The 114,492-nt window shown below is 58.5% G+C and carries 101 protein-coding genes, 1 tRNA gene, 1 rRNA gene and 4 pseudogenes (1 of these 107 running past the window's edge); 62 read left to right on the top strand and 45 right to left on the bottom strand.

Annotated features, from left to right (window positions below; genetic code table 11):
• Positions 1-243: 243 nt before the first annotated feature.
• From rrf to LZK81_RS19540, 4 genes are all read left to right on the top strand, one after another.
• Positions 244-358 (top strand): 5S ribosomal RNA (rrf, locus tag LZK81_RS19555).
• 255 nt (positions 359-613) lie between these two features.
• Positions 614-690, top strand: a tRNA-Met gene (locus LZK81_RS19550).
• Positions 691-855: 165 nt separating this feature from the next.
• Positions 856-1,680 carry a hypothetical protein gene (locus tag LZK81_RS19545; RefSeq protein ID WP_233954348.1) on the top strand — a complete coding sequence of 275 codons (825 nt, stop codon included), beginning with the start codon at positions 856-858 and terminating at the stop codon, positions 1,678-1,680.
• Positions 1,665-2,087, top strand: coding sequence for a hypothetical protein (locus LZK81_RS19540; protein ID WP_233954347.1), 423 nt, complete (start codon positions 1,665-1,667; stop codon positions 2,085-2,087). The genes LZK81_RS19545 and LZK81_RS19540 overlap by 16 nt, the downstream gene beginning before the upstream one ends.
• A 127-nt stretch (positions 2,088-2,214) precedes the next feature.
• On the opposite strand, the gene LZK81_RS19535 is transcribed toward LZK81_RS19540, so the two are convergent.
• Positions 2,215-2,478, bottom strand: coding sequence for a hypothetical protein (locus tag LZK81_RS19535; RefSeq protein ID WP_233954346.1), 264 nt, complete (start codon positions 2,476-2,478; stop codon positions 2,215-2,217).
• Positions 2,479-2,662: 184 nt separating this feature from the next.
• Between LZK81_RS19535 and LZK81_RS19530 the strand changes: the two genes are divergently transcribed.
• On the top strand, positions 2,663-2,953 hold the full coding sequence (locus LZK81_RS19530; RefSeq protein ID WP_233956627.1) for a ribbon-helix-helix domain-containing protein: 291 nt from the start codon (positions 2,663-2,665) through the stop codon (positions 2,951-2,953).
• Entirely contained in the window at positions 2,940-3,272 is a 333-nt protein-coding gene (locus LZK81_RS19525) for a type II toxin-antitoxin system RelE/ParE family toxin (RefSeq protein ID WP_233954345.1), read from the top strand. The genes LZK81_RS19530 and LZK81_RS19525 overlap by 14 nt, the downstream gene beginning before the upstream one ends.
• 17 nt (positions 3,273-3,289) lie before the next feature.
• Here the strand turns inward: LZK81_RS19525 and LZK81_RS19520 are convergent, their stop codons facing one another.
• Together LZK81_RS19520 and LZK81_RS19515 are read right to left on the bottom strand one after the other, a co-directional pair.
• Complete coding sequence (locus tag LZK81_RS19520; RefSeq protein WP_233954344.1) at positions 3,290-4,003, bottom strand: DUF4145 domain-containing protein; 714 nt, start codon at positions 4,001-4,003, stop codon at positions 3,290-3,292.
• A 24-nt stretch (positions 4,004-4,027) separates the two neighbouring features.
• Positions 4,028-4,369, bottom strand: coding sequence for a hypothetical protein (locus LZK81_RS19515; RefSeq protein WP_233954343.1), 342 nt, complete (start codon positions 4,367-4,369; stop codon positions 4,028-4,030).
• A 234-nt stretch (positions 4,370-4,603) separates the two neighbouring features.
• On the opposite strand from LZK81_RS19515, the gene mobQ reads away from it, so the two are divergent.
• Entirely contained in the window at positions 4,604-5,845 is a 1,242-nt protein-coding gene (gene mobQ / locus LZK81_RS19510) for a MobQ family relaxase (RefSeq protein ID WP_233954342.1), read from the top strand.
• A gap of 140 nt (positions 5,846-5,985) precedes the next feature.
• Here mobQ and LZK81_RS19505 read toward each other — a convergent pair whose 3' ends face one another.
• Both LZK81_RS19505 and LZK81_RS19500 read right to left on the bottom strand, forming a co-directional pair.
• Positions 5,986-7,566 (bottom strand): type IV secretory system conjugative DNA transfer family protein, encoded by a 1,581-nt coding sequence (locus LZK81_RS19505; protein WP_233954341.1) that lies wholly within the window; start codon positions 7,564-7,566, stop codon positions 5,986-5,988.
• Positions 7,567-8,452: 886 nt separating this feature from the next.
• Positions 8,453-8,677 carry a hypothetical protein gene (locus LZK81_RS19500; RefSeq protein ID WP_233954340.1) on the bottom strand — a complete coding sequence of 75 codons (225 nt, stop codon included), beginning with the start codon at positions 8,675-8,677 and terminating at the stop codon, positions 8,453-8,455.
• Between the two features lie 576 nt (positions 8,678-9,253).
• Here LZK81_RS19500 and LZK81_RS19495 point away from each other — a divergent pair.
• A complete protein-coding gene (locus tag LZK81_RS19495) occupies positions 9,254-9,883 on the top strand; it encodes a hypothetical protein (protein WP_233954339.1) in 630 nt (209 codons plus the stop codon).
• A gap of 88 nt (positions 9,884-9,971) precedes the next feature.
• Here the strand turns inward: LZK81_RS19495 and LZK81_RS19490 are convergent, their stop codons facing one another.
• Together LZK81_RS19490 and LZK81_RS19485 are read right to left on the bottom strand one after the other, a co-directional pair.
• Positions 9,972-10,826, bottom strand: a complete 855-nt coding sequence (locus LZK81_RS19490; RefSeq protein WP_233954338.1) for a hypothetical protein — start codon at positions 10,824-10,826, stop codon at positions 9,972-9,974.
• Between the two features lie 37 nt (positions 10,827-10,863).
• The gene (locus LZK81_RS19485) at positions 10,864-11,181 is read right to left on the bottom strand and encodes a hypothetical protein (protein WP_233954337.1); all 318 of its coding nucleotides are present in this window, start codon (positions 11,179-11,181) and stop codon (positions 10,864-10,866) included.
• A 282-nt stretch (positions 11,182-11,463) separates the two neighbouring features.
• Between LZK81_RS19485 and LZK81_RS19480 the strand changes: the two genes are divergently transcribed.
• Positions 11,464-12,078: a recombinase family protein gene (locus LZK81_RS19480; protein WP_233954336.1), complete on the top strand. Its 615-nt coding sequence runs from the start codon at positions 11,464-11,466 to the stop codon at positions 12,076-12,078.
• 84 nt (positions 12,079-12,162) lie between these two features.
• Complete coding sequence (locus LZK81_RS19475) at positions 12,163-13,611, top strand: SEFIR domain-containing protein (RefSeq protein WP_233954335.1); 1,449 nt, start codon at positions 12,163-12,165, stop codon at positions 13,609-13,611.
• A gap of 109 nt (positions 13,612-13,720) precedes the next feature.
• On the opposite strand, the gene LZK81_RS19470 is transcribed toward LZK81_RS19475, so the two are convergent.
• Positions 13,721-14,140, bottom strand: coding sequence for a hypothetical protein (locus LZK81_RS19470; protein WP_233954334.1), 420 nt, complete (start codon positions 14,138-14,140; stop codon positions 13,721-13,723).
• A gap of 692 nt (positions 14,141-14,832) precedes the next feature.
• On the opposite strand from LZK81_RS19470, the gene LZK81_RS19465 reads away from it, so the two are divergent.
• On the top strand, positions 14,833-17,157 hold the full coding sequence (locus LZK81_RS19465; protein WP_233954333.1) for an AAA family ATPase: 2,325 nt from the start codon (positions 14,833-14,835) through the stop codon (positions 17,155-17,157).
• Complete coding sequence (locus LZK81_RS19460) at positions 17,154-19,019, top strand: UvrD-helicase domain-containing protein (RefSeq protein WP_233954332.1); 1,866 nt, start codon at positions 17,154-17,156, stop codon at positions 19,017-19,019. Before LZK81_RS19465 ends, LZK81_RS19460 begins: the two co-directional genes overlap by 4 nt.
• Before the next feature lie 158 nt (positions 19,020-19,177).
• On the opposite strand, the gene LZK81_RS19455 is transcribed toward LZK81_RS19460, so the two are convergent.
• From LZK81_RS19455 to LZK81_RS19445, 3 genes are all read right to left on the bottom strand, one after another.
• The gene (locus LZK81_RS19455; RefSeq protein WP_233954331.1) at positions 19,178-21,025 is read right to left on the bottom strand and encodes a recombinase family protein; all 1,848 of its coding nucleotides are present in this window, start codon (positions 21,023-21,025) and stop codon (positions 19,178-19,180) included.
• Between the two features lie 89 nt (positions 21,026-21,114).
• Complete coding sequence (locus LZK81_RS19450; RefSeq protein WP_233954330.1) at positions 21,115-21,933, bottom strand: recombinase family protein; 819 nt, start codon at positions 21,931-21,933, stop codon at positions 21,115-21,117.
• Between the two features lie 135 nt (positions 21,934-22,068).
• Positions 22,069-22,563 (bottom strand): hypothetical protein, encoded by a 495-nt coding sequence (locus tag LZK81_RS19445; protein ID WP_233954329.1) that lies wholly within the window; start codon positions 22,561-22,563, stop codon positions 22,069-22,071.
• Between the two features lie 62 nt (positions 22,564-22,625).
• Between LZK81_RS19445 and LZK81_RS29270 the strand changes: the two genes are divergently transcribed.
• The 4 genes from LZK81_RS29270 to LZK81_RS19430 all read left to right on the top strand — a co-directional run bounded on the left by LZK81_RS29270 (position 22,626) and on the right by LZK81_RS19430 (position 26,014).
• Positions 22,626-22,760, top strand: coding sequence for a hypothetical protein (locus LZK81_RS29270; RefSeq protein WP_267967538.1), 135 nt, complete (start codon positions 22,626-22,628; stop codon positions 22,758-22,760).
• 324 nt (positions 22,761-23,084) lie between these two features.
• A complete protein-coding gene (locus tag LZK81_RS19440; protein WP_233954328.1) occupies positions 23,085-23,285 on the top strand; it encodes a hypothetical protein in 201 nt (66 codons plus the stop codon).
• Between the two features lie 26 nt (positions 23,286-23,311).
• A complete protein-coding gene (locus LZK81_RS19435) occupies positions 23,312-24,451 on the top strand; it encodes a hypothetical protein (protein ID WP_233954327.1) in 1,140 nt (379 codons plus the stop codon).
• Positions 24,452-24,982: 531 nt separating this feature from the next.
• A complete protein-coding gene (locus LZK81_RS19430; RefSeq protein ID WP_418936508.1) occupies positions 24,983-26,014 on the top strand; it encodes a hypothetical protein in 1,032 nt (343 codons plus the stop codon).
• 153 nt (positions 26,015-26,167) lie between these two features.
• On the opposite strand, the gene LZK81_RS19425 is transcribed toward LZK81_RS19430, so the two are convergent.
• Positions 26,168-26,533, bottom strand: coding sequence for a hypothetical protein (locus LZK81_RS19425; RefSeq protein ID WP_233954325.1), 366 nt, complete (start codon positions 26,531-26,533; stop codon positions 26,168-26,170).
• Between LZK81_RS19425 and LZK81_RS19420 the strand changes: the two genes are divergently transcribed.
• The 4 genes from LZK81_RS19420 (at position 26,515) to LZK81_RS19405 (ending at position 30,855) form a co-directional block, all read left to right on the top strand.
• Positions 26,515-28,365: an AAA family ATPase gene (locus LZK81_RS19420; protein WP_233954324.1), complete on the top strand. Its 1,851-nt coding sequence runs from the start codon at positions 26,515-26,517 to the stop codon at positions 28,363-28,365. The genes LZK81_RS19425 and LZK81_RS19420 overlap by 19 nt on opposite strands.
• The gene (locus LZK81_RS19415; RefSeq protein ID WP_233954323.1) at positions 28,362-29,177 is read left to right on the top strand and encodes an ATP-dependent Zn protease; all 816 of its coding nucleotides are present in this window, start codon (positions 28,362-28,364) and stop codon (positions 29,175-29,177) included. Before LZK81_RS19420 ends, LZK81_RS19415 begins: the two co-directional genes overlap by 4 nt.
• 26 nt (positions 29,178-29,203) lie before the next feature.
• Positions 29,204-30,133 carry a DUF429 domain-containing protein gene (locus tag LZK81_RS19410; protein WP_233954322.1) on the top strand — a complete coding sequence of 310 codons (930 nt, stop codon included), beginning with the start codon at positions 29,204-29,206 and terminating at the stop codon, positions 30,131-30,133.
• Positions 30,134-30,543: 410 nt separating this feature from the next.
• A complete protein-coding gene (locus LZK81_RS19405; protein ID WP_131614699.1) occupies positions 30,544-30,855 on the top strand; it encodes a hypothetical protein in 312 nt (103 codons plus the stop codon).
• 357 nt (positions 30,856-31,212) lie between these two features.
• Here the strand turns inward: LZK81_RS19405 and LZK81_RS19400 are convergent.
• Positions 31,213-31,410, bottom strand: a pseudogene (locus LZK81_RS19400) (transposase); the annotation flags it as partial.
• Positions 31,411-31,719: 309 nt separating this feature from the next.
• Here LZK81_RS19400 and LZK81_RS19395 point away from each other — a divergent pair.
• From LZK81_RS19395 to LZK81_RS19380, 4 genes and pseudogenes are all read left to right on the top strand, one after another.
• A pseudogene (locus LZK81_RS19395) lies at positions 31,720-32,607 on the top strand (GMC family oxidoreductase); the annotation flags it as partial.
• A gap of 134 nt (positions 32,608-32,741) precedes the next feature.
• A complete protein-coding gene (locus LZK81_RS19390) occupies positions 32,742-33,311 on the top strand; it encodes a GMC oxidoreductase (RefSeq protein ID WP_233956625.1) in 570 nt (189 codons plus the stop codon).
• Positions 33,312-33,363: 52 nt separating this feature from the next.
• A complete protein-coding gene (locus LZK81_RS19385) occupies positions 33,364-36,225 on the top strand; it encodes an ATP-binding protein (RefSeq protein ID WP_233954321.1) in 2,862 nt (953 codons plus the stop codon).
• A gap of 162 nt (positions 36,226-36,387) precedes the next feature.
• On the top strand, positions 36,388-36,648 hold the full coding sequence (locus LZK81_RS19380) for a hypothetical protein (RefSeq protein WP_233954320.1): 261 nt from the start codon (positions 36,388-36,390) through the stop codon (positions 36,646-36,648).
• A gap of 209 nt (positions 36,649-36,857) precedes the next feature.
• On the opposite strand, the gene LZK81_RS19375 is transcribed toward LZK81_RS19380, so the two are convergent.
• The 7 genes from LZK81_RS19375 to LZK81_RS19345 all read right to left on the bottom strand — a co-directional run bounded on the left by LZK81_RS19375 (position 36,858) and on the right by LZK81_RS19345 (position 42,765).
• The gene (locus LZK81_RS19375; protein WP_233954319.1) at positions 36,858-37,136 is read right to left on the bottom strand and encodes a hypothetical protein; all 279 of its coding nucleotides are present in this window, start codon (positions 37,134-37,136) and stop codon (positions 36,858-36,860) included.
• A 72-nt stretch (positions 37,137-37,208) separates the two neighbouring features.
• Positions 37,209-37,778: a redoxin domain-containing protein gene (locus tag LZK81_RS19370; RefSeq protein WP_326491495.1), complete on the bottom strand. Its 570-nt coding sequence runs from the start codon at positions 37,776-37,778 to the stop codon at positions 37,209-37,211.
• Between the two features lie 259 nt (positions 37,779-38,037).
• Positions 38,038-38,754 carry a hypothetical protein gene (locus tag LZK81_RS19365; protein WP_233954318.1) on the bottom strand — a complete coding sequence of 239 codons (717 nt, stop codon included), beginning with the start codon at positions 38,752-38,754 and terminating at the stop codon, positions 38,038-38,040.
• Between the two features lie 42 nt (positions 38,755-38,796).
• Entirely contained in the window at positions 38,797-39,441 is a 645-nt protein-coding gene (locus tag LZK81_RS19360; RefSeq protein WP_233954317.1) for a MarR family winged helix-turn-helix transcriptional regulator, read from the bottom strand.
• Between the two features lie 70 nt (positions 39,442-39,511).
• On the bottom strand, positions 39,512-40,660 hold the full coding sequence (locus tag LZK81_RS19355) for a MauE/DoxX family redox-associated membrane protein (RefSeq protein WP_233954316.1): 1,149 nt from the start codon (positions 40,658-40,660) through the stop codon (positions 39,512-39,514).
• Positions 40,661-40,674: 14 nt separating this feature from the next.
• Positions 40,675-42,129 (bottom strand): catalase, encoded by a 1,455-nt coding sequence (locus LZK81_RS19350; protein WP_233954315.1) that lies wholly within the window; start codon positions 42,127-42,129, stop codon positions 40,675-40,677.
• A gap of 72 nt (positions 42,130-42,201) precedes the next feature.
• Positions 42,202-42,765: a cysteine hydrolase family protein gene (locus tag LZK81_RS19345; RefSeq protein ID WP_233954314.1), complete on the bottom strand. Its 564-nt coding sequence runs from the start codon at positions 42,763-42,765 to the stop codon at positions 42,202-42,204.
• Positions 42,766-43,541: 776 nt separating this feature from the next.
• On the opposite strand from LZK81_RS19345, the gene LZK81_RS19340 reads away from it, so the two are divergent.
• From LZK81_RS19340 to LZK81_RS19310, 7 genes are all read left to right on the top strand, one after another.
• Entirely contained in the window at positions 43,542-43,802 is a 261-nt protein-coding gene (locus tag LZK81_RS19340) for a hypothetical protein (protein WP_233954313.1), read from the top strand.
• Positions 43,803-44,135: 333 nt separating this feature from the next.
• Positions 44,136-44,765: a helix-turn-helix domain-containing protein gene (locus LZK81_RS19335; RefSeq protein ID WP_233954312.1), complete on the top strand. Its 630-nt coding sequence runs from the start codon at positions 44,136-44,138 to the stop codon at positions 44,763-44,765.
• Positions 44,766-44,818: 53 nt separating this feature from the next.
• A complete protein-coding gene (locus LZK81_RS19330; RefSeq protein WP_233954311.1) occupies positions 44,819-45,442 on the top strand; it encodes a cysteine hydrolase family protein in 624 nt (207 codons plus the stop codon).
• On the top strand, positions 45,435-45,986 hold the full coding sequence (locus LZK81_RS19325; RefSeq protein WP_233954310.1) for a hypothetical protein: 552 nt from the start codon (positions 45,435-45,437) through the stop codon (positions 45,984-45,986). Before LZK81_RS19330 ends, LZK81_RS19325 begins: the two co-directional genes overlap by 8 nt.
• Complete coding sequence (locus tag LZK81_RS19320) at positions 45,983-46,798, top strand: enoyl-CoA hydratase/isomerase family protein (RefSeq protein WP_233954309.1); 816 nt, start codon at positions 45,983-45,985, stop codon at positions 46,796-46,798. Before LZK81_RS19325 ends, LZK81_RS19320 begins: the two co-directional genes overlap by 4 nt.
• Positions 46,799-47,025: 227 nt before the next feature.
• Positions 47,026-47,520 (top strand): helix-turn-helix domain-containing protein, encoded by a 495-nt coding sequence (locus tag LZK81_RS19315; protein ID WP_233954308.1) that lies wholly within the window; start codon positions 47,026-47,028, stop codon positions 47,518-47,520.
• A gap of 102 nt (positions 47,521-47,622) precedes the next feature.
• Entirely contained in the window at positions 47,623-50,418 is a 2,796-nt protein-coding gene (locus LZK81_RS19310; RefSeq protein ID WP_233954307.1) for an ATP-binding protein, read from the top strand.
• 5 nt (positions 50,419-50,423) lie between these two features.
• Here LZK81_RS19310 and LZK81_RS19305 read toward each other — a convergent pair whose 3' ends face one another.
• A complete protein-coding gene (locus tag LZK81_RS19305; RefSeq protein WP_233954306.1) occupies positions 50,424-50,708 on the bottom strand; it encodes a hypothetical protein in 285 nt (94 codons plus the stop codon).
• 127 nt (positions 50,709-50,835) lie between these two features.
• Here LZK81_RS19305 and LZK81_RS19300 point away from each other — a divergent pair, with 127 nt between their 5' ends.
• Both LZK81_RS19300 and LZK81_RS19295 read left to right on the top strand, forming a co-directional pair.
• On the top strand, positions 50,836-53,628 hold the full coding sequence (locus tag LZK81_RS19300; protein ID WP_233954305.1) for an ATP-binding protein: 2,793 nt from the start codon (positions 50,836-50,838) through the stop codon (positions 53,626-53,628).
• Between the two features lie 184 nt (positions 53,629-53,812).
• Positions 53,813-54,583 carry a hypothetical protein gene (locus tag LZK81_RS19295; RefSeq protein ID WP_233954304.1) on the top strand — a complete coding sequence of 257 codons (771 nt, stop codon included), beginning with the start codon at positions 53,813-53,815 and terminating at the stop codon, positions 54,581-54,583.
• A 52-nt stretch (positions 54,584-54,635) separates the two neighbouring features.
• Here LZK81_RS19295 and LZK81_RS19290 read toward each other — a convergent pair whose 3' ends face one another.
• The 3 genes from LZK81_RS19290 to LZK81_RS19280 all read right to left on the bottom strand — a co-directional run bounded on the left by LZK81_RS19290 (position 54,636) and on the right by LZK81_RS19280 (position 58,415).
• On the bottom strand, positions 54,636-54,926 hold the full coding sequence (locus LZK81_RS19290; protein ID WP_233954303.1) for a hypothetical protein: 291 nt from the start codon (positions 54,924-54,926) through the stop codon (positions 54,636-54,638).
• Positions 54,927-55,159: 233 nt separating this feature from the next.
• Complete coding sequence (locus tag LZK81_RS19285; protein WP_233954302.1) at positions 55,160-57,784, bottom strand: ATP-binding protein; 2,625 nt, start codon at positions 57,782-57,784, stop codon at positions 55,160-55,162.
• Positions 57,777-58,415, bottom strand: a complete 639-nt coding sequence (locus tag LZK81_RS19280) for a helix-turn-helix transcriptional regulator (protein WP_233954301.1) — start codon at positions 58,413-58,415, stop codon at positions 57,777-57,779. The genes LZK81_RS19285 and LZK81_RS19280 overlap by 8 nt, the downstream gene beginning before the upstream one ends.
• Positions 58,416-58,556: 141 nt before the next feature.
• Here LZK81_RS19280 and LZK81_RS19275 point away from each other — a divergent pair, with 141 nt between their 5' ends.
• Both LZK81_RS19275 and LZK81_RS19270 read left to right on the top strand, forming a co-directional pair.
• Positions 58,557-59,450: a helix-turn-helix transcriptional regulator gene (locus tag LZK81_RS19275; RefSeq protein WP_233954300.1), complete on the top strand. Its 894-nt coding sequence runs from the start codon at positions 58,557-58,559 to the stop codon at positions 59,448-59,450.
• 39 nt (positions 59,451-59,489) lie between these two features.
• Positions 59,490-62,297, top strand: coding sequence for a winged helix-turn-helix domain-containing protein (locus tag LZK81_RS19270; protein ID WP_233954299.1), 2,808 nt, complete (start codon positions 59,490-59,492; stop codon positions 62,295-62,297).
• Here LZK81_RS19270 and LZK81_RS19265 read toward each other — a convergent pair.
• Positions 62,292-62,795, bottom strand: coding sequence for a helix-turn-helix transcriptional regulator (locus LZK81_RS19265; RefSeq protein WP_233954298.1), 504 nt, complete (start codon positions 62,793-62,795; stop codon positions 62,292-62,294). The genes LZK81_RS19270 and LZK81_RS19265 overlap by 6 nt on opposite strands.
• A gap of 322 nt (positions 62,796-63,117) precedes the next feature.
• A complete protein-coding gene (locus LZK81_RS19260; protein ID WP_233956623.1) occupies positions 63,118-63,954 on the bottom strand; it encodes an alpha/beta fold hydrolase in 837 nt (278 codons plus the stop codon).
• Between the two features lie 549 nt (positions 63,955-64,503).
• Here LZK81_RS19260 and LZK81_RS19255 point away from each other — a divergent pair.
• Complete coding sequence (locus LZK81_RS19255; RefSeq protein WP_233954297.1) at positions 64,504-65,538, top strand: aldo/keto reductase; 1,035 nt, start codon at positions 64,504-64,506, stop codon at positions 65,536-65,538.
• Between the two features lie 425 nt (positions 65,539-65,963).
• On the opposite strand, the gene LZK81_RS19250 is transcribed toward LZK81_RS19255, so the two are convergent.
• Positions 65,964-66,884: a DUF4238 domain-containing protein gene (locus tag LZK81_RS19250; protein WP_233954296.1), complete on the bottom strand. Its 921-nt coding sequence runs from the start codon at positions 66,882-66,884 to the stop codon at positions 65,964-65,966.
• Between the two features lie 513 nt (positions 66,885-67,397).
• Between LZK81_RS19250 and LZK81_RS19245 the strand changes: the two genes are divergently transcribed.
• Complete coding sequence (locus LZK81_RS19245; RefSeq protein ID WP_233954295.1) at positions 67,398-68,138, top strand: hypothetical protein; 741 nt, start codon at positions 67,398-67,400, stop codon at positions 68,136-68,138.
• A 158-nt stretch (positions 68,139-68,296) separates the two neighbouring features.
• Here LZK81_RS19245 and LZK81_RS19240 read toward each other — a convergent pair whose 3' ends face one another.
• Both LZK81_RS19240 and LZK81_RS19235 read right to left on the bottom strand, forming a co-directional pair.
• Positions 68,297-68,866 carry an ImmA/IrrE family metallo-endopeptidase gene (locus LZK81_RS19240; RefSeq protein WP_233954294.1) on the bottom strand — a complete coding sequence of 190 codons (570 nt, stop codon included), beginning with the start codon at positions 68,864-68,866 and terminating at the stop codon, positions 68,297-68,299.
• Between the two features lies 1 nt (position 68,867).
• On the bottom strand, positions 68,868-69,212 hold the full coding sequence (locus LZK81_RS19235) for a hypothetical protein (protein WP_233954293.1): 345 nt from the start codon (positions 69,210-69,212) through the stop codon (positions 68,868-68,870).
• Positions 69,213-69,338: 126 nt separating this feature from the next.
• Between LZK81_RS19235 and LZK81_RS19230 the strand changes: the two genes are divergently transcribed.
• The 4 genes from LZK81_RS19230 to LZK81_RS19215 are packed head-to-tail and all read left to right on the top strand — an operon-like array spanning position 69,339 to position 71,885.
• Positions 69,339-69,614, top strand: a complete 276-nt coding sequence (locus LZK81_RS19230) for a multiubiquitin domain-containing protein (protein ID WP_233954292.1) — start codon at positions 69,339-69,341, stop codon at positions 69,612-69,614.
• Positions 69,589-70,764, top strand: coding sequence for a ThiF family adenylyltransferase (locus LZK81_RS19225; RefSeq protein WP_233954291.1), 1,176 nt, complete (start codon positions 69,589-69,591; stop codon positions 70,762-70,764). Before LZK81_RS19230 ends, LZK81_RS19225 begins: the two co-directional genes overlap by 26 nt.
• Positions 70,761-71,174, top strand: coding sequence for a DUF6527 family protein (locus LZK81_RS19220; protein WP_233954290.1), 414 nt, complete (start codon positions 70,761-70,763; stop codon positions 71,172-71,174). Before LZK81_RS19225 ends, LZK81_RS19220 begins: the two co-directional genes overlap by 4 nt.
• 48 nt (positions 71,175-71,222) lie before the next feature.
• Positions 71,223-71,885, top strand: coding sequence for a hypothetical protein (locus LZK81_RS19215; RefSeq protein ID WP_233954289.1), 663 nt, complete (start codon positions 71,223-71,225; stop codon positions 71,883-71,885).
• A 912-nt stretch (positions 71,886-72,797) separates the two neighbouring features.
• On the opposite strand, the gene LZK81_RS19210 is transcribed toward LZK81_RS19215, so the two are convergent.
• The 7 genes from LZK81_RS19210 to LZK81_RS19180 all read right to left on the bottom strand — a co-directional run bounded on the left by LZK81_RS19210 (position 72,798) and on the right by LZK81_RS19180 (position 81,342).
• A complete protein-coding gene (locus LZK81_RS19210; RefSeq protein WP_233954288.1) occupies positions 72,798-73,487 on the bottom strand; it encodes a hypothetical protein in 690 nt (229 codons plus the stop codon).
• A gap of 4 nt (positions 73,488-73,491) precedes the next feature.
• Positions 73,492-74,268 carry a HEPN domain-containing protein gene (locus LZK81_RS19205; protein WP_233954287.1) on the bottom strand — a complete coding sequence of 259 codons (777 nt, stop codon included), beginning with the start codon at positions 74,266-74,268 and terminating at the stop codon, positions 73,492-73,494.
• Complete coding sequence (locus LZK81_RS19200; protein WP_233954286.1) at positions 74,252-75,475, bottom strand: DUF262 domain-containing protein; 1,224 nt, start codon at positions 75,473-75,475, stop codon at positions 74,252-74,254. The genes LZK81_RS19205 and LZK81_RS19200 overlap by 17 nt, the downstream gene beginning before the upstream one ends.
• A gap of 719 nt (positions 75,476-76,194) precedes the next feature.
• A complete protein-coding gene (locus tag LZK81_RS19195) occupies positions 76,195-76,581 on the bottom strand; it encodes a hypothetical protein (protein ID WP_233954285.1) in 387 nt (128 codons plus the stop codon).
• Positions 76,582-76,761: 180 nt separating this feature from the next.
• Positions 76,762-77,889, bottom strand: a complete 1,128-nt coding sequence (locus LZK81_RS19190; RefSeq protein ID WP_233954284.1) for a patatin-like phospholipase family protein — start codon at positions 77,887-77,889, stop codon at positions 76,762-76,764.
• Between the two features lie 49 nt (positions 77,890-77,938).
• Positions 77,939-80,182, bottom strand: coding sequence for a ThiF family adenylyltransferase (locus LZK81_RS19185; protein ID WP_233954283.1), 2,244 nt, complete (start codon positions 80,180-80,182; stop codon positions 77,939-77,941).
• On the bottom strand, positions 80,179-81,342 hold the full coding sequence (locus LZK81_RS19180) for a hypothetical protein (protein WP_233954282.1): 1,164 nt from the start codon (positions 81,340-81,342) through the stop codon (positions 80,179-80,181). Before LZK81_RS19180 ends, LZK81_RS19185 begins: the two co-directional genes overlap by 4 nt.
• 289 nt (positions 81,343-81,631) lie before the next feature.
• Here LZK81_RS19180 and LZK81_RS19175 point away from each other — a divergent pair, with 289 nt between their 5' ends.
• The 5 genes from LZK81_RS19175 (at position 81,632) to LZK81_RS19155 (ending at position 86,267) form a co-directional block, all read left to right on the top strand.
• Positions 81,632-82,264 carry a tyrosine-type recombinase/integrase gene (locus LZK81_RS19175; protein ID WP_233954281.1) on the top strand — a complete coding sequence of 211 codons (633 nt, stop codon included), beginning with the start codon at positions 81,632-81,634 and terminating at the stop codon, positions 82,262-82,264.
• Between the two features lie 325 nt (positions 82,265-82,589).
• Complete coding sequence (locus LZK81_RS19170; protein WP_233954280.1) at positions 82,590-83,234, top strand: hypothetical protein; 645 nt, start codon at positions 82,590-82,592, stop codon at positions 83,232-83,234.
• 195 nt (positions 83,235-83,429) lie between these two features.
• Positions 83,430-84,290, top strand: coding sequence for a hypothetical protein (locus tag LZK81_RS19165; RefSeq protein WP_233954279.1), 861 nt, complete (start codon positions 83,430-83,432; stop codon positions 84,288-84,290).
• Positions 84,291-85,029: 739 nt separating this feature from the next.
• The gene (locus LZK81_RS19160) at positions 85,030-85,389 is read left to right on the top strand and encodes a hypothetical protein (protein WP_233954278.1); all 360 of its coding nucleotides are present in this window, start codon (positions 85,030-85,032) and stop codon (positions 85,387-85,389) included.
• Positions 85,386-86,267 carry a T6SS phospholipase effector Tle1-like catalytic domain-containing protein gene (locus tag LZK81_RS19155; protein ID WP_233954277.1) on the top strand — a complete coding sequence of 294 codons (882 nt, stop codon included), beginning with the start codon at positions 85,386-85,388 and terminating at the stop codon, positions 86,265-86,267. The genes LZK81_RS19160 and LZK81_RS19155 overlap by 4 nt, the downstream gene beginning before the upstream one ends.
• Positions 86,268-86,759: 492 nt before the next feature.
• Here LZK81_RS19155 and LZK81_RS19150 read toward each other — a convergent pair.
• A protein-coding gene (locus LZK81_RS19150) for an IS630 family transposase (protein WP_233954196.1) occupies positions 86,760-87,711 on the bottom strand; the annotation gives its coding sequence in 2 pieces (ribosomal slippage) (positions 86,760-87,374 and positions 87,376-87,711; 951 coding nt in all).
• A gap of 374 nt (positions 87,712-88,085) precedes the next feature.
• On the opposite strand from LZK81_RS19150, the gene LZK81_RS19145 reads away from it, so the two are divergent.
• The 7 genes from LZK81_RS19145 to LZK81_RS19115 all read left to right on the top strand — a co-directional run bounded on the left by LZK81_RS19145 (position 88,086) and on the right by LZK81_RS19115 (position 96,974).
• Positions 88,086-88,445: a hypothetical protein gene (locus tag LZK81_RS19145; RefSeq protein ID WP_233954276.1), complete on the top strand. Its 360-nt coding sequence runs from the start codon at positions 88,086-88,088 to the stop codon at positions 88,443-88,445.
• 11 nt (positions 88,446-88,456) lie between these two features.
• Positions 88,457-89,269 (top strand): IS5 family transposase, encoded by an 813-nt coding sequence (locus LZK81_RS19140; RefSeq protein WP_046612902.1) that lies wholly within the window; start codon positions 88,457-88,459, stop codon positions 89,267-89,269.
• Between the two features lie 48 nt (positions 89,270-89,317).
• Positions 89,318-90,517: a Wadjet anti-phage system protein JetA family protein gene (locus tag LZK81_RS19135; RefSeq protein WP_233954275.1), complete on the top strand. Its 1,200-nt coding sequence runs from the start codon at positions 89,318-89,320 to the stop codon at positions 90,515-90,517.
• Position 90,518: 1 nt separating this feature from the next.
• Positions 90,519-91,199 (top strand): DUF4194 domain-containing protein, encoded by a 681-nt coding sequence (locus tag LZK81_RS19130; RefSeq protein WP_046611179.1) that lies wholly within the window; start codon positions 90,519-90,521, stop codon positions 91,197-91,199.
• Entirely contained in the window at positions 91,196-94,648 is a 3,453-nt protein-coding gene (locus tag LZK81_RS19125; protein ID WP_233954274.1) for an SbcC/MukB-like Walker B domain-containing protein, read from the top strand. The genes LZK81_RS19130 and LZK81_RS19125 overlap by 4 nt, the downstream gene beginning before the upstream one ends.
• A gap of 4 nt (positions 94,649-94,652) precedes the next feature.
• A complete protein-coding gene (locus LZK81_RS19120) occupies positions 94,653-95,831 on the top strand; it encodes a Wadjet anti-phage system protein JetD domain-containing protein (protein ID WP_233954273.1) in 1,179 nt (392 codons plus the stop codon).
• Between the two features lie 225 nt (positions 95,832-96,056).
• Complete coding sequence (locus tag LZK81_RS19115) at positions 96,057-96,974, top strand: DUF6929 family protein (RefSeq protein ID WP_233954272.1); 918 nt, start codon at positions 96,057-96,059, stop codon at positions 96,972-96,974.
• Positions 96,975-97,102: 128 nt separating this feature from the next.
• On the opposite strand, the gene LZK81_RS19110 is transcribed toward LZK81_RS19115, so the two are convergent.
• Positions 97,103-97,510 (bottom strand): hypothetical protein, encoded by a 408-nt coding sequence (locus tag LZK81_RS19110; protein ID WP_233954271.1) that lies wholly within the window; start codon positions 97,508-97,510, stop codon positions 97,103-97,105.
• A gap of 833 nt (positions 97,511-98,343) precedes the next feature.
• Here LZK81_RS19110 and LZK81_RS19105 point away from each other — a divergent pair.
• The 5 genes and pseudogenes from LZK81_RS19105 (at position 98,344) to LZK81_RS19085 (ending at position 104,364) form a co-directional block, all read left to right on the top strand.
• Positions 98,344-99,500, top strand: a pseudogene (locus LZK81_RS19105) (iron-containing alcohol dehydrogenase).
• A 487-nt stretch (positions 99,501-99,987) separates the two neighbouring features.
• Complete coding sequence (paoA, locus tag LZK81_RS19100) at positions 99,988-100,626, top strand: aldehyde dehydrogenase iron-sulfur subunit PaoA (RefSeq protein WP_418936455.1); 639 nt, start codon at positions 99,988-99,990, stop codon at positions 100,624-100,626.
• Positions 100,623-101,573 carry an FAD binding domain-containing protein gene (locus LZK81_RS19095; RefSeq protein WP_233954270.1) on the top strand — a complete coding sequence of 317 codons (951 nt, stop codon included), beginning with the start codon at positions 100,623-100,625 and terminating at the stop codon, positions 101,571-101,573. The genes paoA and LZK81_RS19095 overlap by 4 nt, the downstream gene beginning before the upstream one ends.
• A gap of 3 nt (positions 101,574-101,576) precedes the next feature.
• Positions 101,577-103,775: an aldehyde oxidoreductase molybdenum-binding subunit PaoC gene (gene paoC, locus LZK81_RS19090; RefSeq protein WP_233954269.1), complete on the top strand. Its 2,199-nt coding sequence runs from the start codon at positions 101,577-101,579 to the stop codon at positions 103,773-103,775.
• A 181-nt stretch (positions 103,776-103,956) separates the two neighbouring features.
• Positions 103,957-104,364, top strand: coding sequence for a cupin domain-containing protein (locus LZK81_RS19085; RefSeq protein ID WP_046607737.1), 408 nt, complete (start codon positions 103,957-103,959; stop codon positions 104,362-104,364).
• Between the two features lie 207 nt (positions 104,365-104,571).
• Here the strand turns inward: LZK81_RS19085 and LZK81_RS19080 are convergent, their stop codons facing one another.
• The 5 genes from LZK81_RS19080 to LZK81_RS19060 all read right to left on the bottom strand — a co-directional run bounded on the left by LZK81_RS19080 (position 104,572) and on the right by LZK81_RS19060 (position 108,684).
• Positions 104,572-104,991 (bottom strand): cyclophilin-like fold protein, encoded by a 420-nt coding sequence (locus LZK81_RS19080; RefSeq protein WP_233954268.1) that lies wholly within the window; start codon positions 104,989-104,991, stop codon positions 104,572-104,574.
• The gene (locus tag LZK81_RS19075) at positions 104,988-105,686 is read right to left on the bottom strand and encodes a hypothetical protein (protein ID WP_233954267.1); all 699 of its coding nucleotides are present in this window, start codon (positions 105,684-105,686) and stop codon (positions 104,988-104,990) included. The genes LZK81_RS19080 and LZK81_RS19075 overlap by 4 nt, the downstream gene beginning before the upstream one ends.
• 18 nt (positions 105,687-105,704) lie before the next feature.
• Positions 105,705-106,178, bottom strand: a complete 474-nt coding sequence (locus LZK81_RS19070) for a cytochrome P460 family protein (protein ID WP_041366011.1) — start codon at positions 106,176-106,178, stop codon at positions 105,705-105,707.
• Between the two features lie 216 nt (positions 106,179-106,394).
• Entirely contained in the window at positions 106,395-107,504 is a 1,110-nt protein-coding gene (locus LZK81_RS19065; protein ID WP_233954266.1) for an alpha/beta hydrolase, read from the bottom strand.
• Between the two features lie 61 nt (positions 107,505-107,565).
• On the bottom strand, positions 107,566-108,684 hold the full coding sequence (locus LZK81_RS19060; RefSeq protein ID WP_233954265.1) for an MFS transporter: 1,119 nt from the start codon (positions 108,682-108,684) through the stop codon (positions 107,566-107,568).
• Positions 108,685-108,895: 211 nt separating this feature from the next.
• Between LZK81_RS19060 and LZK81_RS19055 the strand changes: the two genes are divergently transcribed.
• From LZK81_RS19055 to LZK81_RS19040, 4 genes are all read left to right on the top strand, one after another.
• The gene (locus LZK81_RS19055; RefSeq protein ID WP_046607741.1) at positions 108,896-109,783 is read left to right on the top strand and encodes a LysR family transcriptional regulator; all 888 of its coding nucleotides are present in this window, start codon (positions 108,896-108,898) and stop codon (positions 109,781-109,783) included.
• A gap of 196 nt (positions 109,784-109,979) precedes the next feature.
• Positions 109,980-110,867 carry an AraC family transcriptional regulator gene (locus tag LZK81_RS19050; RefSeq protein WP_233954264.1) on the top strand — a complete coding sequence of 296 codons (888 nt, stop codon included), beginning with the start codon at positions 109,980-109,982 and terminating at the stop codon, positions 110,865-110,867.
• A gap of 137 nt (positions 110,868-111,004) precedes the next feature.
• Complete coding sequence (locus LZK81_RS19045; protein WP_233954263.1) at positions 111,005-111,634, top strand: hypothetical protein; 630 nt, start codon at positions 111,005-111,007, stop codon at positions 111,632-111,634.
• A gap of 38 nt (positions 111,635-111,672) precedes the next feature.
• On the top strand, positions 111,673-112,449 hold the full coding sequence (locus LZK81_RS19040) for an L-iditol 2-dehydrogenase (RefSeq protein ID WP_046607744.1): 777 nt from the start codon (positions 111,673-111,675) through the stop codon (positions 112,447-112,449).
• Between the two features lie 312 nt (positions 112,450-112,761).
• On the opposite strand, the gene istB is transcribed toward LZK81_RS19040, so the two are convergent.
• Together istB and istA are read right to left on the bottom strand one after the other, a co-directional pair.
• A complete protein-coding gene (istB, locus tag LZK81_RS19035) occupies positions 112,762-113,496 on the bottom strand; it encodes an IS21-like element helper ATPase IstB (RefSeq protein ID WP_046611191.1) in 735 nt (244 codons plus the stop codon).
• 5 nt (positions 113,497-113,501) lie between these two features.
• Positions 113,502-114,492, bottom strand: a pseudogene (istA, locus tag LZK81_RS19030) (IS21 family transposase); its annotated part runs 503 nt beyond the window's last position; the annotation flags it as partial.

Raw genomic sequence — 114,492 nt, 5'->3', positions numbered from 1 at the left:
ATCGAACGAAGTTCGATGTGCCTGAGACCTTTGTCCTGACGCTGACGCGACCCAATGGGTCGCTACGCTGCGGACGGCCCGCCAAACGGTATTTTGCCTGAAGGCAAAAACCGAAAGGCGACGGCCGCTGGCCTGTATGGGTGCCAAAAGCACTCGTCAGATCTGGAAAGGTTCAAAGACGTGTTCAAAGACTAAAAAATGAGGTTCGCCTCAACCAGCTTCTCAAATGTTGCGCTTCGCTGACCTGGTGGTCATTGCGGGGCGGCCGCACCCGTTCCCATTCCGAACACGGCCGTGAAACGCCCCTGCGCCAATGGTACTCCGTCTCAAGACGCGGGAGAGTAGGTCGCTGCCAGGTCTGCCAAACGCAACATATCTTCTCATCACGAAATCTGCGGCCCCTGGCCGACCCAAGGGCCGCCCACAAAGCGGCCCTTTTGCTGTGCAGAATATGAAAACTTCGGGGTGCAATCGTTCTGCGTCCCTTACAGGAGTAAATCGCCTTCGGCAATTTGCTCCTGCAGAAGGCATAACCGCCCAAGCGGTTACGCCAACGCGACAAAACCAAAACGGTTTTGCGCACGGTCTTTTGCCGTAGGCAAAAACCTTATTACGCGGGGTGGAGCAGCCCGGTAGCTCGTCAGGCTCATAACCTGAAGGCCGCAGGTTCAAATCCTGCCCCCGCAACCAGATCTTACAAGACTATCAAGACTTTATCGGCCTCCTTCGGGAGGCCGAAGTCGTTTTTAGACCTAGCACGCGGCTAACACAAACAGGCCTCCCCGATTTGACGGGCGCTTGATGTCGTGATTCCCTGTTCCCATATCGAAAATGGAAAATGAACAGGGGGCGGTTATGGCGAGCCATGAAATCCTCGGAGGACTGGTGCAGGTTTACCGGCGCGGGGGAAAGGCGTGGCATTGTTCCACCTCCCTCAAAGGCCGCCAGTATCGCTCCAGCACCAAAGAAACAGGACTTGAGCAGGCCAAGGCCTTTGCCGAGGATTGGTATCTCGGCTTGCGCGGCAAGCTGGCGGCGGGCGTCCTGAAAACCGAGACGACGTTTGCTGAGGCTGCCAAGAAGTTCGAGGCCGAATACGGGGTGATTACGGAAGGCCAGCGCAGCCCCAAATGGGTGGAGGGGCATAGCATCCGTCTCAGGCTTCACCTCGTTCCCTTCTTTGGGAAAATGGGTCTGTCGGAAATCTCGGCTGGAACGGTTCAGGATTACCGGGTCCACCGGATATCGACCACGACCACCGGTCGGATGCCCGCGCGCAGCACGCTTCACGATGAAGTCGGAACGTTGCGCCAAGTGCTTAAAACCGCCATCCGGCACAAGTGGCTGCAACATCTTCCTGACTTATCGCCGCCCTACAAGACGCAAGGCAAGATCAGTCACCGGCCGTGGTTCAGCCCGGCGGAATACAAGCAGCTCTATGAAGCGACGCGGGAGAACGCCAAGGAGCCGCAGAATTCCCATTTCCGATGGGAGGCCGAGCAGTTGCACGACTTCATCCTCTTCATGGGGAATACCGGCCTTCGGCCAGATGAAGCCAAGCAGCTCCAGCATCGAGACGTCACCATCGTGGAAGACCCGGAAAGCCGCCAGCGCATTCTAGAAATCGAGGTGCGCGGCAAGCGGGGGTGGGCTGGTGCAAATCCATGCCCGGTGCGGTGAAACCCTATGAACGGCTCCGCGATCGGTTGAAACCCCCGCGAAAGGTCAAAAGCGCCGGGGATAAAGATCAGATCATCGTGCACAAACCCAAGCCGACCGATCCGGTGTTTCCCGGCAGCTATCTTAAGATGTTCAACAACCTGCTGGATCGGCAGAACCTCAAGCTGGACCGTGACGGCAAGCCGCGCACGGCTTACAGCTTGCGGCACACCTACATCTGCCTGCGGTTGATGGAGGGGGCGGATGTCTACGCCATCGCCAAGAACTGCCGGACCAGCGTCGAGATGATCGAGAAGTTCTATGCGGCGCACATCAAGAACACACTGGATGCCTCGATTATCAATGTGCGGAAGCCCAAGCGCTCCTTTGAGAAACCCAAGGCCCAGAAGGCGGCGCCCGAGGCCTAGATGACACCCGAAGGGGTGTCCCGGCGAACCGCTTGCCGGTTCGCAAGCGCCCGCTTGGCGGGGCGCTCTTGGAGAGTTTACCTCTTTTGATGTTTGAAACGTTCGGACGTTTTGAGGCGCCTATTTATCAGCGACCAGCCTTCCGCCAGCCTGCGGCTCGCGCATCGACCTCGGAGCAAAACCAGCGCTCGCCATAATCGCGCCTGATGTTCGTCGATGCGTAATCATATTGCCCCGGCACATGGTAAATCCGTTCGCCGGAGCCAATCGAGATATTACCCTTGATGTTGCAGCTCGGATCGAAAAGCTCTCGCGGGACGACTGTATAGCCGCCTGCGGCAACGAAGGCCAATGCGGAGACACTGATCACCAGAAGGGTAAAGTTGCTCATGCATCACCTGTAAAGGACAGGATTTTAGATCCGGTTGCTTCGATCGTTAAAGTTGTACCTCCAGCTCATAGCCCTAACCGGCTGGCCGCCGGTATGTGGCATGCCGCTCGTGACGAGCGAAATTTTTCTGGTGTCAGGTATGATTTTATCATACTTTATAAGCAACCAAGGAAAGTGCACGACAATGCGAAATGCGGAAAAGGTAACCATCACGCTCACGGCCGATATGTTGCAGAGCGTGCGCGACACGGTCGAGGCCGGTGAATTCGCGACGACCAGCGAGGCCCTGCGGGACGCGGTGCGCGTCTGGCAGCGCCAGCGCCTTGAAGACGCCGAGCGCCTCAATGCCATGCGTGCACGCATCCGCCGCTCCCTTGACGACCCGCGTCCCAGTTTGACGGCGGAAGAGGCAGAAGCGGAAATGAGCCGTTTCATGAAGGGGCAGGAAAAAGCGTCCCGCAATGCGGCACGTTAAGGTCACTTACCGGCCCGAAGCCATTGCCGACCTTCGCCAGATCTATATCGACATTGCCGATATCAGCCAGAGCCATGTGACCGCAAACCGGTTTGTGAGCCGCATTATGGCGAGGTGCCGCAAGATCGGAAATGTCCCGAATGGCGGGCGACCCCGTGATGATCTGGAGCCCGGCCTGCGAACCGTGCCGTTCGAACATTCCGCCGTGATTGCCTATCACGTCACGGACGTGGTTGAGATCGTCAACGTGTTTTACGGCGGCAGGGATTATGAGGCCCTCTTTCGCGCCGGTGAGGATGAAGCGGAGTTTGGTGAATAACTGCCAAGGGCAGACGGTCAGTATTTTCCTTTTGCTGCGACCAGTTTCTCGGCCAATTCCTTAATATGCTCGCGGTACTTTCCATAGTATTCCCGTAGCCATTCCTGATATACCTCAAACGCGTCGAGAAGTTCCTCACGGCCAGCATCTCCCTCATGGCTACCGACATTTCCAACATGTCGCAGTGCGTGGAGTGACCTTTCCATGTCGGGATGTTTCTTTCCGAACTCGGCGATGCGGTCGTTGAGTGTACCTTTTGGGGGAATTGCCTCGGCGTCCAAAATGCGTTCGACGCTGATTCTCAGCCGGTTAGCTGCTCCGCCTCTGTCGCCCCAGAACGCCGTGAAAGACTCCCGCATGGCCTCTGCGGCGTCTTTGGGAATACTAGGTGGGAGTGCCATTAACGGCGAGCCGGGTATCATTGAGAGCGGCTTTAGCGTGCGCCGTTCTGTGATGCCGTCGCGCGTGCTGTGTTCATGCGATTGGTAATTACCGACCATTGCTACTGGCGTATCACAACGCTCGCAAACCAGCATGCAGGAGAATCGACCGAAGCTGTAGTCTGGATGAAAACCGTCTTCTTTGATCATTGCCGAGGATGAGGCGTCGCGTTGAAGGAAAAGTGACTCCTGGATAATTCGAAGATTGCCGCGTTCACAGTTGGGACACGGCCAAGGCGGAAGCTCATCTTCCCAAAATTCGGGTTCCCAGAGTGGGCGATAGGAAGCCATGTTAGAATTTGCCTCTCATTTTGGTTAATTTGACGCGATTGAGTTCATCGGCAGGACACATTCGGCTCCCAGATAATGCGGCAGTACAAGTGGCATGACAAATAACAACATACCACCTAACGCCACGGCGATTCCTGCCTCGCTTTTGCCCATCGATACCGCCCACATGATGACACCGACCGACGTGAGCAAGACGCCGACAGCGTAGGCGGCGGCCACGATCGGTCGCAGCAAAAAGCAAAGTATCAGTGGGCGATAGCCCAACCACTCCGCCCCGAGGTCGAAGAGGAATGCACCAACGAGCGCGGTGCCAACGACTGCGGCAAGGTTGCCGATGAGTCGGACTGTGGGAGAAGTCGAAGCCATAGATTCACCGGCGGCGGGCAGGATTCAGGGTGAGGATATCAGGTAACAGGGGCGTGTATAGGATGGGAGTTGAAAGGCTAATTGCGCACTTATACATTGCTAGCGCAACATAGGTGCCCGGCAGACACAAGGATGTGTCAATCCGCCGGGAAGGAGGCCCTTGCGGGCCGAGTTTTGAATGGTGGCAGGGATGCCACCGGCGGCTACGCCGCACTCCCAGAAAAGGAGCGGTCAATGGCGATCTACCATTTCTCCGGTCAGATACTGGGCCGCCAACCAAAACGCAACCCGGACGGCACTTGGCGTCCTGGCTCGAAGGTTGTTGCGGCAGCGGCGTACCGTTCCGGGCAGCGTTTGACCGACCGGGATACTGGCGAGGTGCATGACTACAGCCATAGGGGAGGGGTGGTGCATGAGGAGATCATGACCCCTCCCGGCAGCGCCTTGTGGCTAGAGGATCGGGAGCTGTTGTGGTCGAATGTCGAGGCGCTGGAAATTCGTAAAGATGCCCAGCTCGCCCGCGAGTTCAACATGGCGCTGCCCTGTGAACTGGATCATGCGCAACGTCTGGAACTGGTGCGGGATTTTGTGGCGGTGCATTTCGTCAGACGGGGCATGGTGGCCGATCTCGCCTTGCATGACCCCATGCCGGACCACGGCCAATCAACGCGGAATTTTCACGCGCACGTCATGTTGACGTTGCGACGTGCGACCCCGGATGGACTAGACCCGGTCAAAACCCGTGAATGGAACAGCCGTCAGCTTTTGGGGGTCTGGCGGGCAGAATGGGCCGTGGCGTGCAATGCTGCCTTGGAACGGGCGGGCAAGCAGGTGCGGGTTGATCACCGCACGCTGGTCGCTCAGCGTGACGAAGCGTTGAAGCAGCGCGACATGGCAAAAGCAGCAGCGTTGGACCGTCAACCGGAAATCCACGTTGGACCCAAAGCCCGACAAGTGGTGCGGCGCGGGCGCGTGCCGGTCAGTCAGGTGCGGGAGGTCAACGCCTACCGCAAATCTCCCGGCGAGGAACCAGCGGCGCGGCGTCAGCGGGTCTACACCGCGCATGATCGTGGGAGCCGTCAGAGCTGGCTGGAAACGATCCTGATCGGCAACAATGAGCGGCTACGCCATGACCTCAAAGCCATTGATCGGCGCTTTGACCGGATCAGCCGGAAGCTGGACTACTGGGAACGGCGAGCGTCATTTTACAGCGAGGGGACCATTAAAGGACGCGAGTTCCGGTTCAATCGCTGGAAAGCCGCTGAGGAATCGAAACAGCAGAAGGCGGAGGCGGAGCGGAGGGCCGCCCACGCCCGCAAACGGATCGAGCAAGTCCGGTTTCTCTTGAAGGAGCTTGAACGCTTTGCCGGTGGCAAGAGGCGAGGGCGGGAAAGTGGGTTGGTGAGGACGCGCGAGGTTGAAGGGTGGGTGCGGGCTGCCTTGGCCAGAGATCGTGGTCAAGGCAGGGAACGGTAGGGCCACCGCCACCTCCATGCCTCAAGGCACGCTGCGCTCTTCGACCTTGACCCATGGAGGCGGCGGTGACAGGGGCTTGGGAACAGAAAGCCCAGGTGTGGGCTTTTTGCCCCTTTTACTAGAGGGATTTCTTGGCGGCCTTACTGCAATATTTGGGAGGAAGGTGGCGGCGGCAATGTCCTGCTTCCCGGCTCAACTGGCATAACGGGTTCGTTGTTGAAGCCTGTTGGCCTTGAGCCGTCCCAACGATCCCAAAGACCGCGCCACCGGCGTATCTTGCGGTAGTCGATACGGCATCCAAGGATCGAAGAGGACACATCGCGCAATTTAATGATGGTGCGGGTGAGGGGAAGCCTCTGGACTTCGGCCGGGTCAACCAACCAGTATCCGCTTTCGGACTTGCCTTGTTGGCGGTTTTCCTGCGACCAAGCGTTCCCGGAGTGGCTCGTCCCGGTCGAACTGGAAAGGGTCGTGGTGTGCCCCACCATCACCGAGACATATTGCGCGGTGTCGTTGTCGGTAGTCCCGAAGAACACGCGGGCCGAGGCGTTGGCGAGGAATGCCTTGGCCTCTTCGCCGTAAACTTTCCGCATCTGCGGCATGTTTTGCCAAATCAAGACCGGTGTGCAGTAAGCGCGGAGCAGGCCGGATTGAGATTCCAGCGTTTCGAGGCGTCCGAGGACGGCGACTTCATCCAGCAGCATAACGACCTTCCGTTTGGGGCGGTTGGCCTTGGCCCGTGTGAAGGTTTTGAGGATACACCCGACCATAACCCGCAGCCACGGTCCGTAGACTTCCAGCACGTCTTCTTCCACACAGAGATAAAGGGTCTTGACGCTGGTGGTGAGATTGTTGAGGTCGAAAGTCGACGTTTGCGAAAGTTGCCCCGCAGGGGCTCCGGCTGACCATGGCTCGGTGGCCTTTTGAGCGTTGGACAGAATTGACGAGAATTCCGGCGAAAACCCGCCATCCTTTCCCATCGCCGTGGTGAGGAATCCGGCGGCGATTTCTCGGGCGGCAAGAGAGGGGGATTCATTGGCGATTTCGCCGAGTGTGGCAATGAATACCTCTGGCGTGCCGACCGACAGGCGGCGCACTGTGGCAAGGTTCCGGCTGGCTGTTGGCTCATGCAGAACGTGCAGCAGCAGGGCTTTCAGGAGCGATGCCGCCTTATCGTCCCAGTGGCTCTCGCGAGCATCGGACTTGACCATCAATGCCGCGAGGGCCGCCGCATCGTCGGATTCGCTGGGCGTATCCTTGCGAATGATGTCCATTGGATTGTAGCGGTCGGAGCGGGCGAGATCGGACGGATTGAGCATCCGTATTGTGCCGAGCTTTGACCGGTGGCGCCGGGTTATCGCGTAGTTTTCGCCTTTAGGATCGGTCACGACCATCGACCCGCGATAAGTCAGCAGAGACGGGATCACGATACCCAGCCCTTTCCCGGCGCCGGTTGCAGCGAAGACCATCACCAGTCCGTCCGTCGAGAAGCGGAGCAGGCGGCCGAATGCGCCCCGGCCGAGAATGACACCTTCGCCGGATATCGCACCTTTGCGCCATTGCTCCCACCGTGTCGCCCAGCGGGCCGAACCGTGAGGGTTGCCCTGGCGGCGCTGCTTGCGATGGAATTTGAAAGGTAGACGGGCAAGCCACCAAGTGAACTTGAACAGCCGAACTGTAAGCCAGGTCAGCAGCTTGAGAAGAGCTATAAGAACATCCATGAAGCCATGCTCCCATGTGAAAAATGGCGCGGCAACGCCATACCTGCCGATGCGTCAAAGGCTCCGCAGGTATGGCTATGATGAAGGGTTGTTATCAAACGCGTCGAGGCCGTGAGACGGTTCTATGCCTTGGACGTTTCGCCCGGTTCCGCTTCGGTTTCAGCTTGCGGAAGATTGTCGTGCTCGTCCGCCCAACTTGAAAGTCTGGAGGGCGGAGAGTCCGGTGCGGCTTCAGTGGATATCTCGTCCTGACAGACGTCGGATATCGAACCGACCGGGTTGTCCAATAAGCAAAGAGGCACATGACGGCATGTCCCAGAGCCTTTAGAATTACGATTATCACCTTGATATAAAGGAGAATGATCCGTTCCGTGATTTTGAAGATCAGGCCCAAAAACTTGCCCATGATCGTCAATCATCCAGCGGGCCGAGGTTCTTCGGTTCGAAAGTGGCCGGAGAAACAGTCCATTGATACCGGACGGCTGTTATGCCGTCTTCGATAATCCCGATGTTTGTCCCGTCGGCCAGTGTCACCCATCTTACAAGTTTTGGGGACCCCATACCTTTGAGAGCGAACCTACCGATCGCTGTCACCAAGATGCGCTCAACGGTCTTGGATGAAAGCGGCGTGGTGGGTTTTATTGGGGCTTTGGGGGTAGGCGGGAGGCTTTGCGCCTCCACCGTAACAGGCATAGCCGTCGCTGGCTTGATGACTTCAAGTCCCCTCCCGGATTGCACTACCGTCGTCGGCGTGGTTCCAGAACTTAAACTGCGTATTCCCATGTCGGAATCTCCTGAGTCTGAAAGGATGTTGGCTCCGCCGTACACCGGTTAGCTTCTGCCAACCGGTAACGAAGGGGAGGGGGGTGTCCCCCTCCCCAGCTGCCTAGTGGAGCGTCTGTTCAAACAGGAGCTGGAACCAATTCGCCGGATTAACGAAATACAGGTGCTTTCCCGGCTTGTCGGAGTTTGGGAATACAATGATCGCGCCCAATGAGCCGTTACGAGTGCGCTTCCAGCCGATTACGCGGCCCTTCACCACTTGTCCGAAACGGGTCTCATGGGCTGGAACGATGCTATTAAAAATGTGATTTACCTGATCGTCTGTCATTGCTGTTTTCCTTTTGGGTTCGAGGATGTCCGTCGAGGTGCATCTCAGCGGAACATTTCAATGAAAACAGCAGCTTGTACTTTTGGCATTTTTATTAATTTTGCTTCTCAATCTTATTAAGATTGACACGCTCGCCAACAACAAACCCTCCCATGCACGGGAGGGTTTGCCGGAGATCACCGCACACTATTGCAAATGATCTCTTGCGCGGCTGGACAGACGAGAACAGCCGCGCAATCGGGAAAACGATGTGATGGGATGGTTCGAGTATGGGACGACGGTTGTAGTCCGCAAGTCCCCTAGGTAGAATTTTTTGGTGATACACGTTCGAACAACAAACCCTCCCTAGCCGGGGAGGTTTGCCGGAGATCACCGCATACCACTGCAAATGATTTCTTGCGTGGCCGGACAGACGAGAACAGCCGAGAACAGCCGTGCAATCGGGAAAACGACGTGATGGGATGGTTCGAGTATGGGACGATCATTTGACGCCGCAAGTCCGTCGCGTAACTTTTTCGACAGACTCAATAGATGATTCGAAGTTGAAACCTATCCGACTGAAAAGGTGAAGATTTGATGGCGGGCAACGGAACAAGGCGAAAGGGCGGGAAGCCCAAAGGAATCCCCAAATTACGGCAGAGCCTTAACATAGATAAAGAGTTGCTTGAGGAGGTGCGGAACGAAGCAAAAAGAGACGGAATGACGTTTTCAGACTATTTCACCAGTGCCATTGAGCTCAAAAAAAGGGGGCCAATAACGTTCGATACCCCTTTCATAGGAAGTAGGTTCAAAGAAGACGAGCTAACTATTGGCGAATTTGTGACCAAGTTAAATAATAACGATCTCACAATAGTTGATAGAAAGCAGGTCGAGTACATGCATAAACTCATCAAATTCTCGTACCTTTATCTGTATTGGATACAAGCCTTCAAACGGACAACGCCCGTTATTATGGCAGACGGTGTTCAGGAAATTTATGATCAGGAGCGGCTGGAGGTCATCGAGGCCGTAGCAATCGTGTTCAAGACGCCTGAACAAGACATAGCGGATGAGGTCGATCAGCGAATAGGTACGCGGCTTAGAGAGGATGCTGCAAGCATGGCCGAAGCGAAGTCCAAATATGCTTCTGAGCAAGGCAACAAAACGTCCGATGAGCCATCGGGAGGGCTATTGAATGGTTGGCTGCGTCATCTTTTTAGACGCTAAGTGGCGGAGGCCCGATTGAAATTGCATTGTAATGTTGGCTTGAAACCGGGCGCTAGAGAGTTCAGAAGCCCCCTCACTCACCCGTGCATCAGCGCCTAGTAGGGTCAATCTCTCCGAACTTCTCCCTATAAGCTTTGACCATAGCGGTTCTCAGATCGTCTTCAAACTGGTTGAGGCCGTGGTCGCGGTAACGCAGATCCAGCTTACAGACTCCCTGCCAGCAGATCTCATTCCGGTTGTCTTGCAGCTCGTAGGCGGCGGTATAGGAAATCCCGATGCCGGTCGCGCACTGGATGTCGATGGGCGCACCGGCCGGGCTGAAGCAGGCTTGTCCGGTATCTTCCTTGCGGAATGCGCGGGTCATGGTGCCCAAGCCGCCTTGCGCCTTTTCGCCTTTCACGGGCGGGAAATTGTACTTGTTGAGGATGCCGTTCACCCACTGCGGGCTTATTTCCATTTTGGGGCTAAAGCCCGACGGGACAGGAGAGGGCGGGGGCGGATTGAACCACGTCCTTACCGTCCACGTGCCCTCTTTCAGGAACCCGTTGACATATCGCGCGGTGATCGTCCCGGTGATGCCGGTGTCGCGGCCATATTGATCTCTCTTGGCGGTCAGCTCCACGGTTTCGTAATCGGGGACGACAACCTTGTTGATCTTGTTGCCGGTGATGGCCTCGAACTCTCTGCCGCGCGTGGGTTTGAGGGTCACGGTAAACTGGTCGGCTTTCAGGTAGTCCGCCAGCTTCTGGGGGCTATCGGCGGGGCCGCTCCCGAGTTGGCCGTTGATGATGTAGAGCGGCACCTGCCGCTTTTCCGGCGCGGGGACGGAAAGGGCCGCGAAGGGAACCGTGATGGTTTCGCCTGGTGTGGGTGGGCCGTCGCCGCAGGAGGCAAGCACGGCCAGCGAGACGCCCCAGGCAGGAGCAAGGTATCGTTTTCTCATGGGGTCCCCATCAACTTTGCGCAGAAACCAAGGCGCATCACGGCATACGCGCGAGCTTCATGGCCCACTCGCAGCCGGTAATAAGAAGGGTTGCGGTGCTAACGTCGTAATTGCAGATGGCACCCCTGACGCCCTCGACGCCCGCGCCGGGTTCAAGCTTCAGGCGTCCGCCGCCGTAGTCCGTCCACTTCCAAAGGGCCTGCACTCCGCCGATCACGATAATGAGGGTGCCGTCTTTCAGGAACTCGGCTGTCGATCCGTCCTTTACGCTGTAGCGACCTTCAATGCCGCCTTGGGCGAATCCGTTGAGTGTGGAAGACGATAAAAGGAGGCAGGCCATAAGGATGCGCTTCATCGTTCGGGGTCCTTTGAACCGACGGGGAATTGGTCAAAGAAGCCCTATCAAAACTCACGAATTTTGACGGACATCCCAACGGGCATGCCGTTGGTTTTTCCGAAACGGAAATATGAATAGATCCGGTAATTCTAAAATATAAATCGGATAATAAATGTGAATCTCGCCCACTTGCAAAAATCGTGACTTTTGACCACATGTAAATAGGTGAAATTGTCCTCGTATATAATTAACAATATTTAAGGAGTTCAAGGCTTTCCGCCATTTATGGAGGTTTTGAACATGACTACACTCGTCTCAGGCCGCGTTGTCGGCTATGCCCGCGTCAGCACCAGGGGGCAGGATTTGGGCTATCAGCTTGATAAGCTGAATGCGGCCGGGTGCGCGAAAGTCTTCCATGAGAAGCGCAGCGGCAAGAACCGAGACGACCGCCCCGAACTCGCGGCGCTGCTGCAATCCCTCCACTCCGGCGATCTGGTGCTTGCCACCGTCACCGACCGCCTCGCCCGTGACCCGCTCGACATGTTGAACATTGTCGCCGCCGTGCAGAAGGCAGGCGCGGGCCTCCGCCTGCTTGATGAACCGTTCATCGACACGACCTCGGAGTTTTCCGACCTCATCCTGTTCATCATAGGTTGGGCTGCCCGCTGGCAGCGGTTGCGGATTTTGGAAAACACGGCGCACGGCCGGGAGCTGGCGCGGCAGAGGGGAGTGAAGTTTGGGCGGAAGCCGAAGCTTGGGCCAATTCAGCAGGCAAAGGCCGCGGAACGGCGAGCAAACGGTGAGCCTTGTGCGCTGATTGCACGAGCGTTCGGGGTAAGTGAAAGCACCATAAATCGCATTAAGCCGACATCGCAGGGATCCACAGGGGATATCGTGGGAAACATGCCCGAATAAGTGTGGATCGGGTTGTATCGTATTGACTTTGCACCAGCGCCTATCAAAGATGCGCTTTAGAACAAAACGGAAACCGAGGTGGAAATGGCCGAGACGAGCGCAATCGAACCGAAGCTTTTTATCTCATACAGTTGGACGACGCCCGAGCATGAGGCGTGGGTTCTCCAGCTTGCCGAAGAGCTAACCAGCCAAGGGATAGACGTGCTGCTCGACAAGTGGGATTTGCAACCAGGGCACGACGCGAATGCCTTCATGGAAAAGATGGTTGCCGATCCGACTGTTACCAAGGTGCTGCTGATCTGCGATGAAATGTATGCCAGGAAGTCCGATGGGCGTAAAGGCGGGGCAGGGACCGAAGCCCAGATCATTACCCCGGAAATCTATAACCATACGGCGCAGGACAAATTTGCGGCGGTGGTGCGGGAGCGGGACGGCGAGGGCAAGGCCTTCCTGCCGGTATACTACAAGGGCCGAATCTATTTCGATCTCACCGACCCCTCCACGTACGCGACGGAATTCGACAAGATCGTGCGCTGGGCATGTGGACAGCAGGTGTACGTGCGCCCGCCTAAGGGAAAGCGTCCTACGTTCCTTGAGGGGAAGACGGCTTCTGGGAAAATCGTGTCTTCAGCCGCCCATCGGCGGGCTATGGAAGCGGTGCGCTCAGGGGCTGCAAATGCTGGTCCAGCCGTGCGGGAATACCTCGATATCATTGCTGGGGGCCTTGAGCTATTTCGGGTGAAGACAGAACATGCCACGAGGGAGACATTTGATGAGCTGGTTGTCGCCAGCATCGAAGAGTTTACGCCTTATCGAAACGAGATGATCGAGCTCTTTTCGTTAATAGCGCAGTATTCTCCTACACCGGAGAAGCTAGAGCCCCTGCGCCGCTTTTTCGAAAGATGCATCCCATATTTCAACGTCCCGGAAGGGACCGGCAGTTATGTGGAATGGGATTTCGACAACTATAGATTCATCGTCCACGAGTTGTTCCTGTATTGCCTAGCTGTGTTCATTAAATATGAGCATTTCTCCGCTGCTCAGGAGTTTATCGATACCGAGTATTACTGGGATGATCGCCGAGAGCGCGATAACAAGATGCACACCTTTGCTGTGTTCCGCGAACCGATGAGATCGCTGCAACATCGAAACGATCGTCTAGGGTTACGTCGGACATCCGTGCGGGCCGATATGCTCAAGGACCGGAATACGGCTACCGGTGTGGATTTCAAATATGTAATGACTGCCGACTTCCTATTGTACTTGCGTGGTGAAAACCTCGGTTGGCAAGGATGGTGGCCTGAAACCCTCCTCTATGCAGATCGGTTTTCCGGTCCATTTGAGATTTTCGCGCGTGCAAAATCGCGCCGGTACTTTGAGAAGATTAGCGGTTTGCTAGGCGTGACAAGCAAGGAGAATCTAGAAGCACAAATACAGGCGATTATTCAAAAGAACCAACTGCCCCGCTGGCAGTTCGAAACCCTGAATCTATCCCGCCTTACCGGTTTGGCAAATATTGGGGTCACCCCCTGATATTCGGGGAGGTTTGTCTAGCCTTCATTGGAAGGGGGCTCTGAAGTTCCATTGAGAGTTATAGGCCCTGGACATGGGAGATTGATCGGCCGAGGCAATAATTCACCAACTAGCCCGCCATCGCTTGCGTCGCGCCGCCAATCAGACCGCCAACGAATGAACCGATTTTGGTATAGACCGAGGCCTCCAGTTCGCCCTTCTCGCTTACCTTTTTCTCGATGCTTTCACCAAGATCCGGATCGCCGGGCTTGGCCTGTACGATCGATACGCCCTTGGACGTAAGTTGGACCCCATTGAAAGCATAACCGCCATCGAATTCCTGAATGCTTCGAACGCGTATTAGTCCTTCATCGTTCATCCAGTGCAGGACATCAGCGAAGGTCTTCAGCACCTCCTCCTCGTCGCCGATACGATGAGTCATGATATCCATGGCGTCGGAATTGGCGAAATCGACACGTGAAAGGCCAGCATTGACCAAATGAGACAAAATGCGCCCCATCGTCTGATAGTGGTATTCCATTGTTGACATGAAATCAGCCGTTCTTGTTGATTCTGGCGGTATACGTCTGAGGGTGGTTACATGTAAGCTGGGCAGTATCTCCCAAGGATGCCGTTATCGACCACGAAAGAAGTTTTCGGGCCAAAGGAATTTCGGAAGATTGCGTCTGACAATATCAGCCGCTTGTTGGAATCCCCTTGTTTCGAGTTCCCTCAGAAACACGGGCCAAGGGGGGATGTTACTCTCATATATCTCTGAGGAGAGAGTGGACATGCCTCCGCCTGATGTCGAAGATAGCCCTCCATATTGAGAAGTCGAAAGCCCTCCGTATTGGGACGTGGATAACCCGCCATATTGTGAGGTGGAGAGGCCGCCGTATTGAGACGTCGACAGCCCGCCATATTGCGAGGTCGACATGCCTCCGTATTGTGACGTCGACATCCCCCCGTATTGAGAAGTTGACATTCCGCCGTATTGGGACGTGGACAGTCCGCCATACTGCGCCGTGGATAAGCCGCCGCCCTGTGCCGTACTCAAATTCCGAGGCCAGGTTCTTCGATTGGGAATATTCGGTCGGCTCATTCGTCACTCCAGATTGCTGTCAAACGTCATCGTAACCTAACGTTGTGATAGGGGACAACAGGGTTTTTGTCGATGTAGTCACTCTATATAGTTGCATCGGAAGGGCGAAAAATCTAACCTGCGGTAGGCGAGGGTAAGAAATGCGCATTGAACACATTGAGATCGGTAATTTTCGCAAACTCCAAGCCGTTAGGGTCGATTTTGCAGAAGAAAAGACGATTTTTGTAGGGGCCAATAATAGCGGAAAAACCTCCGCAATGGTGGCTCTCCGCTATTTTCTCGTCGATTCTACGAGGTTTTCAATCAATGATTTTACTCTTTCCCATTGGAGGAAGCTGAATGAGTCCGCCGCCATTTGGGAGGCGGCAGCGATAAAAGACGAGCCGATTCCCAAGTTGAACTGGGAGGCCGAGCTGCCTTTTCTCGACGTTTGGATACAAGTTGAAGAGCCCGAATTTCACCACGTTCAAAAGTTGCTTCCAACTCTGGACTGGAAAGGGGGTAAGCTTGGCGTACGGCTGAGGTTCGAGCCCAAGGAGCCCGAGTTGCTCCAAGGAGAGTTTCTCAAGGCCAGATTGGAAATTCTGAAATTGCTGAAGGGCCATGCTGGCGAAGCCGTGGCTGAGATGATCGTTGGCGATGAGGCGACGGCGTTGTCGGAGACGATAGAGGTTTCCTTGTGGCCGCAGACGATGATGCAATTTCTTGAGAGACGGTTGCGGTCATTCTTTGAGTGTAAGGCCTACCTCCTTGATCCGGAAAAGCTCGTTGAACCAATACACGGAATAGCCCGGCCGCAGACCTTAACTGCTGCGAACGAGGCACTGGATGGTGACCCGTTCAAGGACCTTATCTGTGTTGATGAAATCAACGCGCAGCGTGGATTCGGCCATCCGAGTGAGAAGCGTTCCAGTCGGGAAAATGGCGAGGAAGAGACCGTCGCCCGTAGCAGCAGAAAGCTTTCTGCTCAGCTCAAAAATTATTACGCCAATCACCTCGACCCCTCGCGCGCGCCTGGCTTACAAGATCTGAAGGCTCTTCAGGCAATAGAAAAAGCGCAGGAGACATTTGACGAACGCCTGCGACACGGTTTTTCCGCAGCGTTGAAGGAGTTGGAGGAGCTCAACTATCCTGGGATAACAGACCCAAAGTTGACGATCACGACTCGCATAAAGCCGACGGATGGTCTGAATCATGACTCGGCAGTCCAATATGAGGTGGGCGCTTCAGGAAACGGATCAGCGATCATGCTGCGGCTTCCCGAGGACTCGAATGGTCTTGGTTATCAGAACCTTGTCTCAATGGTTTTTGGACTTATGAGCTTCAGGGATGCCTGGATGAAGGTTGGCAAGGCTATGCCTGCCAAAGAGGGGGCTAAATTTCCACCTCCGCTGCATTTGGTCTTGGTTGAGGAGCCAGAAGCTCATTTACATGCGCAGGTTCAGCAAGTTTTCATCAAGCAGGCCTACGCAATTCTCCGGAAGAACGAAAAGCTCGGAACCAATAAACAATTCTCAACCCAGTTGGTCGTCAGTACCCATTCGAGCCATGTCGCACATGAATGCGAGTTTTCGTCACTGCGTTACTTTCGAAGACTACCCGCGAGCGCAATTGACGGGGCTGTGCCCACGTCCGCTGTGATAAACCTGTCCGAGATTTTTGGAGCGACCGCACAAACTGATCGGTTTGTGACGCGGTATTTAAAAGCTACCCACTGTGACCTTTTTTTCGCAGACGCTGCGATCTTCATCGAAGGCCCTGCAGAGCGTATTCTCGTGCCGTACTTGGTTCACTCCCGTCCGGAATACGAGTTTCTGCGTAAATGCTATATTTCGTGGCTAGAGATTGGTGGAAGCCATGCCCACAAACTCAAACCTCTAATTGAGCGGCTAGGCCTGACGACGCTCATCGTTACAGATCTGGATGCAAAAGAAGCTCTGAGTGACGCCAAAGCCATTCCACAGAGAAATCAGGGGCAGCGAGCCCGTAATGATACACTGAAGACTTGGCACCCGGTCGAAGAGTCGCTTGATGTGCTTCTTGACAAGACGCCGGTCGATCTTATCAAAACGTACCCCAATCAATTTTCGATACGTGTTGCCTATCAACAGCCCAGCAAAATTGCATGGCCGGTCGAAGAGGCAGAAGTCATATCGAACACGTTCGAAGATGCACTCGTTTATGACAATGTGGCTTTCTTCAAGTCTTTGTCGGGGCCGGGACTGATCGCGAAATTCAGAACGGCCCTTTGCGATAGTACAACGATTGCGCAGCTCCAAGAGGCGATGGCAAGTGCACTCGAAAAAGGGGACAAAGCAGCTTTCGCTCTCAATGTACTTGATGCGCCTGACATCAATGGCCTCAAACCGCCCGACTATATCCACAATGGACTTGACTGGCTGCGGAAGCAATTGGTGAGAGTGCAAACTGAACTCGTCAAAACCGCTGTGAGTATAGAGGCATGACAGCCGCGTCCGTGAGCCTTGGTGACAACAGCTTGGATGACCACGTCGACGTCGAGATTGCCTCATATGTCGACCCATCTAATCCAAAGAGCTTCTTTCTTTTTGCTGGGGCCGGATCAGGAAAGACACGGTCGCTGATCTCAGCACTCGCCTACATCAGCGATGTCCACGGCGAAAAGATGATGCAGCGTGGACAAAGGGTTGGGGTCATCACCTATACCAACGCCGCCTGCGACGAAATCAAATCTCGTCGCCAATTCGATCCGCTCATCCATGTCGTAACGGTTCATAGTTTCGCCTGGTCTCTAATTGGTGGTTTCAATCGGGACATCCGCGAATGGCTTCGCACAAATTTGGCGTACGATATTTCGGAACTACAAGCAGCCGAAGCCAAAGGCCGTAAGAACACAAAAGCTTCAGATAAACGCTTGGTCGACATCGCATCTAAGACCAAGCGTCTCACCCGACTTGATGATATCAAGAAATTTACTTATAGCCCGACAGGGGATAACCGGAGTCGAGACGCGTTAAATCATGCTGAAGTTATCAAGATAACAGCTGATTTTCTCACGAATAAACCAACGTTGCAGAAAATACTCGTAAACGCTTTCCCGATCCTTTTGATCGACGAGAGCCAAGACACGAATAAGCACTTGGTGGACGCCTTATTTGCTGTTCAGGCATCCTTCCGCCAATCGTTTTGCTTAGGCCTTCTCGGCGATATGATGCAGCGCATTTATAACGACGGAAAAGAGAAGCTCGGCGAGGATCTCCCAATTGGCTGGATGACCCCCACGAAACAAATGAATCACCGGTGCCCTAAACGCGTCGTTGAGCTCATAAATAAGATCAGAATCAATGTCGACAAACAGGTACAGCGACCTCGTTCAGACAGCGTCGAAGGTATTGTCCGATTTTACATTTTTCCGAGCGACACCGCTAACAAAAATGCGGTTGAACAAGCGGTGGCAATAAAAATGGCTGATATCAGCGGCGACAAGCTGTGGGAAAACGCTAACAATATTAAATGCCTGACCCTTGAGCACCGAATGGCAGCCCGTAGAATGGGCTTCTCAGACCTCTTTGTACCTCTGCATGGAATTGAGTCCTACAGAACCGGTCTCCTTGACGGTAGCCTTCCGATTATTGCTTTTTATTCTTCGAATGTGCTCCCCCTTGTGCAGGCTTTTGCCAACAAGGATAAATTCCTGATTGCACGTATCGTCCGTGAAAAATCTCCCTTGTTGACCAGCTTGAAGCTAGAGCAGTCGACATCGCCGTCAGGTCTTTTGAAACAGGCCCAATCGGCTGTTGAATCGTTGATGGCGTTATGGGAAGGGGGCGCTCTTCCGACCTTCAAAGCAATTTTGGATAACATAAGCCAGTCCGGCTTATTTGCTATTCCCGACAGCCTCTTGTCGAGCTTGCAACCGCTTCAAGACGCCCCGCCCGCAAATGCGGAAGATGAAGATGCCGATCCTCAAAGTGAAGTGGCGATTGCCATTAGCGAATTTCTTGCTGGGTCATTCTCCCAGCTTGAACGTTATGTTGAGTACGTCTCGGGCGCGGCGAGATTTGATACGCACCAGGGTATCAAAGGCAGAGAATTTCCTCGGGTTATGGTCATCATGGACGATTCCGAGGCGAGAGGGTTTCTCTTCAACTTTGATAAGCTGTTCGGTGACGTACATGCTGATGACAAAACGGCACAGGCAACGAAGCGCCTTCTTTACGTGACGTGCAGCCGAGCCGAAGAAAGCCTCGTTTTGGTCGGCTACTCCGGTAATCCTGAAATGGTCAAGGCTAACGTAGTTAGAGAAGGCTGGTTTAGGCCCGAGGAAGTGCAACTCGAAATAAGCTAAGAATGACCAGCGTGGTGAAGTTCGGCAGGGTGTCGTTCACTTTGAGCGAGCCACATTGGCGGTCAAAATCCGTTATTTTAGCACGATTTCTAGCACAAAAATTTATCAATTCTAATTTAGATATTAATTTCAAATGGATACAAGTGTACTACTCAGGCTCATAACCTGAAGGCCGCAGGTTCAAATCCTGCCCCCGCAACCACCGACACTTGTAAATTCTCCCACTCGGGGAATTTCCTCAAAAGCTCCTCGGCATAAGCCTCGATGAGCTTTTCTTTTTTGTGCTCCGTGTCGATCTCGCCGGATGCAATGCGGGTCATCAGATCGTTCTGGGCCGCAGCTACAAACTGCTGCTGCATGATGTCGATCACATCCATCGACGCCATGATGTTGGCGATGTCGCCATGGACCTCAAGGGATGCCGGCTGATGGCCCGGTGTCTTGCCGATCACCACCGTCTGGATCAGATCACGCACGATCGGCATCAAGCGGCGCTTGGCCTGCTCGTCGGCATTGTTGCGGGCGAGGAAGAGAAGCCTGCGGATGGCGATCTCGGTATTGGCCGGATTGAACTGCGCCTTCAACCTCGCAATCTTCTCTTGAAAATCGTCCGCCGGCTCTTCGGTAGCGGCGAGTTCCATGACCAGCTTCTCACGCGTGACTTCCAGTTCATCGAGCTGGTCGTCCAGGATGGCCAAGCGCGGGCGGCCTTCGGCATGCCGGTCCTGGATCTGCTGCATCAGGCTCGCCTGCTTCGACTTGACGGTCGCAAGCTCGGTGATCAACTGGTCCTTGCGAGAAGGGGCGTTCTTCAGCTTGCTCACCTCATGCGCGACCATCTTCTCAGAAATCCGGTCGAAAATGTCGAGTGAGTAGAACGCGGCCGGGATGCAGTTGAGGACGCGTTCTTCGAGTTCGTGGCGGGTGATCGTCTTGCTGTTTCCGCAGCAGGCGCCGTCGAGTTCGTCGATCGGTAGGCGCTTCTTGCGATTGGTGCAGCTATACCGGTCCTTGCCCGAGATCGCGTAAGGGCCGCCACACTCGGCACATTCCAGCATGCGGCTGAGAAGATATTCCGGGCGGTGCGTAGCATTGAGCCGGTTGCTCTGCCCGAAGTCAAACAGGTCGCCGACCTCTCTCTGTCGATCCTTGACGCGCTGCCACAGTTCGTCGGAGACGATGCGCATCTCCGGGACTTCCTTGAGCACCCATTCGGCGGCGTCGTTGGCGCGGGCGGTCCGTCGTTCCGTCTCCGGGTTTTTGCGGTACTGGCGCCTATTCCAGACCATCCGGCCGATGTAGCTCTCGTTGTTGAGGATGCCGGTACCACGGCGGACATGGCCCCGGATTGCAGTATCGCGCCACTTCCGGCCACGCGGGCCGGGGACACCTTCATTGTTGAGGAGCTGGGCGAGGTCGCGCGGCGACATGCCGTCGGCATAGAGCTGGTAGATGCGACGGACGAGCTCGGCCTTGTCGGGATCGATCTCCCGCAAACCCCTGATGCGATCACCCATCTCATCGCGCTGCTGAGACAGCTTGTAGCCGTAGGCGAGGCAGGTCGATGCCTTGCCCTTCTTCACGGCCATCTTCATGCCTTCGCGCGTCCGATATCGGATCTGCTCTACCAATTCCTGGCTGAGGGCCGTTCGCAACGCCATCTCAAGATTGGTGACCACTTGGGCGCCATGGACGGTCCACAAGTCGATGTCGCGATACTGCCATTCCTTCAACATCTTGAACGCATGCTCGAGATCCCGCGACAGCCGATCGACGGTGACACAAAGAATGACATCGATCTGCTCGCGCCGGACATGCGCCATGAGGTTCTGGATGCCAGGGCGAAGCAGGTAGCTTGTTCCGCTGATTGCGGCATCGGAATAGGTCGCGACCAGCTTCCAGCCGCGATCCTTGACGAAGGCTTCACCAAGCTCGATCTGCGTTTCGAGCGAGACCTCGTGCTGCCGGTCCGTCGAATAGCGGGCGTAGAACAATACTTTCTTCATCTCAAACTCCGTACGGATCAATTCTTCGGAAGGGAGGCCGCGGCTGCTGGCCTCCCTGGAACTCCTGGCGCCTCAATCGCCGGCGCCTGTTACCGGGGCTGGGAAAACCGCCTCCTGACATTGGCCTGTTGCTGTCGAACGCGGTGCCAGAGCTCGTCGCTGACAATGCGCAGAGCGGGCACGTAGCCGTCGAATTCTTTAGCTGCATTCTGCCGCATGCCGACGTAGAGGATGTTATTGAGGATGCCGGTCCCGCGCGCTCGGTTCCCGTAGATAACCTCCTCCCGCCACGGTTTGCCGCCCGGTCCCTTGATGCCGTCGGCATTGAGGGACGAGGCGATGTCGCGGGGCGAGCGGCCGGCCGCATACATCCGGTAAATGCGGCGGACGACTTCGGCCTGCTCGGGGTGGATGACGCGATACCCGAAAATGCGCCGACCTGCGGCGTCCATGGCCGATGATAGCTTGTATCCGAACCCGGCGTGGCGGATCCCGCGACCCCTTTGCACAGTGGGAACGGTAGCGATGTGGCCTTGATCGCTATCCCGCTCGCTGTAAGGCAAGTTGCGTAACGTCACGTGTTCCCCCAGTGCTGTCGACCACAAATCAACCTTCCGCTGGCGAAGCTCCGCGAGAAACCGCGCGACGTGGGTGCGGTCACACGACACGTTCGAGGGTGCGTCGCACAGCACGATATCGACCGGCTCGCGTTCCAGATGAGCGCAAAGGAAGCCGATACCCGGCCTTGCCTTGAAGAGAACCTCATCGGCCTCGATGTCCGAAAAGAAATTTGTAAGGGACCAGCCGCGGGCGGCAGCAAACGCCCTGCCGCGCTCGATCTGCGCCTCGATCGATCCTTCTCCGGTCTTGCTCGCTGCTCGAGCGTAGAAAACCACCTTCTTCGTCATGCTTCCATTCCGTTCTGCAAAAGATTGAGAAGTAGGGAGGCGGACTTGTAGCAGCCCGCAACTCCCTTGAGAGCCCGGCGTCGGCGGCTATTGCTCGATGGAAATAATTGCCGCTGAACGCCGGGACGGGCGTGTTCAGACGGCAGCAACGCTGCTGCGATCGACAGCATTCGAGAATGCAGCCGCGGCAGCATTGAGGTGCTCGATCAACGGGCTGACCGCCGGATTTTGCACACCGCCTGGACCGCGAAGCGAGATCGCGTCGACTTCCTGCAGCCAGAGATGCGCTTCCACCAAGTGTAGTAGCGCGTCGCCTTGCAAAGCGTTGCTGATGTCGGCGAGCTTCACGGAAGGAGGAAGAGGCAGCCCATAACGGACTTCACCAAACTTCGATCGCAGGAGCTCACCGGTCAGTTCCGACTGCAGCGGAAAGCTCACGAAACGCGGTTCGATGAGAACTGCGCGGGGACCCGTCGACGCGTCGGCATCCTTCAGCACCGCATTGATCTGCTCGATCAGCTTCGGCACTTCCGAGCGCCACCAAGAAGCGTGCTTCCTGAAGCCGCGTGGGATTGCCTTCGCCCTACGCGGAGACGCAGACGTACGAGTTGCTTGGTTCTTGATCGACATGGGGACCTCCTATGGTTGCCGACTGCCATCGTCTTCGACGACGATGGGCAGCGGAGGCAGCCATGCTGGAGGAGGTCCGGCCAAGAAGTGTGCTCAACAAGGTGCGAGCATCAAGGGGCGCGCCGGAAGACGAGAACGTCATCATGATGGTGCTGAATGCTATCGTCACAAGCGTCTCCTTTCCTTATGGCGCATAGGCCGTGTATCGAACGGGAGGACATATAACTGACTGTCATTTCCATTGCAAGTGTCTGTAATCAAATGTTTTTTGGCAATAAATGTTGACCATCGCGAATGTGCCGTTTTGAGACTCGATTTGTTTTTAAACAGATTTTGGGTAAGGGCGCTGGCCTTGGTGTCACCAGCCTTCATAAGCCCTTAATCATGACGACCTACCAGCCGACGGGCTTCTTGATAAAGACCGACAGACGCCAGGGCATCGTTTCCGCGCGTGAGGGGAACGCTGTGGTGGGGATGGGGTCAGGCCTCAGTGTAAGGCAAATGAACCGAGAATGCTACTGATGGTTGTTCTTATAGTATTAAAATTTTTTGCCGCCATTTTCCGGTGCGGTTTGATCGGCCGTAACAGTAATACAAGTAAAATACAAAGTAATAATTGTCGTTTTGCAATGTCGATGACGGCACAACCTCTTGTAAATATTGAAGAAAATGGCCTTGTCTGTTATAATGCAATTATCAGTCGCATGGTGCGTCTGTGTTGAGTACTGTGAAAACAGGGATGTTTGACATGACGAATAGGAAGAACGCGCTGGCGTCGTCAGCGCGCATGGGGTTCGACTACGCTGCATACGAGATCTCCCCGGAGATCTCGGCGGAACTCGAAGCCAAGGCGCAGTCGCTGGCCGATCTCGGGCGCAAGGAGACGGATCACGTCTTCCAGCTTGGTGCCTTGCTCGAGCAGGTGAGCGCTCATATCCCGGACGGCACGTTCGGGAAGTGGGTCGAAGCGCGTTGCAATGTCACTGCGCGCACGGCGCGCAACTGGCGCGGCGTTTACCGCAACCTCGGTGGCTACCGGGACCGCGCGGTGGAACTGGCAATCGGGCCGACGGTGCTGATTCAGTTGATCTCGGCGCCGACGCAGAAGATTGAAGCGGCGTTCGCGTTCGCTGAAGATCAGGGGAGAATCCAGGTTGCCGATGTGAAGGCAATCCTGGCCGGCGACGAAGTGCCGAGCGAGAGCGAGACCGAAATCGACGTCGTCGATCTCGGTGGTGTCCATGGTCTGAAGGCTATGGTCGAGATGCGGACGCGAGATAGCCGAACGGCTCTCCTGCGCAATCTCTTGGGGCTTCTGAAGATCCTGTCCGGTGCTCTGGCGGAAGCGCAGACGACTGGCAAGAAGATCAAGAAGAGCAGGATCGCACCGAAGGCCGAGGTCCACGCTTACCATGCCTACGAACTGCTAAGCAATCTCGGCACGGGTGTTGGACCGCAGGGCGACGGCAAGTCGACAATGAAGGTCGGTTTGCCATCGGCGTCTCGCTGGAAACGGGTCGAGGCTCTGCTGTGGAGACTTCGGGACAGCACGAACTGGGCCAGGGCCGATAGTCTGGAGACATGGATCGGGACGATCGTGATCCCGATGCTGTCCTGGGCAACATCGAAGGAGAAGTCGCCGGCATGGCCGTTGCCAGACGAACAGCCGACAGTGCGAATGGCCATATCGGCACCATCGCTCGACCTGGTCGAGATCGAAGACGACGATGATGTCGACGACGAAAACGAGGAGGCCGAGACTCTCGAAGCTGAAACACTTTCGGATATCGAGAACGCGGCGAGTGGGGAGACCGACGACCCAGTTGCCGCACTGCTTTCGGGCGCCAGAGGACCACGCAGGCGCAAGCTGGAACTGGTCAGGGACTGAGCGATTACAAGATGAGAAGGGGCTTTCGAGCCCCTTTTCCGATTCCAGCTTTCCGCATTCAGCCCGTGAGCCCGGCGTTAACTTTGTTCGGGCTCCGTTCTTTTTTTGACGCCAGGGTCCTTGAGATCCGCCTCGGGTCCTGCGACATAGGAGGGGCTTCAGCGATGAAGCTTAGCGGCCCAAGGCAGCGCGCCAACGCTACCAAGGGCCTGACCCTCAGCCTTCTGACAAAGGAATCGGGCTATGACCTCTGTACCTGTTTTTGCTTTCCGTTGGGAAGCGCCCTGCTTGCTCTCGCCCCTTAAAGCGGCCGCCGACATTCGTTCCAATTGCGAACGGCACTCGGCCTGACCGCGCCATCACCTGCGATCCTCGGCTTCCACGCCGGACGATGCCATGGGCCGTCCGACGACCGGATGCGGCCGTCGATCGCTCTTTGGTTCTCAAGGGAGATCAAGCATGACCACGATCACCGTTTCTGCCGCCAACACCATCGCCTCCAACATTGGCACCCCCAACACCGGCGCCGCCATGTCGGCGCCGTCCCGTGCATCCGGGCAGCGCCCTGACGCATGGCTTGAGCCGCCGGCGCTGCGCCGCCACCCGCATCTCGTCCGCTACGGCCATGTCGAGGCGGACTTCGACGTCCTGATCGACAAAGCGATCGCCGCCATCACCGATGGCGAGCCGGTCGAAGACGAGATCCTCGGCCGCTACATCAATCTCGCCTCCATGGTCCGCGCGGTCTCTTTCCGGGAGGGTAAGTTGCTGGAGCAGGCGTTCGAACGCCTGTCGAAGCAGAACCCCGACCTGGTTGTTCTCGTCCAGTCCTTGAAGTTGCCGCTGGTAAAGGCCGCGGTCGAAGCTGTGACGGGGAATGACTGGAAGCATCTCGACGGCGTGCGCCTTGATTGCGAGGCGCCAGCCAAGGGTTTTTACACGCCGGACCTCATTCTCGTAAATCGCGCCAGGCACCTGGCGTTCATCTTGGACCTGAAGCGGTCGCTTGCTTCTTACGGTGATACGACCCGCCTTGAGGAACTGAAGCTTAAGATGCTGGCCTCGGCGATGATCCTGCCGGACTGGCTCTACAAGAACCACAAGCGCCTGATGGTCGACAATGTCGGCGTGGCGATCGTCGATGGCGCCAGCCGTCCGAGCGATCATGCGAGCGGCGTCTGGGCGCTGAACGACATCGACGACCTGCTGGAGATCGATGGCGCAGCCGCCTGCATGGCGGAACTGCGAGTTCGCTTCGGCCGCCGTGTCCAGACGCTGCTCGAGGCCGAGGCCCGGAGTGCGATTGGTATCGTCGATCCGCCGGTCGCTCCGAACGCGCCGGCCCCGTCGCGTTTCCGGTTGCGGCAGAGCAATCAACGTTCGTCCTTCGGTGTGACGAGTGTGGGGCAGGGGATGCGGGAAGGTCCAGAGCCGGACCGGCATGACATCTTTGTTCCGGACGATCTGCTCGACGAGGCGGAACGTCCCGAGGACGATGAGGACGATGGCCGCCCCGTAGCTCGCATTCGCGTCGGTTTTGCGCGGCGTCTGCTTGCTGCCTGAAGGCGTCCACCCTTCGCGCTGACTGAGGTGATGGCTGCGGGACTGATGCCCGCAGCCCGCCTTTCCCTGTTCACTTCATGCTCTGAAGACGCCGGTGACCAACCTGGACCGACGAGGAGATCTTGTATGTCCGCAGAAATCTTACCCATCTCATCATCGCCGCCCAACTTGCGCGGTCCTGGCATAACTGGCGCTGCATTTTCCGGCAGGCGTCATCGCGTTTGTCAAGATGACCCGGCCCTGGTCGTCGGCCTCGCACTCGCCTTCACCCGGAAAGGGGACGGCGACGCCGCAGCCGTTCCGCCGATGCTCCTTGATCGACTGCGCCACCACGCATGTTCTGGCGATCCAGCCTGCCGCCTGGTTCTCGACTGGCTCACTGAAAAAGCAAGCACGCGCCACGATAGGGCTGTCTCTAGCGACCGTCATGCCGCTGCCCAGCACGCCGGTCCTGCGGAAATTGTTTCCGCTTCCGCGGCGGTCGCGGTGGAGGAACGCTGATGGATCGTCTGTCTTCATTCCTCCTTCGGCGTCTGCGCCATCTGCAGCGCTGCGAGATCCGGCGGCTGGCTGTCCGCAACGGTCTGCTGACGATGACCACCGCCATCGTCGACGGCCTCGTCGTTGGCCGCTACGTTCCGGCCTTCGATCCCTCCCATCTGACGGGCGAGGTGGAGCGAGACCGGCAGTGGATCCGCGATCGTCTCGCTGCCTTCCTGATCGACGCTCCCCAGGACGCGAGTGGGCGACCCGACCTGCTGTCGGCCGCGCCTGTGTGGCCGGCGCAGCTCAGGCGACGGTTGCCGGCCGGGAGCAGCTGCGACGAGCGTGCACTCGCCTATGCGGTCAGGGTTGTCGCTGAGGCCGGTGAGGTACTTAGCATCAAAACGATGGCGACCGTCCTGTTGCTCGCGTCGGCCATGGAGGAATCCGGCGTCGAGCTGCGCGATCTGGTCGCATTCCTTCGGCAACCGGCCGGGGTCTTCGCAGTGCAGGTGACGGTCGAAGGATTCGAGCGGGCGCTGCCGCACCTAGTCGAAGAAACTGCCTTCGTGCCGTTCGGCCCGTATGTCGGCATGGCCGCTGATTTTACCTTCGTAGACGAGCTCTGGAGGTATGTGGAAGGCCAAGCCAAACGTGTATTCCTGCAGATTCCGGTCGCTCAGACTTATCGCCCGAGCCGTTCGGCCATGCGCGCTCAGTTGTTGTGGGCTTTGGCACACGGCTCGCCGGTTCTTGCCGTGGCTGAAACCCACCACGCCGTTCCTGATCAGGTCGATCTGACAAGCGATGTTCGGCTGACCGGCGGAGGAATCAATGTCACATTCCTCGCCGACTTGCTGGAAGCAGTCTATGGCAGCGATGATGTGTCACACCATGACGGCCTCATCGCGGTGATTGATGCGGGCGCCCTGACACTTGATGATCTCGCTATTGCCATCCGGCCTGGTCGACCGATTCTGTCCAGTATCGACGCACTGGCAGGGCTTGCGGTCCATAACCGCGAAGAGCGGGACAACGAGAAGGACAAAGGGCGCGCCGCCTCCTCGCGGCGGCTGATTACCCAGAGCCCCAGCGAACGGGCAGCGCAGTCGTCGCAAGACCGCAGCGGCAAGGGCGACAGCGCATCGTCGTCGGCAGGCAACCGCAGATCAAAAGCCCAGCCGACCGGCGCCGAAGTGATCCAGCCTCTGCCTGCAGATGGTGAGACGCCAGGAGAGGGCCCGCCGCCGCTGCTGGTGGAGACGCTGACGGGCTTCGGCGCGGCGAAAGATTGGGTGCTCGGGCTCAAAGCGGATTTGGCTGATTATCTCGTCGGCGATCTAGCCTGGTTCGACATGAGTACCAAGCTTCTTCTCTCGGGACCGCCGGGAACGGGCAAAACGACGTTTGCGCGCGCCATGTGCAATAGCCTTCGGATCCCGCTGGTCGTGACCTCCGTTTCGACCTGGCTGCAGGGCGAATACCTGAATGCCGTGCTTGACCGGATGGCGAACACCTTCGCCGAAGCACGAGCACAGGCGCCGTGCATTCTTTTTATCGACGAGATCGACGGTATCGGAACGCGCGTCTCTACGTCGCGGCAATATGCCGACTACTGGAATGCGTGCGTCAACAAGCTCCTGGAGCTGCTCGACGGTGCGGTGAGGAGCGAGGGCGTCATCGTCGTTGGTGCGACCAACCGGCCGAACGAAATCGACGAGGCTATCCGCAGGTCGGGAAGGCTGGAAACCCACATCGAGATCCCGCGCCCCGATATCCCGGCTCTCGCCGGCATTCTCGCACATCATCTTGGTGCCGATCTCGACGTCGTCGCCAAATCGGATACGCAAGACGGAGGTCAGCCATGACGAGGTTTACCCAGATTGGTGGCCCCACAGACGAGCTGGAGATTGTTCTTGACGATGACGATCAGCGCGATGGCGAGGAGCCGGACGTGCACGAGCAGGAAGGAGCAATTGCTCACGCGCTCCGACGTCTAGCGACGCGGGCCATGGGTCTGACGGGTGCCGACATCGAACGGGTCGTACGAGAGGCAAGGCTGAAGGCGCGCCGTGAACAGCGGCGTCTGACCTATGCCGACATCGAAGCAGGCATTCGCGGTCATCGGCCGGCTGTTCCCTACGACGTCCGTTGGCGCTATGCGATCCATGAATCCGGCCATGCCGTCGTCCATCACGCTTTGCGTCTTGGCTCCATCAAGGGTCTGACGATCGATACCAAGGACGGCGGCCACAATGCAGTGACGTTCGCGACTGGCACACCCGATACCGTGGAATGGTATGGGCGGCTGCTTGCCATGCTCATGGCCGGACGTGCAGCGGAACTCATCGTGCTGAAGACCGTATCCGCAGGCTCCGGCGGCGCAGAGCAGAGCGATCTCGCCCGCGCCACGCGGATCGCCCTCGATATGGAACAAGTGCTTGGCTTCGGCGCGCGCTATCCGCTGCTTTATCTCGAACACAAGGATCCGACCGCGATCCTCAGTCGAGACGACGATCTTGCTAAGCGGGTTCACCAGCGTCTGGAGTTTGCCCAAGCCAGGGCCACCGAGGTGATTTTCGAACACCGAGCGGCGTTCGACCGGCTGGTCCGGGCGCTCTTCGACGCCCAGGCGCTCGATGGCGATGCGGTGATGGACATCCTAGCTCCCACCTCCTAGTCCTTGTGGGGACATGGGAGGTCAGGATGTCTGTGGCGGTCATTGCTCACTGCGACTGGAGCATCGACCGGAAAAAACGGTGGATGTGCGTCGCCGTGCGCCAAGGGACGAAATGGATCTTGTCGGCGCCAGAGCCTGTCGGCGAAACGAAGGACCTCATCCCTCGGCTTCGAAGCCGTGCCGAAACTGACGCCGCGCTGCTGATGGGGTTCGATTTCCCGATAGGCCTGCCTGCCGCTTATGGAAAAGCATTGGGTCTCGCCAACTTCCGCTCTGCCTTGAGAGCGTTTGGCGCCGGGCGATTTGAGCGGTGGTTCGACGTCGCGGAACATCGCAACGACATCGCCATCGATCGTCCCTTCTATCCCATGCGGCCCGGCGGGACACAGCGTCGACACCTGTTCGATGCCTTGGGAGCCGGGAGCGGCCGTGAGCTTCTGCGCCGTTGCGAGCGCGCAACGGCGGACCGTGGCGATGCCTGCATGCTGTTTTGGACGCTAGGCGGCAATCAGGTGGGTAAGGCGGCCATTGCCGGATGGCGAGAGATCATTATCCCGAACGCTTCGGAGCTAGCTCTATGGCCTTTCGACGGAAGCCTTGCTGAACTCACAAAGCCCGGAGCAACTGTTGTTGCTGAAACATATCCAGGAGATGTCTACGGCCAACTTGGCATTCCGCGGCGCCCCATGTGGAGCAAGCGCCAGCAGTCGGGCCGCCGCTTTGCAGGAGCTCATCTTCTTCGATGGTTGGCCGACCGCCCCCACATCGGCGGAGCGGCGCTGGAGGCTGCGATCACTGATGGGTTTGGGATAGACAAGACCGGTGAGGATCGGTTCGATGCAGTCGTTGGTCTGCTCGGAATGATCGACGTCGTCGAGCGGCGCCGCACTGAAGGAGTGCCAGACGACGATGACGTCGCGACCTGGGAAGGTTGGATACTCGGCCAGCGGCCATGAGGTCAGCGGATCGGCTCCGCGCAGACTGAAACGACGTGATATCAATTGCCGGTAACCTGAAACAAATTGCGCTCATTCGATTCAGACCTATGAGCGAACGATTCCAAAACTTCGACTGCCGTTTCGATAGTCCCGGCCAACGATTCCAAATCGTAATTTGCCGATTCACGGATTTTCGAGGGAGGTTGCCGACGTCTCCACATGCCACATGCTCGCTGAGCCTCGGTCCGATGGTTTGCCGGTAAGTCGTTTCGACGTGCGCTCAACGCGAGTCAAATTGCGCTCATTCGATTCAATGCTCCGGAATTCCGATTCAAAACACAATGATTCCGTTGCCGCGACAAACGGGTTGCGCCGGTCCGCCGGTCCTCTGACCATGGGAGTGCCATCCAACAAAAAGGGGGGAAGACATGGCACGACAGACTGACGACGAGCGGAAGGCAAGGCAGAAGAAGCGGCAGCAGCAGCTTCGGGACCGGCATAGAAAGGAGCGGCGCCCGGATCGCGACGACGTCGCGCGGGCCCTGCTATTCTGGGCGATCACCAGCTATCTCAACGAGGGGCGGGCCGACCGGATCGACCAGCTTTCCGACGCGGCTGTCGCCGTGCTGGGCGACCAGGGTTTCGACAGGCGGGCGTCCTACGACGTCTTCGACGGCATCGTCGATCGCTACGCCCGCGATGACCGGCCCTTTCGCCGCAAGGTTCACCTGCGAGCCTGACGATCTCTAGGCCGCCTAATTTGATGACTGCTTTTGCAAACGGCGTTCTCCTAAGGGGACTTTGTCCCCCCGTTACTTCCTGAAACGCCGTTTGCAGAGGAATCGATTTTTTCAGAATCCGCCGCTTTGACGCGCGGTCAGTTACCGGGGATTAATCGCCATCACATAGCCCGCGTGCCCCGCATCCGCGGGAACCACAACAACAGCTATGTGAATGGAAATGAACGAATTTTCTGCGAGAGCGCTTTCAGCGCAAGATCGATGCCTTCTGCCAGCTTCGCCTCTCGCCCTTGCTGAAGGCTGACGACCTGCTTCGACTGAGCGATTACATGCACTCCCTTATACAAGCGAGGCGGTCAGCCGAGCATTTTCATTCCCGAGCTGTTTTAGCTTCTTCATCTCCAACGGCAACACATCGGCGTATCTTCTCTTCCAATTGAAGTAGGTTGCCTGGCTCATCCCTGCCTTCCGTCAAATCTCCGCCACCGGCACTCCTTCATCATCCTGCTTCAGAATGAACACCTTCTGAGCGTCCGAAAACTGCGATGCCTTCATCATCTTCCGTTCCTTTCGCAGCCAGGAAAATGCATCGGAAAACTTTAACCAAGATAGGTCCAGTTTGAAGGGGCCAGCTCAGATCAGATCACTCGAGTCCTTCAAGGCGTGCAGTCGCTCTGCCTCCCCCTATTCCACGTGGATGGTATGAGCATCTGCATTTCGGCGGTTCGGGAAACCGACAGCACTGTTTAAACCGCTGAAGCCTCTTTAGTCGATTTACACCCTTTAACTCGATTAGCACCGTGAAGCGTGACATCTTAGCTGAGAAAGTAATTCAACTAAACATTGTGGAAAGCCTTGGCCATCATGTCGGATTCGGGAAATTCTACGAAACACGCCTATACTTCACCATCGCCCTTCGCCGAGGGTTCTTTAGAAACCTTCGACTATATCGTCATTGGCGCAGGGTCCGCGGGTTCGGCTTGCGCTGCACGTCTGGCGTTGGAGTCCAATGCGCGCGTGCTCCTGCTTGAGGCGGGTGGCGGCGACGACATTCCGGAGATTCACACTCCCAACCTATGGCTGAATTCCCATAATACACGCGCCACGAAATTCTTCACGACCATGGAACAGCACAAGGTGGATGGCCGGGCACATGTCTGGCCGCGCGGTCATGTTCTGGGAGGCTCGTCCAGTATCAACGCGATGATCTACGCCCGCGGTCACCGCAGCGACTACGATTCCTGGGTAGAGCAAGGCAATCCGGGCTGGGGCTATGATGATGTCCTACCTCTGTTCAAGGAGATCGAGGACTATGAAGGCGGCGAAAGCCGTTACCGCGGCATAGGCGGCCCGCTTCACATTTCTCAACCCTCTCCGGCGATGCGGCATCCGGGCGCCGTCGCCTTCATGCAGGCATGCTCGAACCTCGGCTTTCGCGAGAACCCCGATTGCAACGGCGAGCGGCTGGAGGGGCAAACCTGGATGAATCTGACCGTCAAGGATTCAAGGCGCCAGTCAGCCGCCGTCGCTATTTTGAAGCCGGCCATGACGCGTGAGAACCTCGTCATCCTGACGGACGCGCCGGTCGTTTCGCTCATTCTCGACGGCAACTACTGCAAAGGCGTCCGGTATCTGCATGGGGATGTTCTGGTATCCGCGTTCGCAAGCAGCGAAGTCATCCTCTCGGCGGGTGCGATCGACAGTCCGCGCATTCTGATGCAATCCGGAATCGGCCCGGCGGAAGATCTTGCGTCCATCGGCATCTCGCCGAAGGCGGATCTGCCGGTGGGCAAGGGACTGCAGGACCACCCGCTGGGAGCTGGCTGCAACTACCAGGCCAAGGGTCCGGTTCCCCAATCGCACTACAATTATTCCGAGGTCTATATGTGGGAGAAGTCGCAAGGGGATCTGCCGGCGCCCGATATGGTCGCATTGTATGTATCGATACCGTTTGCCTCGTCCGGCTTCACTCTTCCTCCGGGAGAGGGTTATGCCATCCTGTCCGGTGTTCCCCGGCCGCATTCCCGGGGCGAACTGAAACTGGTTTCGTCCGACCCGACCGTTCCCCCCGCATCGATCCGAACTATTTCGGCGATGAGCGGGATTGGCATTCCTTCCGGCTCGCGACCGAACTCTGCCGCGATATCGGCGCCGACCGCGCCTATGACGAATTCCGCAAGGAGGAAGTTCTTCCAGGCGGCGGAAAACTGACCGATGCGGAATGGCGGCAGTTTCTGGCCAAGTCCGTCAGCACCTTTTTCCATCCGGTTTCGACCTGCCGGATGGGTGTCGATGAGACTGCGGTGGTGGATCCGCAGCTGAGAGTATACGGTGTCGAGGGCCTTCGGGTCGCTGACGCCTCGATAATGCCGTCGATCACAACGACCAACACCAATGCCGCTTCGATCTTAATTGGCTGGAAATGCGCTCGAATGATTTTGCAAGACTGGCGGTAGCCGTAAAGCGGGAGGCCGCAAGCGGAGCGGTGCTCACATATGGCCCCTGGCAATGATGGAGCATAGCGCGAGAAACGCGGCCGACGCTGTGTCCTTCGATGGTTTCAGCCTGTTTCCCACCCAGCGCCAGTTGTTGAAGGACGGCAAGCCCGTCTCGATCGGAAGCCGGGCCTTCGACCTGCTATGCGCCCTGGTCGCCCGGCCAGGAGAGGTCTTGAGCACGCAAGAGCTCATCTCCATCGTCTGGCGGAATATCTTCGTCGATGAAGCCAACCTTCGCGTCAATCTGACCCATCTGCGCCGTGCGCTGGGAGAGGGCGAAGGCAAACGCTACATCGTCAACATCCCCGGCCGCGGATACATGTTCCGTGCATTGTTGGCGACGCCTCAGACGCGGCCGACCTCGCCTGGGTCGGCGTTTGCGCAGGCTGCTGCCTCCTCCACCGCCGACCTCATGGGCGAGGAGCCACAACCACTCAGCCTGCCGCGACGCATTTCGCGGGTTATCGGCCGGGACGACGTGATCCAGTCCCTCGCGGCCAAGCTGACCAACCGGCGCTTCCTGACTGTGGTGGGACCGGGTGGTATCGGCAAGACAACGGTAGCGCTGTCGGTTGCCGACCAGCTCCTCTCGAACGTGAACGGGCAAGCGATACTGATCGACCTGGCGCCGATCCTCGATCCAGCCCAGGTACCGAACAGCGTCGCGGCAGCACTTGGCCTGGCAATCCGCACCCATGACGAAAGCGAAAGCATCCTGGAGTTTCTGAAGGGCCGAACCCTGCTCCTCATCTTCGACGGATGCGAACATCTTGCCGAAGCTGTTGCCTCATTGGTCGAGCGAATCTACCTGGCAAAAAGCAACGTCTATGTTCTGGCGACGAGCCGGGAGCCGTTGCGGGTGGTCGGCGAAAACATCCATCGACTGGAGCCTCTGGCGGTCCCACCGGAGGACGACCGGCTTACCGCCGCCGACATCCAGGCCTATTCCGCCGTGGAGCTCTTTGTCGAGCGCCTAGGCGGAGGGCTCGAAGTCACGCCTGAATCCGTTTTCAGAATCGCGGAAATCTGCCGACGGCTCGACGGCGTCGCTCTGGCAATCGAGCTCGCCGCAGGCCGGGCCGGCACCTATGGCATAGAGGGCCTCGCAGCGCGCCTCGATGATCGTTTCAAGCTGCTGACACTTGGACGGCGTACCGCACTTCCGCGCCAGCAGACCCTGCGCGCCACGATCGACTGGAGCTATACCCTTCTGGCGGAGCAGGAACAGAAAATCTTGCGCCATTGTGGAATATTTCCGGATGTCTTTTCGCTCGAAGGACTGGCAGCGGTGCTGGGCACCGGTGAACAATGCGACCTCGGCGATGCCGTCGAGAGCTTGGTCGACAAGTCGCTGATCGTCGTGAAGGTCACGAGGGATTCCGTCCATTATCGTCTTCTGGACAGCATGCGGGCCTATGCCGTCGATCGGCTCGGGGAGGTCGACGAGCGGAATGCGGCCGCCAGGCGGCATGCCCTGCATGTCTGCGGCGCGCTGGGCGCCGAGCGGCTTCAAGCCGGCGCCAATCTGTCTTCCGGCTTGCATATCACCGTCGCGGATGTTCGCGCCGCTCTCGTCTGGTGCTTTTCCGGAAACGACGATCGACGGGTTGCCGTTTCGCTCGCCACCGATGCCGGTGCATTCTTCCTGGAGAGATCCCTTTTGACCGAATGCGCGGATTGGTCGGAAAAGGCGCTGGCGATCCTGACGGACGATGAGCGCGGCTCTCACCAGGAAGTGGAGCTGCTGAGCAATTTCGCAATGCCCATTCTGTTCACCCGCGGCGGTAACGACGTCGTCCGCAGCAGCCTGAACCGGGCGATCGCGCTGCTGGAGAACAGGGACGATTACAGCCGCTGGGCCCGCCTTCTCAGGGGGCTTTATGTCTGCCATCTGCGCGAAGGCAATTTTCGCGGCATGCGCGAGGTGGCCGAGCGATCGCAGATCCAGACGTTTGCCGAGCAAAGCCGGTCGCAAAACAGCTGGATGATGGGGCTGTGCCAGTATTTCTCGGGCGAACACGCCGCCGCGACCGAAACCCTCAGTCGCGCGCTCACCATCCTTCCCGTCAAGCGTCGGGTCGGCGAGACGGGTGTCGATCCGCGCGTCAACGCCTACAATGCTCTGGCAAGAAGCCAGTGGTTCCGGGGTTTCGCCGACCAGGCGCTTCTGACATCCGGCCGCAATCTGGCCGAATCCGCTACGCTTGATCATCCGGTTTCGCATTGCATAGCTCTCACCTGGATGGCACCGATCCCGCTCTGGACCGGGGACCTGGACCTGGCGGAGCAGCGCATCGCCGAATTGGTGGAAACCGCCAACCGTGGCGCGCTTGCGCCGTCCCGTCTGGCCGGATCGGCCTGGCAAGGCGTCATCGCCACCCGGCGTGGGGATCACAAGACGGGGCTCCATCTGCTTCAAAGCAGCATCGACGGCATGATCGGGATCAACAACCGGCTTCTGCACATCATTTTTCTTGGCCATCTCGCCGAGGCACTTGCTGCCGGCGGGCGCCTTCAGGATGCGATCCGTGCGATCGACGACGCCATGGCCCTGGTCGATCTCTACGGCGAAACCGTCAATATGCCGCTGCTGCTGCGGTTGAGAGGGGATTACCTTCTGGCCCTCGACCCCAATGACCTCGATGCGGCGCAGACGCACTATATGCGTTCGCTCGAGTGGGCCGAACGGCAGGGAGCGCTCGCCATGGAACTGCGCACCACCCTCAGCCTGATGAAGGTTCATGAGATGCGCGGCAACTCCCCGATCGGCCGGGCGCTGCTCATGGCCGTTTATCGCCGGTTCACGGAAGGCTTCAGCACGGCTGATCTCGTGGAGGCGCGGCGTGTGCTGTCGCTTGCCGAGGGGAGCTGATGCTTCATCTTCGCCGATCGACCTGTCGGTTTTCGACGGCAAATTCTTTTCGTGATTGAAATCATCAACTGACGGCACCTATCTAAAATATCCCAGCCGCCGCTTTCCGTAGATTTCCTGTCATCGGGATCATCCGATGCCAACCGATTGGAGAGCAACATCATGAATACCCTCATCAAGACCGCCCTTCTCGTACTTTCCTTCTCGGCAGTTGCCGGCATCGTCCGCGCGGACGAAGGCGACTACTACTCCGGCTTCGGCCCCGCGAGGTCGCAGTCTGCTCCCGCTTCCAAGTCTCCGGCCATCGACTTATTCCACACCGGCAGCATCGCCCACAGCAGCATGTCTCGCGCCTCCACCTCGCGCGACAACCGCATCATCGGCGATGAAGGCGACTACTACGAAGGCGTCGGCCCGCGCTGAACGGCGGCTCATTCAAGACACCGATAAACGGTCGCAACACGTCGGTTACCGGCCTATGGCCCGGTAACCGACGTGAATTTTTTTGAACGGCGGAAAAGGTTTTAACTTGCCAGCCGGTGATGTGGATTTCCGAGGTCAAGGTAATCAACGGGAATAGCCGCCGAAACCCGTCCGGAAGGACGAATGTCGACGGTTATCGCACCAGTCAGTCAAGCGCATTTCATGCGCAAGTCGGCCCCGGTGGGAGCGGCGGTGTTCTGGTCCAGCCGGTTGGATGCGGCTCCGACATTGCCCCCGCCACAGATGGCCGCCTGGAGAGTCTTCTGAGCCTTCGGCTGCTCCGGAAGGAAAACCCGCAGGGGCTGCTGGGCCGGCTGGCCGAAGGCGAGGTAGGCGACCACCCCGCAGACGGCCAGCCCGTAGAGACCGATCGGCAGTGCAAGGCTGACCGAGACTTCATTCGAGCTTTGAGGGCGATTGCGCTTCATGAGCATCTCCTTTGCGGTATTTCACCAAAGGTTACGCAGCGACGCCCCGATCATCTTGCAGGTTTGGCTCATTCAAGCATTTGCCACGGCTGATGGCGCCGCGCAGGTTCCGTCCTCGCAACCGTCCGGCTGCGCATTTCCTTCCGGAATGTGCAGCTTCTCGGGGATGGGGGAGGCGAGGGCCGTTGCAATCCGGGCGCCGACGACAATGTCGTCTTCCACGCCGAATGCGTGGTGGAGGATGGATCCGTCGCGCCCGATCAGCACCGAGGAGGGGGTGCCGCGAAAGCAGTAGCGGCGCATGGTGACGGGAACGTCGGACGTCCCGTCATGCAGATCGACGCCGATCGGCGTCGTCAGCCGATATTCGTGGATGAATGCCTTGAGAGTCACCGGCGTCATGGCGTCGTGATGTTCGAAAACCGTGTGCAGGCCGATGATCTGAAGTTCGGTGCCGCGGAAGACCTGCTCGATGCGGCGCAGCTGCGGCAGCGCTTCCGAGACGCAGCCGGGGCAGAGAAGCTGGAACGCATGCAGGAACACGACCTGCCCGCGCAGGTCGGAGAGGGTAAGGGGATGGGCGGTATTGAACCACTCGCTGACCGCGAGTTCGGGCGCGAAGAGGGTTGCGGATGGGGACATCGTCTTTCTCCTGGGGAAGGCGGGCGGGCCGGAAAGGAAACGGCCCGCCCTTTTGCCGTGCGGGGTCGCAGGCCGGCGCGGCGGTTGGAGGCGAAATCTTCAGGCAGTGGCCGGCAGGTCCTGCGTACGGTCGCCGGCATGGTGTTGCCGGTTGCGTTCTCGCGGGCAAAGACGATAATTCCGGCCTGTTCTTTCTCTCTTGCCTGGAGGGTGGAACATGGCCGGTCCGCCGATGGCAGTCGACGGGCCGGCGCTTTTGTCACTTCGGAGGGATTACCTTGCCGGGCAGGCTGAGATTGCCCGACGCCACCTTGAAGACGTTGTCGACGCATAGAAGCGGCGCGTGCAGATTGCCGTTCACCTTCAGGCCGGCGGTCACGCCGTCATAGGAGGAGCCGACGATGCCGCCGAGCAGCGAGAGCGGGATGGCGACATCGACTGCATTGCCCTTGAACGTCGTCTTGTAGTTGGGGCTGTCGATGAGAAGAGGCACGTTCGGCCAGGTCGGCGGAACCTTGGGTTTGGCACCCTCCGGAATATCGATCACCTTGAGGCCGCCGCCGCAGGCCTTGTCTTCGGCCAGCACGACCCAGTGCGGGTGCCAGACATCGCGGTTCCTGCCGCCGGCGGCGGCATCGTCGAAGTCCGGATGGAAGGTCACGGCGAGCGCGACGATGCCGCGATCCTTGTCGAAGCCGATATCGCCGCTGTTGAGGCTGGTCGGCCAGACATAGGCGTAAACCTGCGAACCGGCGAACTTGCCCGTCGCCTCGGGCTTTTCCGAACCCGCTTCACCGCGAACTCGGGTGGTGAATATGGCGGCGTCCTTTTGCGTGACGATCGTCGTCTCGATAATGTCCAACGAGGCCTTTACCGCCTGGTTCGGTGCCGTCTCGATCGAATGGGCCGCGGCCGTGCCGAGGCAAAGAACCAGCGCCCCGGCGGTGAGCCCGCCGGCTGCAAACGTCCTGATCATTGATAGTCTCCTTCTTTCTCCGGAGTGCCTGGAGGGTTTCAGTTATCCTCTTTCAAAGACCTTCCAGGTGGCAGCCCGGGAGGCAGGATCGGCTACGGCGTGATCGCGGCAATCGATGCGCAGCTCGCTCTGGCCAAAGGCCGCGTTTACGAAATCACAATGGTGCGGACGCGAGGCGTCCGGGTGGGCATAGGGCCGGAAAAACCGGCAGCTTACGCACATGCGCTGAACCGGGATCGCCCCCTGTTCCTGCAGGCTGCGGATCATCGACACCAGGGTCACCAGCAGGCCCTGCTTTTCGGCTGCAGGCAGGCCTTCGGTGGTATTCCGCAGCGCGCCTGCAAGCGCATCCCCGGTTTCGAGAGCGGTGCGGCCGGCCGTTGTCAGCCGCACACGCGTTGCACGCCTGTCGCGTTGGTCTTCGGCCTTCTCAACCAGCGCTTTCCGTTCGAGCGCCTGGATGGAGTCCGTCGCCGTCGGCGGGGATACGCCGAGTTGAGCGGCTATTTCCTTGACCCCCGCCCCTTCACGCCGTCCCTCCAGATGTTGGAGGATGGCATATTGGGTCGGGTTGACGCCCGCCGCCCGTGAGCGCTCCCAGTCTTCTGCCCGCAAGGCCGTCGCGAGCCGGGCGATTCCTTCCAGGATGCGATGTTCGATAGCGGTGGGATCGGTCGGCGTTTCCATAGCTTTGATATAGATAGGACTCCTATATAATTGCAAGCCCTGTCGCGAAATTTATGCGAACGCCCGCCTTTCACTGCCCGCTCTCTTTCGTCGGTGGGGCGCCGATGCCTTCAGCACCCGGTCCATGCGGCTGTTCCGGATTGTGCGAATGGGTCGCGTGGTCCATGCGCGGCGGACCGGTGAAACCCGCCGGCCCGTAAAAGGCGAGATGGAGACCCCAATAGGCGCCGGTGAAGACGACGAGCGCGGCCATCAGTCCCGCGGGAATGGCGGGAAGATGGATCTTGATGTTCGGAAGGAAGCGCGTGACGCGGCATTGGTCGCAGGCCACGGCGACCAGGATCGCCATGATCAGGCCGTGGCCGATGAGATCGACCCGACCGAACGGATAGATCGCCGCCGTGAAGATCACCAGCAGGGCGATGGCCGAGAGACGGCGGATCAACGGCGTCCACAGGAGGCCGAAGCCCATGGTGAATTCGGCGACGCCGGCCATCGGAATAAATACATCGCGCGGCAGGCCGAAGGTCAGGAAGGGCTTTTCCTCGACCAGCGGATAGAACCAGTCCGGATAGGCGAATTTTTCGAGGCTCGACCACATGAGGGCGATCGCCAGGCCCCAGCGCAGAGCTTCGAAACGATGGGACCGCCACGCCTCGTCTTTGATCGGCTCCAGGATCAGGTAGACTGCGACGCCTACTCCCAGCGCCAGGTAATCGAAGAGATGGAAGAGATCGTAATCGCGCAGCGCCAGGAGCCAGAGGAGGAGGATGCCGGCGCCGGCGATCGGCATCGTACGGCGGGAGAATATGCAGGCCGCCAGAAGCAGTTGTAGCCACGACACCCATTCCGCGGGGGTCTTGAGGTCCGGCGTCAGATAGACGCCGCCGACGGCAAAGATGGCGACGAAAAAGGCGGCCACCGTTACCCGCACATAGTCGTCGAGTCTTCGCCAGAGCGGTGCCGAAACGTAGTCAAGTCCGTCGTGGACGGCGGCGCCGAACCGGTTCATTTCGATCACGCGGGTGAGTGCGAAGAATGCGATCACGAGCCCGATGCCGGTCCAGAACCAGGGATTGGCAAGGACAGTCGCGATGGGTCTCGGGCGCGCGCCGACGATATAAGGCGCGAACCACTTCACGTGGGCCTGGGCGGCCGTGTTGTAAAACAGGAGAGCCGCTCCAGAAAAGGCAGCCAACGGGATTCGCCGTTTGATCACCATCGTCTCCCGGATCATTCCGCGACCTGCGCCGTGAAGATCCCGAGCGCTGCGGCGACGCCCGCGCCATAGGCCGGATCCGCTTTGGCGCAGTTCGCGATATGCCGGTCCATGATATGCAGGCCTGCGCCGGCCATGCTGCGGGCGGTGTTTTCGAACAGCCGCCGTTGTGCGTCCGCGGGCATCAGGCGGAAAAGCGCTCCCGGCTGTTCGAAATGATCGTCGTCGATCCGGTGATCCCAGTGTGTGGCAGGGCCCTCAAGTTCGAGCAGCGGCTCGATCGAGCCGGTTTCCGTCTCCCATTCACCCATCGAGTTCGGATAATAGTGCGCCACGGAGCCGAGATTGCCGTCGGTTCGCATTGCGCCGTCACGATGATAGGAGTGGAAGGGGCATTTCGGCGCGTTGACGGGAATATGCGCGAAGTTGACGCCGAGCCGATAACGCTGCGCATCTCCGTAGGAAAAGAGCCGCGCCTGCAGCATTCTATCCGGCGAAAAGCCGATGCCGGGGACGATATTGGCGGGAGAAAATGCAGCCTGTTCGACTTCCGCAAAGACGTTCTCGGGGTTGCGGTTCAATTCCAGCTCCCCGACCTCGATCAGCGGATATTCCGCATGCGGCCAGACCTTGGTGAGGTCGAAAGGATTGTGCCTGTGCGTTCTCGCCTGTTCCTCCGACATGATCTGGACGCAGAGCGTCCAGCGCGGAAAGTCGCCCGCCTCGATGGCATTGTAAAGGTCTCGCTGGTGGCTTTCGCGATCACTGCCGATAAGGGATGCAGCCTCCTGGTCGGTCAGGCTTTCAATCGTCTGCTGGCAACGGAAATGGAATTTGACCCAGACCCGCTCGTTATCTGCATTGATGAAGCTGAACGTGTGCGAACCGAAGCCGTGCATGCTGCGGTAGGATTTCGGCGTGCCGCGGTCGCCCATCACGATGGTCACCTGATGCAGCGCTTCCGGGAGCAGGGTCCAGAAGTCCCAATTGTTGCTGGAGCTGCGCATCCCGGTCCTCGGATCGCGCTTGACCGCGTGGTTCAGGTCGGGAAAGCGCAATGGATCGCGGAAGAAGAAGACCGGCGTATTGTTGCCGACGATGTCCCAGTTACCTTCCTCGGTGTAGAACTTCACGGCAAATCCGCGAATGTCGCGCTCCGCGTCGGCGGCGCCTCGTTCGCCGGCGACAGTCGAAAAGCGGACGAAAACCGGCGTCCGCTTGCCGATCTCGCCGAAAAGCTTCGCCTTGCTGAAGCGGGTGATGTCCGACGTGACCGTGAAGGTGCCGTATGCGCCGGAGCCTTTTGCGTGCATCCGCCGTTCGGGAATGACTTCGCGATCGAAATGCGCGAGCTTTTCGATCAGCCAGATGTCCTGCAGCAGAGCCGGTCCCCGGCGTCCGGCCGTCTGGATATTGAGATTGTCGACGACCGGTGCGCCGTTTGCGTGGGTAAGCGGTTTGCGAGACATGGATTCCCCCTCTCTTGGGGGACGCCGGCGCTGCGGCGTCCGTCGTTACGATGAAGACGAAATGCGTGGAGATCAGGCAGCCTTAGCGAATGCCTGCAGATAATCGCCCGTCGAGGTCATGTTGGCGTAAGCGAAGCCGAGTGCCGCCATGAAGGCCGCGTGGGCGAAGCGGGCAGGGACCTGAACCCCGTCGAATTCCAGGTCGCGCGAGGCGCAGGCGTCGTGCACCACGGTCACCTTGTAGCCGAAATCGTTCGAGGCGCGGGTTACTGCATCGACGCACATGTGGCTCATGTTGCCGCAGACGATCACCTCCTCGATGCCGTGTGCATCCAGGTGTTCCTTGAGATCGGTCTCGCGGAAGGAGTTGATGTAGTTCTTGAGCACGACATGTTCGGTAGGCAGGTTGATTACGGAGGGATGGATGGCCGTCCCTTCGGTTCCGGGCTGGAAAAAGGGCGCGTCCATGGTCGGGAATTCGTGCCGGATGTGGACGACGAGGTCGTCTTGCGCACGGGCGGCGGCGATGAGTTTTGCGGCGTTCTGCGCGGCAGCTTCCACGCCGACAAGCGGCCATTTGCCGTCCGGAAAATAGTCGTTCTGGATGTCCACCACGATCAATGCTTTCTTGCTCATATGTGCGCTCCTGTGCGTGAAAAGTAATGCGGCCGCGACGCGTTCGGGAAGAACGCGCTGCCCGCTAAATGCACGGGCATCGTGGGCGCCGGGCGCATCGATATCTTGGAATTTTCAATCATTGGTGGTCGCGCCCCCATAGGCGGACACTCGCAAGAGACGCCACTGCAACCGGTGCGCAGGACATTCAAGAAACAGCAGAATCCTTCATGCCGGCCAGAACGGGATCGAATAGGTTCTGTCCATGGTGATTAGCCGGCTCCCTCCCATCGGCTTCTCTTCCCTGGTGAGCTCGACGCTTCCGCCGAGCGTTGAGCTCGGATCTGCGGAACGCGGATCCTTCCTGAGCCGTCTTCGATCTTTTCGAAGGCGGCTCTTTTTTGCCGTTCGGTCCGCCGCCGAGCCAATCCCGGCGCAAGGGCTCGCAAGATCGAATCCTTCAATTCATCGCGATCCGGATGATTTAGCTTTCTTCCTGCGATGGCAGACGTGGCCGGCCTGTTCCCTCCCCAGTCTGGCCATTGAATGCGCTCAGTCCCCTCCCTGGCGCATCATGGGACATGTCCTCCCCCACCCGCCGTCCCGCAAGCCGGCCGCTCTTCCATCAAGAGCGGCCGGTTTTGTTTTCGGGCGCGGCGACACTCGCTTGCCGAGGCGAGACAGACAAAACGTAAAAAGTGCGATTGGTTCGCAAAATCTCTTTTCCCCGGTTTCGTCAAAGGTGCGCGGCGAAGGATAGCCTTCACCGATTTCAACACCATGGAAAGGAATTCAACATGATACGGATATTGGGACTTGTCCTGCCCATTGCTTTCGCACTCATCCTGCCGGTCGTCGTAAAGGCGGAAGGCGACTATTATGAAGGTGTCCGGAAGGACGTTGCCGCTCCCGACGCGACACTGGCACCCTTCAAACCGCGCTTGGCGAAGCCCGTCGATCGGATGAGTACCGGCAGCATTCCGAAAGCGGAGCGGCGATATCGGCTGTCGTCGAGCGGCGGCGACGGCGATTTTTATAAGCTCGAGCCGGCAAATTGATCATTCCCGCGCCGCCTTCAGGGCGGCGCTTTCGTTTGGGCGCCGGGCTTCGCACCACGCCCGAGTGGGGAAGCCCGCGCGCCCTTTGCACGCTTTTGCAACTTCTTTACATCGGTTTTTTCCCCCTTCAGGACGATGTTGCAAGTCCATCTCGCTGTAAAATTCTACGGAAATTCCAATAGAAATAATGTGTTAGGCGAAAATTTACAGCGGCGCTCCGCCGGCTCACATCTCTTAGCAGACATTAACTGTGCCGATGGCCGTCTTCAGGGCAATGTTTTCTCAACCGGACGAACCGGCTCGTCGAACCACCGCTCGAAAGAGGAGAAGGCAATGTCTGCAGGAGTAGAAAACACTGTTGTAGTACGCATCCCAACTCAGGTCGAACAGGTCATGAATCCCTTTCGGCTTGCCCATTCGGAAATCAACGTCGAAGGCCTCCAGAGCCGCAGCAAGGAAATCTCGACCCTGCTGAAAACGGCACAGCGCATTCTGGATATCGATCCGGATCAGGCAACCAATTTCCTGCGCCAGGCATCCGATCTTCTGGAAAACGTGGGGCCGGAGGCCGAGCTGCTGGACGTCGCCAGGCCACAACTTGTCCAGGGCGGTCTTGCTCCCTGGCAGTATCGCAACGTCATCGCCCATGTCGAGGTCAACCTGACCGCAGCGATCCGCGTCGAAGACCTCGCCGGGCTCTGCCGTCTGAGCGTCAGCCATTTCTCGCGGGCGTTCAAGGTCAGCTTCGGCGAGGCGCCCTACGCCTACATCATCAGCAGGCGCGTCGAGCTTGCGCAGACGCTGATGCTGACCACGGAGGAGCCGTTGAGCCAGATTGCGGTCTTCTGCGGTCTCGCCGACCAGGCGCATCTTTCTAACCTCTTCCGCCGCTGCGTCGGCACGACGCCGTTCGAATGGCGCCGCCGCAACCGCAATGCCGGGCAGCCGATTTTCGCGCGCTAACCCGAGGGAACGTCATTCCCTACCATCTGAACCGCAACGCCATGGAGAGTCCCATGTACGAACCCGCATTGACCGGGCTGGTCATCATCGACCCCTATAACGATTTCATTTCCGAGGGCGGCAAGCTCTATGGATATTGCGCCGAGACGATCAAGGCGCTCGATACGGTCGAGCACATGAAGCAGGTCCTCGCCGCTTGCCGCAAGGCTGGCATCCAGGTCTTCATCGCGCCGCACCACCGTTGGCGCGAGGGCGATTTTCTGCGCTGGAAACACGTGCCTCCGTCACAGGCGGCGGCAGCGCGGATCAAATCCTTCGCCGAAGGAACCTGGGGCGGAGAATTCCATCCGGATTTCCAGCCGCAGGAAGGGGACGTGGTCGCTTCCCATCACTATCTTTCCAGCGGGTTCGCCAATACCGACCTCGATCTTATGCTTCACAAGCACGGCGTCGAAAAGGTCATCGTCATCGGCCTGCGCGCCAATACATGCATCGAATCGACCGTCCGCAACGCGGCCGAACTCGGCTACCACGTGACGCTGGTGAAGGATGCCGTAGCGGCGTTCAACTTCGACGAGATCCGCGGGCTCGTCGAGTTCAACGCACCGTCCTATGCCTCGGTGATCCTGTCGACCGAGGAATTGCTGGCTGCGCTTCCGGGAGGCGGCAATGAGTGAGATGCTGCTCGTCGTTTCCTCCTCCAAGGCCCGGATCAATGCGCCGGCCGAACTCATCGACCTGACCGGATGGCTGTTCAACCTTTCGGATTCAGAATACCAGGCCTGTTCCAAGGATCACCTTGCGGCGGCCTCGGGCTTCACGCGCGAGGGAAAGCGCCTTTCGATCAATGTCGAGACCATCGGCGGCGATCTGCTTGTCCAGCATTATGTCGAGCAGATCTCGGACCGCGATCATTGCCAGGTCCGCTCGGTCTCCGATGCGTTCACGCATTTTGGGCTGACCAAGATGGAGGTGACCTGGGATCTGACCGTTCGGTCGATCGGCAGCGACAGCTGCGAATTCGAAAACCGGATCGAGGTGCGCGCGACGCCCGAACTGCTGTCCGCCCTCAAGGAGCACGGCGTTCCGCCGGAAGCGGCGAGACCGCGCATGCAATCGCTTGCCGACGAGCACAATGCGATCGAGACGCCGCTTTTTGCCAAGGATATCGAACGCAAGGCGCAGGCCCATGTCCTGCGGCGGCAAGGGAGCGTCGCATGACCGCCGCCAGCCGTCTCGTCATCGATCGATCGAAACCCGCCTCCTGGCGGGTTCTGATCGATAATCCGCCGATCAACCTCTACGATCCGGAAATGTTCGCCGAACTGCGCCTGCTGATGGACAGCATGGAGCGGGATCGGGACCTCAAGATCGTGGTCTTCGAAAGTGCCAATCCGGACTACTTCGTCGCCCATTACGACGTCCTGCGTGGCGCCGTCATGCCGGATATCCCCGGCGCGGCCCCTTTCACGGACTGGCCCGCATTCGTTACCCGGCTATCCCAGTCGCGCGTCATCAGCGTGGCAAAGATCCGCGGACGGGCGCGTGGCCACGGCAGCGAGCTAGCGCTCGGCTGCGATATCCGCTTCGCAAGCCGCGAGAAAGCCGTCTTTGCGCAAGTGGAAGTCGGCATGGGCGTCGTGCCCGGCGGTGGCGCGACCGAATGGCTCTCACGCCTCGCCGGCCGGTCGCGCGCGCTGGAAATCCTCGTGGGTGCCGATGATTTCGATGCGGATACCGCCGAGCGCTACGGCTGGATCAACCGGTCGGTGCCGGATGCCGAGCTAGATGCTTTCGTCGACCGTTTTGCGGCACGCGTCGCCTCCTTCGACAGCCGGGCGCTGGAGATTGCCAAGAAGCTGGTGAATGCCCGGGCGGGAACGGCTACCGATGCGGAACGCTGGTCTTCCAACCAGACGTTTCTGGGTACGGCGACATGGCCGGAGACCCGCGAACGCGTCAGGCATCTCCTGGGGCAGGGGTTGCAGCAGGACGGTCCGTTCGAGCGCAATCTCGGGCGGGATATCGCCTAGGTTCGCAAAAAAGCAGGCAACGGAAGCCGGCGTCGCCGCCGGCTTTTGTGCTTCGAGAATCCCGGCAGCATCCGTGCAGGATCCGGTCCCGAGGAAGGGCCTCAAGAGAAGCTGCAAAACAGAATTTTGCAGCTTTTAACTCGCCGCGCTCCTCGGAAGACGGCATGTTTCCCCTCGATCGAACCGCGACGACGGGCTGAATTGGCTCAAGATTCTCGCCGTGGTCAATGCTGGATGTCGGAGGATCTCGTTTGGGGAGCAACCACCTGCAACTTCAATTTGATCGGCAACTCGGCGAATGCCTGTCGCCGCAGGAGCGGGGCCGTGCCAATGTCAGCCGCGATGGGCTGAGTTCCGCACAACGGGAGGCGATCGAAGCCTATATTCGCGACCGGCTGGCCGAGAAAATCAGGGTTTTGGACCTGGCGCGCTCCGTCAGGCTTTGCGCCAGCCATTTTTCACGGGCATTCCGGGTCAGCTACGGCTGTTCACCCTATGCCTATCTCGTCAACCGGCGAATGGCGCTCGCCTGTCATCTGATGGTTTCGACCGACGAGCCGCTCAGCCAGATCGCCGTCACCTGCGGCCTGACCGACCAATCTCATCTCAGCAACGTCTTCAGAAAACGGCTGGGCACATCCCCGCTTGCCTGGCAGCGGGCCAGGCTCTCGCGTCTGGCCGGCAGCGATAAGGCAGGGGAAAGTCTGGCGGCCGGACAATAGTCGAGTCTTCCGCGATATACTCCGGAAAAATTGACGATCCTCAAACCGCTCGGATAACATGTCCGTCGCACAATGAGGACGTGGCGGACAGCCCGGAACAGCATGGAAGAGCCGATCTATTCCTTCGACAAATTCCAGCTTCTGACCGGCCAGCGGCGATTGCTGTCGCATGGCCAAGATGTGCGTCTCGGTGGCCGGGCGATGGATATTCTGCTGACGCTGATCGCTCGCGCCGGGGAAGTCGTGCCGACGCCGGAGATCGTCGCTTCCGTATGGCCTGAAACCCATGTGGAAGATGGCAATCTGCGCGTTCACATGGCGGCTCTGCGCAAGGCGCTGGGCGATGAAACGGGAGAATTTCCGCATATCCGCAACGTTACCGGGCGAGGTTATGCATTCACCGCCCCCTTGAAGCACGGCTTGTCCGAACCTGCGCGCGTCGAGATCGTCCGGCCTGCCGGCCATCTGCCGCCTCCCGCGACCTCGATCATCGGCCGCGAACAGGTTCTGGAAGTCCTGCGGGCGAAACTCACCCAGAGGCGTTGCGTGACGATCGTCGGCCCGGCCGGTGTGGGCAAGACGACCGTTGCGGTTGCGCTCGCCAACGCCGTCGGCACACATTTCCGCGAGGGTGTGGTCTTCGTTGACCTGTCGATCGTGGTCGATCCCATCGCGGTGACCGCAACGATAGCGTCGGCGGTCGGAGCCCTGCCGACCAGCAACGACGCCATCCATGGGCTACGGGAGCGCCTACGACAGCGCGAGATGCTGATCGTCCTCGACAACTGCGAACATGTCATCGAAGCGAGCGCTGAACTTGTTGCGGACATTCTCCGGTATGCTCCGGGCGTCCGGGTCGTCGCAACCAGCCGCGAGCACCTGCGTGTCGAGGATGAATGGGTGCAGCGATTGCCGCCATTGGATGTCCCGGAGGAGGGTGCGGAAATCTCCGCGGAACTCGCCCTGCAGTCTTCAGCGGTTCGGCTCTTCGTGGAACGGTGCTCCGCCAATCTGGGCGGCTATCAGTTGTCGGATGTCGATGCGCCGTGGGTTGCCGAGATATGTCGGAAATTGGATGGTATCGCGCTTGCAATCGAGTTCGCGGCCGGTCTGGTCGGAACGATCGGGCTTTCGGGCCTCACCCATTCCCTGAACGACTTTTTTCGGGTCTTTACGAGAGGGCGCAGAACGGCGCTTTCCCGACACCAGACCCTGCGTGCGGCAATAGAATGGAGTTTCAACCTCATTCCCGAACAGGAGCGGGCGGCGCTCAGAAGCCTGTCCGTCTTCTCCGGCTTCACGATGGACGCCGCTTACGAGATCGCCGGCGAACATTTTTCGAGCCGGTATGATTTCGAGGACGCGATCAGCAACCTGGTCGCGAAGTCGCTGATCTCGCCGGACCTGAAGGGGCGGGATGCGCGATATCGGCTTCTGGAAACGACCAGGGCCTATGCCAGGGCCGAGTTGACGAAATCCGACCCCGAAAACGACCTCGCGTTGCGCCATGCCCGATATTTTCTTGCCCAGCTTGAAGGGGCGGCGATTCTCGGAAAAGAGCTCGACCGCAATGAACTGGGCAATGTACGCGAAGCGGTCGCCTGGTCTTTTTCACCGGGCGGAGATCCGGAAATCGGAATTGCCCTCGTGGTCGCGGCAGTACCGCTCTGGATCAGCCAGTCGCTTGTCGATGAGTGTATCGCGACCGTATCCTCGGCGCTGAAATGGATCGGCGAAAAGACAGGATTCGAACGTGCACGGATGCAGCTTTACGCCGCCCTCGGCTGGCCGCAGATGCACAAGGAGACTGAGCTCAAGACGGGGGCGGTCGCCTGGCAGGTCGTGCTGGATATTGCCGACGCGCTGGAGGATCGCGAATATCAGCTGCGTGCGCTATGGGCGTTGTGGGTCGATAGGACCAATAGCGGGCGGCCCAAGGCCGCGCTCGACATGGCGATGCGGTTCAAAGAGGCGGCTTCCGCATCCAACCATTCGGACTTCCTTCTTGGCGACCGCATGATCGCGCGCGCCTACCATCTTGTCGGCCATCATGAGAAAGGGCAGCAGCATGTCGAGCACATGCTGCTGCATTACCCGGCATCCGCCTCGGCCACCGACCTGATCCGTTTTCAGTACGACCAGCGGACGACCGCCCAGATCACGCTCGCCCGCATCCTGTGGGTGACTGGCGAAATCGACAGGGCGCGGGAATGCATTGCCGACATGATCGAAATGTCGAGCCGCCACTCGCTGACATTGTGCCATGTGATGTCGGACGGCGCCTGCCCGATTTCGATCTCGATCGGGGATTTTGCAGAGTCCCGCCGATATGTGACCCTCCTCCAGGAGCGGACCAAAGCGCATGCGCTTGACGTGTGGAATACCTACGCCTCGATCTACGAGGTGGAGCTGAAGAATGCCGAGGGCGAAGCTGAAGCCGGTCTCGACCGCCTGTCGGAAGCCATGGCACTCCTGCGGAGATCCGGGTTCCTGCTCTATGATTCGACCTTTGTAGCTGCGCTCGCCCGCGCCTTGGTAGCGGTTGGCCGAATTCAGGAGGCGTCCGACATCGTGGCGGCTGCCATAACCCAATGCGAAGCGACGGGAGAAGGCTGGTATCTGCCGGAACTGTTGCGGATGCGAGGCGATCTCCATCTTCAGACGGGGGGCAGCGAGGCATTGGCTGCCGCGCTGTTCGAACGTTCACGCAATCTGGCGCGCGGACAGAACGCAAGGTTCTGGCTTCTGAGGACCGCGATCAGCGAAAGCAAACTCGCGATCGCCAAGGGACGCGTCGCATCCGTGCGGCAGATTCTTCAGCCATCGGTCGAGTTTTTCCACACTCAGCATCACACGGCCGATTACCGGGAAGCCGTTCGAATTCTTCAATCGGTCTGAACCGGTTACCGCAACACGGCAAATTTCCAAAACGCGCCACGATTTTGAAAGAATGGCGGCTCGGCGGATGGCATTCTGTCCTCAACAAGTTCGATCTGGCCGGAGGGCGAGATAACGGCGGTGCAGCTTTGGGATTGCAACAGACCCACAGGCGGCGGACTTGCACCGTTCGAGATTTCTCCGATCAGGTGAAGGGTTTTGATTCTGGGTCTAAGCGCCATGCTGCCGGCGATCCGCGCGGTGAAAAGAGGCCCACGCATTTGATCTTCGTTGCTTAAAATGACAAACATCTTCGCGTCATTTGCAGATGTTTCCGATGAAAGACTGTCGTTGATGGAATGGAAGGGGCCGCGGCAAGCTTGAGTGCAATATTCGGATTTGAGATTATTCTTGAATTCTGCACTGGCGAGAGCTGAAATGAGCTCTGTCGGTGAGAATGAAGTATTTTATTTTAGCAATTTTCAGCTCTATCGGGAGAGATCGCTCCTGTTGCAGGACGGCCAGCCGGTCAAGGTTGGCAGCAGGGCACTGCTGATCCTGATCACCCTCGTCGAGCGCGCCGGGCTGATCGTCAGCAACAGGGAACTCATCGATCTGGTTTGGCCGGATACCTATGTCGAAGAAAGCAACATCCGCGTTCATCTGACGACCCTGCGGAGATTGCTGGGCGAGAGGCCTGGAACCGCCCGTTTCATCGTCAATATTCCAGGCCGGGGATACCAGTTCATCGCGCCTGTCCGGAGGGACGATCCCCACGAAGAGCGGGCGCAGCCAGTTGCTGTCGATAGCACAGTTCCGACGGTTGGCAGGTTGATCGGCCGAGACGACATCCTGGACAAGCTCACTGCAATGCTGCCACAGCGCCGGCTGATAACGATCCTCGGGGCAGGAGGGATCGGGAAGACGGCGCTCGTACAGGCACTGACGGCGAGATGGCTTGAGGAAACCGCGGCCGAAGTGAGCTTCGTCGATCTCGCACCGGTCTCCGACGATAGCCGTGTCGCGAGCGCGCTTGCCGCCGTGCTCCAGGTGCCTGTGATCTCGTCCGACCCGATGCCGAATATCCTGCAGGCGTTGCGCAGGACAAGGCGTGTCCTCGTCTTCGACAGCTGCGAGCATGTGATCGACGCGGTGGCCGAAATATCCGAAACGATCATTGCCGAGGTCGACAACATCAATATCGTCACGACCAGCCGGGAGCCGTTGAGAGCGAGCGGCGAGTGGATTCAGAGGCTTCAGCCGCTTGCCTTTCCACCGGAGCAAAGCCCGCTTTCCGTCGACGACGTCTTGTCCTATCCCGCGGTTCAGCTTTTCGTCGAGCGCGCGCTCGCAATATCGGACACGTTCGCGCCGAACGACCATGAGGCTCTGGTGCTCGGCGATCTTTGCCGTCGGCTCGATGGATTGCCACTGGCGATAGAACTCGCAGCGGCCCGCGTGGACATGTTCGGACTGGAGGAACTGGCGCGCCGTCTCGACAGCCAGCTTTCCCTGCTGTCGCGGGGCCTCCGGACCGCGGTGCCGCGCCACCGCACAATACGGGCGACCATAGACTGGAGCTACCAGTTGCTGTCGCTGCAGCAGAAAAACCTGCTGAACAGGCTTTCCGTCTTTACCGGCTATTTCAGCTTCGAGTCTGCTTCGGCTCTCGCGGCAGCGCCAGGAGGGCCTTCCGGTGCATTCGTCGAGGAGATCGTCCAGCTGGTCGAGCAATCGCTCGTGGTGGCCGAAACCATCAATCACGGCACATCATATCGCCTTCTCGGCACGACGCGTGCATTCGCCGGCGAAAAGCTTGAAGAGTCCGGTGAAGTAGACATGGTTCGCGAATGGCACGCTGGACACGTGCTCGACCTGCTGAAGGATGCCAACGACGCGAGTACGACACTCACCTTGGAAGATTGGTCTTCTGCCTATTCGAGCATGATCGACGATATCAGAACGGCGATGGACTGGGCCTTCGGCCCCAGGGGCATGATCGACATTGCAGTACGTCTTGCGGCGGCATCCGCACCGATATGGTTCCGGCATTCGCTGGTGGACGAATACCGGCAGCGGCTTGAGCAGACGGTTTCTCGGCTGGACGAACTGGAGACCCTGGATCGCAAAAGCGAGATGCTGATCAATACCGCCCTCGGTCATGCAATCTGGCATTCGCGCGGGCCTGAAGGCGCCGATGAACGCTTCCTGCGGGCGATCGATCTCGCCGACGAACTCAGTAATGCTTTCGCCGGTAGGACCGCGCGCTGGGGGCTATGGCTCGTTTATACAATGAAAGGCGATACTGCCAGGGCGTTAGACGTCGCCGAGCGTTTCGGCGGGAGGGAGCCGTCCGAAGACGCGCGATGGCAGCTGACGCAGGAAAGGATGATGGCGCTGACGCTGCATTTCGCGGGCAGGCACGGCGAGGCTCGACAGTATGTCGATCACGTTCTGTCTCACCCAAATGTCCTCAACCTGTCCGCCAGGAATTCGGGATTCCTCTTCGACCAGCGGATTGCGGCGAAGACCCTGAACTCGCGGCTGCTGTGGATCCAGGGCTTCCCCGACCGAGCTCTAGCGCTCGCACATGAAGGGGCCGAGGAGGCGCTTGCCCTCGGTCATGGCCTGTCATTCTGCTACAATCTCTCCCAGAGCATCTGCCCGATATCGATCTGGGCGGGGGAGCTGGAAACGGCAAGGCGTTATACGGACATATTGCTCGACTATTCGACGAGCCGCGTCCTGCCCTACTGGCATACCTGGGGGCGGACCTACGACCAGGCCTTGGGCAGAACCTCCGCCAGGATGGGATTGCGTCCGGAACATGAACTTTCCGGCATTACGCTTCAGACGCTCTATCACCAGGAAACTGCGGCCACGCTCGATCCCGGCCTCGCGGATGACGTCATCGTCGAAGGCGCAACTGGCGGACGTAGCTGGTGCAGCCCTGAGCTTTTGCGCGTGAAGGCGGTGCGGATGCTCCAGGCCGACCGTAGCCAGACGGATCCGGCTGCCGTCGACGTGATCCTCTTGACGGCGCTCGCCGAGGCGAGGGAGCATACCGCGCTTTCCTGGGAATTGCGCGCGGCCACGACGCTGGCGGAGAGCCGACGCGCGCGCGGCGATATGTCGGGAATGGTCGTTTTGAGCGAGACGTTCAAGCGCTTCTCGGAAGGCTTCGAGACGGCTGATTTGTGCCGTGCCAGTTCACTGCTCGACGGCCGATGAGCAAAAGCAGGTTCTTGCAATACCGCTGGCTTGCCGTGTCTTAAAGATGGGTAGTTGTTTTCCCAGATCGGCTTGAACCGACCAACGGCCCGTAATGAAAAAAATACTGACGGCTTTGAACAGCGGTTCTTTCGAGCTCAGACATCGAGTGGTGATATCCGGCCCGATTGGGCCTGTCCCTCGGTTGATCTCGAATGCATCCCTTCAGGATTGGGCGCGAGACACCGTTCCCGAAGATTTCGAAGGCGGGCTGGTCATATCGCCGCCGGTCGATCTGAACTCGATCTTTTCGGGACATGGAACCGCGCTCGATGCGGCGGCAGCTTCCGGCTGGGATGATGCCGCTCAAACGGTACATTCCCACGCAGGAAGCCTCTTCCTGCGTCTGTCCGATATACACCGACCCTCGGGGCAGGACCGCAGAAAGACAATCGACGATATCGATCCCGATCTTGTCGTCGGCCGGTACAAGGAAGCAGCTCGGGGCGCCTTGTCCGCCGGGCTCGAGGGCATCGAGATCGACGCGACCTCGGCAACCGTCATCGATCTCTTCCTGGAAAGCGATACAAACACCCGCAGGGACCGCTGGGGCGGCGGGCTGGAGAACCGTCTCAACCTTCTGACCGAAGTGGTGGACGGCGTTTTGTCGGTCTGGGAACGGGAACGCGTCTGCGTCCGGCTGTCGGCCGATCTGGCCGGCGAGGCAAAAGATGACGGGACGTTGATCGGAGCACTGGAATCCCTGCGCGATCAGGAGGTCGGCTTCGTCCATTTGGAATGTTTCGGCATGGGTGAGCAGGAGCCAGTCGAAACGCTCCATCAGCTTCGGAGGCTGCGCGCCTTCTTTCCCTATCTGCTGATCGTTTCGGGCCGGTTCAATTTTGAGAATGCCGCGTTGTTCGTGGAGTCGCGCGTGGTCGACGCTGTCGGCAGCGAACAACACATTTACCCGTAAAGACCGCCTTCCGCCGCATTTGCAGCTTTTCGCACTCATTAACTGGCAAAGATCAAGGAATGCGGCAATCTGTTCTCAGAACGTCAGAGAACAACTTGAGGCAGATGCCATGTCCATCAATAGAAGCGAAAAGTCCAATAAGGCCGCAGCCGGTATCCAGGCCGATCCCGACAGGCTTGCGCGCCTCTGCTGCTCCTCCATAAATCTCGACGATCTCATCATGAGGATGCCGATGCCGGCGCTTGCGAAGAGCAAGTCGTTCGCAGATCAGGCGGCGTGAAAAGCGCGAGCGGCTCCATTTTTCGCCAGGCCGCACCATGTCCTTCTCAGGAAGCAAAGGCATCGCGGCTGCTCGGCTGTCCCGGCATGGTATGAATCTCGGCCACTATCTGCCTCGCGGCAATTGCATCCGGGAAGATGCTCGCCGCCGGGATTTTTGCCATATGGCGCTTGAGGAACGGTGCGACTTCCCCGAATGACTGTTTTCGCATCATAAGCCGAGCGCAGCTGATTGCGCTGCGAAGGGCGAACACATGGGCACCTTGCGAGGCGGCGATATCGATCGCGCGCCCAAAATCATCCCGAACCTGATCGGCCGCCGCAAGCCCTTCTGGTCGCCAGTAGCTTTTCGGCTTTTATGCGGATGACTTCCGAAAGACACCAGTCGGCGAGACCGCTCTCGGCCCGTCGGATCACCGCAGCGCTCAGGAATTCCGGATCTCCGCAGGCGAGCGTCTCGGCAAGTTGCGCGACGAACAGCGGTTGGAGTTCGCCCGGCAGCCGCGGACGTGCGGCCTCGTTGCCGCCCGCCAATTGCCACTCGGCGACCCGGCCCAGAACATCACCCCAGGCATGCCAGTACATGATCGCGTAACGGCTGGTGTGCTGGCGCAGAAACGCCATTCGCTCAGCAAGGAGATCCCATTTCTGCTCCCAGAAGGCGATCGGCCCGGCGGCGAAGGCGTAGACATAGGCAACAGTCAGCGCGCCGCCGTCCTCCAAACCCAGGCGGATTGCGTCGTCGAGGATCGCGTTGGCGGCCGCGGTCTCGCCCCTGAGCCAAGTCAGTCGGGCCAGGATGGTCGACATCGACACCCGTGCATCGAAGGTATGACCGCTGTTATATCCGAAATCGACACGGGCGAGCGGTTGGTTCAGGACCACGTCGCAAAGGGCTTTGGTCTCGTCCTGGCGACCCAGAAAATGCATGGCGGTCGCCCGCATCCGGTCGCGGATAAAACCTGCATTCGGGTTTGCCACTCCGCCGGCGGCGGCGGCAAAACGGTTCGCAAGGTCGATCATCAGCGCGTATTCGCCGCGCGAATAAGCGGCCAGCCAGTTGGCAGCGCAGGCCTGGGCGATCTCTCCCGGTCTGCCGCGCTGGTCGGCGAGCTGCAGAGCGCGGCCCCATGCAGATGTGGTTTCCGTCGTGACGCCCCTAGTGTGGCAGAGAAGATGCCCGAGCAGCATGTTGACCTGCATCTCGCGGGCGCCACCGTCCTCGATGAGGTTGCGGTTTTCCCGGATATTGTCCAGGGCCTTGAGGGCGTGGTCCCGAAACTCGTCGATCATCGACATCTGAAACCAGAGCGGCGCCGAATCGACCGTCAGCGCTACTGCCAGGTCAGTTCGCTCCGGAGAGCGATAGCACCAGTCGAGAACGCCGCGAAAATCGTCGACCCGTTCGCCGTAGGAGAGCCGCCAGTCGGCGAGCGGCATGGCGTTCCAGTCTTTCGCCGCACGATCCAGCATGGTGCGCCAATAGGCCATGTGCCGGCTGCCGATTTCATCCCGTTCCGGGCTTTCATCGAATTTGTCCCGGCAATAGTCGAGAGTAGTCTGCAGAAGGCGGTATCTGGCCTCCAGGCCGGCCAAATCGGCGACCAGCATGTTCTTGATGACGAGTTCGGAAATGATGTCGTAGAGATCGGTTTCCTCGGCCCCGGAAGGCAGGCACACGGCGGTGGCGGCATCGAAGGAAAAGCTGCCCGTGAATGTCGCGAAGCGGAGCAGCATCTGGCGCGCTTCGGGGGACAGAAGTTCGAAGCTCCAGTCCAGCGTGGCCTTCAGGGTCTTGTGACGGGGGAGCGCCGTGCGCCGGCCCTGGACCAGCAGTGCGAAACGCTGCCGGATCTGCGCCAGAAGCCCCTCGATGCCGAATGTGTCCGCGTGAGCCGCGGCGAGTTCGATGGCGAGCGGCAGCCCATCGAGCTGGCGGCAGATCGCGGCAATCGCCGCGATTTCCAAGCGCGTGGGGTTGAAACCGTCCATCACCGCGCCGGCTCGCTCCGCAAACAACCGGAAGGCGGAATAGGACACGGCGTCTTCAAGCCTGTCCCCGATATTTTCCGGAGGGATATCGAGCGGAGGCAGACGCCGCACCCATTCGCCGTCGATCCGCAGAGGTTCGCGGCTTGTCACCAGAATGCGCAGTTCCGCCGTGGATCGCACCAGCGTTTCTGCAAGATGAGCAACCGGGTCGGCGAGATGTTCGCAATTGTCGAGAGTCAGCAGCATTTGCCGCGCTGCAAGCTTCTCTTCCAGCACTTTCAAGGCATCGTCGGCCGATGCCGCGATCCCGAGCCTCGCCAAGACGGTCCTTGCAAGATGCGCCGGTTCCGTCAGCGTAGAGAGATCGACGAAGGCCATGCCGTCCCGGAAACGGTCCCGCATTGCCTCGATGACGCGATGCGCAACCGTGGTCTTGCCGATTCCGCCCGCGCCAACGAGGCTCACGGCGCGGCGTTTCTCGATGTCTGTGATAAGTTCCTGGACGAACTCGTCCCTTCCGATGACCGCCGAACCGGTCGGGGAATTCCAGCTTTGAGCGGGGTCGGTCGATGCTTCGTCTTGCCGCACGACGTCTTCTGCCGGCGCGGTTTCTCCGCCAAGGACGAACATGTAGCCGCGGCCGGTGATGTTGACGATGAAACGGCGTCCGTCGACGCCGTCCCGCAGCACACGGCGGAGGCTGGCGATCTGTACCCGCAGGTTCGACTCGTCGACGATGGCGCTGGGCCATACCCGCTTCAGCAGTTCGGCCTTGGTGACGGTCGTGCCCGCATGTTCGATGAGTATCCGGAGTAGGCCGAGCGCCCTGTCGGCAATCGCGACCGGCGCGCCGTTTTCCGTCAACCTGTTGGCTTGGCGATCAAGGTGGAAAGTGCCGAAAACATAAGGGGTTTCCATGCTGTCAGCCATCAGCTTTAACCTCGCGTGGATGAGGCGTTCCGGCCCATTGTGCCCGGCTTACAGGGAGGGCCATACCGATCGCCACGGGGCGATGTTTCCATCGCCAGGCGCTGGGAGGCAGCCCATAGCGTTTCTTGAAGACATTGGAGAAGTGCGATTGATCCAGAAGTCCGCATAGCGAGGCAATCCGGTGGAGCGGCAGATCCGTCAGCTCGACGAGCTGGCGGGCAAGGCACAATCGATGGGAACGGATATAGGCACGAGGCGTGGTGTTGAAGGTTGCCGAAAAGGCACCCATAAATCGTTCGGGCGAAAGGTTGGCGGCCTCCGCAAGCAACCGGATCTTGATCCGGTCCGCAAGCCGCGAATTGAGTTCCCTGTGCACGGCTGCGATCTGGGGGCAGGTGAGGCAGGCGCTGTTCGGGTCGCCCGCCATGTTGCGGGATAGGCTGGCCGAGCAGAGGCTGACCGCGGCATCCACATGCATTTCGGCAGCGCAGCTGTCTTGTCTGAGCGCGAGACGGGCAGCCCGCAGCCGCACGAGCAATTCCGTCCTGACGTTTTCAGCCAAGCCGTCCGCCTTTTCCGGGCCGGTGCCGCAACTCGTCCGTGGCTCCTTGCCTCCAAGGTCCGCGCGCATTCGACTCTCCATTCCTAAAGTTATATTTAGCCAAGGACTTAGCGGGAAGTCTTTTCCAAAATTGCTATTTTTGCCCGCCTTGCATAGGTATGCTGCAGTGCGTATTCTGGCGGTGCTGGAAATATCTCTGCGGGGGCCGGAATGCAGGGGCACGGGACTGAAAAATTCAAGGATGCCAGCCTCATTGCCACATCGGTGGATCGGCCCTGGACGGGTATGTCGGCGGAACTCAGAAGCCATGGGGCGGGTGAGATCGGCGCTTTCGTGCCCCAGAATGCCGAGATCACGATGATCGTCCAGGGGCCGCGTCCAGCGATATCGACGAGGGCGTCGGGCGGCGTGAAGCAGGTCGTCGCGGCTCGCCCGCGAACGACATGGCTTTGCCCCGCCGGGATCTGCGAGGAAGCCACCATGCTGTCCGACGAGATCCCGGAAGTCCTCCACGTCTATCTTCCGCAGCATCTCTTCTCCCAGCTCAACGCGCAAGGGTTTCCGGATTTTCGCGCACAGGACCTTCGCTACCAGGCCGCGGTCACCAATCCGCTGGTGCTCGGCATCATGGATAAGATCATCGCCGAGCTGCGTGGGGAAAGCTTTGCCGGCGGACTGCGGATGAGTGCCCTGAGCTGCCAGTTGGTGGCGGCGCTTGCCCGAGATCATTCGGAAACGCCCAAATCGCAGCGCGATCTGCCGCGCCTGCGCGGCGGCCTCGACAGGCGCCGGCTGAAGCGCGTGATCGATTATATCGAGGCGAACCTCTTCGAGGACATAAGCGTGATGGAACTGGCCCAGGTGGCTGATTTCAGCCTCTACCACTTCACGCGAGCCTTCCGGGTCTCGACTGGCTATACGCCCTACAGCTATCTCGGCGACCGTAGGATCGATATTGCCAAAGGCCTCCTGGCATACGACGATATCAAGCTTACGGAAGTGGCAGAGATCTGCCGCTTTTCCAACCAGGCGAATTTCACGAAGGCCTTTCAACGGGCGACGGGACATGCGCCGGGCCGTTACCGGCGCCTCTGGAATGCATAGGCCACAAGGCTCGTCATCAACATCACAGTCATCGAGTACATGAAGCAGAGCCAGGACATTGCTGACGGATCTCTCGTCGTCCGTTTCGGAGACTACGAATACCTGTTGGACAAGAAGGTGCTCCTCAAGTCGTCCGGCAAGGTTCGCATGGGAAGCCGCGCGCTAGCGCTCCTGCATGCGCTGGCACTCAAGGCGGGGCAGGTCGTTTCCAATGACGAGTTGATCGCGGCCGCTTGGCCGAACACGTTCGTCGATCCGACCAATCTGCGTGTTCAGATGGCGTCGCTGCGCCGCCTTCTGGAGGGCGGCGTCGATGGGCCGTGGATAACCAATTCCTCGGGCAGGGGCTATTCGCTGAACGGCGAGCGACCCTTGCCTGCAGCAGGTGCTGCCGACAACCGGTATCGCCATCCGCCGGCCGGGCTCGCCGCCCCGTTGACCCCTCTGCTTGGACGCCGGGAGGTCGTTTCGAATGTCGCCGACCGCATTCGCCGCGGCAGGCTCGTGACGCTTGTGGGGCCGGGAGGAATCGGCAAGACGCGCGTCGCGATCGAAGTCTGCTGGCGACTATCCGAGGAGGTTTTTGCGGATATCTGTTTCGTCGATCTCGCGCCGCTTACTTCAGCCGAGTTCCTCGCCAGCGCGATCTCGGCAACGCTTGAGGTCAACGATGCGCCGGGCCGCACGTCCCTCGACAAGATCCTGCATGTGCTGCGGGATCGGAAGATCCTGCTCGTCCTCGACAATTGCGAGCATGTCCTCGATGAGCTCGCGGCAATGTCGGAAATACTGCTGCGTGCGCTTCCCCATCTTCGCCTTCTGACGACGAGCCGTGAACCGTTGAACATAGCGGGAGAGGTTTCCGTGCGGCTGGGCGGCCTTGACGCGCCGGAGGACAACGGCCTTCCGGCCAGCCTCGAGGAGGCGATGCAGTTCCCGGCTGTCGAGCTGCTTGTCGAGCGCGCTCTTGCAGGAAACAGCGACCTTTCCTTTTCGGACGATGACGTCGCGGCCTTGATCGATATCTGCAGAAGGCTGGATTGCATTCCGCTGGCGATCGAGCTGGCGGCGCCGCGATTGGAAATCTATTCCCCGTTGGAATTGTTGCAAAACCTCGAACTCCAGCTTTCGACGCTGGGCGAGGGGAGGCGGAGCGCCTCTCCAAGGCACCGGACGTTGCGGGCCACCCTGGAGTGGAGTTATGCCAGCCTTTCCAGCGATGAGCAGCGGCTGCTGACGCGGCTCGCCGTGTTCAGGTCGACATTCACCGTGGCATCGACGAACGCAATCTCGCTTCTGAGCGAAGGCGAAACCATGACGCTGCTGGCCAGTTTGGTCAGCAAGTCTCTGATCGTTGTCGATCGGGGAGAAAGGATTGTCCGCTACCGGCTGCTGGAAACGACCAGGAGCTACATGGAGGAAAAGCTGCAGTCCGACCCGGAGGCCGATGCGGTACGCCGCTGCCATGCGGAATTCGTGTTGTCGGTCTTCAAGGCGGAGAGGCAGGCTGGTCAGCTCCAGGAGCATGGCGACCGGATTGGAGATTACCGGCGGCTTATCGACGATGTAAGATCGGCGATCACCTGGGCGCTGGGTAAATCGGGCGATGCCAAGCTGGGCATCCGGCTTGCCGTGGACTCCGCCCCCATATGGCTGCGGCTTTCCATCCTGACCGAATATGCTAGCGTGCTCGAGGCTGCCGCGGACATGCTCTGGAAAGAAAACGTCATTCTTTCCAGCGAAGCGAGATGGCTGGCTCCAAGCCTTCACAACGCGCATTACAATGCGGTCGGTCTCTCCGAGAAGATATTGCCGATGCTCGTCAGAGCACTGCAGTCCGCGGAAGAGACCGGCGATCACGGATGCGCGCTGCTGTGCCTCTGGGCGCTTTTCGGCACTCGGCTCACTCAGGGACGATACCTGGAATCGCTGCTTTTCGCCCAGCGCTTCGCAGCACTTGCACCTGAGGTCAACGATGCCATGCAGCTGGCGATGAGCCACCGCATCGTCGCCCTCAGTCTCTGGCGCAACGGCGATTTCGTCGAATCCATGGAGCTGAGCAGAGCGGCGCTTGTGCGGACCGAGCTGAACCGTCAGTCGCCGATCAATCTTACGCTGATCTACAAACAGGGCGTGGCAGCACGCGGAAATTTCTCCAATTTGCTCTGGCTGCAAGGCTTTGCGGAACAGGCCGCGGATCTTGCCCAGGAGGCCATCGAAGTCGGGCTGAAGGACGATGTCGTCGGTCTGAGCTATTCGCTGGCACAGACGATCATTCCTCTCTCTTTCTGGATCGGCGACCTCGACAGGGCTAGGCGCGAGATCGATCTGCTGCTGGAGCTCGCGCGCGACAGCGGCCTGGGCTACTGGCTGTTCTGGGGACGGTGCTATGACAGCGTCGAGAAAAGGATGCGGAGCGGTGTCCCGCTTATCCCGGATTTCCTTGAGCTCAACCTCGGTAGCCTTGATGGACTGCATCGTCATATTCTAGCGACCATCCTTCCAGATCCAAATACCGACTGGTTTGCCGATCCTGATGGGGAGCGCCAGGATGGGCAGCCGCATTGGTGCAGCGCCGAGCTGAAACGGGTTGGTGCGCTGAATATGGCCAAAGCCGGCGAGGATGCTGCTGCCCTGGCCATGCTCGAAACTGCCATGACCACGGCTTCGGAGCAGGGCGCTGTCGCCTGGGAATTACGGGCGGCGACAAGCCTTGCCGAGATGCTGCACCGTCGTAAAGAGGCTGCGCGCGCAAAGACCGTTCTTGCACCCGTTGTCGAGCGGATCACCGAAGGCGCGGGCACGGCTGACGTACTTCGCGCCCTCGCGCTTCTGAAACAGCTATAGAGCCAAGTCGGCAGGATTGACCTCCCGTTCGCGAAGGGAGCGGCGGAGCGCGCTCGGCGATATTCCGACCCATTTCCGGAAGGCACTGGTCAGATGGGCCTGATGGGAGAAGCCGCATGACAGGGCGATCTGGCTGAGAGGTTCGTCGGTCATAGCCATGAGATACTGCGCCCGTTTGATGCGCTTTTCCATGATGTAGGATGACGGAGATTTGCCGAAACTCGTCTTGAACACCCGGTTAAGCCGGCTGATGCTGACGTGGGCGCTTTTGGCGAGCGCTCCGACCTTGATCGGGCCGCCGATATGCACCTGGATATGAGCTTCGATAGCCTGCTGCTGCCAGGGTCCGAGCCCTGCGCCGTCGTTTTCCTCGGGCTTGGGAAGAGACTCTCGACCGCTCAACAAGGCAACCATCTTGTCGAGGCACGCCTCCGCTGCCCGCGGATCAATTCGGACCAGTTGGCGGGTTGCACCCAGCAAGGCGGCAATTTCTTCCACAGTCACGTTCATCAGAAGTCTTCACTGGCTGAGTTCTCTTTCTCGGCATGAATTGCCGATGGCGGGGAATCCGGCCAGTAAAATAAAGCGAAAAAAAGTTAGGCCGCCTGCTGGATTTGGTGCGCGTCGGGCGTCGGTAGCTGGCCGTCGGAGGGCTGGTGACAACCGCTATCGGATTATCGGCTTGGCAGGCTGCGCTTGTAAACGCGCGAGAACGGCGACTACGCTGCGCAACCAGGTTGTGCAGCGTAGAGGAAAACGCGGGAAGATAGGCTTGTAAGGCACGCCCCGGCAATAGGTCCAGGGATCGATCGACGGGAGGTTAAGCCTGGCCGCGGATGAAGGCCAGGAGATCGGCGTTGATGATTTCGGGATGGGTGGTGCACATCCCGTGCGGCAGGCCCGGATAGGTCTTGAGCGTGCCGTTCTTCAGTAGTTTGGCCGACAGCGGCGCGGAGTCGGCATAGGGGACGATCTGGTCGTCGTCCCCATGCATCACGTAGGTCGGAACGGTGATCGCCTTCAGGTCCTCGGTGAAATCCGTTTCGGAGAAGGCCTTGATGCAGTCGTAGTGAGCCTTGGCGCCCCCCATCATGCCCTGGCGCCACCAATTGTCGATGATCCCCTGGCTGACCTTGGCTCCCGACCGGTTGAAGCCGTAGAACGGACCGGCCGGAACATCGATGAAGAACTGAGCCCGGTTGGCGACCAGCGCCGCACGGAAACCGTCGAACACTTCGATGGGCAGGCCGCTGGGGTTCTTGTCCGACTTCACCATAATCGGCGGCACGGCGCCGATCAATACGGCCTTCGACACACGTCCGGGCTTGGCTCGCGCCACGTAATGTGCGACTTCCCCGCCGCCCGTCGAGTGGCCGACATGGACTGCACCCTTGAGATCGAGCACATCGGTCAAGGCCGCGACGTCGGCGGCATAGGTATCCATTTCATTGCCCGTCCACGTCTGGGTGGAGCGGCCGTGGCCGCGGCGGTCATGGGCGATGACACGGTAGCCCTTTTCGAGAAAGAACATCATCTGGGTGTCCCAATCGTCGGCGCTGAGTGGCCAGCCGTGATGGAAGACGATGGCCTGAGCGTCGTGCGGACCCCAATCCTTGTAGAAGATCTCTGTGCCGTCGCTGGTCTTGATGAAAGGCATGGTCTGGTCCTCTTCCTTTGCGTTCGTTGCTTGGGTGGCTGCGAATGTTGTTTTGGGCAAAGCCATTGCGGCGACTGCGGCGGCGCTGCCCATGAGCAATTCGCGTCGCGTGGCCTCTGGCGTGAAAGTAATCGCTTGCTCGTTCATGACGGCCTCTTTGATGCGGTCATCGCCGCATGTGCTTGACGAATGACAACTTGCTGCGAGAGCTTTTCTAGCGAGCGCCGGACGTCGAAAATTGAAACAATCGATCATCTCGACGAGGCGTCACCAGCCTCCGCTTCCAACCATGTGGGTTTGCGGAGAGCTGCTTGGACTATCGTGGTTCATCGGGGCATTTCGTGCACCGAAGCCGAGGCAAGCCATCTAGCCGTTGAGGAAGCGCCCGGCCGTGTTCCGCAATCCATAGCGAACACCCTCCGGCGACTCGCTTCGATCGGATCCTTCAAACCCCGAACACTGTCTGCTGGTAGATTGGATGCAGGCAATCATTGGATTCCGCACCCGACGATCATCGTCGAAGTAGGGAAGCCGCTCAGGGAGATGGCAATGCGCTACAGGGTTTTCGGCCGCACAGGCCTTCGCGTCTCGACGCTTGCGCTCGGGACAGGCAATTTCGGAACGGCCTGGGGGTATGGCTCCAGCCGCGACGAAGCGAAGGTAATCTTCGACGCCTATCGCGATGCTGGCGGCAACTTTATCGATACCGCCGATCAATACCAGTTTGGCCAGTCGGAAACGATGGTGGGCGAATTCATTGCCAGCGACCGCGACGATATTGTCGTGGCCACCAAATTCTCTCTCGGCGACAGGCACGGCGCAGGCTTGCAGCGCACCGGCAACAGCCGCAAGGCGATGGTCCAATCGGTCGAAGCCAGCCTGAAGCGTCTCGATACCGACCGCATCGATCTTCTCTGGGCGCATATGCCGGATGCCGTCACTCCGATCGACGAGATCATGCGGGGCTTTGACGACCTCGCCCGCACCGGCAAGATCCTTTACGCCGGCCTATCGGACTTCCCCGCATGGCGTGCCGCAAGTGCCGCGACACTCGCCGACCTGCGTGGCTGGACGCCCCTGTCGGCACTCCAGCTCGAATACAGCCTTGTCCAGCGTACCGTCGAACGCGAACTGCTGCCGATGGCCGCCGCCTTCCATCTCGGCACGGTCGTCTGGTCACCCCTCGGCGGCGGGTTGCTCACCGGCAAATACCGTAGGGGCGAGACCGGCCGCGCCCAAGGGCTCGGCGCCGTCATCCATGACGAGAGCGACGAGAGGAAGGTCCGCACCGTCGACACGCTGCTGGCAATCTCCGATGAGACCGGCATTCCGGCTGGCCAGATCGCCATCGCCTGGGTTCTCCACAAGGGCACTCTGCCGATCATTGGCCCACGTACACCGGCACAGCTCGCCGACAACTTGGCTTCCGTCGAGGTGAAACTTACGGACGAACAGGTTTCCCGGTTGGACGAAGCAAGCGCCATTCCACTCGGCTTTCCTTTCGACGTGGTCTCCGGCTCGCGCGCGACGCTAGCGGGCTCGAAGCTTGATTTCATCGACTGGCCGTTAACGACTGTGCGCTGAATCGACCGCCGGAAGCATTTTACAATCAAATTGCGTGATTGGTCCCACGGTGAACCTGGGACCATTGCGCGTGCCCGGAAATTATTTCCGCCGCCGGTCGGAAGACTATGCTCACACGTCAGATTTGTTGACGGCAGCTCTGCGCCCTCCGTGCCGGAAGTAGTGCGCCCCCAGCGCGATCCAAAAAGCGGACGATGCGGGAGGGTCATTGTGGCAACATCTATCCGCCCCCCAAATCGGTCATTCAGGCACTCCCTCGCTATCTCCCGAAAGTTGCCGATTGGCGTTGGTAGAACCGAAGTTTGGGGGTGGCGAGCGACCCGACTGCTTTTCGCATACTGAAAGAGTCAGACGGTCACTCTGCGTGAAGGCGCATCAATACTTGGGATAGGGGCGGCACAGCTACTTAATCTCACGGGATCCTCTTACGGAGCCCGCGGTGCGATTCGCCATTTCGGATCGAATCCGTCTCGCCAGGACACGATCGCCTTGTCCGCATAGTGTGCGGTACGTCTGTTAAGGGCAGCCACTGTCGACGCGCTCGCCCCTACGTACCTCACCGGCTTCACAAAAGGCGTCATTGGATGATGCATTAAGATCATGTGTCGCGGCGAAAGTGGCATCGCCACTTCGATGGCCTTGTCCGACAGCAAACTTTTGTGAGTCAAGAACTTATCCCTAGCTACTGTCGGATCGAACCACGTCACCGGACTGTCCGAGGTTATGAAGCTGGGTTCATCCGTGCACATTATGGTCATTGTCATCTGGCTTAGCATGGGGAGCCCGTCGTTAATCGCGCCCGGCAGCAGGAATTGCATGGGGGAATTTATCGCTCTCCGAAGGATGTCCAGCCCCATTTGGGAACCTTGAGGTAAGGAAGAGACTTCGTCCGCCAGCTCTCTGTCTGAAGCGTTCCCTTTCGCGAAGTCGCGCTCTTGTTGCTCGTCAAGATCCAACATTTCTTGCCATAGCGTTCTTTGGATCTCTCGAGCTTGGGGGGTACGCCCGTGCATCGCCGCGATGAACGCAATCAAGCTCGCTTGCCGTTGTTGCGGCAGCTGACGGTGTCGCGCAACGTAGTCAACAACCAGACATTTCAGGCCCTTTTCCAGTTTCGACAGTTCATACTCGATACGCAGATCTCGGGATCCGTCTGGCATCAAGATCGTGTAGATATCCGTCTCCGTGAAGAGGTTTCTCGGGGCGCGCTTTCGGCCAGAGCCTCCCGAACGATCGAACGTCCACACATAGGGCTGCATCAGAGCGGGCGTGTCCGGATCGCACCAAGCGGCCAGGTAGCTGCTTGGAATATAGTGCTGCGCTTTGTGACTGTAGAGTCTAGACACTGGCCGCCACTCCGGCCTTCACGACCGCCACGATGTCTTTGTCAATGGTCATATTTTTCTCCTGCCAAGTAAGCCTTTAGCATACCGCCACCAGTGCAAATAGAATAGCAGCTCGCTTGCTCGTTGCGCACTCCGGGAGTCGGATTGCCTAGGCCAGCAATACGCTGGATTGCCCGAAAAGGGACCTGCCAAGCCAATCCAGTGGCCGCCGTTAGAATACGGCTTTCATGCATTGGATGACAAAAGCAGATGGTCGGCTTCCGGCCCCGGCGTGGAAATGCTTTCCGCTTTGCGCCCTCATTTCTGTCGTTCAAGTCATGTCATTCAGTTATCGTAGCGGTCACCGAAAAGAGCAGGGAGCGTCGGGCCCTTCGTGGGCGTGATGATGAATTCAAGAGGAGTTGGGACTGTCAGGGCCGCAATGTTATCAAATGCCGATACGGTAAATATACGTGAAGAAGTCGGTGGCTCGTTCTGCGGCAGGCATGCAGAAATGTCAGTCTGCCGAGGAGGTTGCCGAGGAAGAGCAAGAAAATACCCAGTGATATTGCCGCCGCCATCAGGCAGTCGGCAATCGATGGCTGGGACGATGATGCTGATATGGTTGCCCACACCATCGAAACCGAAACAGCCGCCTATCTTGAGCTTGATGCGCTCGACTTCGGGACTGCTGCCAGCTTTCGTGAAAGCGTCATTGCCGCTGTCTCTGAGATTGCCGAGGGCTGGGATGAGCGGCTGTCCAAGGCCAAACTTGAAATTGAAGCTTTTCAAGAACTGCATGCCGCCAGGTTCGACGGTGTGCCCGCCAAAGAAATCTCCCGACTGAAAAAGGAAGCCGAGCAGTCATTCCCCGATGACTTCACGGGGCAGCGCGATCATGTCGTTGCAGGCGCCCGGCGATTTATTTACGTCAGGGATCTTCGGGCGAGGATCGAGCCGGTGAAGAATCTGCTGATCGATATGGAAGGCATCATCGGAGACGAATGCTACGACGCCAATATCCAGAATTACGGTCCAGGGGGCATCTGGGAAGGTGAAGGGCGGTCGTTCCGATATCCCGTGAAATTCGACAAGGGCGACGAGAGCTTAAAGCGCCGATACGTCCCTGCGGACATCGATCCGGAGGTACTGATGACGGGACGCTACCAGTTCGGCAGCAACGAGCTGGGCATCTTTCGGGCGCTGGTGAAAGTTGTCGAAATGCTGGAGCGTGACTACGGTCTTCGCATCATGGACGCCAACCGCAAAAAGTGAGGCAGGCCTGCGCGGGTTATCCGAGCCGAGGCCAGGCGACGGGGAAAATTGGGGGTGAGCGGGTGAAGGCTTTGGCCGAGCGGCGGGCGGTCACGTTTGAATAGCCGGATCATCCGTCGCTTGAGACGCAGTCCTGGCCCGGATCGTTCGGGTGACGATCAGGAGCTTACCAACGATGAACGCCCCGCTGACCCCATGCGGCGCTGGTGGATCGTTTGCGCGCCGCTCACGCGCAACCGGAAATCCAGCATGGGTTTGCTGACCCCATAGATGCCCTGAGCCTGATGATACAATCCATCGAGCATGATCCTGTTGGCGGCTTCGTTCGTGATCAGCAGGACGCCAGCAAGAAAGTTTGCTTCCGCCTCCATTCCCCCGTCGCGCGAGCGGTCACCGTTCTCAAGGAGAGGCGGTGCGCACTCGTGGCCGAGGAAGCAGTGGGCGAGCTCGTGGCAAATGTTGCTGCGTTGCCGGTACGGATGATGGCGATCGTTGTGCACGATCGCGGTGGCAAGGCCACGTGGCACGGTAACGGCCGAGAAGGCATCCTGATGATCCCCGAGAAACGGACTCTCGGGTTCCACGTCACTCAATTGGAGCAACTCGATCTCGAAATGGGCGCACACGGCGATCGGGTCGATCGGCGCGTGTGGTGACAAGTCCATCTGTTGACGGACCCGAAGCGCGATGCGGTTTGCTTCCGCCTTGAACCCCCGCCTGAATCCCAACTCAGCTATCCTTCAATCTGTTGTAAGTGCTGACGACGATATCTTCCATCAGCTTGGCTTTGTCAGATGTCAGTTTCGGATCGGCGCGCAGAAGGGCCGTGATTCGTGCGATCGGCTCTGATTCGATTGCTTCCGCGCCCTTTATGAACATCTCTGCCTTTAGGCGAGACCAGGCGAGCAACGCTGCCAGCCCATTAACGTCCGGCTTAGCACCCTGGCCCATGCGGGTAAGGGTAGAGGCATTGATACCGGCTTCCGCTGCGACCTCTTTCCACGTTTTTTGTCGGCTTAGACGTGCGGCATTGAGGGCCGCAAAGAACGCCTCGTTGTCGAACCTGTCGGTCATGCTTTCTCCGTTGCGATATAGCAATTAATTGCGATCTTGCAATTGTATTCCTTTCTTGATAATATCAAACCAGTTGCGATTTCGCAATTGACCTGTCGACCGGCAAATTTCTAGAAAGGAATAACCATGGCCCAGCCTGAAGAACGTCCCGCCCCCGAACCGAAGACCGTTACGATTATCGTCAACGGCCGTCGCAAGTCGGTTCCCAAAAATGACGACCTGACCTTCGCGGAGGTCGTCGCGCTCGCCTTCGAAAACCCGCCCACCGGCGACGGCGTGCAGTTCACGATCCAGTACACCCGCGGACACGGCAACAAGCCCGCCGGGTCCCTCGTCGAGGGTCAGTCAGTCAAGCCGAAGGAAGGGATGGAATTCGATGTCACGCCGACCAATCGCTCGTAGCGCGGACCTGCTCCGCCTCCAGAACGAAGGGTATGACCTCGAAATCCGGAGTGGATACCTTCTCGTTTCTAACGTGCCCTATGTCACGTCCCAGGCTGCCGTCCGCTATGACGGCAGCCTGATTTCTACGCTTGAAATGTCCGATGACGTGACCACCGCGCCAAGCGATCACCGGGCGTTCTGGACCGGTGAGCACCCCTGCCACAGTGACGGCCGGAAGATCACGTCCATCGAGAACCCGTCCGCCGCCCAAAGCTTCGGGAACGGGGTGCAGGCGGACTTCACCTTTTCGGCCAAAGCGCAATATCGCGACTATCACCACAAGATCACGACCTATCTCGGGCGTATCACCGGTGAGGCGACGAAAATCGACCCGGAGGCGACCGCACTGACCTTTCCCGCGATTGTCGCCGATGGTGACGGTGAGGTCTTCAAGTATGTCGACACGGCGACGAGCCGCGCCGGTATCGGGGCGGTCAACGAGAAGGTTGCCGGCCTGAAGATCGGGATCATCGGCCTTGGCGGAACCGGCAGCTATGTGCTGGACCTTGTTGTCAAGACGCCTGTCGCCGAGATTCATACCTTCGATGGCGACGTCTACTCGCAGCATAATGCATTTCGTTCACCGGGCGCGCCCGGACATGAAGAACTCGCGACCAAGCCGAAGAAGGTCCACCACTTCAAAGCGATCTACGAGAAAATGCGGCACGGCATCATTGCCCACGATGTCTACCTGGACGAGACTAATCTCCATCTTTTAGACGGGCTCGATTTCGTCTTCGTCTGTGTCGATCGCGGGCCTGTGAAAGAAAAGCTCGTCGAGCGTCTGGTCGCCAACGGCTTGTCGTTCGTCGAGGTCGGCATGGGCGTCATGTTGGTCGAGGGTAAGCTCTGCGGCATTGTTCGTACGACGACGAGCACAGCCGAGACACGCACGCAGGCAGCGCCGCATATCTCCTATGCGGATGGGGATGGCGGGGCGAACGAGTATGCCAGCAACATCCAGATCGCCGAACTGAACGCGCTAAACGCGGCGATTGCCGTGGTTCAGTGGAAAAAGCTGTTCGACTTTTATCAGGACACGCGCGAGCAATATTACACCGGCTTCGGCATCGCCGCTGGAGGCATCGTTTATGAAGGTAGCAAATGACCCGGATCGACCAGATAAGACCTGAATTCGTTGAATTCATCCCGGAGGATCTTTCGTCGGGTGTCTTGTATGTTTCGAAGCGATATTCGACAGCCTCGCATCTGTGCTGCTGTGGCTGTGGGTTGGAGGTGGTGACGCCTCTGAACCCTGCCAAGTGGCGGCTTGTCGAGAGCGGTCATTCAGCGTCCTTGAGCCCTTCCGTGGGGAACTGGAGTTTTCCTTGCCGTTCGCACTACTGGATTACCGGCAATCAAGTGCGGTGGGCTGCAGCCATGTCCGCAAAGAAGATTGCGGCAGTGAAGGCACGTGACCGGCGTGATGTCGAAGTTATGGTGCCGCCGCCGCGTGGGCTGATCGCTCGGTTTATCGATGCTGTTGCGGCGAAGATTGCCGGTCGGTTCAGAGGTTGATGGACAGGGATGCGATGGATAGTTGAGCCTCGATTGGAGAATATGCCCGTGAAAATATCAGATTCTACCGATTTCCAAGCCAATGCCTTTGATCTCGAACTTGAGATGATGGACAGGGAAGCGCTTGCGGCGACGCTGGATGGGCTCCATCCCGGTGAAATACCAATTGGTGCGGTGAAGAGACGATCATTAGCAATCCAGCTTAGGGGACGCCTTTTCAAAATCGGCCGAATCGACGCGACGAAGGCTTTTGTCGTTCAGCGAGGTGGTGTCAGACTTCTATACGTAAGTCCTTCATATTCGGGATACCGCTACGTGGCGAGAAGGCTGTTCGCATCGGCGGGGTCTGGTGCCGCTTCATATGTAGACTACGATCATTCCCTTGGTCGCGCAATCGCGCAAAAGCTCGGCTTCAGTTATGTTCTTCTCCTGGCTGTAGAGAGCTCCGCAAACCGAAGTCATGGCCACCTTGAGCGGGATGCTATTCGGCGCTCTGGAATAGATCTCCGAAAGCACTGCTTCGTGGACGAGCGCATCACTATGAAGTGGCTCGGCTTCCCGGTCCCGCGGGGACATTCTTTCAAGACCTACGCCAACGCCGGCGCCGTCAAACCACAATTCAGTGAGGACGACCTACGAACGATTTTGAAAGCAACCGGTTTTGGAAAGGTAGCCTTACGGCCCGGTTACCTTCAAGAAATACATCGTTAGCGGATCAGCAATAAATCGCGTAACCAAAAGAGCGTTCAATCGGGCCAGCAGCACATCCAAACTTAGAGGACCGTCAGCTTGTTAAGATAGTGTCTGGGCAAGCGGAGATAATTTCCGCTGACGCTGTCGGTACGGGGGAATACACGGTCGGCTAACGTTGGCGTACAGAGACCGCCAATCCTCTGGCGGCTATGCGGCTTCCAATTACCCGTTGCGGCCAGTGCCGGTGCTTCCGAAAAGTTGCCGTTCCACTACCGGGACCGCTGTCTCCGGTATGCTTGCGTTTTTAGCGTTCTTGGTGATGTTGCGTCTGTGAGCAGAGATGACGACATTGGGGCGAGGAATGCAACACTTCAGTAGAACGGATGTGGAGGCGCCATCGTACCTCGCCGACGCAGGGTCGTCCTTCGGCCAGGGAGGCGTCTTTGCGATGGACTGTCAAGCGGCCATAACGTGTCCGGCAACGGTAAGCAACTAATGGCATCGAAGGGCCGATGTGGGCGTTCGCGAACAGGCAGTTATCTGCTGTCCTGCCTAAAAAGAGACATGTTGCTATCGGCCCCGTAGCGGAACTAATTTCCGCTTTGCGCCCCCTTTCAGTCAGTCAGGCGGGCTTCGAGATTTCCTCAAAGCCGCCTTTCTGCTTACGCGAACTGAATGTCGGAGGGGTGAACTAGGGTAACTGATATTCCTGCGGGCCCTGCGTGCCTCGGCTGTGATAAGATAGCTGCAGTATAATCCGTGCAGAGGAAGGTGTTTTCCTGAATCGCGGAGCAGCCGTCATACTTCCATTGGCCCTATTGGAAAGTCCAACCAATAAATTGATACGCGCGAATAACGCCCGGTTATGTTATGGCCCTCGACCGCCATCACCTACGGCGCTTTGGCTTCTCTCGGTTTGGGTCTTCTATTTTAGTGGCGCTCTTGACGGTGCGCTCCGCCACGAATCCCTTCTGGCCCCCAGAAGTTCTGGATGCCGCCCGTCACGTCCTTGTAAAACTCCTCCACGTCGAACGGGATGCGGTCGATGAGCTTGAACAGCTCCGGAGCTTTTGTTAGCTCGGCGTCAATCTCCTTGGCGCGGTCAACTTCCTTGTCCTTGACGTAGGGAATGGCCGTCTCAAGCAGATTTTCGAGGATGTCGAATACCATGCTGTCGCTGTTGATCCGGTGGTGGACTGCGGTGATGGCATCGCCGTGGTCCTGCTCCAGATACAGCACCCGCTCGTCATGCCAGCCGCCTCCCGGCCCGAAATGTGCCAGCACCTTATCCCGTAGGTTCACTATGACCTTGTGAGCCTCGCGCTGCTGCGGAGAGTAAGCACCGACTACGCCTACATCATAGCGCTCGATGGCCTTAGTGTGGCTGGCTCGGCAGTAGACTACGACGGCATGGATGAGGAGGGCGCGAGCGATGTGGCCGTGGTCGTCCACGTCCTCTCGCATTTTCTGCAGTTCCTCAACCGACTTCTTTACTTCCACAAGGTCGGCGCTCACTGAGATGGCAGACTGGAATTTGCGGACCGCCTTGATGAAGGGCTCGGCCTTGGGATTGGCGGCGAGAACAGCGGCAGCGCTCGTGAGGTCAAATACACGTTGCATGACATCAATTCCCCACGAGCTGGTCGAGTGCTGCGATGAGGGCGCGGAAAAAGCTTAAGGTGTCCTGAAGTTCGGTCAAATTCACCGCGCGCGTCAGATCGCCATGCACGATATCGTTCCGGAGGTCGATTTTCTCGTCCAGCGTCTCCCGCGCCCGCTCCGACACTCTACCCTTGGCCCTTTCGGCAAAGTATTCCTTCAACGCGCCATTCTGGCCAAGCTTGTCCGAGAACGGCTCCGGTAGCGAGAGGGAGGCGAACAGTTTTTCTAGCCGGCCGGACGTGGGATTGCCCATGAACTTGGTGAAAATCTCAGGGTTTAACTTGTACCCTTTGCCGCCGCTCAATCCCACGCCAAGGTTCTTAAGTAGCAGCTCAAATGGATAGGTAAGGCCGTGAATGCTGCCCTCTTTCCAGTGTATCAGGACGCGGGCCGCATGGGTGACGTGGTCTTTCCGGAACATCTCCTCAAGGTCGGCATAAACGGCAACGGTTTCAAACTTCTCCTCCACAACGGCTTTCACAACTGAGCGGATGTAGTTTTCGAAGATACCGTGAAGCTGAACCACAAGCGGCCGGTACAACGCGCTGGGGTCAACAGCCTTGTACTTCAAGGCATCCTGTATGACGCCCTTGTAATACTTGTTGTCCTTGTACAGGCCCGCCAGAGGCCCGTTCATGCCTACCACAATGCTATTGTAGGTCTGCCGGATTTCGATGGTAGCATCAACTTCATCAAGGTAGAAATCAGCAAGCTTCTTGGCGTCATCCAGTTTGGACATTGATGATTTCTCGGATGGCGGTTTCCACGGCAGCAATACGGTCACGGATAGAAATTGCTGTATTCCCGCGGCCCACCATCAAGTCATAAGTAGGCGCATTCGGGGTCGTCATCTCCAGCAACCGCGCTTGGATGGCTGGGCCACTACTAATCATCTCCGCCCGATGCGCCTTGAGTTTGAATACGGCAACCATCTCTGCGTCATACAAAGGGCGCGAGATCTTGCCCGGCTTGTTATCGACTGGCGGGAGCCGGAACGTGTTTGACCCGAATATCTGGCGGCACAAGCCCATGGTGTCCGTGAATTCCTCGCCCAACGCGGCCAGAGCTTCCGGATTTGGACGCCGCAAACGCTTCATCGTGCCGTCTAGCATCGACCGAACCGACCCCGCCAGTTTCTCGGGGTCTTTGAAGGCAAAGAATCGCAGGACAATTTCTACATCTGTCATTCGCTTAAACAGAGTATTTGCAGCGAGCGCTGCGCTGGGTGTTCCATCCTCGCGGGTATTGGCCACGTGGTTGGGTATATCCCATGCGTCCGTAAACCAACGGTGGCGCGACAGGTCTATAAGGAGAGTGTTGAACTCGCCGGAATAGAGCGAATTCCGCAATTCCTGCTGGTTCAGCCGCTCGCCACCGGTATTCAAGCGTTCAAATACCTGGGCGCGAAGGTCAACGCTGTCTTCCGATGCCGAACTATTGTCCGACATTAGGGTAATGGCCGATATCTTGGCACGGTCCAGCCCTCTCCGGACGAGTGGGGGAAGTTGCGCGTAGTTCCGGTCGTTCAAGGCGGGCCATATTTCCAGACCCTCCAATGCAAAACTACCACTCAGGAATTCGGCAATCGCATTCAGGCGCTGCTGACCGTCCATGACCTCGAAGCGGCCAAGCTCCTTTTCGTAAAGGAACACTGGTGGAACCGGCACATTCATAATGAAGCTCTCAATGAGCCGAGACTTCTTTTTCACATCCCAACGGAGCCGCCGTTGGTATTCGGGCCGCAAATTGCTCCACAGGGTGCTACCCGAGCCGGTGATGAATGACATCACGTGCGAGAGGAAGATATCATTCTTCTCTTGAACGACCCGGAGGCGTCCAGTCTCGAAGTGCCTTTCGATCGCCTTGTCAGACGTGCCAACCACAACAACGCTTGAGCCTGCCGATAATGGTTCTGGTTCGTCGTTTACGCCATCATATTCAGCCACGGTGCACCCCCGAAAGTCACATTACCTAGAGCTGTGATGAATAGCGGCCGTTGTCGCCAAGGGCAACTGGAAACGCTTGCCCTTGGCGGGAGCTGGGTCATCGTCGGACTGTCAAAGCAAGTAAGGTCGCAGAAGGTAGCAAAGGCGCTGGTGCGGCCTCCTACCCCACATTGGCCTGAATTTGCCCAAGGCGTTGAGGCCTTTGGTCGTGAGGGCGCAACCGCCCGTGCATCCAGTCGGGGAGCTCTAGGTTCTGCTCGGCATCGTCGTCGTCGCGTTACAGCGTTAGTTGCGTCGATCTTGGTGACATGCGCTGTCACTAGGCGAGGTGGCGATCTATGGCAGGTTCTAAGTTGGTTGCGCCCAAGACCGGAAAGTCGGCTGTCGGCGCCGCTTCGGAAATAGTTTCCGCTTCGCCCCCCACTTACGCCATTTGAGCCACCGGCTCGAACTCTTCAAAGCAGTCCTTCTGCGTGCCCAAGCGCCGCAAGGATTCCTGGGTCCAATCTCCGTTTCCCACTCCTTATGAGTCTTTCGGAAGGAGGACAACAGACAGCGGGCCGCCGTGCATGAAGACGATCGGCGAGTGGGACGGTTTTGGTGGTGTCTGGAACTGGACGTACATCTGATCGACCAGAACCTTGCCGGATTCGAACGACTCCAACGCGGCACGGCGAGCCAACTGATGTGCGGTAGATCTGACAAGGCCCGAAAAATGGCTAAACAGCGACACCGACCTTCCGCTGCACTCGCTCTCGCGTTCCGAGTTGGCGCCCGGTCATCTTCCTTTCCATGACCTTTTCCATGATCATGACGTTCTCCACGATGCCGTACTGGGCCTTGCTGCCCGCCTTGTAGGTCTCGATCATCCTCTCGATTTCAATCAGGCTTTCGGACTCAAGAACCTCTACCAGGACGTCGCGGGACAGACCGGTGCCCTGCAGCGAGAGGATAGATACGTATTGGAGATGCTCCGAGAGATGCTTAACGTGCGGGTTGTTGAGTTCAGCTCGCTGTTGCTTGTCGAGTGCATAGTAAGCCTGGTTCACCTTTACGAAAAGAAGGACGTTGTAGATGCGTTTTTCTGGCTTTTCAGCGGGGTCCATGACCAACTCCATCGATAAGGAAGAGCCTGTTGATATCCAATTTCATGCCTATTAAACCAACGCCTAGTACAATGACGCGATCTGACATTTTGGACACATCATGCAAAGTGTTCGCCAAATGCGCGCATTGTCCCCCATCTTAGCACAACTTTAGCAAATATAAATACGCATCGACAGATGTCAGTTTGCCAAGTCGGCGAGGTAACGTTCGACGATGATGTGGGTCAACTGTTCGCCACGCGTCGTAAGCAGGTGTAGATTTTCCTCCGACATCGGCGAAAAATCGGTCGGGTAGTTCTTGACCTGCTCCCGCGTGACGAAATCGGCGGGTGTCCAGGGCAATTTAGCGTCCTGCTGGCCGAGGTAAATCATGCCGAACGCATCCAGGTCACCGACTTCCGCATACTTGTGAAGGCGCTGGTAGACGGCGTCCTGAGCTTTGCGGTGAACCGCCTCGAATGAGCGCGCCACGCGTCCCGCCCACCAATAGGGATGTGCCCCGTCGATATCGAACTGGCCTCCGCCGGCGTTCAGACTGATGAGATGCGTGACGGGCTCGCTGAAAGCCGCGTCATGCGCCCTGCCGGGTTCAAGCACGGCCACGCCTAGGTTGTCAAAGACACCGCCATCTGTCAGGGCCACGGTCTGCTTGCTCTGGACGCCCTGCTTTTCGAACATGAACGATTCGACGAGAGGGGGCAGCAGGATCGGGAAAGCCGCCGACGCCGCGACTGCTTTCGCGACAGGGGTCTTGCTGCCTGTTATGTCACCGTACCGCCAGCCTCCCGATTTACGCGATCCAAACCGAAAGGCTGTTCCCGTCTTGAGGTCGCAGGCATTGATGATCACTGTGAGATGTGGCCGTTTGACCTGGTCAACGGCGGCATCTCCGAATAGCCGTCCCAGTGCACCCTCGAAAGCGGTCGTCAAACTGCCCCAAACCGGCAACCGTCGCGCGCCAGCGTGTAAGGCACCTTCCAAAGCCGCTGTTGGCAGGCCCAACAGGGCACGGGGAACGGACAGAATCAGCGCAAGTAGTCTCAAAGCGATCGACAGCGTCCCCGTGACCAGCAACGTTGCGACGATCTTGAGTCCTTCGGCCGAGCAAAAGACCTCACGCACAATGTCCGTCTGGATGCCGCGGCGAAGAACGGAGACCACGTGCGAATCAAATGCTTCAAAGTCCTCGGCACGGTAGGCCCAACAGGCGGCCAAGACACTTCCGCCGGATACGCTGGAGATAACCTGCACCCGATCGAGAATACCCCGGTCGTGCAGCGCGCGAAAACAACCGAGATGGAAGGCCATTGCGCGTGCCCCTCCACCGGACAGCGCCAGCGCCACCAGAGGTTTGTGGTCACGGTGGGGCATAGTCACCACGCTCGAACAATCCGGTGGAGATGATGGGGCGTTTGGAAGTGCCTCCCACAATCAACATGAGAAACGACCGCCCCTGAAAGGCCTTTTTGTCGCCAAGTAACTGCTGCATAGCGCCGAGGTCCGTTCGACTTGGGGTAGGCAACGCCGTGGGGTGGGTATGCCACATGCCCACGAACGTAACTGATCCGGTGGATCGGGTAAGCTTTTCCTGGTGCAGCGCGGCGACACCTTCAATGCCGCACACGAAGGCTTCTGGAGATGCGTGACTGTCCGGCGGAGGACCAGACACCTCGTCGACCCAAACGACCTTGAGGAACTCGTCAACCTGGCCGAAAAGAACACCGCCCGTTTCGGTGCGATCGTTCTGTGTGCGTTCCGAACGTCTGGTCCACGCAAGGATCACAGCCATTGCCTCACGTGTCACCCGTATCTCATAGCCATGAATGCCGTCCTGCAGGACAAGATACGGCTGCCAAATGAGCTGCACTTCGGGGCGTTTTTTGCTGTTGTGTGAAAGATCGATGGCGTGGGCCCTGGGCAGGTCGCAACCCTCACGCAACCAGCCCGCCCCGACGTTCGCCATGATGGCCGATAACGCGAGCACGTCCGCGTAGGAGCCGCGGAACGTGGGGGAGGAACAGCCGGGTTCGGGCTGGAAAAGCTCACGACGGCTAGGATCGGTCGGCCAGAACTCTTTGAGAAACTTTGCACCGCCAGCGTGCCCTGACAAGGACAGCTTGGTGCGGCGATCGATATCTAAGCTCGCCCCCACAGAATTTCCGGGGGTCAATGTCATCAACCCCATATCGGCATTGTGGCCTAGCACCATCGAGACAAACGGCGGTCGCGGCTTTGGGTGATGGCGGAAGTGGGTCTCGATCGCGGCGGCGACGGTCGCAGAGGCAGTCGCGTCAATGACGACGTCTGCATCAAGCATTTCGGCGCGTTTCACATCATCGGCCAGCACCGACACGATGTTCTCGTGTTTCGGAACGACGGTGATCCCAGGGTCAGCACCCTCGACAGTAATCCTGACCGCATCGGTTTTCCCGTAGCCGATCTGGTCGCGGCGAAAACCTTGTCGAACCAAGATGCCTGGCGTGACAACGCCATTGTCTAACAGGTGCAGTCTGGCAACGCCAGCCTTTGCGAGCATCATCGCGATAGCGCTGCCGATAGCCCCGCAACCAAGCAGCGTGACGCGCTTGCCGCGCCACCAGGCGGCGGCGGACATTCCGTCCCGGCGTTCGACGATTTCCGGCCTGTCTTCAAGCACCCGACACCATTCGACCTTCGCCTCAAACGCCCAAGCATAGAATGCCTGCTCATCAATCGGGTTGTCGGCTGTCGCCGCGATGGCGGCGGCCCTGAGCTTATCGGCCTGCGCGGCATCGATGTGCCAGCAGGCGAGGTGTTGCAGCCGTCGCCCGCCGGCAATGCCGCGCATGGCAGCCCCAATGATAAATATGGCGGGTTTACCGGCTTCGGTGCGCAAAACGCCGATGGTCATCGTCAGACGGATGATTTCGAGCGGAACACCACGGTCGATCAACGCCACCAGGAGATTCAGCATGGTCTCCGGATATTCGAACGGCATTGTAGTCGGCAGGAGGATGGCGGTTGCCAACCGGACCTCGGGAACCTCTTCCGTGCGCTCGATCCAGCGGCCTAGTTCTGCGACATAGGTGGTCTCGCGAGTAATCTCCACATAGCCGCTCCAGTACGAGTCCTCTGGCTCTGGCGCGTTTTGCCGCGGCACGACACGGAAGTTCGCCACGGGATAAGCCACGGGTGGGTGAAGTGGCATGCCGACAGGGTCCAGTTTGCCGGCGGCACCTGCCTTCAGCCACTCGCTTAGCCGCTGCATGAAGCCGAACATGCCCCTTGCCGCCTGCCATTCCACGTCGGGGGCTTGAAACAGGCAAATGGAATTTCCCCACTGTACGTGAGGGAAACCGCCATAACGGTTGTGGGTGAAGAACACCTCCGGCCGACCCAAGGGAAAATTCCAGGGAATCTGGATGCGCAGCCTTTCGCGCGCCCGAAGCGGGATACCCTCTTCCTTCTTTTCAAGCGGTCGACAGTTGATCGAGACCACGACCGTCAGGGCATGATGTTCTGCAGCCGGATCGGTAGCCTCGATAATCTCGATCGCCTCGCGCGAGCCGGCTGAGATTTCTTTAAGCTGCCGGATGGCCCAGAGCTGGCCTTCGGACTTCATTCGCCGCCGAATCCCACCTTCGTCGCCGGTGGACTGTCGATCCCTTCCGCCGCGGCGATGGCCGCAAGGAGGGTATCCTCGGCGCTTTCGGACATCACGTAGCCCTCGCCGCCCGTCTCGATGCCCGATTCCGTTGAGGAGAAAATGACAGGCCGAACATTTTCGGGCGTGCTGACCTCGCCCGTGCACACGAAGTCGTTGTGGACGATCTCTTCGTACCGATTGCGGGCGATGCGGTGGGGCGGGTTATCGCCGGACTCGTTTCGGGCTTTGAATTCGTTCGAGCTGGAGACGATGAATCCTGGAGAAAGCTGACAGGCTGCGAATTCGTCCATGACGTCCTGCTGCAAGACATTGTCCTCGTACATGACCTTCTTCGAGCAATGGTGGGGCGCAAGCAGCACGTTCCACTGCAACTTGTCGTCGTTGTCGTGGCGATGTGTCTCTTCGAAGACCTGCATGAGCGAGGGATACGACAGGTCGCCAAGGAAAAGTCCTCGCAAAGGGCTTTCCGGCCCGATCGTCACCTGCATCGCAAGACTGGTCTCGTTGCGTGCGTTGGCAAGGCTCTCCTTGAACGGGGCGTGGATGAAAGCCTGGAAGCGGTCTCCCACATAATTGCCGTCCAGCATGTCGATGATGTTGCCCGGCCGCGTATAGAACTGATCTTCGGGGAAACCGAAGTACCGCTCCCCGACTTCGAAAAGCTCGCTGGCATAGCCTATGATGCGCACGCGATCGCCGCTCCCTGGGTCGCCGCCTTCCTCAATGCTACGTTCTGCGCGGCGATGCGCTTCTGCTCTGAACGCCTGAGCATCCGCAGACAGCTCATAGGTGTCCTCGTATTCCCTAAAGATGCGGGGCGTGTGCCAGATTTCGCCGATGTCTATGCGCTCAAGCAGATCCGCAAAGCCTCGGCAATGGTCAAGATCGGGATGGGTCAGAACAAAGCAGGACAGGTAGGGCCGGCCATTGACCTGGGGTAGCTTGGCTACAAGCTCGTCCACGATCGGGATATGCTCATTGCCCTCCTCATCCGCCATCAGCTTGTCATTGAGGTCGACTTGGACAACCTCATTCTCGCTGATGACGATGGTGGTTGAATCGCCCGTGCCAACAGGCCAGAAGATGAACGACGGTCCGGTGACGCCTGCGAACATGTGCTTGCCCCTCTAATTGATTGTTTGATTGTGCCCCGCAGTAACTTACCGTATTTAAGTTGCAAATTGAAGCGTTCAAGGGGGATGATCTAGTTCTCCACTTTCGCCACCGGAAGCCTTACCGGCGCCGCAAGGAGCGGCAGTTATTTCGCTTCCTTCGTTTGCGAGCAGACAGTCCGCTTCCGGCCCCCACGACGCTCCAACATCGGACCGTGCCTTCACGGCCCCGTCATAGAACAGAGAGCTGTGCGTTCTCCCTTTGGCCAATGGTGGCCACAGGAGAACTAAAATGGGTATCTCACAATATGATCCTGCTGCACTGGGTCGACCGGCTTGGAACACAGGCAAGGAAGTAGGCGTCAAGAAGCCCCTGAAGCAGCGCCAGATCTGGGCAGTGCGCTTCTTTCTCGAGCGAGAAGGAAGGATGCGAGATCGTGCGCTTTTCGATCTTGCCATCGACAGCAAGCTCCGCGGCTGTGACTTGGCAAAACTGAAAATCGGGACCCTCGTTACGGGCCACGAAATTCGAACTCGCGCGATGGTCGTCCAGCAGAAGACTGGACGCCCCGTGCAGTTCGAGATTACGACCGAGGTCAGAGCAAGTTTGCTCGCCTGGCTTCAGCGAAGGGGAGGAACAGTCGATGACTATGCCTTCCCAAGTCGAGTCGACCACACCGATCATCTCAGTACTCGGCAATACGCTCGATCGGTCGATGAGTGGGTCACCGGGATAGGGCTGCGTCAGGAGGATTACGGCACGCATTCCCTTCGGCGAACGAAGGCTGCCATGATCTATAAGGCCACCGGCAACCTTCGGGCGATCCAGATCCTGCTAGGCCATACCAAGATCGAGACCACGGTCAGGTATCTCGGCGTTGACATAGAGGATGCACTGGAACTGGCCGAGCGGACGGAAATCTGAGGGGGGAACGGCCCTGCGCGTTGTGGGGCCGTGCCCTTTTGCTCAGAGAGCCTCTCCCAGGATTCAATCAGCTTTGCGCCTTCATCACGGACGTTCGTGTGGGCCGCAAGACTTCCCCAAAGCAGACGCTTGGCTTATTTGGGCTGAATGTCCGATCTCGGTGAAAGGAGACTGGCAGGTTTTGGTCACAGGATGCGAGAAACAGGCCATGCGCCATCATTGCCTTCTTCTTCACCAAGACGAGTTCCGCGAATGCTAGACAGCAATTTTCATAAGGATTTCGATCAGCGTAGGATTCGGTGAAGAGGGTGAGGAGGCAATCGTAGTGAGAAGAAAATCGATGCCTTGGGACAGGCCTTTGGGTAGCTTCGCGCCGAACCGACAAGGCGATCGTACAGACGGCCCGATCTACACCGCACTTGGGCGTGCACTTTCAGCTTGGGAAGGAGTCAACGGTGCTGTCAACAGCCTCGCCCACGCTTTGCACCGACACCTGCCCGAACGTGAGGCCAAGCAGGCCATAGATGAACTCGATGGACTGCTCAAGACGCACGAACGAGCGGCGTTCTTACGGAACGCGGGTGCGAGTTTTTTGTCCGGCGACTTCGGTAGACAGCGATCCGCGGCAGCCAAGTTCAAGAGGGACCTTCGCAACGAGATGGCGGCCTATACCGAATGGGTGGCAAGGCGAAATGAGCTGGCCCACGGCTACGTTACAGAAGCCCTGTCACCCGACTATGAGGACCCGGACCAGCCAATCATCACCGTCTATGCACTGCTCCCTTCGCACGCTCGTGCCGACCGCTGGTTTCATGCGGAGCCAGAATGGAACTATCTCGCTAGTGAGATCGAATTCTTTGCGCAAAGTTTCAAGGACCTCGACAACCGGATAGAGCGTTTGGCTGCAAACGTTGGAGAGCTTCAACTTGCTCGCCGCCACGTCCAACCCTTGAGAGATTCCATTTGGTAGGCCTGACCGATGTGGTTAGACAATAAGAACGACACCGGCGAATTATGGAGAATCGGTGACGAAAATGAAAACCACGCACCGGGATTACATGCGAACACTGTTTGTACAGTTCGATGCCGACAAGAAGCGCGTCTGCGCAGCGTATACGCGGGCCGAAGTCTGGATTGCGCGTTGGTCTCACACTAAGGTGCTGTGATGGCTGGAAGCGCGTTTAGTTCACAATTGTCGCAAGGGCGAGAAAGCACGTATGCGCCAAAGCTAAACCTCGAAGGAAAACAAAATTTCACGAGGCATGTCTACATCGATGAGGATGGCGGCATTCGTGAAGTCGTAAGAATGAACGTTCTCGATGATCGCCATAGGGAAGACATCGTCGCATTTCATTTCTCACGGCAATACGCGGAAATTCACTATCGAGACCAGATTGAGCCCCCACAGTTTTATGTTGTAGGCAGGGATTGTCCTTGGGATTTTGAGTACGTCATGCATGACGGCACCACGTTCTATCTCGAAATCTGTCGAATAGCAGAGAAGAAGCTGCTGAAACTCATGCGAGCTGAAAACGATTGCGTAATCTTGCTCCATCAAAAGGAACTACGGGGATACGAGGTGCTAAAGGTAGAGAAGCACTTTCCGGGCACTATCCCTGCCGAGATCGCGGAGAGCATAAAAACAAAGTCTGACAAACAGAGGCATTTCTCATTGGGCGATGAAGATCGCGTGCCACAATTGTTTCTTCGACCTCCCCTCAATCCGAACATCGATCTCGAACTGGAGATCAGGACGGCAATTCAGAAAAAAGCTGCAAAGCGGCATCGTGGCAAAGAGAGAACGATACTGGTTCTCGACAATCTGACGACCCATAGCGAACCGAACGACATCTTCAATGCAGTTGAAAATCTGCAAGACTTTCTCGATGACTGCCCTTTCCCTTCGATATGGATATACACAGGGTATTACAGCGACGATCAGGGTTTTGACTGTGAATACTCGCTGACACCAATCAAGCTGGGCGACAGAGAACAACAGCTTTTCAGTAGTCGCTTGGCCGAATGACCGCTGTCGCCCGTTCCGTCCCGCCGCGTGTTGCATGTCCATCGCCTGTTTGAGAGAGGTTAGCTTCGGGAGTAGCGGAACCCGCCACGCGGTTGTTATGAACCCGCCATATCCCCTCAAAGGGCTGGATCTCTCTCAGCGTCGATAGTTGGAATGAAAAGCACGCCAATCCAATGTTAAGGAACGGCGGGTTTTGGGCGGAATTGGAAGCACTGCGAACGGCGACAATGAAGTCGAGTTGCTGAACGGCGGCTTACCGCAAAGGCGGGCTGAGACCCGCCAGGCTGCAGTCGGCCCCTTGTTGTCGAGACGCCATGGCAGCTAGACGCCTCCAACTTGGTCAAAGAAGCCGTAGTCGCATGCACCCGATAGCCGACATCTCCTCGCGCTGGCGCGCCCTCTTGTCGGTCGGTCACACCACCTGCTGAAGTTCCTGGAAGCCGTCCGTCTGCTTCGCTAGTGTGGCCATGTCCAGAACGCGCCGGCCATGCGGCCGATCGAGACGACGAGTTGAGATGCCGAAACCAGTCGCACCTGTTCAAGCAGGATGTTCGGTTTCATTCCGAGCCATTTGGGCTATGAGTCAGCCATCGAAAATAGGTAGATGGGCCGCTGACCGAGACACCGCGAGCGAATCAAAGGCTTGGCAAGTGTTCTAAAGCTGTTAACGTCGTGTCGTCGTGTCGTCGTGTCGTCGTGTCGTCGTGTCTGACCTAAGTTTCGGATTGGGGGCTCAGTTGTGAATGAGCATGCGTTCTTCGAACACCTCGGTGAAAATTTTCGGATTTTAAACGAGAGTCCTGCACCAAACTCATTGAAAAACGGCGATTGGGTTAGGATATGCTACGATCCCCACAGTGGAAAATCGGATATCGTCGCGCTTGTAGTAGAAAACCATCCGATATGGCCACTTAATCACGGCGCAGGTCCGGGTCAACGCGCATATTTGCCCAACGACCATCAACTTGAACTTGCCCGCAACGGCGATCACACCGACACGTTCAAGCAACTATTCAGTGATGAATACATCGAGCTCGTTGCCAAGGTAGACGAACGGCCAAAATCGCAGGACACCAGACGCCTAGGGCGACAGCAATGAACATTGTTGTTTGCCTGGATGGCACGTGGAACGGCAACGATCTGGAAAACACGAACGTCCATCGCATTCTTGGGCTACTGAACAAGCAGCATTGCATCTCTAACTACTACTCAGGGGTAGGAGTAGGCAGCCGGTGGCTGCAGCACAAACTCGACGGCGCAACTGGGCGAGGTGTCTTCCAAACTGTCCGTTCGGCTTACACGTTTGTCAAAGCCAATTACGTCGAGGGCGACCAAATATACATATTCGGTTTCAGCCGAGGGGCCTACGCTGCGCGCCATCTGGCGGGGTTGATAGCTCGATGCGGCCTGAGGTGGCACCCCGAAGCAACCTATGAGAAATATCGAGCCATCCTTAAAGGCGAGCCGTCAAATTCCGACCTCGGCGTGAATGTTCAGTTCTTGGGGATGTTCGACTGCGTGCCCGGCAACCAGTACTATATGCTGGCACAAGGACCCATTGAGCTAAACGACCCAAAAATCGAGACTGGGATCCGAAATTTCGCGCACGCCGTTTCGCGAGATGAGCATCGCGCCTTGTTCAAACCACTCATTTTCGTCCGGGGTGAGCAGGATCGTTTCGAGCAACGTTGGTTTCCGGGCTACCATTTCGACGTCGGGGGCGACGGAAATGAGGCGCTCAACAATTTTGCCCTGGCTTGGATGCTGCTTCTGGGCTGTCAATGCGGACTTACGCTCTCAGGCCTAATTCCCACCAAATTCGACCCGTCTGCTCCTAGTATACGCTACGACGACCCGACAACAAGAGTTGGGGTCGAATGCTTGCGTGCTGGGCTTCCTGAGGCAAAACTTGTCTGTGAACAAATAACATCCGAAGCGCTGCAGAAAGGAATTAGCGAGCTTACCCGGCTTGGATGAAGGTGGGCGGCCTCAGCAGTTGTTCATCCATGATGGCTTATGGTCAGGCGCGCGAGTGTGCTTGTTGCAAACTGTGAGCATCGACTACAAACCGGTGAGTTGGGGTTCGGACATGGCGGCCCACCGCGATCGACGTAGCGTCCATCTGCGATGGTAGTAGCCGGCGCGGCTCTTAAGGAGCGTCGACGCGGCAGGTGTGCCGCGCCCGAATTGTGTGGCGAGTGCCAGCTTTCCCAGAGTCGCCACTCGAAAGCCGCCGTTCCGTTCACGGCCCCATTTCGGACGGCGAGACTATTGTACATAATGGCCGCTTCTGGGGTAAGCGGACCGACTTGAGGCGGAGAATTTACAAGTCTCCATGCCATCAGGCCCCCGCAACCAAATATCAAACGCAAACGATCAACATCAAAGCCCTCCCAGCGTAGGGGGCTTTGTTGCGTTCTGGACCGAACACGCTGCTCGAACAAATGCAGCCGCTAAAGCGTGTCGCGTTTAATCTGCCTCGTATCCTGCGGCTTTGAAGTAGTTTCTGCATTCTGTGACGGAGAAGAGATTGCAGATTTCGCCGAGGGCTTGCGTGATGGCATCGAAGCTGCGGGCAGCCCGCTTTCGCAGCAGCGTCTTGAGTTTTGAGAAGGCCATCTCTATGGGATTGAGGTCGGGACTATAGGGCGGCAGAAACAGCAGCCAGGCTCCCTTTGCCCTGACCAGTTCTTCGGCCCGTTCGCTCTTATGAAAGGCGACATTGTCGAGAATGACGACGTCTCCAGGCGACAGGTTCGGCGCGAGTTGGGTCTCTATCCACGCCTCGAAGATGCGGGCGTTCATCGGCCTGTCAACGATCCAGGGGGCAACCATGCCATGGGATCGCAGCCCGGCGATGAAGGTTTGGGATTTCCACGAACCGAAGGGTGAATGCGTTCGATAGCGCTGCCCTCGCGCAGACCATCCCGACCGCTTCGTCAGCTTTGTGTTCGTCGATGTCTCGTCGATAAAAACCAGCCGGGCCAATCCTTTGTTGAAGAAAGGCTTGCGCCGTGCGGTCCACAGTTCACGCGCCCGCGCGATCTCCGGGCGCAACTGCTCGGCGGCCTGCAGGCTTTTTTTTATGGCTCAACCCAAGCCGATGCAGAAGCCGTCCGACACTGGAGCGATGGACGATGACGCCACGTCCGCAAAGTTCCACGCAAAGCTCGTCCAGCGTCAGTTCGCCATTCTGTGCCAGCCGCTCTCCAACCCACGCGTGCTGTGCCGAAAGCTTACCGCCGCCAAGGTGCCCCTGCCGGCGCGGCGAAAGCGAACCTGTCTCGCGCTTCAGGATCACCAGATCGTTCACGAAACGCGGCGACACCCGAAAATGCCGGGCGGCCTCCCGATGCCCATGGCCTTCTTCCACTAACGCTACGACACGCTCACGCAACGCAATCGGATGTGACTTGCCCATGGCGATCTCCCTTCACATCAAAGGGAATCACGGATGGACTGATTTGAGAACCATGAATCGCAAAAACAGTGACACGCTTTAGGTCACAAACGCTGGCATAGCAAGCAGCTCCCCGCATATTTGGCTGCTATGAGCTGCCGATGTCTCTTGAGTGCATGCTTTTCGACCGGCTGAAGCACGGTATCAAGCTCATTACGTTAAAGGCCGGCGGCCCGTCCAGTAGGGTATCGCAAGTGGCAGTATATTACGGGGCTCGCACCCTCTAGTACACACTCTCAACCACCCACATTTACAATTCTTGTAATCTGGCTCTTTGATTATGAAATTCCGGTGCTACCATAGGTTTTCTTTCTTGATCTAAAAGTCCTTCACCTATGCCATTGTTCAGATATCTTAGTGACGACGCATTCCTGATTTTCTCGCGCAAACATCGCTATCTCTATGAGGCGTCGCTGCTTGAGATTTATGACCGTTTCTTCTCCAGCGGGGCCGTCTTTCCGACGCCGCAGGAATTGGTTCATGTCATCTATGACGTTATTGGCCAACGGCCGCACCTGCTTCTCGATGCAGACGATCTTATAGACGGGTTGCCGGAGGTGGTTTCGAAGGGGCGTCGCCGGCTAAAATTCGCGGGAAATGGGGGTGAGATCGGTGACCGCGCGCTTAGAGCCCGTCCGAGAATTGGGTTGAGTGATCGGGCCGATGATGATTCCAAGAAGGTGTCTGAAGCCTGAATGGAAGCGCCATGTGGAACCCGACCACCCGGCGGCAGTATAGTCGCAAACAGCCACGATACGAAACCGACCTGACGGACGCGGAATGGGCGGTGATAGCGCCCCTTCTTCCGCAGCCTGCGCCAAGGGGGCGTAAGCCAGCTTGGCCGCTGCGGGAGATCATCAACGCCATTTTTTACGTTCTGCGGGGCGGCATTCCCTGGCGTCTCATCCCGAAAGACCTGCCGCCCAAGAGCACGGTTTTCGGGTATTTCTGCCGCTGGCGTGACACTGGTGTCTTCACGCGGATCAATCACTGCCTCGTCATGGCGGATCGCGAGCGGACCGGCCGCCAGGCCTCTCCAAGTGCTGCTGTGTTGGATAGCCAGAGTGTCAAAACCACCGAGAGCGGCGGTCCGCGTGGATATGATGCGGGTAAAAAGATCAAAGGCCGCAAGCGACAAGCAATGGTCGATATGGATGGACGTGCTCTCGTGCTTGATCCTCAACCGGCCGACGTTCAGGATCGCGATGGTGCCATCCCGGTTCTGCGACTGTCTCGGAAGTCCTTCCCGTTCGTTGCCAAGGCATTTGCCGACATGGGATACTCTGGCGACAGGCCGCAAAATGCGACACTGGTCGACGTCGAGATCGTCCGCAAGCCGAAGGATCAGGTCGGCTTTGCCGTTCATCCAAAGCGTTGGGTTGTCGAGCGCTTCTTCGCTTGGATCAGCCGAAACCGGCGGCTATGGAAAGACCCGGAAGCAACCATCAAGTCCGCCAAGGCCTTCCTTTATGCCGCATCCATCATGACCCTCGTCAGACGGATCGCACGCCGCTCGTGAATTCTCGGACGGACTCTTAAGGCCGCCCAGCAGGTCTATCAGGGTCTCGTGCGAACCGGCTGGCTCGAGGAAGAGGAGTACGGCCTGAAGGTGACGACCGATATGCCGATGGGTGCGCTTCTGGTCGTTCAGCGCCTATCGAGTCTGAAGTCGGACGTCTCGCAGCGGTTCGGCGGCCTCGTGGTTCATATCAAAACCAGCCTCGATCTCGTCGAGAGGCTATCGGTAGAGAACCCGGAGAAAGCGCGGTCGAGCGCAGTGCATGCTCTGAGAGAGGCGCGCGTTCAGGCGGACCAGTTCGTCAAGACGCTTCGGGCAATCTTGTCGGATCTCCGGCGCATCCGCAAATCCCTGCTTGAGTCTGAAGATCTTCGCCAAAAGATGGACACCTATTTCGAGGAGTTTATCGGCGAACTCCTCCTGAAGGATTTTCAGGCGATCCTGACCTTCAACCATCCGTACCGCTTCCGCGACCAGATCATCACAACGGCGCGGCGCATTTCTTATTCAGCAGACCTGCTTTCGGTCGTTGCGGACGGTTACATCGAAATCGGAGTGGCGCCCGATGTTCAGCATGCGCGCGACGAGGCCGTCAGCGATCTTTTGTCGATCGAAACGACATTTGATACGATCGGGGACATGTTCGAACGTATCGCACAGTTTCGCCGGGCACTTGAGACGCGATTGCGAAACACGGTAAAATACGCCGAACAAGGAGAGCGGGGACTTTCGGCGCGTGCGCGGGGCATCGTCGAGCGTCTGGAAGGGCTGCTCTCCGCTAATCCCGAGCGTTATATGGAACCGGTTGTTCCGGTCGCAGTGGAACGCATTTTCTTGCCGTGGTCGGCGGCTCAGCTGGCATCGCAGCGGCAGGCCAAGCTGCCGATCGAAGCACAGCCGCTTGCCAAACGTCCTTACGATCCGATGTACGCGTTCCGCAAGCGGATGAGAGCCGACTATCTGGAACGGATTTCGCCTTCTCCCGAACGCGTGCGCCAGTTTCTTGTTCGTATCCTTGCCCCCTATCACACTGTCGAGGCTCGATTTGTCGCGTTGCAGACTATCGATGATTTCCTGGCATTCGACGCTGCTCGACGCTACGCGCTGACCGGCGAAATACCAGGCCCCGTGGCAAGCCAATTCGAACTCGAATATCTGCCGAACGGCGAGCCACACGACTGCGAATGGCTCCGTTGCAGTAATTTCTCCATCCGTCATCTGGGCGATCCGTCACATCGAGAGGCCTGACATGCTGAGTGAATTCGAGAACGTCGAAGCGACCTTCGGCGTGGACAAAGCGGCTGACCTGAAAAAAGCCTGCCGTTACCTGTTGAGAAACCAGTTCGCTTATTCCGGAGATCGCGGCGTCGCAACCGTCTACAACACCCTGACCGATAACCGTTTCCGACGGATCGCCGATGATTTTTTCGACAGTATCGGTTATCGCGTTCAGAGAAATGCAGATGAGCAATGGGTCGGTATCCTTTTCGAGGATGACGATGCCTCGTCCGTTCCCAAGATGCGGCTTGACGAAACGATCGTGGTTCTCGTGTTGGGTAGTCATTGGCAGGAGGAAGCCGATGTCGGCAATCTGATCGACCGGGCTATCGCGGTCACCACGGTCAATGTCCTGCATGATCGCTACAGGGATATGCTAAAAAGCGGCACCAAGCCTATGATCCCCGCCGCCCGCTTTCTCGACCTGCTTCGGGATGTTGCGGTACGCAATCTCATTTGGATCGGTGATTTCGATCATGATGCTCAGGACCGGGAAGTCGAAATCCGGCCGATGATCAAATTTGTCAGCGGCGCGGACGCTCTCGCTCGTCTCGAAACATATGTGAAGAGCGAGGAACACCGTTCGCATTCACGTGCGGCGCCTGTCGTCAATGATATCGACGTTCCCCCTATCGAGGACAACATGGCATGATGGAATTGCGGCAACTGACATTGGTCAATTGGCATCTGTTTGACGCGGAGGATATCGAAGTTCGCGGGAATTTCGGAATTCTCGGAGAGAATCGATCAGGCAAGTCCACGATCCTCGATATGGTTCAGGCCGTTTTGTCGGGAGCAAGCAGACAGTATCTCCGATTGAATGCCGTGGCGGGAGACGGTGGCAAGGGACGCTCGATGTCGAAGCGCACGGTGCTCAGCTATTGCCTTGGAACGCTGGGCGATGGAGATGTGCGGCGCCCGGAAAGTCTGACCTATGTCGCGCTCGGTTTCGAGGATACGCAGAACAAGCGGCCTCCGGTGACCATCGGTCTGGCGATCGAAGCACGACGCACGGATGCATCGGAGACGATCCTCGGACGGTTCGTCTGCATCGGCAAATTGATGACGACGGCAGATTTCACCGAGACCCGAGCCGATGGCATCTATGCTGCCCAATGGGACGACGTCAAAACCCGGATCATTGCTTTCGTCGGGGCCGATCATTTCATCAACCATCGCGACAGGGCCGTCGATTTCGTTCGTGAATATATGAGGCGGCTCGTGCCTAGCTTGCCCAATGCCGAGCAAAATGCTTCTGCATTGCTGAAGGCCATCGTCAATGCCATGACGCTCAACCAGGGATATTCCGCGACGGAGTTCGTTCGCCGTTTCATCCTCGAAGACAATCCGATCAAGATCGGTGAGTTGCGTAGTTCCATCGAAACCTATCGCGGTGTCAGCGCAACCATCGTCACCCTGCGCGAGAAGCTGGAGGCGCTCAAGGAGATTAGGGTGCAGGTAGCCGCCTTCGAGGACAGTTTGCATCAGAGGGCGCTTGCGGAGTGGCTCGCGCGCCGTGCGCGCTGGCTTGCGTCACGTGCGGAAAATCGGGCGATCAAGGAGCAGATTGCCGAAGCCAGACGCTTCATCAATGCGGAAAGCGAAGATCGGAGCATTGCCCTCGAAGGGATTAACGAAGCAAAAAGCGAGATCGAGCGTTTGATCAAGGCAATTGCCGCCCACGCCGCCAAATCGGGACGCGATCAGTGGCAGGAGACATTGAAGAGCATCACCGCCGAGAATGACCGGCTGGTGAAAGACATCGACAGGAGGCGCAAGTCAGCGACCGATCTCGCAGACCTGACGGTTGGGTTCGATGATGCGGGTATCATAGGCACTTATTGCCAGCTCGCCCTGCGCAAGGCAGACCGGAACGAGCTGAGACATGCCGAACAGGAGCTCAGGGCGAAAGCCCCGGACATCCTTGCGAAAGCCGAAAAACGTCGTCGTGAAGTTGCGGCACAGATTGTACCATTGGAGAGGGATATAACCGATCTGCGGAAGGCATTCGAGCAGTCGCGTGAGTCAGGGCCCGCGGCGTATCTCTCGCCGGAAACGAAGTTGCTCGTGCGTCGGCTTGAAAGCCGGGGCATGGACGCACGCCCCCTGTGCGATCTGCTCGAAGTCATGAATCCTGGCTGGGCCGCGGCTGCCGAAGCGTTGCTCGGCCGCGACCGGGAGGCCATCTTCGTAGAGCGCCAGAACATCCGGGACGCGACAGCACTGTTTCGCGAGGGGCGGCGAGAGTTTCGAGGCGCATCTCTCGTCAGTCTGAACAAGCTCGCAGAGTTCCGCGACAATCCACAGGCGGGAACGTTTCCGGCCCTTTTCAGGACCGATGATGCCGATGCCCGCGCGTTTCTGCAGCGGCGATACGGAAATGTCCGCCTTGCCCTCACGCTGGACGAGTTCAATCAGCCTGGCCGGGCACTGATGCAGGATGGCCTTTACGACGATGGACTTGTCCGGAGTCACAGGTCCATCAACCCCCGCGACCACAAGATTGGGAAAGCGGCGCAAACCGACCACCTGCGCAATCTGCAGGAAGATTTTGTTCAAAAAGGTGAAAGCCTATCGGTTTTGCAGCAAGAAGACCGGCTTCTGGCGCGTGCCCTGACGGCTCTTGACCTCTTTTCGCGACAGGACGTCGACTGGCTGGCCGACATGTTGGACAGTGTCGACGGTTGCATGATGCGGACGAAGGATGCACAGATGCGGATCGATGCCATCGATGCGGCCGGCGACGATGGGCTGCGGAACCGGCTTCTCGGACAGAAAGGTTTTCAGGAGCGTAAGGAAGCCGAATTGAGGGCTATCGATGCGCGTGTCAGCAAATATCTTGTCGATGCGCAGAGCGGTGAGCGTTCCTTGAAAAGTGGCGATGGAACCGAAGGGTCTGACCTGAACCTGAAGCTGGCAAGATCCCTCTATCGTTCTCAACGTAAGCTGTATAACTATCCGGAAGGGTGCGCTGCCTATCGCGAAAAATTGGTGTCGTCGAGAAGCCCTCGATCCGAGGCTTCTGCTATCGCCGGCCAGCTAGAACGTGACGAGGCAGCTGCACATCGCAAATTAGGCCAGCGGTCGGAAGATGCGGCCAAGCGGGCGGCTGAGCGAAATCGTGTGGCCGAACTCCAAACCCGCAGCGCATTGCATGTTTATTTCAACAATCCGAAGTTTGGCGTGAGCTCGCAGGTCGGCCCCGAGAGCGCGTTGCTTGCCGATATCAAGCCGTGGATGGACGTGCTGATCGAGGATATTGAAAGCAATGAGCTGCGGCGTTACGAAGACCGGGCCCGCGAAGCATCGGAGCGTGCGTCCGTCCTGTTCCGCGGCGAGTTCGTCAACGCGCTCAACACGCGTGTCTCAAAGATGGAACGCGATATCGAGGCGCTCAATCGCAGCCTCAAGGGGCATCCGTTTCATCACGAGATCTACTCTTTCCATCGTACGGCAGAGGCCGAGTTCCAGCCGATCCTGAAAATCATCGAGATCAGCAGGATTTCCGACGACGCCCTCGATGCCCTGTTCAAGCCTAGTGTGCCCGACGACTTTCCGCATAAGGATACGATCAATGCGGTCGAGCAATTGCTGGAGGATCCGGACAAGGACGTGTCGGCGTTCGAAGACTATCGGAACTTCTACACGTTCGAGATCCATATGGAGGACATTCGGACCAAGGCTAGGACTCGTTGGGAAACACGGCGCAATACGGGGTCGGGCGCCGAGCAGCAGGTGCCGCTCTATGTTGCGATCGGTGCTTCGCTTGCGGCTGTCTATGGTAGTGCTGCGTCTCTTGGGATGAAAGGGATGTCGCCTGCATTGTTCGACGAGGCGTTCTCGAAGATGGACGGCAAGAACCAGCGCGCTATGATGTCGTTTTATGCCGACCTCGGCCTGCAAGTGGTGATTGCCGCCCCGTTGGAAAAGAAGACGGCAATCAGCGGTTACATGCACACCTTGGTGGAGATCGACCGCATCGACGACCAGTCGTCGGCCGACACCGTCTATGTTGGCCAACGTGCCCGCGACGAACTCCTCGCCATGAATCCGGACACGTGGAGCAAAGAGGAGATTGCTCAACGAATGGCGGCGGAATAGTTCGGTGGCCCGCAAGTTTGACACTGCAGGCGGGTTGCTCCACGATCTGCTCGATCGTTTCGAAGGTGGTACGGTCCGTCCGATCGGCTACCCGGACCATGATGCATTTGCGAGTGTCACGGCCAGCGACGCTTTCGTGCGTTCGATTGCGGAGGCAGAGCGCACGGGCGGAGTCGAGCGTGTCTACGGCAAGGGACGGCGACATGTAGAATTGAAGCATGTCAGAGTGGCCGATGCCGCTTTGCTTTATAGGCATCTTGGCCGGACGCCGGCGCGTCAAGCGGCGATCGGGATCGGCGAGACCATGCTCGATGGTCTCACTCTTCATCCGAAGCTTCGCGAGGCGGCACTGACTGCTATCGACGCATGGTCGCGAAACCGCACCTGGGCCACTCTCGGGATCGACGACGCGGCATCCATGCGAACCGCTATCGTGCTGGCGCAAGCCATCGTGGACGGATCCCATCGTGGGCTGGATTATCGGACGTTTTCGCGGCGAACTGTGGCAAACAGCAAGGCGCTGGAGAAGCTTGAAGCTGCAGTGCTCCGCTTGATCACAGGGGTTGTTGATGTTCCACCTTCGAGCGGCGCGCGTGCAGCGTTTGCGGCTCTTGGTCTTGAACGGTTTGGCCCGCCGCTGCTTCTGTCTGGCGCTTTCCTGCTCGATCGACAACCCGTTCCGCCGTCACTGCCGTATCTTGGTATTCCGCCAACCGCGATGATGCGGATAGGTTTCGATAAACCGCCAGCCTACGCCCTCACAATCGAGAATTTTGCGAGCTTCAACCGGCATGTTCTGGAGGCGGATCCCGAAAGAGTGGGGCTGACGCTTTTCGTGGGCGGATACCCATCTCTCGCGACGCAAAGGGCACTTGCCGAACTTGGATCCATTCTGCCCGAGAGTGTTCCGTTTTTCCACTGGTCAGACATAGATCCGGATGGCACCTGGATCTTCCGGACCATCGAGCGAGCACTGGGTCGTCCTTTGCATCCGCACCTTATGTCGCGCGAACTGGCAGAAAAGTTCGGAGAAGTATCGGCTGGGATCTCCAAGCTGCGGCGGAGCGAAACGTCTCTGTCATTGATCTCCGATCTTGTGAACTATTTCATAGAACCGGGGTCGAAAGTCATGGAACAAGAGCAGATCGATCCAAAAATTCCGGGATGGCCCATAACCGATTGAGATTTTCCTTCAAGGGAAATCGATGTTGTGCTGCTCTTTCCAGGAGTAAATACAATGGCTTGTCGCTCCCGAAACAAATACACAAGTTTCGGTACAGTCAGTTTAAGAAGTTGCTGCGGTCTTGTTCTGCCGCTTGCAAGAGATCTCGCGACAGTCGGTGAAGGCTAGGGAGATCATTGCCGCGTAGCGATGGAGTAAGATGGCTCGGACTGACAAGAAAGCGCAATGATCAACGCTACAGAGATACGAGCTCTCGACGTCTCGCCGGAAGTACCGACAACGCAGCGCTTGTACATCAGCGCTGCAAGCGGACTCGTTTGCGTCTGCTCGACCATGTACGTTGTTGCTGATGACGAGCTTCACCTCGGGGTGTTTTCAAAGGATACCTCTGAACCTGGCCATCTGATCCGCCTGTTTGCCGGTGATCTGCCCAGCGGTAAGGCTGAGCGAAAGCAGCAGAAGCCGGACCTTGAGGCGATCACCTTTGTTCCGGCTTTCGACAATTTTCCGCATGGCGCGCTCTTGGCTATGGGATCGGCATCCAGGCCAAACCGTGGACGCGGCGCGCTACTGACACTCGACGCGCATGGTGCGGTCTGCGGTTCACCCAATGAACTGGACATGTCCCCCATTGTCGGTCCGCTTCACCAAGTGTTCGATGAACTCAATATTGAGGGCGCGGTTGTTGTTCGTAACGAGTTGCGCCTGTTCCAGCGCGGCAACAAGCAACATGCCGACAACGCGATCATCCGTTATTCACTCCGGCAAGTTCTCGGTGCCTTGCAAAGTTCGCAAGCCGATACCGTCGCGCCATTCGCCATCGAACGGCTGGACCTTGGTCTAATCGAGGGAGTTCCGCTCTGCTTCACCGACGCCACAGTTCTTCCCGGTGGTGAAATGGTGTTTTGCGCCGTGGCGGAAGATACTGACGACGCTTATCGGGATGGGCGCTGCGTCGGGGCTGCGATCGGGATCGCCGACAATGACGGACATCTGGTCTCCCTGCACCCACTTGACCGGCCTTACAAGGTGGAGGGCATCAGCGCTCGGCTGGAAAACGACACGCTGGAGCTGCTCCTAGTCACCGATGCGGACGACCCCTTGATACCGGCAAGGCTGCTGTCTGCATCGGTTGCGATATAGGGCAGCTCTGTTCCGGTCGTGCAATTTATTGCGCATTGAGGTTACGCTATGATGGCTACTCCGATGCGGGCGTCGATCGCTTCGCGAGCGGTGAAACGTACCTCGAATACAGTCCCGTAATGCGGTGGTTATTCGGTGGCTGAGACAAGGCCCAGCGCCAAGGCATATAGCGGAACAATCCAGAGCAAGGTGGCAAGAAACCCGGAGAACCAGAACCGCCTTGGTATATCGTCATCGGCCAGCCGGCGTATCCGGCGTGGCGGAGTGCGGGCCTCCGACCTCCTCCATAGCAGGCCGGTGAAAAACAACCAGCTCGCAATCCCGCCGATCAATGTCATGGCGCAGAACAACACCATACCTACGCCGATCGCCAATGATGCGAGGAACCCACTGAATTGGTAGTTCAGGAAAGCGATGACGGCGGCGGCAATCGACAGGCCGATTGCCAAAAAGGCCCAGTGGGCCCAAATGTTGAAGATGGCCTCTTTAGCTTCAGATGGCACGGCGCGTATCGCAGCCGAAATGTTGGCGTTCAACTCATCCTCCCGATGGCGTCACCTTTGCGCGGTTTGCGCGGATCGCAACATTCCAATCTGGATGAGTGGCAAAAGGTTCCCGATGATGAAGATCGCGTGGGAAGTCCGAAGCTTTGGAACGCATTCCACGCGCCATGGTGTCATGACCAAGGTTCCCGCGCTCGTTTCGGCGCGGGGAAGTTCATCATTCGTTTCAGTTGCTCCGAATTCTCCAGATGGAGAAACATCAGTTAGATAGGGACACAGACCAAGCCTGATATCACCTGAAGATCCCGTCGATCACCATCTATCCTCGATGGCGTGTGGTGTCCGCCGGAGAATTGTTTGATGTCGAAGACGGATTGGGTAATGTCGGTCGCAGTCGCAATCCCGGTTGTGCCGCTCCTTTTGAAGAAGGTTCGGCTTTGTTGGGAACCCGGCGGAAGCATCGGCGGGCCGAGCCTCACAGGCGCGCTCGGCACCGTTGATGTTTCCCCTTGTATACGGGGGGTAGTTTTCATCAGGTCCTTCCACTTCTGTCGGACCGTGGCTGGAGGAGGGCGGCACATGCGCCCCGCCGAAGTGGAGAAGGCGATTCGCTCTACCATGCGACCAGGCATGCTTCACCCAATGCAGGCGAGGCGCGATCGTATGTATCGGTTTAAAGGATGCCGTTGCATTCCATCAGCACGCTCTGCTCAAGCACTGCAAAACCGGCTGTTGGCCCACAAGGTCTTGCGGCCGCGTCTACGTCGTCCCTGAGATATTCCGCACGGGTTCCGGGAGAAGCCTGCGGGTCAAACTTCGCGACAGCATCCCGCCGGCGTAGGCGCAAATCGACTTAGGAGAAGTGCATGAACCCGTTTGTCTTCAGTACGACCGCACAGGTCGTCTTTCGACCTGGCGCTGCAACTGCGATTGGTGATCTCGTAAAGCAGAAGCTCGGCGTCGTATTCTCTTCGTGACAGACCCCGGATTGCGAAAGCTCGGTCTCTGTGAACCCGCTCTCGCGTCTCTGATTGTCTCCGGCATCGAGACCATCGTATTTGATGGAGTCGAAGCTGACCCATCCCTCGCAACCGTGATGGCCGCGGCAGGTGCCGCCAAGGCTGACAATGTCTCCGGGGTTATCGGCTTCGGCGGCGGTTCTTCACTTGACGTGGCCAAAGTCGTCGCATTGCTTTGCGGTTCCGGTGAGCCACTCGACGGTGCCTGGGGCGTAGGGAATGCGAAGGGGCCGCGGCTGCCCATGGTTCTGTTCCCACCACGGCCGGAACAGGATCGGAGGTCACCCCGGTTTCCATTATCACGGTCGGTGGCAACGAGAAGCGTGGCGTGTCGTCGCCCATCATCCTGCCCGACATCGCGATCCTCGATCCCGATCTGACCTTAGGCCTTCCCGCCCACATAACGGCCGCCACCGGCATCGACGCCATGGTTCATGCGATCGAGGCCTATGCGTCGAAGAGCGCGAACAACAATCCTCTTTCAAAGATGCTTGCGCGTCAGGCGCTGCAGCTTTTAGGCTCGAATATCGAGAAGGCGGTCTTTGACGGAAAGGACCGTGCCGCCCGCGGCGCAATGCTTCTCGGCTCCATGCTGGCTGGACAGGCCTTCGCGAACTCTCCTGTGGCGGCGGTTCATGCGTTGGCCTATCCGATCGGCGGGACCTTCCACATTCCCCGCGGCCTTTCAACGCGCTCGTGCTCCCGCACGTCCTGCGGTTCAATGCGCCGGATGCTGCGCCGATATACGCGGAGATCGCAGCGGACGTTTTTCCGGAACTCGCTTCGGAACAGGGAGACCAGCGACGATGCGCCGCTTTCATCGAGCGGCTTGCCGGGCTGTCTCTTAAGCTCGGCCTTCAGCCGCGGCTGCGGGACGTGGTATCGGCGAAGAGCACCTGGTCGGAATGGCGCGGGGCGCCATGAAACAGACCCGGCTTCTCGTCAACAACCCGCGCGAGGTTGGCGAGGCGGACGCACTCTCGATATACAGGGCGGCGTGGTGATGGCGGAGCGAGGTGCTCCTGGAAGCGGCCTACCTAAAAAATTCCGGACGATTCGATTGTGCTGGGCGAAGGCTTGAGAGGTGCTCCCGTCCCTCCGGAGGATCTTATGGCACTCCAAAACAAGCAGCTATGTCAACAAGCTTTTGACCAAGCTGCCAGCACATGACCACGAAGCCATTGCCCTTTCCAACGAAACCAACGGTTCTTCATAACAGGGACTTGTGCGGCAACGGTTGGTCTCTCAGCAGCTTGAGAACGTAAGTGGCGGGTCCGCTCGAGTCGGTTTAAGACCGGGGATCGTGGGTTCCCAGCGGCGCTTGGACGTTTTCTCGCTCAGCTAGATCCACGGATGCGACCCATCATTTATGTTCAGCATCGATAGGTCCATGCGGAATTCAGGCACTAATCATCTGTTTTCGCCGCACTAGCTTCAGATTGCGCTACCGGTCGTAGCGCCTCGCGTCCATTTGCGGAACTGGAGCTGGCTATGCAAAACCCGACCCAACTTGAAATCTCCCGACGAAACTTACTTATCTCGTCTGCCGCAGCTGTTGCGGCGACCAGCGCCGTGCCGCTCGCAGCGGCAGCGCAATCTTCGGGAAGCAAGATGAACCTCAGCACCTCTATCGCATTTTCCGTCAACGGCGAGCAGCGCGAATTGATCGTCGACAACAGGACCACGCTGCTCGACGCCTTGCGCGAACATCTCCATCTGACGGGAACGAAGAAAGGCTGCGACCACGGGCAATGTGGTGCCTGCACCGTCATGGTGGACGGTCGTCGCGTCAATTCCTGTCTGACGCTTGCCGTCATGCACGAGGGGGACGAGATCACCACCATCGAAGGTCTGGGCGAACCGGGCAGGCTCCACCCGATGCAGGCGGCTTTCGTGAAGCACGACGGTTTCCAGTGCGGTTACTGTACGCCGGGGCAGATCTGTTCCTCGGTGGCCGTCCTTGAGGAGATCAAGGCGAATATTCCGAGCCATGTGACCGCCGACCTTACCGCGCCGGCTTCGGTTACCGTAGCGGAGATTCGCGAGCGCATGAGCGGCAACATCTGTCGATGCGGCGCCTATTCCAACATCGTGGATGCCATCACGGAAGTCGCGGGGACAAAAGCATGAGAGCCTTCACCTACGAACGCGCCTCGTCGATCGAGGCCGCGGCCAAGACGGCCGCTTCCAGCCCGACCGCCAGGTTCATTGCCGGCGGTACCAACCTGCTCGATCTGATGAAGCTCGAGATCGAAGTGCCGACCCATCTGATCGACGTCAACGGCCTCGGCCTCGACAAGATCGAAAGGACGCAGGAGGGCGGCTTGCGCATTGGCGCGCTGGTGCGCAATACCGATCTTGCCGCGAATGATATCGTTCGCCGCGACTACGGGCTGCTCTCCCGCGCGCTGCTGGCAGGCGCCTCAGGTCAGCTCCGCAACAAGGCGACGACCGCGGGTAATCTCCTGCAACGCACCCGCTGTCCGTATTTCTACGATACCAACCAGCCCTGCAACAAGCGGCAGCCTGGCAGCGGCTGTTCGGCTATCGGCGGTTTCAGCCGCCAGCTGGGAATTGTCGGGGTCAGCGATGCGTGTATCGCGACACACCCGAGCGATATGGCGGTCGCCATGCGCGCGCTCGATGCGGTCGTGGAAACCGTGAAACCGGATGGGCGTCGTCATGCGATCCCGATCGCGGAGTTTCATCGCCTGCCGGGCGACACGCCGCATCTCGAAACCGCCCTGGAGCAAGGTGAGTTCATAACCGCCGCCGTTCTGCCGCCGCCGGTCGGCGGGCGCCACATCTACCGTAAGGTTCGCGACCGCGCATCCTATGCCTTTGCTCTTGTTTCCATCGGTGCGGTTATTCAGCCCGACGGTACCGGGCGTGTCGCAGTCGGCGGAGTGGCCCACAAGCCATGGCGGCTTGAAGCGGCAGACGCCGAGCTTGCGAAGGGAGCCAGGGCGACCTCCGCGGCGCTTCTGGCAGATGCGCGGCCGACGGAGCAGAACCGGTTTAAAATAGATCTGGTCGAGCGCACGCTCGGAGCCGTGATCGCAGAAGCGAGGGGTTGAGCCATGAAGTTCGACACACCAGCAACGACCAACCCGATCGACCAGCTTAAAGTGGTCGGGCAGCCCATCCACCGTATAGATGGTCACTTAAAGACAACAGGCCGAGCGAAATACGCCTACGAGTGGCATGAGACCAACATTCCCTACGCCTACGGCTATCCGGTCGGCGCATCGATTGCCAAGGGCCGGATCAGATCGATGGACGTCGCGGCAGCGCAAAAAGCGTCAGGCGTCCTCGCGGTTGTCACCACGCTCAGCGTCGGCGACCGCAAGAAGGGGAAATTCAACACCGCGAAGCTGTTTGGCGGCGACGAGGTGCAGCATTACCATCAGGCGATCGCCGTCGTGGTCGCCGAGACTTTCGAACAGGCCCGTGCCGCAGCGGCGTTGGTCAAGGTCGACTACGCAGTGGAGGCTGGTGCCTTCGACCTGAAGGAGGCGATGAAAACCGCCGAAAAGCCGGCTGAATCACAGCAGCCTGACACCGCAGCCGGCAATTTCGACGGCGCTTTTGCAAGCGCCGCGGTCACATTGGACGAGACGTACACAACGCCGGACCAGTCCCACGCGATGATGGAGCCGCATGCATCGATCGCGGCATGGAATGGTGATGAGGTCACGGTATGGACCTCCAGTCAGATGATCGACTGGTGGCGAAGCGACCTTGCCACAACGCTTGATATCGACAAGGAAAAGATCCACCTGATGTCGCCGTTCATCGGCGGCGGGTTTGGCGGCAAGCTCTTCCTGCGGTCGGATGCCGTTTTGGCGGTTCTGGGAGCCCGCGCGGCGAAAAGGCCGGTCAAGGTCGCCCTGCCACGTCCGTTCATGATGAACAACACCACGCACCGGCCGGCGACGATCCAGCGGATCAGGATCGGGGCAGAGCGTGACGGAAAGATCACGGCGATTGCGCACGAAAGCTGGTCGGGTGACCAGCCCGGGGGCCAGCTCGAAACCGCGGTCGCGCAGACCCGTCTGCTTTATGCCGGGGCGAACCGGATGACGGCGATGCGGCTTGCGACGCTGCATCTTCCCGAAGGCAACGCGATGCGCGCGCCCGGGGAAGCGCCAGGGTTGATGGCGCTTGAGATCGCGATCGACGAGATGGCCGAGAAGCTTGGTATGGATCCGGTGCAGTTCAGAATCCTCAACGATACGCAAGTGGATCCCGAAAAGCCGGAGCGTCCTTTCTCTCACCGCGACCTTGTCGGCTGCCTGAAGCTCGGCGCCGAACGTTTCGGTTGGAACAGCCGAGGCCGGCCAGGTGCTCGCCGCGACGGAAACTGGTTGATTGGCCACGGGGTCGCTGCCGCATTCCGCAACAACCTCGTCCTGCCGTCTGGAGCGCGTGTGCGATTGAATCGCGAGGGGGTCGTCACTGTCGAAACGGATATGACGGATATCGGTACCGGCAGCTATACGATCATCGCCCAGACTGCCGCCGAGATGTTGGGCCTGCCAATCGATAGGGTAGCGGTGCACCTCGGGGATTCTCGTTTCCCGGTGTCTGCTGGATCCGGTGGGCAGTTTGGGGCGAACTCTTCGACATCAGGCGTCTATGCCGCCTGCGTCAAGTTGAGGGAAGCCATTGCGACGAAGCTTGGCTTCAACTCCGCTGATGTCGTGTTCGAAAACGGCGAAGTGCGCTCCGGAAACCGCTCCGTTCCGCTTTCGCAGGCAGCAGGCGAGGAGGGGCTTGTCGGTGAAGACACGATGACGTGGGGCGATCTGACCGAGACGCATCAGCAATCGACATTCGGCGCCCACTTCGTCGAGGTCGGTGTCGATGTCGCGACTGGCGAAAGCCGTATCCGCCGCATGCTTGCCGTCTGCGCCGCAGGTCGTATCCTCAATCCGATTACCGCACGCAGCCAGGTGATCGGTGCCATGACAATGGGAGCGGGCGGGGCGCTGTCCGAGGAACTGGCGGTCGATACGCGTCGTGGCTTCTTCGTCAATCACGACCTGGCAGGCTATGAGGTGCCGGTGCATGCGGACATCCCGCATCAGGAAGTGATCTTCATGGATGAAACTGACCCGATGTCGTCGCCTATGAAGGCAAAAGGTGTCGGCGAACTCGGTCTCTGCGGTGTGGCCGCAGCCATTGCCAATGCCATCTATAACGCATCGGGCGTCCGAGTACGTAACTATCCGATCACGCTCGATAAGCTGATCGGGGGGCTTCCCGAAATTGCCTGAGTAGGAGAGGCGGCGGCTTTATCAAGCCGCCGCCAGAGAGTGAGCACACTAGGCATTTGATCTCTGCGAACCGCTTTATCGCGCCCATCGCGAGCAGCAAGGGGTTTCAGAGCTTCGCGACGACCAGGTTTCGTTATGTGGGCTTGGACAACGTCTCGCGAGGAACTGTAAAGGAGCACACATGAAAATTGATAGGAACGGATCCCAACCTTCGGCTAAAGGACCGGCAGACTGGTTCACCGGGACGGTCAGGATTGATCCGCTTTACAGCGCAAATGATGCGCGTCGTGGAGCCGCCGGCGCGGTCACATTCGAACCTGGCGCGCGCACGGCATGGCATACGCATCCTTTAGGCCAGACGCTCATCGTCACCGCAGGCTTTGGTCTAGTGCAGCGCGAAGGCAGTGCGATCGAGGAAATTCGCCCAGGCGACGTCGTCTGGTTCGACCCCGGTGAAAAGCATTGGCACGGTGCATCACCAGCGACAGCCATGACGCATATCGCAATCCAGGAGCACCTCGACGGCAAGGTTGTCGATTGGCTCGAGCATGTGACGGACGAACAATACAGCAAGCAGTTTTCCCCGTGACGGACGGGGTCGCGAGTGGGTACTTCTTATTGTCGGCAAAGGTTGGCGTAGTCGAAGCGAGACGGAAAGCGTCGTAGCGGCAAGATGCGGCTTCATGATCAGGCCCTTCGATTGGCTGACGATCGAACACCTGTTTTCTTCGTCGCGTTCTCCGGCGAGGCTGCTGAGGAGCTGCCAGGTGCCATAACAGAATGTTTTGCGAACAGCTCAGCGAGCTTTTTCGACTTCGATAGTTACCTTACCAGGTCGGTCAAAGATCGAGACGTCGCCTTGGATCCGACCCAAAATCACGATGCCAGGCTGCGGTACTCGCCCCTCACGGTAGTAGATGACGAAATCGCCCGAACTCCAAAGACCGAGTGTACCGGCGGAGAAATCTCGCTGACGGGGAGCGGCTGGCAGGGCGGCGGGCAGGTCGCCTGTCTTTTCCTGACGAAGATGATCGTCCATCTCGATCGTCAGCGGCAGCATCGCGGAAAGCGCTCCAGCGGCCGCGTTGTCAGCCAGTTCGGCGGTGACCTTGCCCCAATCAGATGAAATCACAATGCGGTCCTGCGCCAAGGCGGATCCTCCAAGGTTAAGCGTTAGAACAGCTGCGAGAAAAGTCGCACCCATGATCTGTTTCATGTCCCACCCTTCGTTGCCGGAATACGAGTCTTGTTAACTGCTCTCAGACAGAGCATCGCGTAGTGTGAGAGCACAACCACGCCTGCCATCACACCCGTCCAGTGCGCGAAAAAAGGCACCACCGAGCCGGTGAAATCCCAGAATTCCAGACTGTAGCCGAACATCAGCTTGGTCGAGACGCCGAGAGCCGCAAAGCTCCAGGCGCCAAAGCACAGCAGCAGCACAGCGATCAGCCGTAAACTAGCGGTTCCGATCCGAGACGGAGAGACTCTGAAAACGGTTCCCGCCGCTGTCATCACGCGCGCCCAATGGGTGCCGGCATGAATTGCAACGATTATCGCGACCCAATAGGCCGAGAACCAGTGAAGCTCTATGACGCTCACATTATTGGTGAACTTCGCGAAGCTCAGTACCGAGCGTGAGATCAGCACGCTGGTCACCACCAGTACCGCCATGGTGATCCCAAGCCAGGCATGTATCAACACGACCATCCAGCGACGAACATCGTAACGACCGCTACGGAGCTTCAAGAACCAGCGTCTGTTCATGGTCAGGTGCCATCCAAGAAGCCCGAACATGGCCGTTCCAAAGATCTCATGCGGACCATTGTCGAGCCACCAATAGGCGAGAGCCAGCATAAGCAGCGCCGCCATGCTTGCGGGAAGAACGAGGCGATCGGTCACCAATCGAAGCATTTCAGTACCTCGTCGACGTCAAAGCGGATCATCGTCGGAAATGGCGCCGCTCAGCGTGAACATGAACTGCTCGGACTGACGCGAACGATGGCAGGAGTAGCAACGGGCGACATTTTCGTCTGCCTTGACGGTCCGATCCGGCCAGAACCACTGGTATTCCCATTGATCCGCGCCGGCTCCGATCTTCTGTGCCACGAGATAGCGCGTCAGAACGTCGCTTTGATAATCGACGAGAACCATATGGGTGCCGGTCGGAACAGGTTGCCCGGCTCGGAGCGCCGAGAGAGCGGCAGGGTTCGTCAGCATATGCTCGCGGGTGATCCCCCGTCGGACCGTCGTATAATGCTCGAGCTGTTCGAGAGGCGGAAACGTAACCGAGTTGGATGCCGCAAGCGCTGAGGTCGGCGACAGCTCAGTCTCAACGACGAAATAGCCTGTCAGGACAACCGCGAGGGGCGCAACCACCAAGCCGGACCAGCGAAAGAATTTCATGGGCTTTACCCTTTAAGTAGATCGTGAAAGGGCATCACGCCCGTCTGCTCCGTCCGCCGCCTATAAGAGCGGCCGATCTGAATTTGCCGCTACACAGACTGCTAAACTTGGGACTGCAGTCTTCCCGCGCGTCTCGACGGAATGTCGAACAAAAATCAGCCGAGACGAGGTGGGGATGGAGCCAAGAAGCCTCAGTTGACTTCCTGGCTCCTGGTTTCAGGCGAGGTGCTGGTCGAAGAAGCCCTTCAGCTTGTCGAAGGGGATGAGATCGACGCGGTCATAAAGATCGACATGGCCAGCACCCTTGATCCAGACAAGTTCCTTCGGCTCCGAAGCCCGGTTGTAGGCGTCCTGGCTGAATTCCTTCGAATGGGCCTGGTCGCCGGAGATGAACAGCATCGGGCGGGGCGAGATCGTCTCGATGTCGTTGAACGGATAGAAGTTCATGAACTTGACGCTGCTGCTCAGCGTCGGCTTCGTTGTCGTCTGTCTGGTCACTCCGGCAGGCGTGAACTCCCCACGAGACGTCCGGTAGAAGTCGTAGAACTCGCGCTGTATCGGATCCGTATCGGCTGTCAGTTCGAGCGTGGTGCCGCCGATGTACTGGATGTCAGCGCCGCCGGCCTCCGCCCAACGCTGTTCGGCAGCGGTGGCGATGAACTGCTTGCGCTGTTCGACCGTCTGCGACTTGTTGAGCGCATCGCGGAAAGCAGCGCCCATGTCGTACATGCTGACCGTGGCAATCGCCTTGATGCGCGGATCGATCTTGGCGGCGCTGATAACAAAGCTGCCGCTACCGCAGACCCCGATCGCGCCGATATTCCGTCGGTCGACGAACGAGTGCGAACCGAGGAAGTCGACGCCCGCGCTGAACGCTTCGGCATAGGCTTCGGGAGATACGAGGTTGCGCGACTGTCCTTCGCTCTCGCCCCAGAACGGAAGGTCGATCGACATCGCGACAAAACCCTGCTCGGCCATTTTGGTGGCATAGAGGTTTGCGCTTTGCTCCTTCACCGCTCCCATGGGGTGGCCGACGATGATTGCCGGGTTCTTCACCGCCCGGTCAATGTCCTTGGGCAGAAATAGGTTACCCGCAACATTGGTCTGATATTGTGTCGTGAACCTGACCTTCTGCAGAGTCACGCGATCACTGGTATAAAAGTTGGATGCGCCTTTGGAGAGGTCTTGGGCCTTTGCGAAAGTGGTGTCGAAGATCGACATGGCGCCGAGAGCCGCTACGCCTGCGCCTGCCATCTTGAGCAAGTGGCGGCGGTCGATCCCGGTGTTCGAGGTCTGTGCGTCGTCTTGGTTTGTCGCGATGGTCATCTGCAAGTCTCCTTGAGTGGTAATGCGATGGAAAATGATCCCGGTGGTACGCTGTCGATGTTCAGCGGTGTGCCGAACGCCATGCTGCCGCGGCGAGAAGGGAAGAGCCGGCCAACAGGGATGCGGCGAACAGGAAGGTGGTCCACCAGCCGGCGGCGTCGAACAGGACGCCGCCCGTTGAAGCTCCAAGCGTAATGGCGAGCTGGATGGTTGCGACCTGAAGCCCGCCTCCTGCCTCCGCGTCGTCAGGCATGGTGCGGCTCAACCACGTGCCCCAGCCAACCGGTGCGGCCGTGCCGAACAGACCCCAGCCGACCAGAAGGATGGCGGTGAAGGCGGCAGATGAACTGAGTGCGATCAGCCCCAGTGCAATCACGCCCATGATCAGTGGGATAGCGACAAGAATGCTGAACAGGCGCTTCTGCACCAGATGGCTGACGAGGTATGTTCCGGCGACCCCCGCCAAGCCCATCATCAGGAGCAGCAGGGAAAGCGTGGATATCGACACGGCTGTCACTGTCTCCAGAAATGGCCGCAGATAGGTGAACACGGCGAACTGCCCCATGAACAGGAGCGTGATCGCTCCCATGCCGATCGCGACCTCCGGGCGAAGAAGAAGCCGGAAGACATTGGCCGACCTCTCGTTGCGACGCGGTGGTAGAGACGGTAGGCTGGCCCACTGCCACACGAGAGCCAGAAGGGCGAGCGGAACGACCGCAAAGAAGGCGCCTCGCCACCCGATGTAGCTGCCGAGCAGACTTCCCAGCGGCGCGGAGATTGTCGCGGCAACGGCATTGCCCGCGTTCAGCATAGCCAGTCCCTTGGGTACAGAGTCTTCGGGAACCAGCCGCATGACGATCGAGGTCGACATCGACCAGAAGCCCCCGATGGCGATACCCAGCATCGCGCGCCCGATCATCAACACGAGATAATTCGGAGCAAAGGCGACGATCGTCCCGGAGACCATCAGGATCAACGAGAATGATGCGAGGACCAGCCGCCGATCCAGTCGCCGCGTCAGACCGGCCACGAAGACACTGGTAACGACAGCAAAGATTCCGGAGACCGAAATCGCCTGGCCGGCGCGGCCTTCCGTGACGCCAAGTTCGGTGGCGATCGGTGACAGGAGGCTGACCGGCATGAACTCCGATGCGATCAGGACAGCAACGCATAAGGCCATCGAGACAACTGCACCCCAGGCGGGGTTCGGGATAGCCGAATGGGCGGTTGCCAACGGATCTAGATTCGTGTCGTCATCCCGAAAGTCGGATCGTGTGAGAGCTTGCTGTGTCATGCCGGCAACATACGCCGGCCTCAGTTCGATGATTAGCCGTTGCAATTCGCTTGGACTTATCGGTTAATGATATCAATCGTGATGTTATGAGGCGACCATGAAGCGGGAAGATCTCAACGACATGCTTTGGTTTCTGGCGGTTGCGGAAGAGCGGAGCTTTACGAAGGCGGCTGCGAAACTTGGCACATCGCAATCGACGATCAGTCATACGATCAAGAAGCTCGAAGCGCGATTGGGACTGCGCCTTCTGACCCGGACCACCCGCAGCGTCGTCCCGACGGAAGCGGGTGAGCGGCTCATCCGCTCGCTTGCACCTCGAATTGAAGAACTCGAAACCGAGATCGACGAACTGATGGAAATCAGGGACAAGCCGTCGGGGTCTGTGCGGATAACCCTCTCGGACCATGCATTGCAAAGTGTCGTCTGGCCGAAACTGCGGCCGGTACTGCGGGACTATCCCGACATCAAGGTCGAGCTGAACAGCGATAACGGTTTCAGGAACATCGTCGAAGAGAAGTTCGACGCAGGCGTACGACTGGGCGAGAGCGTGGACAAGGACATGATTGCGGTTCGAATAGGGCCCGATTGGCGCCTGGTCGCCGTCGGGTCTCCGAGGTATTTCGCGGCCCGTTCGGTTCCTGAATCACCGCAGGATCTCGTCGGTCATGACTGTATCAACCATAGGCAGTCGCAGTTGGGCGGATTGTACGGCTGGGAGTTCGAGAAGGCTGGTCGGGAGCTTCGGGTGCGCGTTGCTGGACAACTGACGTTCAACACCTCCTATGCAATGATCGATGCGGCCGTTAATGGCTACGGCATCGCCTATGTGCCTGAGAACCTCGTTGAGCGGGAACTCGCCTCCGGGCAATTGGTGCAGATTCTCGATGACTGGACGCCATCCTTTCCCGGGTACTACCTCTATTACCCGAGCAGGCGACAAAATTCACCGGCGTTCAAAGTTGTTGTTGAAGCACTCCGCGGCTGAGGCCATTCTGAACGATGGTTTCTGCTCAAGGCTTGATGTCTTACGGAAGCAACGAAAACATCGTCTGCATCGCCCGATGAATGCATTGCAGGCAGAAATGCTGCAGCCCATCTGCAGGACTGGAAACACCGGCGGTCGTGGCTAGTGCTGGTCGCGACGCAGAGGTTCATCTAATTCTTCAAGGAGAAGCCGCACAATGATGCGTAGGCAGGGGCGCCCTCCCGTTTATGAACCAATCGTTCCGCCACCAACCGAATGTTTCGTCTGGCGAACGGACGACTATCCCCTTTCCTGGAGCGTGTGGAACGCCCATCCCGAGTGCGAAATACACTTAGTCAAGAATGCTGGAGGCACCTGCCATGTGGGCGACCATATAGGCGCGTTCACGGATGGCGATCTTTTCGTCATCGGACGCGGCCTTCCCCACAACTGGGTGACACCGCTCGCGGATGGCGAGAAGGTGGAGAGCCGGGACGTGATCCTTCAGTTCGACGAGGACAGGATCATGGAAGCGGCAGGCCCGTTTCCGGAGTTGACGAAACTGAAACAGTTTCTGCTACTTGCCCGTCGCGGATTGGCCTTCGCGGGAGAAACAAGAAGCAGGGGAGCGGAGATCGTCGAGGCTATCGGAAGCAAGTGCGGGTTGGAGCGGCTGGGACTGTTTTTCGCTCTTCTGCATATTCTTTCGACGAGTAACGAGCGGCAGTTGCTGTCGTCGGAGAATTTCGCACCCCAGATCGAGGTCTCCACTAACCACGTCCTCCGCGACATCCTCACTTGGATGTCCGTGAATTACAGAAACGACCTCCGCCTTCATCAGCCTGCTGAAATGGCCGGCATGACAAAAACCTCCTTCTCGAGGTTCTTTAAGAAGAACACCGGGACCACGTTCAGCAGATACCTCAGCGAACTGCGCATGGCCAAGGCTTGTGAGCTTCTCGACCGGAGCGAACTGGCGGTGACGGAGATCGCTGCCGAGGTCGGCTATTGGAACCTGTCGAATTTCAACAAGACCTTTCGGGAGCTTCGAGGAATGCCTCCCCGCCGCTACCGCCAGTTCAGGCGATCTCGGGAACCGACGTGATATTGCCTTAAGTGATCACGGGACTCCCTGATCGCGAAATGAAAACGGATATAAAAGCGTCATTTTCGCGCATCCGAGACGCTAGTTCGCCCCATCGCCTCACGATATGACTTCAGCAGTCTTCGGGGAGGTCTATCGTGCTAAGCAAAATAGCATTGTCATCCGACACTCGTAATATCGCGTTTTCAGGGTTTGTGCAGACGCATTGCGCGGTCGCGGAGGTTCCTGATGAAGGAGCCTACCAGTTCTTTGTTCGCGGACGGGCGGGTGCCCTCCCGGCGGCGCCCCACTTGCCTGACAAAACCGTTTCATTGAAGGCCGCTTGGCAGGACCTCGAACGCACTGTCAACTCTACCTGTGTGGGAGTCGTTTTGCGATCACAGGAGGACCCGGACGCCCTTGCCGACCTCATCGGCGACGCATTCAAGGGCGAACCTCTGCCGGGCGCAATCGTGGTTAACGGTCGCGCCAAAGGTTTTCTAGGGCGTCTCGCCGAAATCGCTGCAGTGCAGATGTTCCCCTTTACGATGCGTTTGAAGAGCGGCTTAACTCTCCCTTTCGAATGGCCTCCGATCCTTGTTCTCAGCGATATCCGGGACCCCGATCTGCTGGCAAATCTTAGCGTCTGTCACAGGCTAAGAGACCACGGGCTTCCCGTAGAAATGTCCGTGCAGCAAGATGCGGGCGATCTCGATGGCCGCACCACAGACCTCATAGAGGGCTTTTTTCAACGGTATCTCCTCGAGCATTTCCCAAAAATGCTCTGACCCACTCAGATAACCAGAACAAACGTCGGAGGTTTTAGATGCCAGGAAAATTGGAGGGCAAGACAGCCATCATCACGGGAGCCGCGCGAGGCATCGGCCTTGCCTTTGCCAGAGCATACATCGCCGAAGGTGCGGGCGTGGCAATCTGCGACATCGACATCGCCCGCGCAGAAACCGCGGCAATGGAACTCGGCGATAGCGCCATCGCGGTGAAGGTCGACGTGACGAACAAGCAGAGCATTGACGAGGCTGTCGCCAAGGTGGCGGGTGCATTCGGGAGCATCGACATCCTGATCAACAACGCGGCGCTCTTCACGGCGGCCCCGATTGTGGAAATCACTGAGGCTGACTACCGGAGAGCCTTCGACGTGAACGTCTACGGTTCGCTGTTCATGCTGCAGGCTGTCGCGAAGCAGATGATTTCACAAGGCAAGGGCGGCAAGATCATCAACATGGCATCCCAGGCGGGCCGCCGGGGAGAGCCGCTTGTGGCGGTCTACTGCGCCACAAAAGCGGCAATCATCAGCCTCACTCAATCGGCTGCATTGAACCTCATCGAACACAAGATCAACGTCAACGCCATCGCTCCAGGTGTCGTTGACGGTGAGCACTGGGACGGCGTCGATGCCTTCTTCGCCAAATACGAAAACAAAGCTCCTGGGCAAAAGAAGAAGGAAGTCGCCGCTGCCGTTCCTTTCGGACGCATGGGTAGGGCGGAAGACCTCACCGGAATGGCAGTATTTTTGGCCTCCTCGGATGCCAGCTACGTTGTTGCGCAATGTTACAATGTCGACGGCGGGCAGTGGATGAGCTGAGGTCTCGCTTGCTCGGTCTTCTAGGTTGGAACTCCGACCGACCTGTCGGCGGTTCGAATCTGTCCAAGAGCAAAATATTTGCAAGTCTCCGTGGGCTCAGGCCCCCGCAACCAAAAATCAAACGCAAACGATCAACATCAAAGCCCCAGCACGGGGCTTTTGGCGTTTCTGGCTGTCAATCGGCGTCCAAAATTCCCCCCTTATCGGCATCCAATTTTGCCCCCCTGGTGGTGTAGATCAGCGCTTGGCCTGCCCGGCGCTGGCCGGGGTTGCAGAGGGTAGGCCAAGTGCGGGTGATGATCGTCTTCGGCTTTAGCCTTGAGAGCGGTTCTTGAAGCGCCAGGACTCGTTTCCGGTTTCGACAATCTCGCAATGATGGGTCAGACGGTCCAGAAGTGCTGTCGTCATTTTGGCGTCCCCGAACACTGATGGCCATTCGCCGAACGCCAGGTTCGTGGTGACGATGATCGACGTGCGCTCGTAGAGCCTGCTGATCAGATGGAACAGGAGCTGACCTCCGGCCTGGGCGAAAGGCAGGTATCCGAGTTCGTCGAGGATGATGAAGTCGAGACGGTTGAGATAGTCGGCCGTCCGCCCTTGCTTGCCGCTACGCGTTTCCGTTTCCAACCGATTGACCAGATCGACGACGTTGAAGAAGCGCCCGCGTGTTCCGTTGCGGATCAACGCACGGGCAATTGCGATGGCGAGGTGGCTCTTTCCGGTTCCCGTGCCGCCGACGAGAACGACATTGCGCTGATCGGCGACGAAGGTGCCGGTTGCCAGCTCCCGCACCAGGGATTCATTGACGGGCGTATCGGCGAAGTCGAAGTCATCGATGTCCTTGGCGAGCGGCAGCTTGGCGATGCTGAGCTGGTAGCGAATGGAGCGTGCCTGCTTCTCGGCGATCTCCGATTGCAAGAGATCGCCGACGATGCGCGGCGGTTCGTGCTGCCGTTTGATGCCGTTGCCCATGACCTCGTCGTAGGCGCTGCGCATTCCATAGAGCTTCAGCGTGCTCATCAGTTCGAGAACTTGCGTGCGTTCCATCAGCTTGCCCTCCTGAGGCTGTCATAGCGTGCGCAATCGGCGACCGGTTCATGGGTCAGACGCAGCGCATCCGGGGTTTGCAGGGTTGCGGCCGGAGCCGGATCACGGCTGCGGGCCAGAATGTTGATGATCACCGAGGCTGAGCAGACGCCGTGATCCAAAGCCTCCTGGCAGGCAGCATCGACAGCCGCCAGACCGTCGGTGGGAACACAGCCGAGGATGGTGACCATCTGCCGATCACCATCATGGACGCTCTTCAGCCGCCGGCGCACTTTCTCCATCGCTGCGGGTAAGACCCATTCCCGGAACGGCGCACCATTGCGCAAAGCACCGGGTTTACGAGCCAGAACAGGGACGTAATGCCAGGGATCGTAGATCGCCTCGCCACGGCCAAAGCAACGAGGATGCTCACCGACGTTCACGCCGTCCTGCCTGATGACGATCTTCTCGGCATAGGCGTGAACCTCAACAGGGCGGCCGACCGCCGTCGATAGGACCGAGTATTTGTTGTTGTCGAAGCGGACCGTGCAGGTCTTCGACACCGAGGCGGGAACGCAGTGGAAGCCATCGAACGGTCCAACGTAGTGCACCAGGCTGCCGCGCTCCTCCTCGAAAATCTGCCAGATCATCCGCTCGGTCTGCTCGGGATGGCGGTGTGCCTTGGCGTAGGCGACGCATTTGTCGAGCAGCCAGACGTTCAGCTCCTCCAGGCTTTTGACCCGTAGGCGTGGCGTGAAGAAGCGCTCGCGCACGAGACCGACCTGGTTCTCGACCTGTCCCTTCTCCCATCCGGATGCGGGCGTGCAGGCAACGGGATGGACCAGATAGTGGCTGCACATCTGCAGGAAGCGGCGATTGTATTGTCGCTCCTTGCCGACGAACACCGCCTCGACCGCAGTCTTCATGTTATCGTAGATGCCGCGCGTGCAGGTGCCACGGAAGAAGGCGAAGGCCTTGTCATGGGCATCGAACACCATCTCCTGGCTCTCACGCATA

Source organism: Neorhizobium galegae, from assembly GCF_021391675.1.
Classification (GTDB): Bacteria; Pseudomonadota; Alphaproteobacteria; order Rhizobiales; family Rhizobiaceae; genus Neorhizobium; species Neorhizobium galegae_B.
The sequence above is the reverse complement of the archived record's forward strand: the minus strand, read 5'-3'. Positions and strand labels throughout refer to the sequence as shown.

What these genes read in the sequence shown, in the direction of transcription:
- LZK81_RS19545 (WP_233954348.1), top strand. Translation starts at nt 856, where the DNA reads ATGGCGAGCCATGAAATCCTCGGAGGACTGGTGCAGGTTTACCGGCGC.
- LZK81_RS19540 (WP_233954347.1), top strand. Translation starts at nt 1,665, where the DNA reads ATGCCCGGTGCGGTGAAACCCTATGAACGGCTCCGCGATCGGTTGAAA.
- LZK81_RS19535 (WP_233954346.1), bottom strand. Translation starts at nt 2,478, where the DNA reads ATGAGCAACTTTACCCTTCTGGTGATCAGTGTCTCCGCATTGGCCTTC.
- LZK81_RS19530 (WP_233956627.1), top strand. Translation starts at nt 2,663, where the DNA reads ATGCGAAATGCGGAAAAGGTAACCATCACGCTCACGGCCGATATGTTG.
- LZK81_RS19525 (WP_233954345.1), top strand. Translation starts at nt 2,940, where the DNA reads ATGCGGCACGTTAAGGTCACTTACCGGCCCGAAGCCATTGCCGACCTT.
- LZK81_RS19520 (WP_233954344.1), bottom strand. Translation starts at nt 4,003, where the DNA reads ATGGCTTCCTATCGCCCACTCTGGGAACCCGAATTTTGGGAAGATGAG.
- LZK81_RS19515 (WP_233954343.1), bottom strand. Translation starts at nt 4,369, where the DNA reads ATGGCTTCGACTTCTCCCACAGTCCGACTCATCGGCAACCTTGCCGCA.
- mobQ (WP_233954342.1), top strand. Translation starts at nt 4,604, where the DNA reads ATGGCGATCTACCATTTCTCCGGTCAGATACTGGGCCGCCAACCAAAA.
- LZK81_RS19505 (WP_233954341.1), bottom strand. Translation starts at nt 7,566, where the DNA reads ATGGATGTTCTTATAGCTCTTCTCAAGCTGCTGACCTGGCTTACAGTT.
- LZK81_RS19500 (WP_233954340.1), bottom strand. Translation starts at nt 8,677, where the DNA reads ATGACAGACGATCAGGTAAATCACATTTTTAATAGCATCGTTCCAGCC.
- LZK81_RS19495 (WP_233954339.1), top strand. Translation starts at nt 9,254, where the DNA reads ATGGCGGGCAACGGAACAAGGCGAAAGGGCGGGAAGCCCAAAGGAATC.
- LZK81_RS19490 (WP_233954338.1), bottom strand. Translation starts at nt 10,826, where the DNA reads ATGAGAAAACGATACCTTGCTCCTGCCTGGGGCGTCTCGCTGGCCGTG.
- LZK81_RS19485 (WP_233954337.1), bottom strand. Translation starts at nt 11,181, where the DNA reads ATGAAGCGCATCCTTATGGCCTGCCTCCTTTTATCGTCTTCCACACTC.
- LZK81_RS19480 (WP_233954336.1), top strand. Translation starts at nt 11,464, where the DNA reads ATGACTACACTCGTCTCAGGCCGCGTTGTCGGCTATGCCCGCGTCAGC.
- LZK81_RS19475 (WP_233954335.1), top strand. Translation starts at nt 12,163, where the DNA reads ATGGCCGAGACGAGCGCAATCGAACCGAAGCTTTTTATCTCATACAGT.
- LZK81_RS19470 (WP_233954334.1), bottom strand. Translation starts at nt 14,140, where the DNA reads ATGTCAACAATGGAATACCACTATCAGACGATGGGGCGCATTTTGTCT.
- LZK81_RS19465 (WP_233954333.1), top strand. Translation starts at nt 14,833, where the DNA reads ATGCGCATTGAACACATTGAGATCGGTAATTTTCGCAAACTCCAAGCC.
- LZK81_RS19460 (WP_233954332.1), top strand. Translation starts at nt 17,154, where the DNA reads ATGACAGCCGCGTCCGTGAGCCTTGGTGACAACAGCTTGGATGACCAC.
- LZK81_RS19455 (WP_233954331.1), bottom strand. Translation starts at nt 21,025, where the DNA reads ATGAAGAAAGTATTGTTCTACGCCCGCTATTCGACGGACCGGCAGCAC.
- LZK81_RS19450 (WP_233954330.1), bottom strand. Translation starts at nt 21,933, where the DNA reads ATGACGAAGAAGGTGGTTTTCTACGCTCGAGCAGCGAGCAAGACCGGA.
- LZK81_RS19445 (WP_233954329.1), bottom strand. Translation starts at nt 22,563, where the DNA reads ATGTCGATCAAGAACCAAGCAACTCGTACGTCTGCGTCTCCGCGTAGG.
- LZK81_RS29270 (WP_267967538.1), top strand. Translation starts at nt 22,626, where the DNA reads ATGCTGGAGGAGGTCCGGCCAAGAAGTGTGCTCAACAAGGTGCGAGCA.
- LZK81_RS19440 (WP_233954328.1), top strand. Translation starts at nt 23,085, where the DNA reads ATGGTTGTTCTTATAGTATTAAAATTTTTTGCCGCCATTTTCCGGTGC.
- LZK81_RS19435 (WP_233954327.1), top strand. Translation starts at nt 23,312, where the DNA reads ATGACGAATAGGAAGAACGCGCTGGCGTCGTCAGCGCGCATGGGGTTC.
- LZK81_RS19430 (WP_418936508.1), top strand. Translation starts at nt 24,983, where the DNA reads ATGTCGGCGCCGTCCCGTGCATCCGGGCAGCGCCCTGACGCATGGCTT.
- LZK81_RS19420 (WP_233954324.1), top strand. Translation starts at nt 26,515, where the DNA reads ATGGATCGTCTGTCTTCATTCCTCCTTCGGCGTCTGCGCCATCTGCAG.
- LZK81_RS19425 (WP_233954325.1), bottom strand. Translation starts at nt 26,533, where the DNA reads ATGAAGACAGACGATCCATCAGCGTTCCTCCACCGCGACCGCCGCGGA.
- LZK81_RS19415 (WP_233954323.1), top strand. Translation starts at nt 28,362, where the DNA reads ATGACGAGGTTTACCCAGATTGGTGGCCCCACAGACGAGCTGGAGATT.
- LZK81_RS19410 (WP_233954322.1), top strand. Translation starts at nt 29,204, where the DNA reads ATGTCTGTGGCGGTCATTGCTCACTGCGACTGGAGCATCGACCGGAAA.
- LZK81_RS19405 (WP_131614699.1), top strand. Translation starts at nt 30,544, where the DNA reads ATGGCACGACAGACTGACGACGAGCGGAAGGCAAGGCAGAAGAAGCGG.
- LZK81_RS19385 (WP_233954321.1), top strand. Translation starts at nt 33,364, where the DNA reads ATGATGGAGCATAGCGCGAGAAACGCGGCCGACGCTGTGTCCTTCGAT.
- LZK81_RS19380 (WP_233954320.1), top strand. Translation starts at nt 36,388, where the DNA reads ATGAATACCCTCATCAAGACCGCCCTTCTCGTACTTTCCTTCTCGGCA.
- LZK81_RS19375 (WP_233954319.1), bottom strand. Translation starts at nt 37,136, where the DNA reads ATGAAGCGCAATCGCCCTCAAAGCTCGAATGAAGTCTCGGTCAGCCTT.
- LZK81_RS19370 (WP_326491495.1), bottom strand. Translation starts at nt 37,778, where the DNA reads ATGTCCCCATCCGCAACCCTCTTCGCGCCCGAACTCGCGGTCAGCGAG.
- LZK81_RS19365 (WP_233954318.1), bottom strand. Translation starts at nt 38,754, where the DNA reads ATGATCAGGACGTTTGCAGCCGGCGGGCTCACCGCCGGGGCGCTGGTT.
- LZK81_RS19360 (WP_233954317.1), bottom strand. Translation starts at nt 39,441, where the DNA reads ATGGAAACGCCGACCGATCCCACCGCTATCGAACATCGCATCCTGGAA.
- LZK81_RS19350 (WP_233954315.1), bottom strand. Translation starts at nt 42,129, where the DNA reads ATGTCTCGCAAACCGCTTACCCACGCAAACGGCGCACCGGTCGTCGAC.
- LZK81_RS19345 (WP_233954314.1), bottom strand. Translation starts at nt 42,765, where the DNA reads ATGAGCAAGAAAGCATTGATCGTGGTGGACATCCAGAACGACTATTTT.
- LZK81_RS19340 (WP_233954313.1), top strand. Translation starts at nt 43,542, where the DNA reads ATGATACGGATATTGGGACTTGTCCTGCCCATTGCTTTCGCACTCATC.
- LZK81_RS19335 (WP_233954312.1), top strand. Translation starts at nt 44,136, where the DNA reads ATGTCTGCAGGAGTAGAAAACACTGTTGTAGTACGCATCCCAACTCAG.
- LZK81_RS19330 (WP_233954311.1), top strand. Translation starts at nt 44,819, where the DNA reads ATGTACGAACCCGCATTGACCGGGCTGGTCATCATCGACCCCTATAAC.
- LZK81_RS19325 (WP_233954310.1), top strand. Translation starts at nt 45,435, where the DNA reads ATGAGTGAGATGCTGCTCGTCGTTTCCTCCTCCAAGGCCCGGATCAAT.
- LZK81_RS19320 (WP_233954309.1), top strand. Translation starts at nt 45,983, where the DNA reads ATGACCGCCGCCAGCCGTCTCGTCATCGATCGATCGAAACCCGCCTCC.
- LZK81_RS19315 (WP_233954308.1), top strand. Translation starts at nt 47,026, where the DNA reads ATGCTGGATGTCGGAGGATCTCGTTTGGGGAGCAACCACCTGCAACTT.
- LZK81_RS19310 (WP_233954307.1), top strand. Translation starts at nt 47,623, where the DNA reads ATGGAAGAGCCGATCTATTCCTTCGACAAATTCCAGCTTCTGACCGGC.
- LZK81_RS19305 (WP_233954306.1), bottom strand. Translation starts at nt 50,708, where the DNA reads ATGTTTGTCATTTTAAGCAACGAAGATCAAATGCGTGGGCCTCTTTTC.
- LZK81_RS19300 (WP_233954305.1), top strand. Translation starts at nt 50,836, where the DNA reads ATGAGCTCTGTCGGTGAGAATGAAGTATTTTATTTTAGCAATTTTCAG.
- LZK81_RS19290 (WP_233954303.1), bottom strand. Translation starts at nt 54,926, where the DNA reads ATGCCTTTGCTTCCTGAGAAGGACATGGTGCGGCCTGGCGAAAAATGG.
- LZK81_RS19285 (WP_233954302.1), bottom strand. Translation starts at nt 57,784, where the DNA reads ATGGCTGACAGCATGGAAACCCCTTATGTTTTCGGCACTTTCCACCTT.
- LZK81_RS19280 (WP_233954301.1), bottom strand. Translation starts at nt 58,415, where the DNA reads ATGCGCGCGGACCTTGGAGGCAAGGAGCCACGGACGAGTTGCGGCACC.
- LZK81_RS19275 (WP_233954300.1), top strand. Translation starts at nt 58,557, where the DNA reads ATGCAGGGGCACGGGACTGAAAAATTCAAGGATGCCAGCCTCATTGCC.
- LZK81_RS19270 (WP_233954299.1), top strand. Translation starts at nt 59,490, where the DNA reads ATGAAGCAGAGCCAGGACATTGCTGACGGATCTCTCGTCGTCCGTTTC.
- LZK81_RS19260 (WP_233956623.1), bottom strand. Translation starts at nt 63,954, where the DNA reads ATGCCTTTCATCAAGACCAGCGACGGCACAGAGATCTTCTACAAGGAT.
- LZK81_RS19255 (WP_233954297.1), top strand. Translation starts at nt 64,504, where the DNA reads ATGCGCTACAGGGTTTTCGGCCGCACAGGCCTTCGCGTCTCGACGCTT.
- LZK81_RS19235 (WP_233954293.1), bottom strand. Translation starts at nt 69,212, where the DNA reads ATGACCGACAGGTTCGACAACGAGGCGTTCTTTGCGGCCCTCAATGCC.
- LZK81_RS19230 (WP_233954292.1), top strand. Translation starts at nt 69,339, where the DNA reads ATGGCCCAGCCTGAAGAACGTCCCGCCCCCGAACCGAAGACCGTTACG.
- LZK81_RS19225 (WP_233954291.1), top strand. Translation starts at nt 69,589, where the DNA reads ATGTCACGCCGACCAATCGCTCGTAGCGCGGACCTGCTCCGCCTCCAG.
- LZK81_RS19220 (WP_233954290.1), top strand. Translation starts at nt 70,761, where the DNA reads ATGACCCGGATCGACCAGATAAGACCTGAATTCGTTGAATTCATCCCG.
- LZK81_RS19210 (WP_233954288.1), bottom strand. Translation starts at nt 73,487, where the DNA reads ATGCAACGTGTATTTGACCTCACGAGCGCTGCCGCTGTTCTCGCCGCC.
- LZK81_RS19205 (WP_233954287.1), bottom strand. Translation starts at nt 74,268, where the DNA reads ATGTCCAAACTGGATGACGCCAAGAAGCTTGCTGATTTCTACCTTGAT.
- LZK81_RS19195 (WP_233954285.1), bottom strand. Translation starts at nt 76,581, where the DNA reads ATGGACCCCGCTGAAAAGCCAGAAAAACGCATCTACAACGTCCTTCTT.
- LZK81_RS19190 (WP_233954284.1), bottom strand. Translation starts at nt 77,889, where the DNA reads ATGGCCTTCCATCTCGGTTGTTTTCGCGCGCTGCACGACCGGGGTATT.
- LZK81_RS19185 (WP_233954283.1), bottom strand. Translation starts at nt 80,182, where the DNA reads ATGAAGTCCGAAGGCCAGCTCTGGGCCATCCGGCAGCTTAAAGAAATC.
- LZK81_RS19180 (WP_233954282.1), bottom strand. Translation starts at nt 81,342, where the DNA reads ATGTTCGCAGGCGTCACCGGACCGTCGTTCATCTTCTGGCCTGTTGGC.
- LZK81_RS19175 (WP_233954281.1), top strand. Translation starts at nt 81,632, where the DNA reads ATGGGTATCTCACAATATGATCCTGCTGCACTGGGTCGACCGGCTTGG.
- LZK81_RS19165 (WP_233954279.1), top strand. Translation starts at nt 83,430, where the DNA reads ATGGCTGGAAGCGCGTTTAGTTCACAATTGTCGCAAGGGCGAGAAAGC.
- LZK81_RS19155 (WP_233954277.1), top strand. Translation starts at nt 85,386, where the DNA reads ATGAACATTGTTGTTTGCCTGGATGGCACGTGGAACGGCAACGATCTG.
- LZK81_RS19145 (WP_233954276.1), top strand. Translation starts at nt 88,086, where the DNA reads ATGCCATTGTTCAGATATCTTAGTGACGACGCATTCCTGATTTTCTCG.
- LZK81_RS19140 (WP_046612902.1), top strand. Translation starts at nt 88,457, where the DNA reads ATGTGGAACCCGACCACCCGGCGGCAGTATAGTCGCAAACAGCCACGA.
- LZK81_RS19130 (WP_046611179.1), top strand. Translation starts at nt 90,519, where the DNA reads ATGCTGAGTGAATTCGAGAACGTCGAAGCGACCTTCGGCGTGGACAAA.
- LZK81_RS19125 (WP_233954274.1), top strand. Translation starts at nt 91,196, where the DNA reads ATGATGGAATTGCGGCAACTGACATTGGTCAATTGGCATCTGTTTGAC.
- LZK81_RS19115 (WP_233954272.1), top strand. Translation starts at nt 96,057, where the DNA reads ATGATCAACGCTACAGAGATACGAGCTCTCGACGTCTCGCCGGAAGTA.
- paoA (WP_418936455.1), top strand. Translation starts at nt 99,988, where the DNA reads ATGCAAAACCCGACCCAACTTGAAATCTCCCGACGAAACTTACTTATC.
- LZK81_RS19095 (WP_233954270.1), top strand. Translation starts at nt 100,623, where the DNA reads ATGAGAGCCTTCACCTACGAACGCGCCTCGTCGATCGAGGCCGCGGCC.
- paoC (WP_233954269.1), top strand. Translation starts at nt 101,577, where the DNA reads ATGAAGTTCGACACACCAGCAACGACCAACCCGATCGACCAGCTTAAA.
- LZK81_RS19085 (WP_046607737.1), top strand. Translation starts at nt 103,957, where the DNA reads ATGAAAATTGATAGGAACGGATCCCAACCTTCGGCTAAAGGACCGGCA.
- LZK81_RS19080 (WP_233954268.1), bottom strand. Translation starts at nt 104,991, where the DNA reads ATGAAACAGATCATGGGTGCGACTTTTCTCGCAGCTGTTCTAACGCTT.
- LZK81_RS19075 (WP_233954267.1), bottom strand. Translation starts at nt 105,686, where the DNA reads ATGCTTCGATTGGTGACCGATCGCCTCGTTCTTCCCGCAAGCATGGCG.
- LZK81_RS19070 (WP_041366011.1), bottom strand. Translation starts at nt 106,178, where the DNA reads ATGAAATTCTTTCGCTGGTCCGGCTTGGTGGTTGCGCCCCTCGCGGTT.
- LZK81_RS19065 (WP_233954266.1), bottom strand. Translation starts at nt 107,504, where the DNA reads ATGACCATCGCGACAAACCAAGACGACGCACAGACCTCGAACACCGGG.
- LZK81_RS19060 (WP_233954265.1), bottom strand. Translation starts at nt 108,684, where the DNA reads ATGGCCTTATGCGTTGCTGTCCTGATCGCATCGGAGTTCATGCCGGTC.
- LZK81_RS19055 (WP_046607741.1), top strand. Translation starts at nt 108,896, where the DNA reads ATGAAGCGGGAAGATCTCAACGACATGCTTTGGTTTCTGGCGGTTGCG.
- LZK81_RS19050 (WP_233954264.1), top strand. Translation starts at nt 109,980, where the DNA reads ATGATGCGTAGGCAGGGGCGCCCTCCCGTTTATGAACCAATCGTTCCG.
- LZK81_RS19040 (WP_046607744.1), top strand. Translation starts at nt 111,673, where the DNA reads ATGCCAGGAAAATTGGAGGGCAAGACAGCCATCATCACGGGAGCCGCG.
- istB (WP_046611191.1), bottom strand. Translation starts at nt 113,496, where the DNA reads ATGGAACGCACGCAAGTTCTCGAACTGATGAGCACGCTGAAGCTCTAT.